The 108,818-nt window shown below is 70.1% G+C and carries 113 protein-coding genes and 1 pseudogene (1 of these 114 running past the window's edge); 55 read left to right on the top strand and 59 right to left on the bottom strand.

The features are described from left to right. Positions 1 to 1,006, bottom strand: the 5' portion of a protein-coding gene (locus tag ACZ5U5_RS15245; RefSeq protein ID WP_469021184.1) for a lipase family protein. The gene continues 305 nt to the left of window position 1, outside the view; the window shows 1,006 of its 1,311 coding nt (coding positions 1-1,006); the start codon lies at positions 1,004 to 1,006; the stop codon falls past the left edge of the window. A 214-nt stretch (positions 1,007 to 1,220) separates the two neighbouring features. Next, the gene (locus tag ACZ5U5_RS15240) at positions 1,221 to 2,003 is read right to left on the bottom strand and encodes a class I SAM-dependent methyltransferase (RefSeq protein WP_469021181.1); all 783 of its coding nucleotides are present in this window, start codon (positions 2,001 to 2,003) and stop codon (positions 1,221 to 1,223) included. A gap of 76 nt (positions 2,004 to 2,079) precedes the next feature. Between ACZ5U5_RS15240 and ACZ5U5_RS15235 the strand changes: the two genes are divergently transcribed. Next, entirely contained in the window at positions 2,080 to 2,748 is a 669-nt protein-coding gene (locus ACZ5U5_RS15235; protein WP_469021179.1) for a hypothetical protein, read from the top strand. A 53-nt stretch (positions 2,749 to 2,801) separates the two neighbouring features. On the opposite strand, the gene ACZ5U5_RS15230 is transcribed toward ACZ5U5_RS15235, so the two are convergent. From ACZ5U5_RS15230 to ACZ5U5_RS15210, 5 genes are all read right to left on the bottom strand, one after another. Continuing rightward, entirely contained in the window at positions 2,802 to 3,695 is an 894-nt protein-coding gene (locus ACZ5U5_RS15230) for an SCO4651 family lipoprotein (RefSeq protein WP_469021176.1), read from the bottom strand. Positions 3,696 to 3,822: 127 nt separating this feature from the next. Beyond that, positions 3,823 to 4,794 (bottom strand): DUF3500 domain-containing protein, encoded by a 972-nt coding sequence (locus tag ACZ5U5_RS15225; protein WP_469021173.1) that lies wholly within the window; start codon positions 4,792 to 4,794, stop codon positions 3,823 to 3,825. Positions 4,795 to 4,908: 114 nt separating this feature from the next. Beyond that, positions 4,909 to 5,298, bottom strand: coding sequence for a DUF6086 family protein (locus ACZ5U5_RS15220; RefSeq protein ID WP_469021170.1), 390 nt, complete (start codon positions 5,296 to 5,298; stop codon positions 4,909 to 4,911). A gap of 35 nt (positions 5,299 to 5,333) precedes the next feature. Next, complete coding sequence (locus ACZ5U5_RS15215; protein ID WP_469021167.1) at positions 5,334 to 6,077, bottom strand: peptidoglycan-binding domain-containing protein; 744 nt, start codon at positions 6,075 to 6,077, stop codon at positions 5,334 to 5,336. 85 nt (positions 6,078 to 6,162) lie between these two features. Next, a complete protein-coding gene (locus ACZ5U5_RS15210) occupies positions 6,163 to 6,525 on the bottom strand; it encodes a helix-turn-helix transcriptional regulator (protein WP_469021165.1) in 363 nt (120 codons plus the stop codon). 128 nt (positions 6,526 to 6,653) lie between these two features. Between ACZ5U5_RS15210 and ACZ5U5_RS15205 the strand changes: the two genes are divergently transcribed. Further along, positions 6,654 to 7,217 (top strand): STAS domain-containing protein, encoded by a 564-nt coding sequence (locus ACZ5U5_RS15205; protein ID WP_469021162.1) that lies wholly within the window; start codon positions 6,654 to 6,656, stop codon positions 7,215 to 7,217. A gap of 90 nt (positions 7,218 to 7,307) precedes the next feature. Here ACZ5U5_RS15205 and ACZ5U5_RS15200 read toward each other — a convergent pair whose 3' ends face one another. The 5 genes from ACZ5U5_RS15200 to ACZ5U5_RS15180 all read right to left on the bottom strand — a co-directional run bounded on the left by ACZ5U5_RS15200 (position 7,308) and on the right by ACZ5U5_RS15180 (position 10,886). After that, positions 7,308 to 8,165: an alpha/beta fold hydrolase gene (locus tag ACZ5U5_RS15200; protein WP_469021159.1), complete on the bottom strand. Its 858-nt coding sequence runs from the start codon at positions 8,163 to 8,165 to the stop codon at positions 7,308 to 7,310. Continuing rightward, entirely contained in the window at positions 8,162 to 8,788 is a 627-nt protein-coding gene (locus tag ACZ5U5_RS15195) for a TetR/AcrR family transcriptional regulator (RefSeq protein WP_469021157.1), read from the bottom strand. Before ACZ5U5_RS15195 ends, ACZ5U5_RS15200 begins: the two co-directional genes overlap by 4 nt. An 81-nt stretch (positions 8,789 to 8,869) precedes the next feature. Beyond that, a complete protein-coding gene (locus tag ACZ5U5_RS15190) occupies positions 8,870 to 9,409 on the bottom strand; it encodes a GNAT family N-acetyltransferase (RefSeq protein WP_469021154.1) in 540 nt (179 codons plus the stop codon). Between the two features lie 74 nt (positions 9,410 to 9,483). Then, entirely contained in the window at positions 9,484 to 10,446 is a 963-nt protein-coding gene (locus ACZ5U5_RS15185) for a PI-PLC domain-containing protein (protein WP_469021152.1), read from the bottom strand. Between the two features lie 242 nt (positions 10,447 to 10,688). Further along, positions 10,689 to 10,886 carry a hypothetical protein gene (locus ACZ5U5_RS15180; RefSeq protein WP_363212987.1) on the bottom strand — a complete coding sequence of 66 codons (198 nt, stop codon included), beginning with the start codon at positions 10,884 to 10,886 and terminating at the stop codon, positions 10,689 to 10,691. A gap of 504 nt (positions 10,887 to 11,390) precedes the next feature. Here ACZ5U5_RS15180 and ACZ5U5_RS15175 point away from each other — a divergent pair. Continuing rightward, a complete protein-coding gene (locus tag ACZ5U5_RS15175; protein WP_469021149.1) occupies positions 11,391 to 12,635 on the top strand; it encodes a cytochrome P450 family protein in 1,245 nt (414 codons plus the stop codon). A 175-nt stretch (positions 12,636 to 12,810) separates the two neighbouring features. Beyond that, positions 12,811 to 13,041, top strand: a complete 231-nt coding sequence (locus ACZ5U5_RS15170; protein ID WP_371750002.1) for a chaplin — start codon at positions 12,811 to 12,813, stop codon at positions 13,039 to 13,041. A 115-nt stretch (positions 13,042 to 13,156) separates the two neighbouring features. On the opposite strand, the gene ACZ5U5_RS15165 is transcribed toward ACZ5U5_RS15170, so the two are convergent. Both ACZ5U5_RS15165 and ACZ5U5_RS15160 read right to left on the bottom strand, forming a co-directional pair. Continuing rightward, positions 13,157 to 14,053, bottom strand: coding sequence for a sucrase ferredoxin (locus tag ACZ5U5_RS15165; protein WP_469021146.1), 897 nt, complete (start codon positions 14,051 to 14,053; stop codon positions 13,157 to 13,159). Between the two features lie 10 nt (positions 14,054 to 14,063). Beyond that, the gene (locus tag ACZ5U5_RS15160) at positions 14,064 to 15,236 is read right to left on the bottom strand and encodes a cupin domain-containing protein (RefSeq protein ID WP_469022422.1); all 1,173 of its coding nucleotides are present in this window, start codon (positions 15,234 to 15,236) and stop codon (positions 14,064 to 14,066) included. An 89-nt stretch (positions 15,237 to 15,325) separates the two neighbouring features. Between ACZ5U5_RS15160 and ACZ5U5_RS15155 the strand changes: the two genes are divergently transcribed. Further along, positions 15,326 to 15,610 (top strand): hypothetical protein, encoded by a 285-nt coding sequence (locus tag ACZ5U5_RS15155; RefSeq protein ID WP_469021143.1) that lies wholly within the window; start codon positions 15,326 to 15,328, stop codon positions 15,608 to 15,610. 152 nt (positions 15,611 to 15,762) lie between these two features. Beyond that, positions 15,763 to 16,092, top strand: coding sequence for a hypothetical protein (locus ACZ5U5_RS15150; RefSeq protein WP_469021141.1), 330 nt, complete (start codon positions 15,763 to 15,765; stop codon positions 16,090 to 16,092). A gap of 40 nt (positions 16,093 to 16,132) precedes the next feature. Here ACZ5U5_RS15150 and ACZ5U5_RS15145 read toward each other — a convergent pair whose 3' ends face one another. After that, a complete protein-coding gene (locus tag ACZ5U5_RS15145; protein ID WP_469021139.1) occupies positions 16,133 to 17,197 on the bottom strand; it encodes an aldo/keto reductase in 1,065 nt (354 codons plus the stop codon). 151 nt (positions 17,198 to 17,348) lie between these two features. Here ACZ5U5_RS15145 and ACZ5U5_RS15140 point away from each other — a divergent pair, with 151 nt between their 5' ends. Continuing rightward, complete coding sequence (locus tag ACZ5U5_RS15140) at positions 17,349 to 18,182, top strand: helix-turn-helix domain-containing protein (protein WP_469021136.1); 834 nt, start codon at positions 17,349 to 17,351, stop codon at positions 18,180 to 18,182. Between the two features lie 113 nt (positions 18,183 to 18,295). On the opposite strand, the gene ACZ5U5_RS15135 is transcribed toward ACZ5U5_RS15140, so the two are convergent. After that, entirely contained in the window at positions 18,296 to 18,556 is a 261-nt protein-coding gene (locus ACZ5U5_RS15135) for a hypothetical protein (protein ID WP_469021134.1), read from the bottom strand. A 143-nt stretch (positions 18,557 to 18,699) separates the two neighbouring features. Here ACZ5U5_RS15135 and ACZ5U5_RS15130 point away from each other — a divergent pair, with 143 nt between their 5' ends. Further along, a complete protein-coding gene (locus tag ACZ5U5_RS15130; protein WP_469021131.1) occupies positions 18,700 to 19,302 on the top strand; it encodes a hypothetical protein in 603 nt (200 codons plus the stop codon). 101 nt (positions 19,303 to 19,403) lie between these two features. Continuing rightward, a complete protein-coding gene (locus ACZ5U5_RS15125; protein ID WP_469021129.1) occupies positions 19,404 to 20,075 on the top strand; it encodes an AIM24 family protein in 672 nt (223 codons plus the stop codon). A 48-nt stretch (positions 20,076 to 20,123) separates the two neighbouring features. Here the strand turns inward: ACZ5U5_RS15125 and ACZ5U5_RS15120 are convergent, their stop codons facing one another. Continuing rightward, positions 20,124 to 20,663, bottom strand: a complete 540-nt coding sequence (locus ACZ5U5_RS15120) for a GNAT family N-acetyltransferase (RefSeq protein WP_469021125.1) — start codon at positions 20,661 to 20,663, stop codon at positions 20,124 to 20,126. Positions 20,664 to 20,844: 181 nt separating this feature from the next. On the opposite strand from ACZ5U5_RS15120, the gene ACZ5U5_RS15115 reads away from it, so the two are divergent. Next, the gene (locus tag ACZ5U5_RS15115) at positions 20,845 to 21,591 is read left to right on the top strand and encodes a class I SAM-dependent methyltransferase (protein WP_469022420.1); all 747 of its coding nucleotides are present in this window, start codon (positions 20,845 to 20,847) and stop codon (positions 21,589 to 21,591) included. Between the two features lie 31 nt (positions 21,592 to 21,622). Here the strand turns inward: ACZ5U5_RS15115 and ACZ5U5_RS15110 are convergent, their stop codons facing one another. Together ACZ5U5_RS15110 and ACZ5U5_RS15105 are read right to left on the bottom strand one after the other, a co-directional pair. Beyond that, entirely contained in the window at positions 21,623 to 22,711 is a 1,089-nt protein-coding gene (locus tag ACZ5U5_RS15110) for a MerR family transcriptional regulator (protein WP_469021122.1), read from the bottom strand. 231 nt (positions 22,712 to 22,942) lie between these two features. Beyond that, a complete protein-coding gene (locus tag ACZ5U5_RS15105; protein WP_451220668.1) occupies positions 22,943 to 23,113 on the bottom strand; it encodes a hydrophobic protein in 171 nt (56 codons plus the stop codon). Between the two features lie 167 nt (positions 23,114 to 23,280). Here ACZ5U5_RS15105 and ACZ5U5_RS15100 point away from each other — a divergent pair, with 167 nt between their 5' ends. Continuing rightward, positions 23,281 to 23,454 (top strand): CsbD family protein, encoded by a 174-nt coding sequence (locus ACZ5U5_RS15100; RefSeq protein WP_363212974.1) that lies wholly within the window; start codon positions 23,281 to 23,283, stop codon positions 23,452 to 23,454. Positions 23,455 to 23,545: 91 nt separating this feature from the next. On the opposite strand, the gene ACZ5U5_RS15095 is transcribed toward ACZ5U5_RS15100, so the two are convergent. From ACZ5U5_RS15095 to ACZ5U5_RS15085, 3 genes are all read right to left on the bottom strand, one after another. Then, the gene (locus ACZ5U5_RS15095) at positions 23,546 to 25,981 is read right to left on the bottom strand and encodes an RICIN domain-containing protein (protein ID WP_469021119.1); all 2,436 of its coding nucleotides are present in this window, start codon (positions 25,979 to 25,981) and stop codon (positions 23,546 to 23,548) included. A gap of 221 nt (positions 25,982 to 26,202) precedes the next feature. Next, positions 26,203 to 27,417 carry a D-mannonate dehydratase ManD gene (gene manD, locus ACZ5U5_RS15090; protein ID WP_469021116.1) on the bottom strand — a complete coding sequence of 405 codons (1,215 nt, stop codon included), beginning with the start codon at positions 27,415 to 27,417 and terminating at the stop codon, positions 26,203 to 26,205. A gap of 157 nt (positions 27,418 to 27,574) precedes the next feature. Beyond that, positions 27,575 to 28,123 (bottom strand): MSMEG_1061 family FMN-dependent PPOX-type flavoprotein, encoded by a 549-nt coding sequence (locus tag ACZ5U5_RS15085; protein WP_469022418.1) that lies wholly within the window; start codon positions 28,121 to 28,123, stop codon positions 27,575 to 27,577. Positions 28,124 to 28,317: 194 nt separating this feature from the next. On the opposite strand from ACZ5U5_RS15085, the gene ACZ5U5_RS15080 reads away from it, so the two are divergent. Continuing rightward, positions 28,318 to 29,502, top strand: coding sequence for a MalY/PatB family protein (locus tag ACZ5U5_RS15080; protein WP_469021113.1), 1,185 nt, complete (start codon positions 28,318 to 28,320; stop codon positions 29,500 to 29,502). Positions 29,503 to 29,816: 314 nt separating this feature from the next. Beyond that, the gene (locus ACZ5U5_RS15075; RefSeq protein ID WP_469021111.1) at positions 29,817 to 30,479 is read left to right on the top strand and encodes a BlaI/MecI/CopY family transcriptional regulator; all 663 of its coding nucleotides are present in this window, start codon (positions 29,817 to 29,819) and stop codon (positions 30,477 to 30,479) included. A gap of 1 nt (position 30,480) precedes the next feature. Here the strand turns inward: ACZ5U5_RS15075 and ACZ5U5_RS15070 are convergent, their stop codons facing one another. Together ACZ5U5_RS15070 and ACZ5U5_RS15065 are read right to left on the bottom strand one after the other, a co-directional pair. Continuing rightward, on the bottom strand, positions 30,481 to 31,434 hold the full coding sequence (locus ACZ5U5_RS15070) for a TIGR01777 family oxidoreductase (RefSeq protein WP_469021108.1): 954 nt from the start codon (positions 31,432 to 31,434) through the stop codon (positions 30,481 to 30,483). A gap of 189 nt (positions 31,435 to 31,623) precedes the next feature. Then, positions 31,624 to 32,097 (bottom strand): NUDIX hydrolase, encoded by a 474-nt coding sequence (locus ACZ5U5_RS15065; protein ID WP_469021105.1) that lies wholly within the window; start codon positions 32,095 to 32,097, stop codon positions 31,624 to 31,626. 107 nt (positions 32,098 to 32,204) lie between these two features. Here ACZ5U5_RS15065 and ACZ5U5_RS15060 point away from each other — a divergent pair, with 107 nt between their 5' ends. Next, positions 32,205 to 32,831: a maleylpyruvate isomerase family mycothiol-dependent enzyme gene (locus tag ACZ5U5_RS15060; protein WP_469021103.1), complete on the top strand. Its 627-nt coding sequence runs from the start codon at positions 32,205 to 32,207 to the stop codon at positions 32,829 to 32,831. 26 nt (positions 32,832 to 32,857) lie between these two features. Here the strand turns inward: ACZ5U5_RS15060 and ACZ5U5_RS15055 are convergent, their stop codons facing one another. The 5 genes and pseudogenes from ACZ5U5_RS15055 to ACZ5U5_RS15035 all read right to left on the bottom strand — a co-directional run bounded on the left by ACZ5U5_RS15055 (position 32,858) and on the right by ACZ5U5_RS15035 (position 38,413). Next, positions 32,858 to 33,724 (bottom strand): LLM class flavin-dependent oxidoreductase, encoded by an 867-nt coding sequence (locus tag ACZ5U5_RS15055; protein WP_469021100.1) that lies wholly within the window; start codon positions 33,722 to 33,724, stop codon positions 32,858 to 32,860. A 59-nt stretch (positions 33,725 to 33,783) separates the two neighbouring features. Then, positions 33,784 to 34,416, bottom strand: a complete 633-nt coding sequence (locus ACZ5U5_RS15050; protein ID WP_469021097.1) for a DUF6461 domain-containing protein — start codon at positions 34,414 to 34,416, stop codon at positions 33,784 to 33,786. A 33-nt stretch (positions 34,417 to 34,449) separates the two neighbouring features. After that, positions 34,450 to 35,303, bottom strand: a pseudogene (locus ACZ5U5_RS15045) (LLM class flavin-dependent oxidoreductase). Between the two features lie 225 nt (positions 35,304 to 35,528). Beyond that, on the bottom strand, positions 35,529 to 37,124 hold the full coding sequence (locus ACZ5U5_RS15040; RefSeq protein WP_469021095.1) for an AbgT family transporter: 1,596 nt from the start codon (positions 37,122 to 37,124) through the stop codon (positions 35,529 to 35,531). Beyond that, the gene (locus ACZ5U5_RS15035; protein ID WP_469021093.1) at positions 37,121 to 38,413 is read right to left on the bottom strand and encodes a metal-dependent hydrolase family protein; all 1,293 of its coding nucleotides are present in this window, start codon (positions 38,411 to 38,413) and stop codon (positions 37,121 to 37,123) included. The genes ACZ5U5_RS15040 and ACZ5U5_RS15035 overlap by 4 nt, the downstream gene beginning before the upstream one ends. 92 nt (positions 38,414 to 38,505) lie before the next feature. Here ACZ5U5_RS15035 and ACZ5U5_RS15030 point away from each other — a divergent pair, with 92 nt between their 5' ends. Next, positions 38,506 to 39,552: an Lrp/AsnC family transcriptional regulator gene (locus tag ACZ5U5_RS15030; protein WP_469021090.1), complete on the top strand. Its 1,047-nt coding sequence runs from the start codon at positions 38,506 to 38,508 to the stop codon at positions 39,550 to 39,552. Here ACZ5U5_RS15030 and ACZ5U5_RS15025 read toward each other — a convergent pair. The 4 genes from ACZ5U5_RS15025 to ACZ5U5_RS15010 form a co-directional block, all read right to left on the bottom strand. Next, positions 39,537 to 40,058, bottom strand: a complete 522-nt coding sequence (locus tag ACZ5U5_RS15025) for an NUDIX hydrolase (RefSeq protein ID WP_469021088.1) — start codon at positions 40,056 to 40,058, stop codon at positions 39,537 to 39,539. The two genes, ACZ5U5_RS15030 and ACZ5U5_RS15025, sit on opposite strands and share 16 nt — an antisense overlap. Before the next feature lie 229 nt (positions 40,059 to 40,287). Further along, positions 40,288 to 41,226 (bottom strand): sigma-70 family RNA polymerase sigma factor, encoded by a 939-nt coding sequence (locus ACZ5U5_RS15020; protein WP_469021086.1) that lies wholly within the window; start codon positions 41,224 to 41,226, stop codon positions 40,288 to 40,290. A 10-nt stretch (positions 41,227 to 41,236) separates the two neighbouring features. Then, positions 41,237 to 42,427 carry an NAD(P)/FAD-dependent oxidoreductase gene (locus ACZ5U5_RS15015; RefSeq protein WP_469021083.1) on the bottom strand — a complete coding sequence of 397 codons (1,191 nt, stop codon included), beginning with the start codon at positions 42,425 to 42,427 and terminating at the stop codon, positions 41,237 to 41,239. Between the two features lie 503 nt (positions 42,428 to 42,930). Then, entirely contained in the window at positions 42,931 to 43,599 is a 669-nt protein-coding gene (locus tag ACZ5U5_RS15010; protein WP_469021081.1) for a helix-turn-helix transcriptional regulator, read from the bottom strand. Positions 43,600 to 43,678: 79 nt separating this feature from the next. On the opposite strand from ACZ5U5_RS15010, the gene ACZ5U5_RS15005 reads away from it, so the two are divergent. Beyond that, positions 43,679 to 44,554, top strand: coding sequence for an oxidoreductase (locus ACZ5U5_RS15005; RefSeq protein ID WP_469021078.1), 876 nt, complete (start codon positions 43,679 to 43,681; stop codon positions 44,552 to 44,554). A gap of 71 nt (positions 44,555 to 44,625) precedes the next feature. Here the strand turns inward: ACZ5U5_RS15005 and ACZ5U5_RS15000 are convergent, their stop codons facing one another. Both ACZ5U5_RS15000 and ACZ5U5_RS14995 read right to left on the bottom strand, forming a co-directional pair. Continuing rightward, the gene (locus ACZ5U5_RS15000; RefSeq protein WP_469021076.1) at positions 44,626 to 45,006 is read right to left on the bottom strand and encodes an ANTAR domain-containing protein; all 381 of its coding nucleotides are present in this window, start codon (positions 45,004 to 45,006) and stop codon (positions 44,626 to 44,628) included. A gap of 257 nt (positions 45,007 to 45,263) precedes the next feature. Further along, positions 45,264 to 46,034: an SDR family oxidoreductase gene (locus tag ACZ5U5_RS14995; RefSeq protein WP_469021074.1), complete on the bottom strand. Its 771-nt coding sequence runs from the start codon at positions 46,032 to 46,034 to the stop codon at positions 45,264 to 45,266. Positions 46,035 to 46,136: 102 nt separating this feature from the next. Between ACZ5U5_RS14995 and ACZ5U5_RS14990 the strand changes: the two genes are divergently transcribed. Next, complete coding sequence (locus tag ACZ5U5_RS14990) at positions 46,137 to 46,967, top strand: helix-turn-helix domain-containing protein (RefSeq protein ID WP_469021072.1); 831 nt, start codon at positions 46,137 to 46,139, stop codon at positions 46,965 to 46,967. A 127-nt stretch (positions 46,968 to 47,094) separates the two neighbouring features. Continuing rightward, on the top strand, positions 47,095 to 47,697 hold the full coding sequence (locus tag ACZ5U5_RS14985) for a DUF6417 family protein (RefSeq protein ID WP_469021069.1): 603 nt from the start codon (positions 47,095 to 47,097) through the stop codon (positions 47,695 to 47,697). Here the strand turns inward: ACZ5U5_RS14985 and ACZ5U5_RS14980 are convergent. Further along, positions 47,675 to 48,217: a GNAT family N-acetyltransferase gene (locus ACZ5U5_RS14980; protein ID WP_469021066.1), complete on the bottom strand. Its 543-nt coding sequence runs from the start codon at positions 48,215 to 48,217 to the stop codon at positions 47,675 to 47,677. The genes ACZ5U5_RS14985 and ACZ5U5_RS14980 overlap by 23 nt on opposite strands. Before the next feature lie 177 nt (positions 48,218 to 48,394). On the opposite strand from ACZ5U5_RS14980, the gene ACZ5U5_RS14975 reads away from it, so the two are divergent. Then, positions 48,395 to 48,835, top strand: a complete 441-nt coding sequence (locus ACZ5U5_RS14975; protein WP_469021063.1) for a VOC family protein — start codon at positions 48,395 to 48,397, stop codon at positions 48,833 to 48,835. A 103-nt stretch (positions 48,836 to 48,938) separates the two neighbouring features. After that, on the top strand, positions 48,939 to 49,565 hold the full coding sequence (locus ACZ5U5_RS14970) for a HutD/Ves family protein (RefSeq protein ID WP_469021061.1): 627 nt from the start codon (positions 48,939 to 48,941) through the stop codon (positions 49,563 to 49,565). A gap of 35 nt (positions 49,566 to 49,600) precedes the next feature. Here ACZ5U5_RS14970 and ACZ5U5_RS14965 read toward each other — a convergent pair whose 3' ends face one another. Beyond that, entirely contained in the window at positions 49,601 to 49,933 is a 333-nt protein-coding gene (locus ACZ5U5_RS14965; RefSeq protein WP_469021059.1) for a hypothetical protein, read from the bottom strand. A gap of 297 nt (positions 49,934 to 50,230) precedes the next feature. Between ACZ5U5_RS14965 and ACZ5U5_RS14960 the strand changes: the two genes are divergently transcribed. Together ACZ5U5_RS14960 and ACZ5U5_RS14955 are read left to right on the top strand one after the other, a co-directional pair. Continuing rightward, positions 50,231 to 50,740 (top strand): MarR family winged helix-turn-helix transcriptional regulator, encoded by a 510-nt coding sequence (locus ACZ5U5_RS14960; protein WP_469021056.1) that lies wholly within the window; start codon positions 50,231 to 50,233, stop codon positions 50,738 to 50,740. Positions 50,741 to 50,899: 159 nt separating this feature from the next. Beyond that, on the top strand, positions 50,900 to 52,996 hold the full coding sequence (locus tag ACZ5U5_RS14955; protein WP_469021054.1) for an MMPL family transporter: 2,097 nt from the start codon (positions 50,900 to 50,902) through the stop codon (positions 52,994 to 52,996). Here the strand turns inward: ACZ5U5_RS14955 and ACZ5U5_RS14950 are convergent. From ACZ5U5_RS14950 to ACZ5U5_RS14940, 3 genes are all read right to left on the bottom strand, one after another. After that, the gene (locus ACZ5U5_RS14950) at positions 52,982 to 54,118 is read right to left on the bottom strand and encodes an LCP family protein (protein WP_469021052.1); all 1,137 of its coding nucleotides are present in this window, start codon (positions 54,116 to 54,118) and stop codon (positions 52,982 to 52,984) included. The genes ACZ5U5_RS14955 and ACZ5U5_RS14950 overlap by 15 nt on opposite strands. 28 nt (positions 54,119 to 54,146) lie before the next feature. Next, a complete protein-coding gene (locus ACZ5U5_RS14945; protein WP_469021049.1) occupies positions 54,147 to 54,656 on the bottom strand; it encodes a transglycosylase SLT domain-containing protein in 510 nt (169 codons plus the stop codon). A gap of 413 nt (positions 54,657 to 55,069) precedes the next feature. After that, on the bottom strand, positions 55,070 to 55,810 hold the full coding sequence (locus ACZ5U5_RS14940; protein WP_469021044.1) for an SDR family oxidoreductase: 741 nt from the start codon (positions 55,808 to 55,810) through the stop codon (positions 55,070 to 55,072). 106 nt (positions 55,811 to 55,916) lie between these two features. Between ACZ5U5_RS14940 and ACZ5U5_RS14935 the strand changes: the two genes are divergently transcribed. After that, positions 55,917 to 56,408, top strand: coding sequence for an RrF2 family transcriptional regulator (locus ACZ5U5_RS14935; RefSeq protein ID WP_469021042.1), 492 nt, complete (start codon positions 55,917 to 55,919; stop codon positions 56,406 to 56,408). On the opposite strand, the gene ACZ5U5_RS14930 is transcribed toward ACZ5U5_RS14935, so the two are convergent. Further along, positions 56,380 to 56,988: a hypothetical protein gene (locus ACZ5U5_RS14930; protein ID WP_469021039.1), complete on the bottom strand. Its 609-nt coding sequence runs from the start codon at positions 56,986 to 56,988 to the stop codon at positions 56,380 to 56,382. The genes ACZ5U5_RS14935 and ACZ5U5_RS14930 overlap by 29 nt on opposite strands. Before the next feature lie 130 nt (positions 56,989 to 57,118). After that, the gene (locus tag ACZ5U5_RS14925; protein WP_469021036.1) at positions 57,119 to 58,246 is read right to left on the bottom strand and encodes a hypothetical protein; all 1,128 of its coding nucleotides are present in this window, start codon (positions 58,244 to 58,246) and stop codon (positions 57,119 to 57,121) included. A 544-nt stretch (positions 58,247 to 58,790) separates the two neighbouring features. Here ACZ5U5_RS14925 and ACZ5U5_RS14920 point away from each other — a divergent pair. The 4 genes from ACZ5U5_RS14920 (at position 58,791) to ACZ5U5_RS14905 (ending at position 61,530) form a co-directional block, all read left to right on the top strand. Continuing rightward, positions 58,791 to 59,414, top strand: a complete 624-nt coding sequence (locus ACZ5U5_RS14920; RefSeq protein ID WP_469021033.1) for a hypothetical protein — start codon at positions 58,791 to 58,793, stop codon at positions 59,412 to 59,414. Between the two features lie 37 nt (positions 59,415 to 59,451). Further along, positions 59,452 to 60,015 carry a S1 RNA-binding domain-containing protein gene (locus tag ACZ5U5_RS14915; protein WP_469021029.1) on the top strand — a complete coding sequence of 188 codons (564 nt, stop codon included), beginning with the start codon at positions 59,452 to 59,454 and terminating at the stop codon, positions 60,013 to 60,015. 47 nt (positions 60,016 to 60,062) lie between these two features. Continuing rightward, on the top strand, positions 60,063 to 60,707 hold the full coding sequence (locus ACZ5U5_RS14910; RefSeq protein WP_469021026.1) for a hypothetical protein: 645 nt from the start codon (positions 60,063 to 60,065) through the stop codon (positions 60,705 to 60,707). Positions 60,708 to 60,882: 175 nt separating this feature from the next. Next, a complete protein-coding gene (locus ACZ5U5_RS14905; protein WP_469021024.1) occupies positions 60,883 to 61,530 on the top strand; it encodes a GntR family transcriptional regulator in 648 nt (215 codons plus the stop codon). A 25-nt stretch (positions 61,531 to 61,555) separates the two neighbouring features. On the opposite strand, the gene ACZ5U5_RS14900 is transcribed toward ACZ5U5_RS14905, so the two are convergent. Together ACZ5U5_RS14900 and ACZ5U5_RS14895 are read right to left on the bottom strand one after the other, a co-directional pair. Then, complete coding sequence (locus ACZ5U5_RS14900) at positions 61,556 to 62,362, bottom strand: carbon-nitrogen hydrolase family protein (protein ID WP_469021022.1); 807 nt, start codon at positions 62,360 to 62,362, stop codon at positions 61,556 to 61,558. A 73-nt stretch (positions 62,363 to 62,435) separates the two neighbouring features. Further along, positions 62,436 to 63,806, bottom strand: coding sequence for an MFS transporter (locus ACZ5U5_RS14895; protein WP_469021019.1), 1,371 nt, complete (start codon positions 63,804 to 63,806; stop codon positions 62,436 to 62,438). A gap of 176 nt (positions 63,807 to 63,982) precedes the next feature. On the opposite strand from ACZ5U5_RS14895, the gene ACZ5U5_RS14890 reads away from it, so the two are divergent. Continuing rightward, a complete protein-coding gene (locus ACZ5U5_RS14890) occupies positions 63,983 to 64,672 on the top strand; it encodes a DUF2848 domain-containing protein (RefSeq protein WP_469021016.1) in 690 nt (229 codons plus the stop codon). A 40-nt stretch (positions 64,673 to 64,712) separates the two neighbouring features. Here ACZ5U5_RS14890 and ACZ5U5_RS14885 read toward each other — a convergent pair whose 3' ends face one another. Continuing rightward, entirely contained in the window at positions 64,713 to 64,853 is a 141-nt protein-coding gene (locus ACZ5U5_RS14885) for a hypothetical protein (RefSeq protein ID WP_469021014.1), read from the bottom strand. 63 nt (positions 64,854 to 64,916) lie between these two features. Beyond that, positions 64,917 to 65,846, bottom strand: a complete 930-nt coding sequence (locus tag ACZ5U5_RS14880) for a LysR family transcriptional regulator (protein WP_469021011.1) — start codon at positions 65,844 to 65,846, stop codon at positions 64,917 to 64,919. Between the two features lie 193 nt (positions 65,847 to 66,039). On the opposite strand from ACZ5U5_RS14880, the gene ACZ5U5_RS14875 reads away from it, so the two are divergent. From ACZ5U5_RS14875 to ACZ5U5_RS14845, 7 genes are all read left to right on the top strand, one after another. Next, positions 66,040 to 67,341, top strand: coding sequence for a cytochrome ubiquinol oxidase subunit I (locus ACZ5U5_RS14875; protein WP_469021008.1), 1,302 nt, complete (start codon positions 66,040 to 66,042; stop codon positions 67,339 to 67,341). A gap of 31 nt (positions 67,342 to 67,372) precedes the next feature. Continuing rightward, the gene (locus ACZ5U5_RS14870) at positions 67,373 to 68,440 is read left to right on the top strand and encodes a cytochrome d ubiquinol oxidase subunit II (protein ID WP_469021005.1); all 1,068 of its coding nucleotides are present in this window, start codon (positions 67,373 to 67,375) and stop codon (positions 68,438 to 68,440) included. A gap of 52 nt (positions 68,441 to 68,492) precedes the next feature. After that, a complete protein-coding gene (gene cydD, locus ACZ5U5_RS14865; RefSeq protein WP_469021002.1) occupies positions 68,493 to 70,208 on the top strand; it encodes a thiol reductant ABC exporter subunit CydD in 1,716 nt (571 codons plus the stop codon). Further along, a complete protein-coding gene (gene cydC, locus ACZ5U5_RS14860; protein ID WP_469020999.1) occupies positions 70,205 to 71,953 on the top strand; it encodes a thiol reductant ABC exporter subunit CydC in 1,749 nt (582 codons plus the stop codon). Before cydD ends, cydC begins: the two co-directional genes overlap by 4 nt. A gap of 59 nt (positions 71,954 to 72,012) precedes the next feature. Then, positions 72,013 to 72,432 (top strand): VOC family protein, encoded by a 420-nt coding sequence (locus ACZ5U5_RS14855; RefSeq protein ID WP_469020997.1) that lies wholly within the window; start codon positions 72,013 to 72,015, stop codon positions 72,430 to 72,432. A 170-nt stretch (positions 72,433 to 72,602) separates the two neighbouring features. Further along, on the top strand, positions 72,603 to 73,784 hold the full coding sequence (locus ACZ5U5_RS14850) for an FAD-dependent monooxygenase (protein WP_469020993.1): 1,182 nt from the start codon (positions 72,603 to 72,605) through the stop codon (positions 73,782 to 73,784). Next, entirely contained in the window at positions 73,784 to 75,325 is a 1,542-nt protein-coding gene (locus ACZ5U5_RS14845; RefSeq protein ID WP_469020991.1) for a hypothetical protein, read from the top strand. Before ACZ5U5_RS14850 ends, ACZ5U5_RS14845 begins: the two co-directional genes overlap by 1 nt. 13 nt (positions 75,326 to 75,338) lie before the next feature. Here ACZ5U5_RS14845 and ACZ5U5_RS14840 read toward each other — a convergent pair whose 3' ends face one another. Then, entirely contained in the window at positions 75,339 to 75,683 is a 345-nt protein-coding gene (locus tag ACZ5U5_RS14840) for a VOC family protein (protein ID WP_469020988.1), read from the bottom strand. Between the two features lie 150 nt (positions 75,684 to 75,833). Between ACZ5U5_RS14840 and ACZ5U5_RS14835 the strand changes: the two genes are divergently transcribed. After that, a complete protein-coding gene (locus ACZ5U5_RS14835; protein WP_469020985.1) occupies positions 75,834 to 76,688 on the top strand; it encodes an alpha/beta fold hydrolase in 855 nt (284 codons plus the stop codon). A 34-nt stretch (positions 76,689 to 76,722) separates the two neighbouring features. On the opposite strand, the gene ACZ5U5_RS14830 is transcribed toward ACZ5U5_RS14835, so the two are convergent. The 3 genes from ACZ5U5_RS14830 to ACZ5U5_RS14820 form a co-directional block, all read right to left on the bottom strand. Further along, the gene (locus tag ACZ5U5_RS14830) at positions 76,723 to 77,478 is read right to left on the bottom strand and encodes a PIG-L family deacetylase (protein WP_469022415.1); all 756 of its coding nucleotides are present in this window, start codon (positions 77,476 to 77,478) and stop codon (positions 76,723 to 76,725) included. Positions 77,479 to 77,502: 24 nt separating this feature from the next. Continuing rightward, positions 77,503 to 78,486: a polyphosphate kinase 2 gene (gene ppk2 / locus ACZ5U5_RS14825; RefSeq protein WP_469020982.1), complete on the bottom strand. Its 984-nt coding sequence runs from the start codon at positions 78,484 to 78,486 to the stop codon at positions 77,503 to 77,505. 191 nt (positions 78,487 to 78,677) lie between these two features. After that, entirely contained in the window at positions 78,678 to 79,397 is a 720-nt protein-coding gene (locus ACZ5U5_RS14820) for a TioE family transcriptional regulator (RefSeq protein ID WP_469020979.1), read from the bottom strand. 58 nt (positions 79,398 to 79,455) lie between these two features. Here ACZ5U5_RS14820 and ACZ5U5_RS14815 point away from each other — a divergent pair, with 58 nt between their 5' ends. Both ACZ5U5_RS14815 and ACZ5U5_RS14810 read left to right on the top strand, forming a co-directional pair. After that, positions 79,456 to 80,679 (top strand): erythromycin esterase family protein, encoded by a 1,224-nt coding sequence (locus ACZ5U5_RS14815; RefSeq protein ID WP_469020976.1) that lies wholly within the window; start codon positions 79,456 to 79,458, stop codon positions 80,677 to 80,679. A gap of 301 nt (positions 80,680 to 80,980) precedes the next feature. Then, a complete protein-coding gene (locus ACZ5U5_RS14810) occupies positions 80,981 to 84,220 on the top strand; it encodes an ATP-binding protein (protein ID WP_469020974.1) in 3,240 nt (1,079 codons plus the stop codon). Here ACZ5U5_RS14810 and ACZ5U5_RS14805 read toward each other — a convergent pair. The 5 genes from ACZ5U5_RS14805 to ACZ5U5_RS14785 all read right to left on the bottom strand — a co-directional run bounded on the left by ACZ5U5_RS14805 (position 84,141) and on the right by ACZ5U5_RS14785 (position 89,030). Further along, positions 84,141 to 84,932, bottom strand: coding sequence for an ABC transporter permease (locus tag ACZ5U5_RS14805; RefSeq protein WP_469020971.1), 792 nt, complete (start codon positions 84,930 to 84,932; stop codon positions 84,141 to 84,143). The genes ACZ5U5_RS14810 and ACZ5U5_RS14805 overlap by 80 nt on opposite strands. Next, complete coding sequence (locus tag ACZ5U5_RS14800) at positions 84,929 to 85,906, bottom strand: ATP-binding cassette domain-containing protein (protein WP_469020969.1); 978 nt, start codon at positions 85,904 to 85,906, stop codon at positions 84,929 to 84,931. The genes ACZ5U5_RS14805 and ACZ5U5_RS14800 overlap by 4 nt, the downstream gene beginning before the upstream one ends. Positions 85,907 to 85,990: 84 nt before the next feature. Beyond that, positions 85,991 to 87,694: an immunity 49 family protein gene (locus tag ACZ5U5_RS14795; RefSeq protein WP_469020966.1), complete on the bottom strand. Its 1,704-nt coding sequence runs from the start codon at positions 87,692 to 87,694 to the stop codon at positions 85,991 to 85,993. Between the two features lie 89 nt (positions 87,695 to 87,783). Then, a complete protein-coding gene (locus ACZ5U5_RS14790; protein WP_469020963.1) occupies positions 87,784 to 88,062 on the bottom strand; it encodes a hypothetical protein in 279 nt (92 codons plus the stop codon). Positions 88,063 to 88,124: 62 nt separating this feature from the next. Next, complete coding sequence (locus ACZ5U5_RS14785; protein ID WP_469020960.1) at positions 88,125 to 89,030, bottom strand: LysR family transcriptional regulator; 906 nt, start codon at positions 89,028 to 89,030, stop codon at positions 88,125 to 88,127. A 91-nt stretch (positions 89,031 to 89,121) separates the two neighbouring features. Between ACZ5U5_RS14785 and ACZ5U5_RS14780 the strand changes: the two genes are divergently transcribed. Beyond that, positions 89,122 to 90,450 carry an aspartate aminotransferase family protein gene (locus tag ACZ5U5_RS14780; RefSeq protein ID WP_469020958.1) on the top strand — a complete coding sequence of 443 codons (1,329 nt, stop codon included), beginning with the start codon at positions 89,122 to 89,124 and terminating at the stop codon, positions 90,448 to 90,450. A 3-nt stretch (positions 90,451 to 90,453) separates the two neighbouring features. Here the strand turns inward: ACZ5U5_RS14780 and def are convergent, their stop codons facing one another. After that, positions 90,454 to 91,134: a peptide deformylase gene (gene def / locus ACZ5U5_RS14775; RefSeq protein ID WP_469020955.1), complete on the bottom strand. Its 681-nt coding sequence runs from the start codon at positions 91,132 to 91,134 to the stop codon at positions 90,454 to 90,456. A gap of 78 nt (positions 91,135 to 91,212) precedes the next feature. On the opposite strand from def, the gene ACZ5U5_RS14770 reads away from it, so the two are divergent. From ACZ5U5_RS14770 to ACZ5U5_RS14760, 3 genes are read left to right on the top strand one after another with little or no spacing between them, the layout of a single operon-like run. Next, the gene (locus tag ACZ5U5_RS14770; RefSeq protein WP_469020950.1) at positions 91,213 to 91,812 is read left to right on the top strand and encodes an ArsR family transcriptional regulator; all 600 of its coding nucleotides are present in this window, start codon (positions 91,213 to 91,215) and stop codon (positions 91,810 to 91,812) included. Between the two features lie 16 nt (positions 91,813 to 91,828). Continuing rightward, a complete protein-coding gene (locus tag ACZ5U5_RS14765; RefSeq protein WP_363212908.1) occupies positions 91,829 to 92,068 on the top strand; it encodes a hypothetical protein in 240 nt (79 codons plus the stop codon). Beyond that, positions 92,068 to 92,445 carry a toxin Doc gene (locus tag ACZ5U5_RS14760; RefSeq protein WP_365828467.1) on the top strand — a complete coding sequence of 126 codons (378 nt, stop codon included), beginning with the start codon at positions 92,068 to 92,070 and terminating at the stop codon, positions 92,443 to 92,445. Before ACZ5U5_RS14765 ends, ACZ5U5_RS14760 begins: the two co-directional genes overlap by 1 nt. A gap of 205 nt (positions 92,446 to 92,650) precedes the next feature. On the opposite strand, the gene ACZ5U5_RS14755 is transcribed toward ACZ5U5_RS14760, so the two are convergent. Further along, positions 92,651 to 93,313: an HAD family hydrolase gene (locus tag ACZ5U5_RS14755; RefSeq protein ID WP_469022413.1), complete on the bottom strand. Its 663-nt coding sequence runs from the start codon at positions 93,311 to 93,313 to the stop codon at positions 92,651 to 92,653. A gap of 351 nt (positions 93,314 to 93,664) precedes the next feature. Between ACZ5U5_RS14755 and ACZ5U5_RS14750 the strand changes: the two genes are divergently transcribed. The 10 genes from ACZ5U5_RS14750 (at position 93,665) to ACZ5U5_RS14705 (ending at position 102,732) form a co-directional block, all read left to right on the top strand. Next, positions 93,665 to 94,087, top strand: coding sequence for a DUF2243 domain-containing protein (locus ACZ5U5_RS14750; RefSeq protein WP_363212904.1), 423 nt, complete (start codon positions 93,665 to 93,667; stop codon positions 94,085 to 94,087). Continuing rightward, positions 94,084 to 94,842: a cytochrome c oxidase assembly protein gene (locus tag ACZ5U5_RS14745; protein WP_469020946.1), complete on the top strand. Its 759-nt coding sequence runs from the start codon at positions 94,084 to 94,086 to the stop codon at positions 94,840 to 94,842. The genes ACZ5U5_RS14750 and ACZ5U5_RS14745 overlap by 4 nt, the downstream gene beginning before the upstream one ends. Before the next feature lie 72 nt (positions 94,843 to 94,914). Then, positions 94,915 to 95,565, top strand: a complete 651-nt coding sequence (locus ACZ5U5_RS14740) for a dienelactone hydrolase family protein (protein WP_469020944.1) — start codon at positions 94,915 to 94,917, stop codon at positions 95,563 to 95,565. Between the two features lie 221 nt (positions 95,566 to 95,786). Further along, positions 95,787 to 96,704 carry an L-threonate dehydrogenase gene (gene ltnD, locus ACZ5U5_RS14735; RefSeq protein ID WP_469020941.1) on the top strand — a complete coding sequence of 306 codons (918 nt, stop codon included), beginning with the start codon at positions 95,787 to 95,789 and terminating at the stop codon, positions 96,702 to 96,704. A gap of 1 nt (position 96,705) precedes the next feature. Beyond that, complete coding sequence (gene otnK, locus ACZ5U5_RS14730) at positions 96,706 to 97,986, top strand: 3-oxo-tetronate kinase (RefSeq protein WP_469020938.1); 1,281 nt, start codon at positions 96,706 to 96,708, stop codon at positions 97,984 to 97,986. Beyond that, positions 97,983 to 98,693 carry a class II aldolase/adducin family protein gene (locus ACZ5U5_RS14725; protein WP_469020935.1) on the top strand — a complete coding sequence of 237 codons (711 nt, stop codon included), beginning with the start codon at positions 97,983 to 97,985 and terminating at the stop codon, positions 98,691 to 98,693. Before otnK ends, ACZ5U5_RS14725 begins: the two co-directional genes overlap by 4 nt. Positions 98,694 to 98,754: 61 nt before the next feature. Then, positions 98,755 to 100,059, top strand: a complete 1,305-nt coding sequence (locus tag ACZ5U5_RS14720; protein ID WP_469020933.1) for an MFS transporter — start codon at positions 98,755 to 98,757, stop codon at positions 100,057 to 100,059. 35 nt (positions 100,060 to 100,094) lie between these two features. After that, positions 100,095 to 100,934, top strand: coding sequence for a 2-oxo-tetronate isomerase (gene otnI / locus ACZ5U5_RS14715; protein ID WP_469020931.1), 840 nt, complete (start codon positions 100,095 to 100,097; stop codon positions 100,932 to 100,934). Then, positions 100,931 to 101,965: a D-erythronate dehydrogenase gene (denD, locus tag ACZ5U5_RS14710; RefSeq protein WP_469020928.1), complete on the top strand. Its 1,035-nt coding sequence runs from the start codon at positions 100,931 to 100,933 to the stop codon at positions 101,963 to 101,965. The genes otnI and denD overlap by 4 nt, the downstream gene beginning before the upstream one ends. 17 nt (positions 101,966 to 101,982) lie before the next feature. Further along, the gene (locus tag ACZ5U5_RS14705; protein ID WP_469020926.1) at positions 101,983 to 102,732 is read left to right on the top strand and encodes a FadR/GntR family transcriptional regulator; all 750 of its coding nucleotides are present in this window, start codon (positions 101,983 to 101,985) and stop codon (positions 102,730 to 102,732) included. A 13-nt stretch (positions 102,733 to 102,745) separates the two neighbouring features. Here the strand turns inward: ACZ5U5_RS14705 and glgX are convergent, their stop codons facing one another. Further along, entirely contained in the window at positions 102,746 to 104,908 is a 2,163-nt protein-coding gene (glgX, locus tag ACZ5U5_RS14700) for a glycogen debranching protein GlgX (RefSeq protein ID WP_469020924.1), read from the bottom strand. Between the two features lie 55 nt (positions 104,909 to 104,963). After that, complete coding sequence (locus ACZ5U5_RS14695) at positions 104,964 to 105,482, bottom strand: pep a2 (protein ID WP_469020921.1); 519 nt, start codon at positions 105,480 to 105,482, stop codon at positions 104,964 to 104,966. A 294-nt stretch (positions 105,483 to 105,776) separates the two neighbouring features. Here ACZ5U5_RS14695 and ACZ5U5_RS14690 point away from each other — a divergent pair, with 294 nt between their 5' ends. The 3 genes from ACZ5U5_RS14690 to ACZ5U5_RS14680 all read left to right on the top strand — a co-directional run. Next, on the top strand, positions 105,777 to 105,980 hold the full coding sequence (locus ACZ5U5_RS14690; protein WP_469020919.1) for a DUF5133 domain-containing protein: 204 nt from the start codon (positions 105,777 to 105,779) through the stop codon (positions 105,978 to 105,980). A gap of 73 nt (positions 105,981 to 106,053) precedes the next feature. Continuing rightward, positions 106,054 to 108,024 (top strand): alpha-1,4-glucan--maltose-1-phosphate maltosyltransferase, encoded by a 1,971-nt coding sequence (locus ACZ5U5_RS14685; protein WP_469020916.1) that lies wholly within the window; start codon positions 106,054 to 106,056, stop codon positions 108,022 to 108,024. A gap of 39 nt (positions 108,025 to 108,063) precedes the next feature. Continuing rightward, on the top strand, positions 108,064 to 108,818 hold a 755-nt coding region (locus tag ACZ5U5_RS14680; protein WP_469020913.1), incomplete at its 3' end, for an alpha-amylase family glycosyl hydrolase.

Below are 108,818 nucleotides of genomic sequence, written 5' to 3'. Positions count from 1 at the left end.
CCTCGATGGTCTTGCCGCGCCCTGCCTCCAGGACCGTACCGACACACTCGTTGCGCACCACCTTGGCGAGCCTGCGGCCCTCCTTGGTGAGGTACTTGTTGAGCGCCAGGGACGGGTCAGCGGCGTTTTGGCCGACAGCGGACATCAGCAGATAGCCGGCGCTGTCCCCGCCTTCGAGCGATTCGGCGACCTTGGCGAGATCGGCGGGGACCCCGCCACTTGCCGTCCCCTTGACCTTCAGCTCGGGAGCATACGTCGCGGCCATCTCGGCGGCCTTAGCGCTGGCGCCGCCGCCCTGCGAGTAGCCCATGATCCCGACGGGCGCGCTCTTGGAGACCCCGTACTTCGCTGCCTGGGGGTGCCGCTGGGCCGCGCGCGCCGCGTCGAGGACGGCGCTGCCCTGCGCCTTGGCGACCATGTAGGTGTGGTCCCCGGGGGTGCCGAGGCCCTCGTAGTCGGTGACGACGACGGCGTAGCCCCGTACCAGCGCGGCGTTGACGAGCGGCGCCTCGGCCGTCGTACCGCCCGGGAAGCCGGCGGAGGGCGCGCACTTGTCGCCGAGGCCCACCGTGCCGACGGCGTAGGTGATCAGCGGACGCGGGGTGGCCTTGCCGTCGTCGGGAACGATCACGGTGCCGGAGACCGTATTGGGGCGTCCGGCGGCGGTGGTCGACCTATAGGTGATCTTCCACGCCTTGGTGGGGGTCGGAACGCCCGGTGTGTACTGGAACGAGGACGGCTTCGAGCTGAGGATCTTGCCGGGGGCCTTCTTCTTGCCGGAATGCTTCCCGGCCTGGCCGTGGCCGTGGCGCTTGTCCTTGCCGTGCTCGGCGGCGCTGGGGGCCTTCCCGGCGGCCCGAGCCGCCGAATCGGCAGCGGGGGTGGCATCCGAGGCACCAACCGGCGCATGCGCACTCTCCGCGGCGGCGGACCCGGGAAGCCCGAGCACCGCCACCGCGAGCACGGCACTCGCGGCCACCGGTCGTCTGCGTAGGGCTGACATCATGCAGCTCTCCCAACTCTCCTGTGGGCAAGGGGGGTTGGCCAGCACCGTACTGACCCGTCAGTAATACGGCCATAGATGTGCAGGGCGCGGCGACACCGGCCATGGCGCCCGCGACTCCCCCGAAGCCCTCGCGGCCCTCGGCATATCGCCTGATGGTAGCGGTGATCCGGCCCCTGAGAACGGTCATCGCCGTGGTGCCGCCACCCCCTCCGGATCACAAAAGATCTAGGAATTCGGGTGTGCTCCGGCGGGCGAGATGAACAGTGAGGTCGGCGGCGACCTCGACCGTCTCCGGCAGAACCCGTGCGATGTGCCGCAGAACCTGCTTGCGCTCCGAGGGCGGCAGCATCAAATAGGCCGAGATGGTGGAGAGCTGGCCGATGTAGTCGCGTGCCCCCATCGTCAGGCGCCTGCGGATCGTGAACTGCTGGACGTCGGTGAACAACTCGCTGTGCTGGAGCTCCGTACCCGGCCACTGCATGTCCTGTTCCGGAGGCGTTCCGTCCGGGGAGGGAATCTCATCACTCTCCAGGAACGGCGCGCGCGCCACCCGGACGGCCTCCCGCACAGCTGGGTCTGCCAAGTGAATCGGCCCGCCGAACGAGGCGAACACGCCACCGGGCTCCAGAAACGCGGCCACGCGTGTCCAGCGACCCTCCGGTCTCGTCCAGTGCAGGGCTGCTGCCGCGTACACCAGCCCGTATCGGTCGCCCGGCCGCAAGTCCTCGAACGCGGCCCGCACGGTCCGGACACCTGCCGGTACGTGCTTGCGCAGCTCGGCGAGCATCTCCCCATCGGGGTCGGTCGCGGTGACCTCGACGCCCCGCAGGGCGAACAGGCGGGTCGCCTTGCCTGTTCCGGCGCCGATCTCAAGGGCGGTCAGAACCGGCCGGTCCGCGTACGCCATCACCCTGTCGAACAGTTCCACGGGATACCCCGGCCGATACCGCTCGTAGGCATCCGCCATCGATCCGAAGCTCAGTGCGCGACCCGACATACGGAGCATTTTGACATGATCGCTGGGGCCACCGGCCGCCCGGAGCGCGACGCTCACCGCGCTTTATTGTGTGCCCATGGCCGAAAGTGACGCGAAGACCTTGCCGACAGTGCTGCCCGCCCACGCGATCGAGGTCGGTGTCGAGCCGCTGGACCGGCCGGCACGGAACTCGGTGGGCGGCTGGCCGTTCCTCGATGAGGCCCAGTCGTGGCCCGAGTGCTTTTGCGGCAGGCGGATGGCGCTGTTCTTCCAGCTCGACATTCCCCAGGATGTGGAGCACTTCGGCGGAGACCACCTGCTGGTCTTCCACTGCCGTACGCACAACGACCCGTCCGATCCTCAGCTGTCCGCGGGTCGGCTCGTGCCCCAGTACTGGGATGCCCCGCAGCCACCCCACCCCAGTCCGTTCTGGCGTGTACTGCTCCAGCGTGCCGCGAAGCCGGTGTCCGAGGCGGAACCATCACTGATCGGCCTGCCCCTGACACTCAAGGCCTTCGCGGACACCCCTGGCACGCAAGGGCTCGGCTCCCAGACGTTCAAGGTCGGCGGTACGCCGTCCTGGGCGCAGGAACCCGAGCACTACACGTGTGCGTGCGGAGCCGAGCTGGTGTACGTCTGCCAGGTGCCCGAGGGCATGGAATTCGGCGGCGACACGGATGCCCTGTTCCTCGGCAACGAGATCTATCTGCTGGCGTGCCCGGCCCACTGCGATCCGGCCGCGGTCTGGCCGGTGAACCAGAACTGACCCTCGGCCTCGCCGGGTCGCACCCTCTCGGGTCACCGCCGGTCCCTGGACGATCAGGCCTTCTGCTTCCCCTGCTTGATGACCTTGCTGGTCATGTCCACCGTGTCGGCGGCCTCGGGCGCCTTCACGGCGACGTCGGTGCCGAAGTCGCTGAAGTCCATGACCACCTTCGCCTTGACCTTCTCACCGGAGGACGCCTTCTCACCGGAGGACGCCTTGGACGTGCCGCCGCCCTCACCCGACATCGAGAGCTTCATCTGCTGACGCCTCGTCAGCCCCTTGCCGTCGATCCACAGGTCCATCGGAAGGGTGTCGCCGAGCTGCTGCCGGAGCATCTTCTGCTGCTCCGGACTGCCCTTGGCCAGTTTCTCCACGTCGACCGCGACGCGGTAATGCGTGGTCTTCACGCCGCCGACCTGCTCTTGACCGACCTTTTTCACGTCCTTCTCGGACAGCGACTTGGTGTAGGCGAAGGAGTCCGCGGGATCACTGATCTTGGTTCCGCCCGACCCGCCCGCGGCCTGCAGCCGCTTGAGGTCGATCTTCGTCCACGCCTTGCCCCCAGGCAGCCCGCCGCTGCCCTTGGGGGGCTTCTGGTACAGGACTTTGTCCACGATCCGCTGCTCGATCCGCTGGCCTTGCTGACCCAGCTCTATGCGGCTCTTCCCGTCGCCGAAGTCCATCACGCCGGATCCCTCGACGGTTTCGCTGCGGCCGCCCGCGCTGGCCGTCGAAACCACCTTCACCTGGGCCGAACCCGCCTGCGACGTCTTGTCGTTGGTGGCCTGCACCACCTGCGCCGGGGACTTCGCACGCTCTTCGCCCGCCGATCGCGAGCCTTGGTCGCCGTCATCTCCGGAACCGCAGCCCGTCAGGGCGGTGGCCCCCAACAGACCGGCCGAACCAAGGAGTGCCAGACGGGAAGCGCGGGACGTAACGTTGATCATCGAATCCACCCCTCGATACAAGTACTGAGCCTGTGTCAGGTCTGCGCTCAGGTGCCCCATGCATGACACCCCACGCATTCGGTGGATCTTTCTACGCTCCCTGCAGTAGACAGAACGACAGCTCCGGTCAGGCTCCGTGCTGCTCCGTGTAGTGCGCGCGGAGCAGGTCAGCACCCCAGTCGTGGCGGATGTGCCGCCAGACCGAGTGGGCGTGGTTGCCGTCGTCCTGGGTGTTGTCGTATTCGATGAGGAAGTCCGGGGCCCGCACGCAGTAGTAGTGCTGTTCCCCCGGCTCGCGGCCACCGGCCCAGGCGAACGAGAGGGCGTCCAGCCCCTGCGCCAAGGTGTCGGACCAGCACTCCCGTGCATACGCGGCGGGCGCGCGGTCCAGGTAGCGGCGCACCAGGCGTTCGAGCATGTCCTGTTGGCCGGTGGTCATGTCGCCGTACGTCAGGCCGGTCGGCAGCCGGTCCGGATCGGCGAACGGATCATCGCGAGTCAAGATGTCGTCGGGCGGTGCGGCAGCGAAGACGGCCTTGCCCCGACGCCCGTCGTCCAGGTCCGTGACCAGCTGTCGGGCCAGGTCCTCCTCCGGCCCCAGCAGTCGGCGGCCCGCCTGCGGGCCGTCCGGAACGCGTGCCGGTTCCGAACCGATGAAGTGCGGTGTCACCCGCATCCCGGTCGCCGTGATCAGTACGTGTACGGCGAGATGGTGGCCGTTCATCCGCCAGCCCCAGGGGCCGCCGTCGTCCGGGTCGCCCAACAGGCGCACCCAGTACCGGTCGCCGCCCGTGCCGCCGACCGACGCACGGCGATACCGCTCCACTTCGATCGCCCCGCGCGCCAGCTCCGCCCCCGCGGCGCTGTGCGCCGCGGTCAGCACGGCGTCGACGGCAGCGCGCTGATGGCTGTCCAGGTTCTCGGTGGACAACCCGGGGCGCGAGCCCGGCAGGTACGTCCACTCCCGCAGCTCGGGCGCGTCCAGCCGCGCAGGCACGTCGCGCAACACACGCACATGCTCCGGTTCCAGCACGCGCAGCAGCTCATGGACGGCCTCCCGCACCTCCGCGGCCGCCGCCTCCCACCGATATACGTCCACCGTGCCTCCTCCCCCACCGCAGGGCGATGTCGTCCCCTGGGGCCCATGATGCGTCATCCGGCCACGCCACGACACCGGATCCGGCCCACCGCCCACCGGCACCCACCGGCGCCCTCAGTGGGCCATCGAGCGGTCCACCTGCACTGCCCGCGTGTTCAGTGCATCGGCTACAGCCGAAGAGTCGGCCCCGGGTCCGGGCATCTCCACCTCGATGCCCGCGCGCCGCGCGAGCGCGAGCGCCGTCGCCACAAACCCTTCGGAGAGAGTACGGATCACGGAGTGTTGTGTCCGGCAATGCCAGTGGACCAAGCCGCGCGCGAACTCCTCGTACACGACCACATCGACCTCAAGCGTGTCCGGATCGCCCCAGTGCTTGCCCTGGCCGATGCCAGAGGGCAGCCCGAGCTCCGCCTCGAAGACCTCGACATGCCGCAGGAAGAGGAGTCCCGCGCCGTTCGACGGATTCCACAGTGTCTCGTCACCGACATCGAAGTACATGCTCATGACCGATCCCCCTGTTCAGCAGCCATCGCACAGCCTTACATGGCCGCGGTCCTGATGGCGGTGCGGGTGCCGGGGCCGTAGACGCCGAGTGGTTCGGGGATGGCTTGTGCCTGTTGCATGCGCGCGACCGCGGCTGCCACGTCGTGGCTGTAGTAACCGTCCACGGGACCGGTGTAGAGCCGGAGTTGTCGCAGCTGCTCCTGCAACTGCCGCACGGAGCCGCCCGTGTTGCCCACGCGCAGCACGCTGGACGCGTTCTTGGCCGAGGCCCTTGAGTGGTGGGGCGCGGCGTCGGTGTCCGCAGGGGAGCTCCGGTGCGGGGCGGATTTGCCGGGCGGGTTGGATGTGGTGGGTGCCTTGTCGGGCGCGGGTGGGGGCTCGCGCCGGGGAGTTTCCGGTTGCTCAGCGGGGGGTGCGGCGTGCGGCCTGACCGGGGCGGCGCCGTGGGTCTGGGCCAGGAGCGCGGCGGTGAGGGTCAAGAGGGCCGCGGACGCGTAGCCGTACGAGAGCGGTGGGATGCCCCACCGGGTTCTGGGCGCGCCATGGCGGGAGGTGGCCGGGCGCGGCGGTCGACGTGCGGCGGCGGACGCACGGTGGCGGCCCTTCCGCTCTCTGGCGGAAGTGGGCGACGCGCTTGGGGGTGCTGTGGTGTACGTCGTCTCGTCCGCCAGGCGCGGAACTCCGAACGCCGTACGCGGTCGGCGCTCTGTCGTCCGCGTCAGGTAGGAGGAAAGAGCCGGGTACATGGACGGGTCTGGAACGGTTGCTTCGGAACTCACACGACCGAACGTAGACGTCAGCGCGCCGCCGATCCCTCGCTGACGGCCTCGGACCGTGATCCTTAAGGTTGCGTTGATCGCCGTCTCAGGACCGGATAAGCGGAACCGCGATGGGTCGGCCCTCGGCGTCCGAAGACGTGGCGCGGTCGGCTTCGTCCCGCAGCAGCAGGGACAGGAGCGAGGCCACGACCAGTCCGGACTCGGCCGGGTGGCGCAGCGCCTCGCTGGGCGCGATCCGGTAGGTGTTGGTGCGTCCCCGCCGGACGTGGGAGAGGTATCCGTCCTTCTCGAGGTCGGAAATGATCTTCTGGACGGCGCGCTCGGTGAGCCGACAGCGCGCGGCGATGTCACGGATGCGGGCGTTGCGGTTGTCGGCGATAGCCGCAAGGACCCGCGCGTGGTTGGTGAGAAACGTCCATCCGGTGTGGGGCTCGGGCACTCCATCCATGCGCCAACTCTAGCGACCGTGCGTACACGTTTTCAAAAACACGTACTCCTTTTCAGGTATTAGTTGACGTGCTTGGGTGGTGGAGTGCAGCCTAGGAGCGGCGCTGGGCAAGACGAGAGGGAGAGGCCATGCCGGAGCCTGCACACTCAGAGCGGCCCCCCGGCGGGGAGGCTGCCGAGCACGCATGGGACACCCATCCGTTGCTGCCCCGGCTTCAGCTGCCGGCCACGGTCGACACCGTGCCGGACGGCGCCCGGCTGACCGTGATCATGCGCGGAGAGCTTGACCTCGATACGTGCCAACAACTCCGGCCCGACCTGCTCCGTGCCCTGAGCGTCTCGACCCAAGGCATCGACCTGCATCTGAGAGAGGTGACGTTCTGCGACTGCTCGGGGACCAACCTCATGCTTGACCTGCGCCGACTGGCGCTGCGACACGGCAAGTCCGTGACGGTGCTCTCCAGCAGCCCCGCGGTGGACCGGGTGTTCGAGCTGACTGCCATACGCGATCTCTTCGAGCCGAGCGAGTCGCCCGGCCATGAGCCGTGCGACGAGCCGGGCCATGAGACCGAGCTCCAGGCCTGCACCCTGCCGCAGCCAGGAACGCCCCCGGCAGAGCAGCCCGGCGCCGTGCCGCAGCCGAGCCCTGCCACCACGGCGACGCCTCCCGCACCTTCGCCGGGCGCCCCATGAACCGTCAACCCCTGCTACGCGCTCGGTACACGAGCCGTCCACGTGGCCGGGGTCGGGCTTCCTCGTGCGCCCTCTCCCCCGGCCGCACGCTCACCCGATGCCGTTCAGGAACGGGATGATCGCGTCAAGGAAGTGCTCGTTCCGGTCGCCGGCCACCATGTGGCCCGCGCCTGCCACCTCCACGCGCTGCGCACCGGGGACCTGGTCGCAGAACTGCTCGGCGATGTCCTCGCGTACGACATCGCTGACCTGGCCCCGGACGAGCAGGAGCGGCACACCGGCGCGGCGTCCGGCCGACAGCAGACGCTCCGCCATGCCCGGCGGGTCCATCCGGCCCTCGAAGCTGTCCAGCATCCTCGGATCCCAGTGCCAGATCCACCGATCGCCCTGGCGTCGCAAGTTGTTCCGCAGGCCGGGGCTGCCCACCGGGCGCGAGCGCTGTGGCAGATGAGCGCCGACCGCCGCAGCCGCCTCCTCCACGCTGGAGAAGCCCTCCGGGGCGCCGCGCATGAACTCCACGATCCGGTGAAAGCCGCGGGGATCGGGGCGGTGGGCGACATCGACGAGCACCAGTGCTCGTATCGCGGCCCTGGGTGCTTCCCCGGCGGCGAGCAGCGCGCTCAGGCCGCCCAGCGAGGCGCCGACGAGTACCGGGTGGCCGCCGATCTCAGCGACCAGCGCCCGCACATCCTGCGCGAACAGGTCCAGATCGTAGTCACCGTCGGCCGACCATCCGCTGTCCCCGTGCCCCCGCAGATCCGGGGCGATGACCCGCCACCCCAGCGCGGCCAGCCGAGGACCGGTACGGTCCCAGGCGTGCCGCGTCTGACCACCACCGTGCAGCAGGAGGAGGGGCGGCCGGGCCTCATCGCCCCACACATCCGCCGCCATCACGAGCCCGCCGCCGCCCACGAAGCTGCGTGGCCCGGGCCGCGCACCCGCCGTCATCCCGCACTCCGGCGGCGCAGCGGCTCCAGCAGTTTTTCGCGGCAGGGGTCCGTGGCCGCCGCGGCCAGTGCGACGTCCAGGGCGAACAGTGCACGCGAAAGGAACCGGTCGTCATCGATGAGAGCGGCCACCCACTGATGCAGCGCGCCCACGCATGCGGCGGCAACCACCGCGGCCAGCGCGTCGATGTCGACGTCCGCGCGCAACAGGCCCTGGGCCCCCGCTTCTTCCATCGCTTCACGGAGCCGGGTGAGCGGGCTGTGGTCGAGCACCAGACCGCTCGCCTCCCACGCGCGCACCATACGGCGCGAGACCACCGGGTCGGCCACGAAGAGCTGCACCGTCGTGCGGACGACCGCATGCGGGTCGCCGCTCCCCTGCCCCGCCAGGCGGTGCTCCAGCTCCTCCATGAATCCGGCCGCGAGCGCCTCCCAGATCCTCTCGCGCGGCCCGATCAGGTTGTAGACGGTCGCCGGAGCCACCTCCGCGCGGTCGGCGATCCGCTCGACGCTGATCCCCGACTCCGGCCCCTCACGCAGGAGTTCACGCACCGCCTCCACGATCCGTGAGCGCCGCCGCGCCTTGTGCCGCTCCCGCAGTCCCCCATCGCTCCCCGGCACCATGCCCACCCCCGCCACTAGCCAGCCATCGAACTTAGAGAGGTCTCTAAATTTAGGGGTGTTTCCAGGCGCGGGCAAGCAGCGTCACATGGGCAGAGAAAACAGACGCACTGACTCTGAAGGCCAGTACGCGTCCTCGCGGAGGGGCGTCACCATGGTCCACAACGGCATGGTCACCAGGCGGCGTTCGGGCTGTTCGACGAGGACGTCCTCGTCGATCGGGTGCCACCCGAGGCGCTGGTACAGCGGTACGAGGGGAGGCCGGCAGAAGAGGAGCGCGTGCCGCGGCCCCATGGTGCGCGCGTGGTCGAGCGCCGCGGTGACGACAAGCCGGGCAAGACCCCGGCCCTGCATGTCCGGCGCGACGGCCACGCCACCGACGCCCACCACGTCCGTCCGTACGTCGCCGACCGCAACCGGCAGCCGCAGCAGGCCCGCGTGTGCCACCAGCCGTTCGCCGAGCCTGACTCCGAAGTGTTCTTCCTTGGGCAGCCAGGTCAGGCCGGTCTCGGCAACGCCGAAGGGGTCGTCCCCGTCGCCGAGGATCTCGCTCTGCTCCGTCTTCGTGTACCGGGCGAGCCGCATCATGGTCGGCGCCATGGAGGATCCGTTGTTCTCAGACATCCCCACATGATGATCTCTCCCCCGCAGCCGGGCCAAGGGGTTGCCCGGCCGGGCAACCCCTTGGCCCGTCGCTGTCAGCTGCCGAAGGGGATGTCCTTCGGGGTGGCCATGCGGCGGGTGCCGGGGTGGGCCTTGACGTAGTCCGTGATGTACGAGAGCGACTCCCGCACCGCGCTGTCGTCGGTTCCGCAGCCCTTCGGGCCGTTGACGCCGTCGGGGTAGCACGACATCCGATTGCCGTAGATCAGGCTGTCCACGGCGGCACTGCCGTCGGTGGAGTCGAGCAGCGTGGCGGCGCGCTCCCCGTCGCCCTTGCTCACCGTCCAGCCGACGGTCTGCGCGAGGTCCCCGGCATCCCTGGCCTGCCTGCCGGCCTCGAGTTCCTTGCGGATGCCGCCGAACTTCAGCGCCATGTTGAACAGGCCGTTGTCCATCACCCGCTGATCGCCGGGGACATCGGGCCCGTGCTCGGCGAAGCCGTCCCGGACCTGCGCGTAGTCGCCGCTGTAGCTGACCGCTTCCTTGGGCTTCAGGTCACCGAGGAGGCTCTGCCAACCGCTGCCGCCCTCCGTGCCGTAGAAGCCGTAGAGAACGCGGATCCCCTTGCTCTCCAGCTTCTCGCGCGCCAGGTCCCGCAGCGCGGCCACGGAGCAGTGGCGCCACTCGGGGTCACTGCTGTCGCACCAGTCGGGGTTCTTCATGTCGAGCCAGACGAAGGAGACACGACGCCCGCCCTCGTGCTCCTTCGCCACCTGGTCGAACATGTCCGCCATGGTGTCGCCGGCGCTGGTGAGGGTGCCGTCGTGATCCGCCCACCAGCCCTTGCGCCAGGCCGTGGCGTCGATCTCCAGTGCGTTGGCCCCGTTGGAGAGCGCCGTGGTCACCCCGCCCGTGGTCAGCACCCGGTGGGCGATGGCCCAGGTGGGGCGTTGCTCGGCCGCGTTCGGTGCGGCCTTGGAGGTCTCGTCCTGCGGTGCGGCCGTTGCGGCTCCGGTGCCCAAGGCGGCTGTGGAGACGACCAGGGCCAGGGGGAGCACTGCGGCGCGAAGCCGACATGATGCGGTAATGAGGACGGGTCCTTTCTGTTCCCCGGGCTGCGTGGTGCGGCAGCCCGTCTGCCGTACGGTGGCTGCCTTCTGTGCAGCCGGCGGGGCTACTGCCCGCGCCCGCAGCACCCTACGTCAAGTTACCCATGGGTAATAGGGGGTGATAGGGGGTAGCAGGAGGATGCGCTCCGTCACGCGACGGCCCCGGCACACCGCCAGGAAGGCGAGGGCACTCAGTAAGCGGGGACGAAAAGCGCCACGCCCAGGGCCACGACAGCGCACAGCGCTCCCGCCATGGCCAAGAGGATCGCCTGAGCCTGCACGGCATCCGCGTCCTCCCCCTCGCGCGGGGCACGGCTCAGGTCCCACACCGCTTGGATCTGCACAGACAATCCGATGACCACTCCGAGCAGGACGATGGCGTCGGTCATTGCAGTCTCTTTCCTCCGCGCGGCGACGGTCGCGCTCGGCGCGCTCGCAGCCCTCTTCCTGTTCCCTCTCCTGGCGCTCTTCCAGCAGCGCCTCCCAGGCGACCAGGGGGCTCGAGCATGCGCCGTACATTCCGATGATCCACCGGCAGCGCGTGCCCTCGACGGTCAACGCGCCGCAGCGATTCGATCTCTTGCACGACCGACCCGAAGGACGCCGCCATTCGGCCGCTACGCCGGAGTCACCGGCCCGGGACGTCACCGCATCGCCGCGTCATCCTCACCACCCGGGCCACCCGAAGTCACCCGCCCCGAAGTCGCCTTCACCCGCCCGCAGATGGACAACTACTGTGTCTCCTGCCCGGCCCAGACCACCGACCGGCTGCTGATCCGTCAGGCCGCCACCGTTGCACAACTCCGCGCCGTACCAGCCGAGATGGAGCCTGCCATCCCCTGCCGCCGACCGCCGTGCAGCCCCGTATCCCCCACACCTTGAGGAGCCCCCGCATGGACCAGCACCAGATCCTCGTCCTGGACGCCACCGGCAGCGACCGGCACGCGGAAGACGCCGAGTTGCGCTCGCGCGGCCCGGCCGCCCGCGTCGACGTCCTGGGGGTCGAGGCATGGGCCGTGACCGACCCGGCCCTGCTCAAACAGCTCCTCACCGATCCGCGCGTCTCCAAGGATCCCCGGCAGCACTGGCCGCTGTTCCCCGACAAGGTGCTCGGCACCTGGCCGCTCGCGCTGTGGGTGGCCGTCGACAACATGTTCACCGCCTTCGGAGGCGACCACCGGCGCCTGCGGCGTCTGGTCAGCCCGGCCTTCACCGCGCGCCGCATCGCCGCCCTGCAGCCGCGTATCGAGGAGATATCCCACGCTCTGCTCGACGAGTTCGCCACCGTCCCCGCCGGAGAACCCACCGATCTGCGCGACCGTTTCGCCTATCCGCTTCCCATCCGGGTCATCAGCGAACTCATGGGGCTTCCCGAGCACTCGCAGCCGGACTTCCGCCGTACCGTCGACGGAGTCTTCGACACCACGCTCAGCCCTGATCAGGCCGCCGAGAACACCAAGGAGCTGTACGCGATCCTGGCCGACATGGTCGCGGCCAAGCGTGCCGAGCCCGGCGAGGACATGACCTCCGTACTCATCGCCACCCGCGACGACACCGAGGAAGGCGACGGTTCCGCGCTGACCGAGCAGGAACTCCTCGACACTCTCCTCCTCGTGATCAGCGCAGGTTACGAGACCACCGTCAACCTCCTTGACCAGGCCATCGCCGCGCTGCTCAGCCACCCCGAACAGCTCGCGCTGATCCGCGAGGGCAAGAGCACATGGACGGACGTCGTCGAGGAGACGCTGCGCTATGAGGCGCCCGTCGCCCACCTGCCCATGCGGTTCGCCGTCGAGGACATCTCGCTGGAGCAGGGCCTCACGATCCGTCAGGGCGAGGCCATCCTCGCCTCCTACGCGGCGGCAGGGCGTCACCCCGACCTCCACGGTCCGAGCGCCGACACCTTCGACCTGACCCGGGTCAGCAAGAACCACCTCGCCTTCGGCCATGGCGTCCACGTCTGCCTCGGTGCCGCCCTGGCGCGGATGGAGGCCGAGACCGCGCTGCGGGCGCTGTTCACCCGCTACCCGGATCTCGCCCTGGCCGCCCCCGCGTCCACACTGCGCCCCGGGGAGTCGTTCATCTCCAACGGCCACCAGGAGCTGCCGGTCATCCTCCGCCCCGACAACGGGAACTGACGAACGATTCCCCTCGGGTTCGGCATTTGGGGGAATGGGCGTGTCCGGAGTCCGATCAGGGCGTTGACCAGCGCAGGCGCCAAAGAAGCGGGGTGCTCCGGCCGCGCGATGTCTGTTGAGGCTGGCTTGGCGCCTCTTGTTTGATCGAACCCAAGGAGAAAGAAGTATGTCTGCCATGAAGAAGACGATGAGCGTGGTGCTGGCCACCGGTGGCCTCGTGATGGGCGCTGCTGGTCTGGCATCCGCTGACGCCGGTGCCCAGGGTGCTGCCGTGGGTTCGCCGGGCGTGCTCTCGGGCAACCAGGCTCAGGTCCCGGTCCACATCCCGGTCAACGTGTGCGGCAACACCGTCGACGTCATCGGCCTGCTCAACCCGGCGTTCGGCAACACCTGCGTCAACCGCTGACCAGCCGCGTAACACCGTGAGAGCCCTCGGCTCGACACGGCCCGAGCGAGCGTGCCACCGACCCTCCTTTTCGGTGGCACGCTCGCTTGTTGTCGGCTTGCTCTCCCACGCCCGCTCAGCCGACGTTGATCGAAGTGACCTCGTACACGGCGGCGGAACTCATGGACAGTCCGCGGCATGTGAGCTGGCAGGGTGGTGTGCGGTGGGAGTGGACCTCGACGTCGATGGTCGTCGGGTGGGGTGGGCGGCCGGTGAAGCGGATGCGCCAGTGGTTGTCTTCGCGGGCCGTGTCGACGACCTCGTAGTCGTGGCGGCCGGCCGGACCGAAGCGTTCGAGTACGGCCGAGAGAGCAGCCTGCTGCGGCGGGAAGAGGTCCGTGTAGCCGCGCAGGTGCCGCGCGTTGATGCGGTCGGCCAAGTGCTCCTCGATCACCGCCACGGATGAGGCGGCGTCGAGATTGCCGTAGTAGACGCCATCGGGAGCGACGACGACGTTGGCCGCGAATCTGTCGCCGCCGACGTGGGTGCATTCCCACACCAGGTTCGGCCACCGCTCGACGAGAGCACCTCCCACCGGGCGGCCGCGTACGGCGCAGCAGGTGTCGTGCTGGCCGTGGGCGCAGACGAGGACGACGGGTGGGCAGCCGAGTTCCCCCGGGGTGTTGAGCACATCGGCGATGTCCGACAGGTCCTGGTCGACACTCCATGTGCCCCATCTCTGGCGGTGAGCACCGGAGTTGTCGTGGCGTAGCACGGCCCATCGTTTCGGGCCGTCGTGGTTGCGGCGTCCGGGCCGCCTGATGAGCAGTACGCGTGCCCGCACCGCTTGGGCGGCGGAGAACACGTGTTTCTTGGTGGAAGGATCGAGGTCGAGGCCGTCGAACCCGTTGGGGGGCCAACCGCCCCGGTATTCGATGAGGACCCAGACGGAACCGTACGGCGCTGTGCCCGCCAGGGAGTCGGCGCGTTGTCGCGCGGCGTCAGCGCAGAAGAAGCGTTCTGCCGCTGTCACCGGGGCCACGTCACTGTTCCGCGGGCACCAGTACGCCCGCGCGCAGCAGTCTCTCGACGAGTTCGACGCCGAGATCGGCGGCGGTGCGGACCTCGCCGTCGAGCATGCGGGCCACCGACGGCAGATCGGTTTCCGGGAAGTCCAGCCAGCCCACGCGCGTGGCCAGGCGCCGGCCCTCGAGCCGCGCTTCCAGCTCCCCGCGAAGCCTCACGCGTGAGAGGGGTTCAAGGCCGTCGACGGCCTTGAGCTGGGCCAGCGGCCCCAGTGCCGCGGGTCGTCCATGGCCCCGACGGGTGCGGTGGAACAGCGGAGTGGGATCGGCCTGGGTGATGGCGGCGACCAGGCGTTCGCGGACGAGGTCGATCTCGCCGTCGGGCCCGTTCACGCCCAGGGGCAAGGTGCCGCGCATGTGGGGGTCGTCGCGCAGCACCGCCAGTGCGGCCTGGGCGAGCTGTTCGGCCAGGGCGTGACGCGTCCAGCTGTGGATTCCCAGCGTCAGGTGGATGGAGACCTCACCCTGTGCCTGGGCGGCGTGCAGCCAGCCCCGCGGCAGGTAGAGGACGTCACCGGGCTCCAGAACGGTGTCGATGCAGGGCTCGCTCTTCGCCGCCTCGGCGACGGCCCGGCGGCGGTCGGTCCAGGGCTGATCGCGCAGGGGGTCAGGATGGACCGGCTCGCGGACCAGCCAGCGCTTGGTGCCCTCGATCTGCAGGACGAACACGTCGTGTACGTCGTAGTGGTCGTCGAATCCGCGGTTCTGCGGCGGAGTGACGTAGGCGTTGGCCTGCACCGGATGGCCCAGCTCCGTGCTCAGCCGTGCGCTGAAGTCCGCGACCGGCCCCCATGTGCGCTGCAGCGCTTGCAGGACAAGAGTGGCTCCGTCGGCGAACATGCGCCACAGAGCGGTGTCGTCCAGCTGGTCCCCGATGGTGGCACCCACACCGGCGGGCGAGGTGAAGGACGACTCAGGGAGCGTGGCGCCGTCCTTGGCGACGCGGAGAAAGGGCGTACGCAGTCCGCGACGCGAGGTCAGTTCGTCCACGGCCTCGGCGGAGAACAGATCGGAGAAGTCGCTCGCACGGCGTGTGAGCAGCGCGGTGCGCGCCCAGACGTCGCGGGCGAACTGGTCCTGACTCAGGCCGGTCAGCCGTGTCTCCACGAGTGTCTCCAGGGGTGGCTTCAGGACGCCGACGCCTGCTGTGGCGTCGCCGTCCTGAAGCTCGCTCGCGGGGATGCTCAAGAGCCGCCGGCTCCGCCGTCGGCACCTCCGTCATGAACGCCCGGCGTGCCCGAGGCGCCACCGTCCGCGGGACCCTCGGCCCCACCGTCGTGAACGCCCGGCGTACCCGCCGCACCACCGTCCGCAGGGCCCTCGGCCCCACCGTCAGCGCCACCGTCGTGGACGCCCGGCGTACCCGCCGCACCACCGTCCGCGGGACCCTCGGCCCCACCGTCGGCGCCACCGTCGTGGACGCCCGGCGTACCCGCCGCACCGCCGTCGGCGGGACCCTCGTCCTGGTTCGGATCCTGCTCGGGGTTGGTCATCGTTCCTCCTGAGAATCGAACGGCTGGGATCGGGCACACCCTCGAGAGCCCTCTCTGCTTTCACCAAGCTCGCTCACGCAATTCCGGTCGGCAACCTGAAGGAATGGCGGGACGGCCGGTTGGCGGGCCCGGCACAGCACCGAACTCCGGGCCATGATTGCCACGTGGCGACGGACAAGAAGGCGACGGACAAGAAGCAGTACACCGATGACGGTCATTTCATCGTCATCAAGGGACGTCGCTGGCGGGCCACCGACCCTCATCTGCCCGCCGACGTCGAGAAGCACCTGACGCACCACCTCATGGCTGCCCGCAGGGCTGTCGCCGCCGCAGGCGAGGACGAGGAGGCACGGAAAGCGGCCCGAGCCCGCGTGCAGCTCGCCAAGACAGGGCTCGGGGAACGCGGCACCGCCTGGTGGGAGCAGACCCCCGCCGAACGGCGTGAGCGCTGGGAGGACTGCCTGCGCCGACTGGAGGCCGACGGCGATTCCTGACGCGTGCCACGCGGACGCCCTCCCCTCGTTCCTGTGCGTGTTAGGGGCGGCTTTCCACCCTCCGGTCACCGTGGATCAGCGTGCGGACCCTCTCACCGGCGAGCATGTCGTGCGGGAAGCCGAGTGCGATCGCGCTCACCTCGTCGAGGCGGTCCAGCTGGGCGGCGGTGAAGTCGACTTCCAGGGCGCCCAGGTTGTCCTCCAGCTGCGCAGGGGTGCGGGCGCCGATGATCGGCGCTGTCACGCCCGGGTTCCGCAGGGTCCAGGCAAGGCCGACCTGGGCGGGTGTGCGGCCAAGGTCCGTGGCGATCTCCTTGACGACGTCCACGATGGCGTAGGTCCGCTCGGTGAGCGCGCCACTCGCGACGGTGAGGCTCTTGCGGGTGCCGTCGCCGGACGCGATGTCCGTCGCGGTCCGGTCGTCACGGCCGTACTTGCCGGTGAGTACCCCACCGGCCAGCGGTGACCACGGGATCACTCCCAACCCCATCTCGCGTGCCATGGGGATCAGGTCGCGCTCCCCGGTGCGCTCGATCAGGTTGTACTCGATCTGCAACGCGACCAGCGGTGACCAGCCCCGCAGATCGGCGACCGCCTGCATGCGCGATACCTGCCAGGCCGGGGTGTTGGAGATGGCCACGTACAGGACCTTGCCCTGCCGGACCAGGTCGTCCATGCCGCGCAGGACCTCCTCGACCTGCGTCGTGACATCCCACAGGTGCAGATAGAGCACGTCGATGTAGTGGGTATTCAGCTGTCGCAGACTGGATTCCACCGAGGCGAACAGATTCTTGCGGTGGCTGCCCCCGGAATTGGGATCGCCGGGACGGCGCAGCGTCGAGTATTTCGTCGCAAGGACCAGGCTTTCGCGATGGTCGCGGGTGAATTCGCCGAGGAGGCGTTCGGAGCTGCCATTGGTGTAGGTGTCGGCGGTGTCGATGAAGTTGCCGCCTCGCTCGACGTAGAGGTCGAACAGTTTGCGCGCCTCGTCCGGCTCGGCGCCCCAGCCCCACTCGGTACCGAAGGTCGCCGCGCCGAGCGCCAGCGGCGAGACCCGCAAGCCTGAGCGGCCGAGGAGCCGGTAGGTGTCGAGGGTGAGCGACATGATGTCCTCCTGTGCTTGTGATCCGTAACGGAAAACAAGCCTGTGACCGTCGCGAGCCAGGGGTAAGGGACGAAGATTCCTGGGAACGGCGGTCCCACCCTGGAACAGCGGTCCTTCCCTGGCGGTTGCATCGAGCATGACGACCCGCGACATGGACGCGACACAAGAGCTGGCCGCGTTCCTGCGGACCCGGCGCGAACGCCTGGACCCCGCCGATTTCGGCCTGCCCTCGCGTCGGCAGGCGCGTCGGACGCCGGGACTGCGCCGCGAGGAGGTCGCCGAACTGGCCGGGGTGAGCGTCGACTACGTCGTGCGGCTGGAGCAGGGACGCGGGCTGCGGCCCTCGGTGGACGTGGTGGAGGCGCTGTCCCGGGCGCTTCGTCTGGCCCCCGACGAACGCGGTTACCTCTTCGACCTGACCCGACAGCGTCGCCGCGACACCGACAAGCCCACCACCGCTGCCGCACCGTCGCTGGCCCGGCTGGTCGCCGACCTGTCGCCGCTTCCGGCCATGGTGATGAACCGCCGCTACGACATCCTGGCCTGGAACGCCGAAATGGCCCGGCTGCTGCTGGATTTCGACACCCTGCCGCCGGAGCGGCGCAATGCGATGTGGCTGTGCCTGTTGCGTCCGGAGATGCGGGAGTTCTACGTCGACCGTGAACGCGTCGTACGGGAGGCGATCGCGCATCTGCGCACTGCGTGGGCCGCACATCCGGAGGACCAGGTGCTGGCCGACCTCATCGCCGAGTGCATCGCTCGCGACGAGGAATTCGCGCGATTGTGGGCCCATCGAGACGTCAAGGTCAACGGCCGCGGACGCAAGGTGATGCGGCATCCCGTCGTCGGCGAGATCGCCGTGCAATTCGAGACGCTGCTGCCGCTCCAGGACCCGGACCAGCAGTTGGTGATCTACCGCGCCGCGGACGAGGAGAGCCGGTTGGCGCTGGACCGGGTCGCTGCACGCGGGAGCAGGGAGAGCTGAGGCCTGGGTTGAGACCAGGCCTCAGCTCGATCCCTGTAAGCAGCTTCCGCCTTCGGGCGACCGCCCCTTCAGGAGGCTGCCCTTCAGGCAGCCTCCCCTTCAGACAGCTCACGTCACCCCGAGGGCTCGTCCGGCACCGGCTCTTCCGCGTGGCTCTCCAGGGCCCGGGACTCGCCGCGCCTGGCGGTGCCTCCCTCGTTCGTGTCAGGGACGTCGGCCGCCTTGACGCTGTCGCCGCCTTCGGCCTCCTCGGCCGCCTTGCCCACGTCCAGGTCCCAGGCGTCCGGCTCGTCCGTCGCCTGCTGGTCGGGGGGATCCCGGGGTATGGGCGTGCTGCCGTCCTCGCCGGGGGAAGCCGGAATCCGATCGCTCACTGTGTCTCCTCCTTGGCCCTTCGGGTCCTGGCCCGGGCAAGTACCCGCAGACAGCGCGACGACACAACCCCGATTGGAGCACCCGCAACCGGGTAACCGGGAGTCACTTGGACGCCTCCGCAGTGTCACATGGTGGGAGAACCATGAGCCAGCGCACAGAGGGTCAGGCGACAGCGCCCGTGGAGTCGGAGCCGGGCCCGCCCGCACTGGACACTTCACGTACCGCCCGTGCCCTGGCGGACCACCGCGGCCATGCCCTGCGGTGGCTGGGGATCGGCGTCGTGGTGACAGCCGTGTGCGTTGTCGCGGCCTGGATGGGCGCGACCCGGGGCATCGAGTGGATCGAAGGCGTGGGCAGTCGTCTGGCCGCCGGCGGGGTCGTATGTACCTGCCTGGGGGCGAGTGGCCTGTACGCCAACGCCCGGATGCGGCGGATCCTGCAGGCAGGCCCGTGGCTCTCCCGGCGGGCCCATCAGTTCCCGCCCAGCCGCTGGAAGGGTGCCGGGATCGTTCTGCGTGAATCGTCCGGTGAGTTGTGTCCGCTCATCGTCCTCGCGACCCGTCACCGGGCCAGGTACGTCGTCGCGGAGCAGGACGACTCGGTGTGGTGGTGCCCGGGTCCCGGTGGCCGCGGCGTCCTCGTCCGTCCCGACGGGGACGATCTGCTGTACGCCCGGCCGCCGTTCACCTCCTGGGGCCGCAGAACTCGTATCGAGGACGCGAAGAAGGCGGGACTCGGCGCGTAGCCGCGCCGTAATCCGGCGCCGCGTGGGCACAGGGCATCAAGCTGCACCTGCTCCCCACCTCCGCCTGCCTGAAGGTGACTTGGCGGGGTACGGGAGGATGTATGCAGCGAAATCTCTTCGATCCCGAGAATCTCATCCAACCCGCGTCGGCCCCCGGGCTCACGCAGGACAACGCCATGGCGGTGCGCTACGCCGTCAAGGGCGAGGCACGAGCTCGGCAGGGGACGATGGTCGCCTGGCGGGGCTCGCTGGAGTTCGAGCGGCAGGGTCAGGGCGTGGGCAACTTCCTCAAGCGCGCGGTGACCGGTGAGGGCCTGGCCCTGATGACGGTCAGCGGTGAGGGCGAGGCGTGGTTCGCTTCCGACGCGGCGCACTGCTTCCTCGTCGACGTGGACGAGAACCGCGGCCTTACGGTCAACGGCAAGAACGTCTTGTGCTTCGATGCCTCGCTGAACTACGACATCACCACCGTCAAGGGTGCGGGAATGGCAGGTGGCGGGCTGTTCAACTGCACGTTCACCGGTACCGGCCGCCTGGCATTGACCAGTGCGGGCATCCCCCTTGTACTGCCTGTCACCCCGGACGCGCCCGTCTACGTGGACACCGACGCCGTCGTCGCCTGGAGCCCCCCGCTGCGCGCGTCGCTGCACCGTTCCCAGAGCGTCGGCTCGATGGTCAAGGGCGGCTCAGGCGAGGCCGTGCAGTTGAAGCTGGAGGGGGAAGGCATCGCGGTAATCAACCCCGGCGAACCCAAGCCGGCCCCGCCGTCCTGATGTTCTGCGAGGGGGGCGCGTCAAAGGGGCGGCCCCCTCGCCACGCCGTCAGGCGACCCGTCGCGCCAGCACCTGCCCCGGCCAGGACCCGGACAACCCGGACAGGAAGCGCTCCGTGGGAGTAAAGCCGTTGCGTTCATAGAAGGCGACCAACTCGCCACCGCCGCCCGCCCAGCAGTCGACCCGCAACAGCTCCACTCCCGCCCGCCGAGTCTCCTGCGCGGCATGGGCCAACAGCACCGCCCCGATGCCCAGGCCGGCATGCCGACGGTCGGAGACCAGCAGCCGGACGTACCGCTCGGGCTCCTCGGCCGGCGTGATCGGCATCTGAGCGCTCGGCCCGGAGTCCAGCACCATGGCTCCGACAGGTGTGCCGTCCAGTTCCGCGACGTAGGGGGTGTTCTCGGTCAGGTACTGCTCGACCCGCGCCACCCCGCCAGGCTTCCGTGAGTACGGCGTCGTGCCCCACTGCTCGGTGTTGCCGCGCTCGTTCATCCAGCCCACCGCGGAGTCGAGCATGTGCAGTACCGCCCGGGAGTCGGCCAGGTCGCCCGGTCTGATCCGTATGCCATGCGTGGTCTCGTTCACGCCGGAAGCCTAGCCAGCGGCACTCTTGTGCCGGGAGCCGAGACGATGCCCGGATCTTCGTGGCTTCTGCCCATACGGAGGTTCGCCGGGCCTCGTAGAGACTGCCGGGCAAGAGGAGAGCCGCGGCTTGTCCCTGCGACGGGGCTCCGCGTCCAAGGGCATACCCACGGAGGACCGCACCATGAGCGCGCAGCAGCAGTACGACGAGATCGGTGAGGCGTACGAAGGGTTCAAGGCCTTGCCGCTTGAGCAATATGCCGTAGTGCCCAGCTTCCTGGCGATGGTCGGTGAGGTGCGGGGCAAGGCGGTTCTCGACCTGGCTTCCGGCACCGGCTTCTACAGCAGGGAGCTCAAGCGGCGCGGTGCCACCGATGTCCTCGGCATCGACATCTCCGGTGAAATGGTCTCCGTGGCTCGGCAGTTGGAGGAGCGCGATCCGCTGGGGGTGCGCTACGAGGTCGGTGACGTGGCCGAACTGCGGCCGGCCGGCCGTCGCTTCGACATCGCGCTGGCCGTCCAGTTGCTCAACTACGCCTCGGACATCGCCACGACGGAACGCATGTGCCGCAACATCCACCGGAGCATGAAACCGGGCGGCGAACTGTTCCTGCTCAACCAGTCACCCGACTTCCGCTTCGACGGGCCGGGCCCCGACAAGTACGGCTTCCGCACCGAACTCACCGGCGAGGAAGTGGAGACGGGGCGGCAGGTGCGGACCACGGCGCTGCTCGAACCGGAACCGGTCTCGTTCGTCGCCAACCTGCCGCGTCGCGAGGTCTACGAGAAGTGCCTGCGGGCAGCCGGCTTCAGCGACCTGGCCTGGGTGTCACTGACGGTCACGGAAGCCGGCGTGCGTGAATTCGGCGCGGACTACTGGGCGGACTTCCACGCCAACCCTCCGCTGGAGATGCTGCGCTGCCGCGCCTGACGGCCGGAGACCTGACGGCCTGGGCGACGGTTCAGGCCACGAGCAGGCGCAGGCCGAGTTCCGCCGCGTCGAGGGCGACGAGGTCACGGTTGCGGTCGGCCCACCGGCCTGAGGAGAGGTCCTCCCGGAGACTGTCGACAGCCCGCCGCTCGGCCTCCGGACCGACGCGGGTCCATACCGACACCGCCCGGCGGACGTGCTCCTCCAGATAGGCCTCGGGCCGGCGCCAGTAGGCCTCGAAGAAGCCGTCGGCGCAGTCCCAGGGGACGAGCACCGGCTCCGCGCGACCTCCGATGGCATGAGTCAGGTCGGCCAGCGACGGCCAGTCGGAGAGGAGGCCGGCGAATTCGGGCAGGTAGTCGCGGGTGAGCCAGAACCGTTGACGCCAGCCGGTGACACTGGCGTCGTACGTGAACACCACCACACGGCGGGCCACCCGCCGCATCTCGCGCAGGCCGGCGATCGGGTCCTGCCAGTGATGCACGGTGCTGAATGCCATCGCGGCGTCGAAGGACTGGTCCTCGAACGGCAGGCTCTCCGCGGCGGCGGCCACGCACGGCGCCGCGCCCACGGGACGCTGAGCCCGCATGACCGCGGACGGTTCCACGGCGGTGACGTCACGGTCGGAGGGTTCGTACGAGCCGGTCCCGGCGCCGACGTTCAACACCGTCCGCGCGTCGCCGAGCGCCTCCCAGACCCGCGCGGCGATACGCGGCTCGGTGCGCCGCGTCGCCGGGTAGGCGGACCCGATGGTGTCGTACAGCTGGGGCCCGAACGCCTTCAACTGTTCCTCGGGTGTCGTCCTGATCCCCATGGCCCGTGCCTCCAGTTCCCCGTCGATGGCAGTCAACATGGCTGCGGCGCGATCGCGCTGTTCCAGCAGCAGGCCGCGCAGTCGGCGCAGGCGCGCGATCGCATCGGTGGCCGGGTCGTCGACCAGGTCCGCGATCTCGCGCAATCCGAAGCCCAGCCGCCGGTAGGCCAGCACCTCCCGCAGCCGCTCCACGTCGTCGGCCGAGTAGGCCCGGTAACCGGCCCCGGTCCGCGCGGACGGCCGCACGAGGCTGATCTCGTCGTAGTGATGCAGGGTGCGGACGCTCACACCGGCCAGATCCGCCACGCGCCCGACTGTCAGATGTTGTTCCACGGCACCGACCATGCAGCATGACGCCACGTGAGGGTCAAGAGCACGTCCCGCGGAAAGGGCGCGGCGACACAAAAGAGGGTGGGCCCGACCGTCCCAGGTCGGGCCCACCCTCAGGCACCTACGCCACCGCCCGTGACGTCGTGCCGCTCTGTGCCGCAATCAGGCATGTGCCGGCATCAGGCATGTGCTGCCATCAGGCTCGCGTCACCAGCGGTACCAGCGGCCCTTGCGGCCGCCGCGTGCGGCGGGCTTGAGCACGAAGCCGAGCAGCCAGACCACCAGCACGATGACCGCGATCCACCACAGCGCCTTCAGCGCGAAACCCGCACCGAAGAGAAGCAGAGCCAGAAGAAGCACCAAAATCAGGGGAACCATTGTTATCAACCTCCAGGCACTCTGGTGCTCCCAGATCTTCTCCACAAACACATAAAAGTCACCGGACGGCCGCATGATCCGATCGCGGTGATGATGTTTACCCGGCGGCTGAGCGGCCAGGCGAACTGACAGCACATGATGTCGATGCCAAGGAGCGTGAGCGGAGCATGGCCACCAACGAGAAGGCCAAGGCAAAGTTCGAGCAGGCAACCGGTGCCGCCGCGGCAGCGGCCGGACGCGCCACGGGCAACGAAAGCCTTGCCGCCAAGGGCCGCGCCCAGCAGATGAAGGGCGACGCGCGCCAGGCCAAGGAGAAGACCAAGGACATGGGCAAGCACTGACGCGCCCGGCCAGAGATCGCCGTTGGGGCGGCCCCACTACGCATGAGTAGTGGGGCCGCCCCAACGGCGTGCTGTATCAGGTAGTGCCGTGTCAGGTCAGCCGCCACAGGTGGTCGGCCGTGCCGTTGTCGTCGAACTGCACGACCTGAGCGCTGTTGGCCGTCGACATGCCGTCCACTCCGAGGACTTTGCCGCTGTGCCGGTTGCGGAGCAGGAACCAGCCGTCCCCCTGATCCTCCTTCTCCCAGCGCACATGTGGCTCTCCGTCGTCGGTGAACTGCACCGCCTTGGCCGAGTTGCCCGTCGAGGCTCCCTCGATGCCGAGCACCTTGCCGCTGTACCCGTTGCGCAGCGTGTACCGGCCCTCGCCCCGGTCGATGAGCTGCCACGCGTGGTCGCCGGTACCGGAGTTGTCGAACTGGACCACGCGCCCGCCGTCGTCCAGGGACATGTTGTCGACCGCCAGGACCTTGCCGCTGTGCCGGTTCTCGATCCGGCGGTAGGGCGGTTCAGGCGTCCAGGGGCTGCCGTCGGGGGCGGCCGTGGGGAATGAGGTGACGCGCAGGCGTGCCGCGCCCATCGGGATGAGCGTCACGTCCTCGGTCGAGCCGGTGGCACGGGCCGGGCTTCGCTGGAGGGGTGCCACCACGTGCTCGTCGTCCGCGACCCACTCCTCCAGGCGCCGGGCGCGGACCCGGATGCGTACCGGCACGCCCTCGTGCGTGAAGGGATCGCCTTTCAGCGGTCCGGGGTCGGCGGTGAAGGAGAGGTCGTCCGCCGGGTCGGGGGCAAGCGCGTAGTTCCAGGGGGTGGTCGCGTGCACCGCCTGGTGCGGGAAGTCGTCCGTGCCCGCGTACCGCTCGTACGATTCGCCGATGCGCAGGGAGTACGTCAGGGGGCCGCGGTCGATGCTGACCGCGCCGTTTCTCCAGGTGCGCACCGAGGTGCGCTGCGGCAGCCGCAGGGTGACGCGGTCACCGTCGCGCCAGGTGCGCTCCACCTCGGCGAAGGCGGGCCCGTCCCCCTCAGGTGCGCGCAGCCGACGGCCGTTGACGGCGAGTCGGGGACCTTCGCACCAGCCCGGTATGCGCAGCCGCAGCGGGAAGCGGACCGGTTTGTCCAGGCTCAGCGTGAGGGTGACGGTCTCCTTGAAGGGGTAGTCGGTGTCCTCGGTGATCGTGACGGAGGTGCCGTCGCCGACCTTCGCCGTGACCCTGCACGGCGCGTACATCGCCGCCGCCAGGCCGCGGTCCGGAGTGGCGAGCCACAGTTCCTCGGTGAAGTAGGGCCAGCCCATGCCGTAGTTGTGCGGGCAGCAGCGGTACTGGTCGACGCCTGGCTGGAAGGCCTGCATCGCGAACCCGTTCTGGAACTGCCCTTGCGTCTTGCGGGAGTTGTCGAGGTCCACGCTGTTGGCGCTGGTGACGTAGTGGATGCCCGATCCGGTGGGGTCGGTCGCCGCGGGCAGCATGTTGAAGGCCAGTTCCTCGCACAGGTCGGCCCACACCGGGTCGCCGGTGATGCGGGTGAGGAGTTCGTGGCTGGCCATGAACTCGACGGTCCCGCAGGTCTCGAAGCCCTGGCGGGGGTCGCCGAAGCCGGGGCGTGCGTTCTCGTCGCCCGCGAAGCCGCCGCCGGGGAACTGTCCGTACGTCCCGATCGCGGTCGCGTAGTTGCGGTAGGTCGCCCGGGTGTGGGATTCCTTGCCGGAGCGCAGCGCGTACTGGGCGGGTTCGCGGAAGCCCTGGGCCACATTGACGTTGTGCCAGTCGGCGATGCCGCCCGCCCAGTCCACGCCGTGGGTGTGCATCTTGTCGGCGAGGTCGAGCAGGAAGCTCTCCTGGGTGCGGTTGTAGAGCCAGAAGGCGACGTCGAGGCCGTCGCCCCAGCGCTTGGAGACCCAGCTGGAGTCGAAGGCGCCGGGTCCTTGGTCGTTCATGAAACGCATGAAGCGCAGCATGAACGGCTCGATCCGCTTGTCCCCGGTGAACTCCTCGTGCGAGCGCAGCGCCTGGAGGAGCGGCAGGTAGGGCCAGAAGTCCGGGCCGCCGTTCAGCTGGGTGCGCAGCCTTCTCGGGCCGAAGAACCCGTCCGCTTCCTGGGTGGCGATGATCGCGTCGATCCACCGGCGGCTCTCCGCCAGGGCCGCACGGTCCTGGGTGAGGGCGGCGAGATCGACGTAACCACGCAGCCAGTACGTCACTTCCTCCCATCCCGCCTTGTCGGGGTGCACCCAGCCGGAGTCGTCGAACGCGAGGAAGTGGGAGATCTCCGCGTACCGCCCGAAGAGGCCGCCGAGCAGGAGGTCGAGCTGTCCGCGCAGCCAGCCGCGCGCGGTGACACTGCCCACCGGCAGCTTCTGGAACGCGGTGGGGGCCAGCGGTGCGACGTTCGGGCCGTACAGACCGCCGCGGGCCGGGGCCGCCGCGTGTGCGGTGGGGCCGGTGGCGGCGGTCATCCCGCCTGCCGCGCCAAGAGTGATCGCGCCGGAGCTGAGGAGGAAGTGGCGTCGGCCGAGCTGCGTCATGAGTACCGTCCCGTCGTCGTCCGTGTTCGCCGGTGGCTGGCTACTGCCGCGCGCAAGGCGCCTTACAACGTTGGAAAGCCGAAGAGTGCGAGATCTCTATAACGTTGGAAACAGGGGCAGTTGGCATCTCAGCACCGTGGGGCGGTGTTGTCCAGAGGGAAGGATGAGGTCAGCCCTCGCTCCCCTGCTCCCTCACTCGCTCACCAGTCGCGCACGATCGCTCACCAGTCGTGCACGGTTCCGTCCCGCAGGCGGTTCACCGGCAGATAGGCCGCTTCGTAGGGATGCGCGGCCGCCAGCTCCTCGTCCAGTTCCACACCGATGCCGGGGGCCTCCCCCGGGTGCAGATGGCCGTCCGTGAACGTGTAGGCGTGCCGGAAGACCTCGTCGGTGAGGCGGGTGTGGCCGGAGTACTCCTGGATCCCGAAGTTGTGCACGGCGAGGTCCAGATGCAGTGCTGCCGCCATCCCTACCGGGGAGATGTCCTCGGGGCCGTGCACCGCGGTCTTGATCTGGTACTGCGCGGCGAAGTCGAAGAGCTTGCGCAGGGGCGTGACACCGCCGAAGTGGGTGACCGCGGAACGCACGTAGTCGATCAACTGCTCGGTGATCAGGGCCTGGTAGTCGTACACGGTGTTGAAGACCTCGCCGATGGCCAGCGGTGTCGAGGTGCGCCGCCGCACGAGACGCAGCGCCTCCTGGTTCTCGGCCGGTGTGCAGTCCTCCAGCCAGAACGGCCGATACGGTTCCAGGTCCTTGCCGAGCCGGGCCGCCTGAACGGGGGTGAGCCGGTGGTGCGCGTCGTGCAGCAGCGGGAGCTCGGCGCCGAACTCCGCACGGACCGCCTCGAAGACGGTGGGCGTGTGGCGCAGATAGGCGTCGGTGTCCCAGTCCTCCACGAGGGGGCGGGCCTGCTGGTGCTGGACGGCTTCGCCCCCGTCGTCGGTGCTGTGCACGCCGTACACGGCTTTCAGGCCGGGGATGCCCGACTGGATGCGGACCGCGGGGTATCCCTCGGCGAGCCTGGCCCTTACGGAGTCCAGGAGTTCGGGGATGTCGCGGCCGTTCGCGTGCCCGTAGGTTCGGATGCGCTCGCGGCTTGCGCCGCCCAGAAGCTGGTAGAGGGGCAGGCCCGCGGCCTTGGCCTTGATGTCCCACAGGGCGACGTCGACGGCGGCGATCGCGGCCATGGTGACGGGCCCGCGCCGCCAGTAGGCCCCGCGGTACAGGTACTGCCAGGTGTCCTCGATCCGGTGCGCGTCGCGTCCGGTCAGGAGGGGCAGGACGTGGTCGGAGAGGTAGCTGGCGACGGCGAGTTCACGGCCGTTGAGGGTGGCGTCGCCGAGTCCGGTGATGCCCTCGTCGGTGGTCAGCTTCAGGGTGACGAAGTTGCGGTCCGGACTGGTGACGATGACTTTCGCGTCAACGATCTTCATGTGCGGACTCTTTCCGGCGGGGTGGGAGTGACGTGTTCGTCCCTGTGGGGCCTGACGAGGTGGATAGCATCGCGCCTCGGGGGTGCACAAGGTCGATTCAACCGTTCTCAAGGCGGATCGCACCGTTCTTGAGCCACTCGCGCACGAAAAGGTCGTCTCAGGACCGAGGAGTACTCCGCTCCCATGACTCCGGCTGCCAGAGTCCAGCGCGTCGCAGCGACTGTGAGCAGTGCAGGTATATCTCGTCTATGTCGACGACGATCGCCAGCCGGGGCCGTTGGCCCTTGACGGTCATCGAGTCGAAGAACGGGGCGTCCGTGAGGATGCGGGCACGGCCGTTGATGCGCAGGATGTCGCCGCTGCCCGGCACCAGGTGCAGCAGGCCCACGTGCGGGTTCCGCAGGATGTTGCGGAAGCTGTCGCCGCGACGGTTGCCGGGCCGGTCGGGGAGGACGACGGTGCGTGAGTCGAGTGCCTGGACAAAGCCCGGTGCGTCGCCGCGCGGGGACGTGTCGCAGTTTCCTTCCGCGTCCGACGTGGAGATGAGGCAGAACGGGGAACGGGCCAAGATCCCCAGGTCGCCCTCGGACAGTTCGTCGTGGACCTTGTCGATGACGATCGGGTGCGGCTCGCCGAGCAGCGCGGTCAGTTCGTCTTCCGAGCCAAGCTCTTGCCAGGTGGACGGCGCCGTGGCGCTACCGCTCAGGGGCGGAACGGTTGCGGGTGTCGCGGCGTCGGGCACGGGGTTCCTTCAAAGGTCGACGGCAGACGGACAGGCCGAAGATCCAGCCAGTAAGGCGCACCTTACTGGAGCGCGAATCCGCAGCCGGAGGTGCCCCAGTGCACACTCTGCCGCCCGACATGGGGGTGCAGGCCATCCACAACGCCTACTTTCTACGTATGGAGAATGTGTCGCGTGAACCCGTCGCGCCCGACAGCGCGAATCCACTGCGCCGACTCTCACTGGAGCAGCTGCGGCGGCGTACGAGCATGAAGTGGCGGACCTACCCGGACGATGTGCTGCCGCTGTGGGTGGCCGAGATGGACGTCCCGCTGGCGGAGCCGATCGCCGAGGCGATCACCGAGGCCGTGCGGCTCGGTGACACCGGCTATCCCGCAGGGACCGCCTACGCCGAGGCGCTGGCCGAGTTCGCCCTCAAGCGCTGGGCCTGGGACGGACCGGCGGTCGAGCGTACGGCGATCGTGCCCGACGTGATGCTCGGTGTCGTCGAGATGCTCAAGCTGGTCTCCGCGCCCGGCGACCCCGTCATCGTCAACTCCCCCGTCTATCCGCCCTTCTACCAGTTCGTCGGCAACCTCGACCGGCCCGTCGTCGAGGCGCCGCTCGGCCCGGACCTGCGGGTCGACTTCGCCGTACTGGAGGACGTGTTCCGGCGTGCGGTACGACGTGCCGCCCGGCCGGTGTATCTGCTGTGCAGCCCGCACAACCCGACCGGGACCGTGCACACCGCTGCCGAGTTGACGCGGATCGCGCACATGGCACGGGAGCACGGCGTACGCGTCGTGGTGGACGAGATCCATGCTCCGGTCGTGGCGGCAGGGGCGTCGTTCGTGCCCTTCCTGAGCGTGCCCGGAGCGGAGAACGGGCTGTCGTTGATGTCGGCGTCGAAGGCCTGGAACCTGGCCGGCATCAAGGCCGCCCTCGCCATCGCGGGCCCCGAGGCCGCCGACGACCTCGCCCGCCTGCCCGAGGAGGTCAGCCACGGACCCAGCCACCTGGGCATCATCGCCCACACGGCAGCGCTGCGCGATGGTGGTGACTGGCTCGACGCCCTGCTCTCGGGCCTGGACGAGAACCGCCGGCTGCTGTCCGCCCTGCTGGCAGAACACCTGCCCTCCATGGGTTACACGCCCGCGCAAGGCACCTTCTTGGCCTGGCTCGACTGCCGGGAGTTGGGGCTGGGCGATGACCCCGCCGAGGCTTTCCTGCGGCGCGGACGCGTCGCCCTGAATTCCGGCAACACCTTTGGAACCGGCGGTCAGGGCTTCGTCCGACTCAACCTGGCTGCCTCACCTGAAGTGCTCACCGAGGCCGTTCGGCGGATGGGTTCGGCGGTCACTTGAGCACAAGCGTCGCAGGTGATGGAATTGCCAACTCCCCCACGAAACATAGGTGCATACCTTTCGACTCACCACCCACCATTATTTCGAACGCGGTATCGAGTTGATGTGTGGGTTAGGGTCAGTTTTCCTTTCGGGTGTTCGCGGGCAGACGCCAGAACGTAGCCTTCATGGCCCCACACATGAGTTACTGCAGTTGCAAGTTGGGCAGCCAACATTCAGGGGTGCATCACATTGCGCCCCCCATCAGGAGTGCTCAGTCGTGAGCACGATCCGCCATCCGCACGACCGCGTGCGCTCACGAAGAGGTCACTGTCATGTCAGACGTTCAGCCGGAAACTGCCGGAGTTCAGGCCCAATACGCCACGCGTGTGGCCACGGATCTGGAGAGCAACCGCCAGGAACAAGAGCGCGTCGGGGCTGAGCTCGCGGCACTGCAGCAGCAGCTGCAGACGCTGGAGGACGACCACGCGGTGTTGCTGAGCATGCAGCAGGCACTCGGCTCCTCCGGAGCGCCGACGCCCACCGCCAAGCCGGCGGCGAGCCGCGCGTCAACCGGCAAGAAGGCCGTCCCCGCCCCACGGGCAAGTGCGAACAATTCCGGTACGGCCCGAACGAAGAAGCCGGCGGCAGCCAAGGCCAAGAACACCGAGAAGGCCAAGGACAAGGCAGCCAAGAGTGCGCCCAAGGCCACCGCGAAGAAGTCTGCCGACACAGCGGCGGGGCCCACGCTGGTCGAGCTGATCGGCAACCACCTCAGCCGGCAGAAGGAGCCGCGCTCCGCCGCCGAGATCACCGGCGCTCTCTCCAAGGAGCTCCCGGACCGCACCATCAAGACCACCGTGGTGCGCACCACGGTGGAGGGTCTGGTCGCCAAGGGCCGTGCCCAGCGCACCAAGCAGGGTTCCTCCGTCTTCTACACCGCCGTCGCCCCGGCGGACGCCGCGGCCGCACCGCAGCCGGAGGGCGCCGAGAGCTGAGTCAGCTCTCGGCACGGACACGCGCACGGCGCCGTACGAGATCGGTCGCCGCATCCGGCCAGGCGGCGTGCTCGAAGACGAAGCCCTCTTCGAGCAGCCGGCCCGGGATCACACGGCGGCTCTTGAGGAGCAGTTCCGTGTCCGTGCGGATCACGAAGGCGCCGATCTCCGCCATCCACTTGGTGGCGGGAAGTCCCAGCCGGACGCCCGCCGCGGCCCGTAGCGCGCGCATGAACGCGCGGTGCGGGAGTGGGCCGGGCGCGGCCAGGTTCACCGGGCCCGTGATGTCGTCGCGGGCGATCAGGAACTCCACCGCGCGCACGAAGTCCTGGTCGTGGATCCAGGAGAGGTACTGGGCTCCGCCCGCGACGGGCCCGCCCAGACCCAGCCTCGCCATCCGCAGCAGGACGTCGAAGACACCGCCCCGGTCGGGGCTCATCACCATGGCCGCGCGCAGAGCGACCTTGCGGGTGTGCGGGGTGTCGGCGTCCTGCTGGGCGCGCTCCCAGTTCCTGGCGATCCGGACGCTGTACTCCCAGTAGTCCGGGACCCCGGTCTCCGTACCGCCGATGACACCGGTCGTCTCGTCGTGCGGTGCGTCGTAGCGGTGCGCGTAGATGGTGGCGGTGCTCATCTGGAGCCAGAGCGCAGGAGGCTTGGCCGATGCGGCGATGGCCTCGCCGACGGCTTCGGCGGACTGCACCCGCGAGTCCATCATGTCCCGCAAATTGGCTTCGGTGTAGCGACAGCTCACGCTGCGTCCCGCCAGGTTGACCACGACATCACTGCCGTCGATCTCGGCGGTCCAGGGACCCAACGTCCGCCCGTCCCAGCCCACGTGACGCGCGCGCCCGGGATTCCTGGTCAGTACGACGACCTCGTGCCCCGCGGCGGTCATCGCCCGCTCCAGGACAGCTCCGACCTGCCCGGTCCCTCCGGCCAGCACGACCTTCATCAGCTTCCCCCTCGCTCGGTGAGTACTCCGCTCGCCCGGTGAGCACTCCGCGAGCCTGAGCCTAGACCTGGAGGCCGGAACGGAGCGGCCGCGGATGCGGCCCGTACTCGGTGATCTGGCTCAGCACGAGCACGGACTCCATGGCCGTTGGCACGGCTTGGCGCTGCACGCCGTGCGGCGATAGGTGCCTCAGTGCTGGATCAGGCCGCCGACCGGCACGGGCGCGACGTGGCCGGTCGCGGGGCGAGTCAGCGTCAAGGCAAGGCCGATGTCGACCAGCGATGACCGGTGCAGCCGCGCGACATCAGGGATCGGGGTCCAGACCGACTCGGCGATCGGGCCGTTCGGCTCGGGTCGGAGTTGGCCCGCGGTGATGCGCGCCTCGTAGAAGATGCCCAGGTTCTGGTGATCAGGCCCGTCGGGGATCTTGCGCTCGGCCGCGGGGATGATTCTCGAGTCCACGCCCAGCAAGCTCTCCACCACCGCCTGACAGCCGGTCTCCTCGGCGATCTCCCGGATGACCGCGTCGAACGGGTCCTCGCCGTGCTCGACCCGGCCGCCCGGAAGCGTCCATGTGGACTCGCCGCCGGGAGATACGTGACGGGCCAGCAGCACCCGTCCGCCCTCGACACACACTGCGTACGCCGCCAGCCTGAAACTCATCCCTGCCACCCTTCCCGCCGGCCATATCTCGACGCCCGCCCCGGTGAGTTCCTGCCGCGACCCGGGTCTTCCCTTGACGGACACTGGCACCGAGCAAAGGAACAGCCGTGAACGATGATGTCTGGTCGATGGTCCACGCGGAGCGTGCGGCGCTGGTCGAGGATCTCACGCACCTCGACGACAATCAGTGGGATCACCCTTCCCTGTGCGAGGGGTGGACCGTGCACGACGTGGTCGCCCACCTGGTCGACACGGCTCGCACCACGCGCCTGGGGTTCGTGGGTGCCATGGTCCGTGCGCGCTTCGATTTCGACCGTCAGAACACACGCGGGGTGCTGCGCGAGCGCGGCGCCTCACCGCAGGAGACCCTGGAGCGCCTGCGTCAGGTGGCCACGCGTACATCGGCCCCTCCGGCGCCCCTCGACACCCGGCTCGTCGAGGAGGTCGTACACGGCGAGGACATTCGTCGTCCTTTGGGCCTCACCCACACCTACCGGCCGGAGGCCGTCATCAGATCCCTACGCCTGCAGGCTCGTACGTCGGCATCCTTCGGCGGAGCCAAGGAGAAGGTGACCGGGCTGCAACTTGCCCCTACCGACGTCGACTTGACGATCGGCGAGGGTCCGCAGGTGCGCGGAACCGCCCTCTCCCTGCTGCTGGCCATCTCCGGGCGTACGGAAGCACTGGACGAGCTGGACGGGCCGGGGGCCACCAGGTTGAAGACGGCCGCCTGACGGACACCGGTCGACGGACAGGATCTCTACAGGACCGGTGGGCCCTGCTCGACGCGGCGCAGCACCGGCTCGAACCGGTCGAGTCCGTCGCTGGTCTGGATCTGCCGCTCGTCCCACCAGGTGACTCCCGCGTCGGCCAACGGGCCGATCAGGTCACGGGCCTTGGCCGCGTCCCCGCCCGGCGACGCACCGCCGAGGACGATGTCGAAGGGCGTGCCTGACCGGTCCTCGCGCTGCTTTTCCACGTAGGCCACCAGATCCTGGACCTGACTGATCGGCGGCACGTGTCCGTGTTTGGCGTCGGTGAACAGCGGGACCGCGCCGTCCCAGCGGGCGGCCCTGCGCATGGGCGGACGGTTGGGCCAGAAACCGGCGACCCAGATCGGCGGCCGGGGGCGTTGCGCCGTGGCCGGCAGCAGCGTCACGTCGCGTGCCTGGTAGTGGCGTCCGTCGTGGTTCACCGGCTCGCCCGTCCAGTAGCGCCGCAACAGGTCCAGGCCCTCGTCGAGGCGCTCGGCCAGCACCTTCGGGTCGCTGGTGTCGCCGAAGCTCGCGTACTCGTCCTCGACGGGCCCGCCGAGGCCCGCACCGAAGGTGACCCGGCCGCCGCTCAGGACGTCCAGGGTCGCCACCTGGCGGGCGAGCTGCTGCGGGCGCCGCCGCGCGACCGGCGTGACCAGCGTGCCCAGCCTGATCCGGGAGGTCGCGAGCGCGGCGGCGGTCAGCAGCATCCAGGGGTCACCGAAGGGCCTGCCCGCGTGCTTGCGGTGCAGCACGTGATCCCAGACGAACAGCGCGTCCCACCCTGCTTGTTCCGCCGCCATGGCCAGCTTCGCCACGGTCCTGGGATCTGCGAAGTCACCGAAGTTCGGGATGTTCACCGAGAATCGCATGCCCGCATCCTGCTGCACGGCACCACGACCGGCAACCGCGCGTGCGTCTCGTGGCCGCGTCAGGAGAAAGCGTCCGCGAAGGCGGCGGTGGGCAGCGGCGGGAGGGTGTCCTCCCAGGCGATGTGAATTCCCAGCCTTTCCTCCAGGAAGTCGAGGAAGGCGACGTCGGCTGTCTCCTCACCGTTGTAGGTGAACCCGGGTACCTGCTCGTCCGTCGCGGCACCCCCCGGGCCCGCCGCCTCCCGAGGTTCGTAGTCGCTCAGTACCCGGCCGTCGCGAGCATGGCCTACCCGCTGCATGCCTGCGCCGGAGCTGAAGACGGTGTACGCCCGGGTACCCCGCGAGAGTGCTCCCAGGTGGTTACGCGAGCGAGAGGTGAAGCTCTCGATGGCGTACGCCCAGCCCGGGACGGCCCCTGCCCGCACGATCACGTCCGGCTGCGACAGGAACCCCGCCTCGGTCAACTGGGTCACCAGGACTTCGTCCTCCCAGTCAAGGACTTCCAGGTCGCTGAGATGGCCGTCCTCTGGCCACACCGACAGCTCTGCGACCGCCAGATCGGTCAGCTCATGGATGTGGTGTGGCTTCGCTCCGATCCGCACCAGCAGTTCGTGCGGCGTGATGCCCTGGCACAGGGTGAAGGTGTAGCTCCCGTCGTACCCGTTCGCTATCCAGCGCAGCCCGTTGCCCACTTCTTGTCCTTCCTACCGGCGGTTGATGACCCGTCACACAAGCTCGGCGAGCCGGTCCACCTGGTCGGGGTCGAGGCCGTAGCAGTAGAGCATGACCTCGTCGGCGCCCAAGTCGGCGAAACGGGCGATTGCTTCGCCGATGGCGGAAGGGGTGGTGCACAGGCCAGCGACCATGCGGTCGGGCATGCCGGTGAAGGCGTAGTACGCGTGCATGTTCGTACGGGCGTCCTCGATCACCTCGTCCGGTCCGAGCGCGACATTGATCTGGGCGACGATGCGCGGTTCGCCGTCGCGGTCGTACTGCTTCCAGAACTTGCGGGCGGTGTCGAACAGACCGCCTGCCCAGGCTGGCGGCGCGGCGGCGCGGCGGCGAGGAAGCCGTCGCCCCAACGTGCGACGCGTTCGATCGCGGCGGGCTTGAAGCCGCCGAAGAGCACCTCGGGGCCGCCCGGCCTGGCGGGCGCGGGGCCGATCGGGCCGATGTCGGCGCCATACGGTTCGCCGGACCACAGGCGGCGCATGACCGCCATCTGCTCGTCGAGGCGTCTGCCCCGCGTGTGGACGTCGATGCCGGTGACCTGGTGGTCGTCGTCGCGCCCACCGACGCCGAGGCCGAGGACCAGCCGCCCGCCGGACATCTGATCCAGGGTGGCGGCCTGCTTGGCGAGGAGAGCGGTGTCGCGCAGCGGGGCGAGCAAGACCTCGGTCTGGACGCGGATGCGCGAGGTTGCGCCGGCGAGGAGAGCGAGGGCGACCAGGGGCTCGGGGTTGTCGTAGACGAGCCGGTCGAGCAGGCCGAGGGTACTGAAGGGGCCCGCGTCGGCGCGCTGGGCCCAGGAGAGCAAGTTGGCGGGGTCGCCGATGGGCAGACCGATACCGACGTTCATGACGGAAGCCTCCGGAGGAAGGGTCGACAAGGAAACTGCCGCCGCCCCTGCGCCTCAGTGAGGCGGGACGCTCCCGTTCTGCGGCGTGCTTCTGGGGAACGTCTCGTCGAAGTGCGTTCACTCTAGGGTCCTGTGGTGAGGTCGGCCAAGCGGATTATGAAGACGCGGACGGAGACAGGGCCGGGCTCTTCACAATCCGCTTCACGCGCCCCTTGCGAGCCGGGCTCAGCGGTGGATGTCCGCGCCGGGCCCGAGTGGCAGGCCGAGGCCGTAGAAGAGCCCGAGGACCGCGAGCCAGGCGATCAGAAAAGGGACCACGAACACCGAGAGCCTCGACAGGACCGTGCCGAGCTGCGCCCCGGGTTCGTAGCGGCGCAGGATGGTCAGCATCAGGAAGACGTACGGATTGAGCGGCGTGATCATCTGGGTCGCTGAGTCACCGATCCTGAACGCGGCCTGCGTGACGGCGGGTTCCATGCCGATGAGCATGAACGCGGGGACGAAGACCGGCGCGACCAGGGACCACAGCGCCGAGCCCGAGGTGACGAAGAGGTTCAGGAGGCAGACCAGGAGGACGAACAGGACCAGCCCCGTGAAGCCGGTCAGGCCCGCGGACTCCAGGAGGTTGGCGCCGTTGACCGCGAGCAGGGTTCCGACGTTGGACCAGTCGAAGACGCCGATGACCTGGGAGATCACCAGGATCAGGACGATGTAACCGGACATTCCGGTGATCGACTCGGCCATCATGCGGGGCGCGTCGTCGGCGCGCTTGAGTGTGCCGACGGTGCGGCCGTAGACGATGCCCGCCAGGACGAACGCGACGAACAGCAGCGGCACGATGCCGTCGAGGACCGGCGAGGGGACCAGCGCCCCGCCCTCGCCGCGCAGCGGGGAACCCGGCAGCAGCCAGCAGGTGACCACGACGGCCGCGTACAGCAGGACGGCGATGCCCGAGCGCAGTAGTCCCGTGCGCTGCCTTGCCGTCACGGTGACCGTGACGGCGGGTTGCGCGGTGGCCGCGCCCTCACTTGCATCACTCTCCGGGTCAGCCTCCGGGTCCGGCTGCGGCAGGCGGGGCTCCAGGACACGGGAGATCAGGAAGCCGCCGATCAGGGCGAGGATGCAGCTGGCCGCGGCGGTGTAGAAGTAGTTGATGAGGATGTGGGTGGGGGCGCTCTCGCCACCCGGCACGACCGCGGCGGCCTGTTGCGTGATGCCGGTGTAGAGCGCGTCGAGCGCGCCGATGGAGAAGCCCGCCGCATAGCCCGCGCAGACGCAGGCGAAGCCGCCGATGAGGCCCGCGATCGGGTTGCGGCCCGCGTTCTTGAAGGCGAGGGCGGCCAGGGGCGGGATCACCAGGATCGCGACGTCGCTCATCAGGTGCGCCTGGCAGGACACGAAGGCGACCAGGTAGGGCAGCAGCCGCCTGGGGGCCCGCGCGATGGAGGCGCGTACGGCGGTCTCCAGGAGGCCCGTCTTCTCGGCCACGCCGACCGCGGCCATCATCAGCAGGACGGTGCCCAGCGAGGGGAAGCCGGTGAAGTTCGGGATGAAGTTCTCCAGCAGCCAGCGCACGCCCTCGCCGCTGAACAGCCCCTTGACCGCGAGGGTCTTGTCCTCGCCGGGCACCGTGACGGTGGTGTCGACGGCGGCGAGGACCGTCGAGACCGTGCCGATGATCAGGAACAGGCCGAGGAAGAGCAGCACCGGGTGCGGCAGCTTGTTGCCCGCGCGCTCGATGCCGTTCAGGACCTTGTCGAGCACGGAACGCTGCGGCGGTCCGCCCGCCGGAGTCTTCGTGGGGGTGGCCGAGGTGCTCATCCGGCGGCTCCTTGAGATGGCGCGCCGCCGGCCGCGGGCACGGTCCGCGCCAGACCGAGGGTGTCCTTGCGTACGGCGCCGCGCTGGGTGACGAGCACGATGCGGGCGGGGTCGGCGAGCAGGGAGATGTCCGCGAGCGGATCACCGTCACACATCACCAGGTCCCCGTGCTTGCCCGGTTCGAGGGTGCCGATCTCCGCGGAGAGGCCCAGGAGTTCGGCGGCGCTGCGGGTGCCCGCCTCGATGGCCCGTTCCGGGCTCATGCCCAGGGACACGAGATGGGAGAGCTCACGCAGGTTGCGGCCGTGCGGCACCATCGCGGCGTCGGTGCCCATCGCGATGCGTACGCCGTCGGCGATGGCCGCCGCGATGTTCTCCCGGGTGATGCCGGACCAGCGGACCTTCTTCTCGTAGTGGAAGGGCTGCATGGTCGAACGGTCGATGCCGTCGAACACCGTCGACAGGGTCGGCACCACGAACGTGCCGTTCTCCCCTGCCAGTTCGCGTGCCTGCGCGGTGAGGCCGTAACCATGCTCGACGCTGCTCACGCCGCCGCGGATCGCGTTCATGATGCCCGCGGTGCCCTGGGCGTGGGCCGCAACGGGACGGCCGCCGTGCCGGGCCACCTCGTCCACGACCGTACGGATCTCCTCGACGGTCAGGCCCTCGTCGTCGGGCTGGTCGTAGGGGCTGCTCATGCCGCCGGTCGCACAGACCTTGATCACGTCGGCGCCGGAGCGGAGCAGCCGGCGCACCGCGACCCGTACCTCGTCCGGGGTGTCGGCGATCTCGCCCACCCCGGCGCTGGGGTCGAAGCCGCACTCCGTGTGGAAGTCGGCGTGACCGCCGGTGTGGCTGAGGATGCGGACCGCGGTGTGCAGCCGCGGGCCGGTGGTGAGGCCCGCGGCGACCGCGTCCCGGTAACCGGCCGGCAGGCCGCCCAGGTCGCGGGCGGTGGTGATGCCCGCCTCCAGGGTGATGCGCAGCCGCTCGGCGGTGCGGAACGTCTCCAGGGTCGGGTCGCTCTCGTGACGGCGGACCATCTGCCGGGGCGATTCGATGGCGAGGTGGACATGGGTGTCGATGAAGCCCGGCAGGACCGTGCGTCCCGCCGCGTCCACGGTGCGGACCCGGGCGGGCGCCTGCGGTGCGGTGGCTGCAGGGCCTGCGTGGACGATCGTGCCGTCCTCGTCGATGTCGATGACGGCGTCCGTGACGGGCGCCGCGCCGGTGCCGTCCACGAGGCGGGCTCGGATGATGCGCAAGGAGGAGAACTGTGCGTGGCTCATGGCCGACGATCCTCGGCATCAGGGATCACGACTATGTAAAATCGCCGGAATCGTTCACCACGATGCCTTCTACGCAGGATTCGGCACACCTCATGGACACGCGGGAGACTCAAACCACGCAGGGCACCCAGGGCACGCACACCCTGGACGAACTCGACCTGGCCATCGTGCACGGCCTGCAGATCCAGCCCCGGGTGCCCTGGGTGCGGTTGGGCGAGGTACTTGAGGTCGACGCGGTGACCGTCGCCCGCCGTTGGGAGCGCATGGTGCGCGCGGGCGTGGCCTGGGTCGACGGCTACCTCTCGCCCGGCCACGACGAGGGCGTCTACGCCCAGATCGAAGTCGACATGGACGGGTGCCTGAGCGAGGACACCATCGGCCGGCTCGCCCGCGACCCGCAGGTGCTCAGCCTCAAGCAGACGTCGGGCGGGCGTGATCTGCTCGCGATCGTCGGTGCGGCCGACCTCGACGGTCTCGCCCGGCTCACCGGCGACCGGGTGTCGCAGCTGCCCGGCGTACGCGCCGTACGCAGCCACGTCATCACCGCGGCACCCTTCGAAGGAGCGTCCTGGCGGCTGCGCAGCCTCACCCGCCGGCAGCAGGGCGCCTTAACCGTGGAGCGGGCCGCGATGCCCGACGAGACGCTGCGGCCCCTCGACCGCCAGATCGCTCTGGCGCTCGGCATCGACGGCCGGATGCCCCTGACGGAACTGGCCGCGGCCGTGGACGCCTCCGCCGCCACCGTCCGGCGCCGGCTCCGCGTCCTGATCGGTACGGGGCGGATCTCGCTGCGTTGCGCGCTGGCCAGGCCGCTGACCGGTTTCCCGGTCTCGGTCGTCTACTTCGGGTCGGTGCCCGCCCAGCATCTCGACGAGACGGTGAGCGCGCTGCGTACCCTGCCCGGCCTGCGTATGTGCAGCATCACCGCGGGCGCGCACAATCTGGTGCTCGACATCTGGCTGCCGACCCTGTCCGAGGTCCACACCACCGAGGCCCTGCTCAACAGCCGCCTGGCGCACCTGGATCTGCGCATCACGGAACGTGCCGTGGTGCTGCGCACGATCAAGCACGTGGGGCGGGTCCTCGACCGCAGAGGGCACAGTGTGGGGTCGGCGCCGCTCAACTACTGGGACGCATAGGGGCGTTCACCCGTGGCATCCCGGTATCGGCCGTAGCGTTCGTACGCCTCACGGGCATCGGGGACGAACGCCTCGTGGCGCACCAAGTCAGCCAGTTCGCGCTCCGTCATCCAGGCGTGCCACGCGACCTCCGAGGGATCAGGTCGCACCGGCTCCTTCACCACGACCTCGTGCAACCCGAGCCAGTACGGGCTGATCACCCCCGCGCAGCGGAACTTGAGCACGAACCGCGGTTGTCCCTGAACGCCGAGCTCTTCCGCGAGCTCCCGCGCGGCAGCCTCTTCGTAGGACTCACCCACATCCGCGGCGCCACCCATCATCCAGTTGAACTGGCCCGGGAAGCGTGACATGTCGTCGGGACGGCGGTGCACGAAGATCCGCCCGGTCGGGTCGCGGCACACGATGGTCGCCACCCGGTGCAGCCACTTGCGCCGTATCGCCTCGGCCCTGTCCACGACGGCCAGCACTTCATCCCGCTCGTCGACGCGTTCCACCAACTCAGTCATGGTCCACACGATCGCACGGCGAACAGCCGGGTGAGCGGGTCGAAGCAGTGGCCGCCACCTGGTTCTCGCGCTCGGCCGGAGCGGGGTCAGGGTGAGTGCGGGCAGCCGGAGTACGGAGCCCTAACCGCGCAGGCGTTGTCCAGGAGACTGACCGGCGGCCAACACCGCAGGGCCGGGCCCTGTCGGCCGCTCTCCCGCGCGCCACCGTGACGGTGCTCGCCGGCGCGGGTCACCACGCGCTGATGACCGGGGCGCCGGGATCGTACTGCTGCCAGGCCTCGTTGAGGCGTGTGAGGCGGACCGCGGCGGCGATGCCGTGCAAGGACGCGACCTTGCCGTCACTGACTTCGCACGACACGGCGCCCACGACCCGGCCTTCGATCACCGCCACGACTGCCGGGGAGCCGTTGACCATCGCGACATGCAGCGCGGGGGAACCGCCTGCCAGCCGCCGCTTCGCGGGCGTGGGCTTGAAGCCGACCCTCACGAAGGAGGCGACGCGCTCGCGCGTCTTGTACCGCAGCAGCCGCCTGGCCAGACCGGCGCCGTCCGAGACGGCGGTCACGTCGGCGGTGAGCATCTCCACCAGCCGTTCGGTGCGCCCCGACGCCGCGGCGACAAGGAACTCCTCGACGATCCGGCGCGCGGACGCGGGGTCCACCTCGTCGCTGCCTCGGCGCTCGGCGGTGACCCGGCGTCGCGCCCGGTGGACATGCTGCTGGCTCGCGGACTCGGTGATGTCGAGGATCCCGGCGATCTCGGCGTGGGCGTACGAGAAGGCCTCGCGCAGGACGTAAGCCGCCCGCTCGACGGGCGAAAGGCGCTCCATGAGGGTCAGGACGGCCAAGGACACCGATTCACGCTGCACGAAGGTGTCCGCCGGGCCGAGCATGGGATCGCCCTCCAGGAGCGGCTCGGGCAGCCAGGCACCGGCCGCGCGCTCGTGGCGCGCCTGCGCCGAGCGGAGCCGGTCCAGACAGAGGTTGGTGACGACCTTGGTCAGCCACGCCTCCGATACGTCGATCCGTTCACGGTCGGCCGCCTGCCAGCGAAGGAACGTGTCCTGTACGGCGTCCTCCGCGTCGGCTGCCGAACCGAGCAGACGGTACGCGAGCGAGGCCAGCCGGCCCCGGCTGGCCTCGAATCGATCGATGGCTGCACTGTCCATGCGGAACAACCTATGCGGTGGCCCTCACACCCACCTGGGCGGGCGCGGTGGCCAGGCGGCGCCTGCGCTTCGGCATGCCGAAGGTCGGGTGGACGATGCCCCACCCGGCGCCCTTGAGCACGCCCGACTTGAGCCGCGCGGCCGTCTTGCCGCCCAGGTACCAGGATTTCGAGCCGGCTTCCCCGTCCACCATCTGGAAGATCGCGTCCCGCCGCCCCAGGCTGATGTGGTTGCCGTAGTACTTCATCCCGACGGTCGGGACGTCGCTGCCCGTCAGACGCGCGATGATCGCGGCGGTCGCCTGCATGTTGGTGAGACCGGCCGAGGCGCAGGACATCGGCAGTGGCCGGCCGTTTTCGCCGATCGCGTAGGCGCAGTCACCGGCGGCATAGACGTCCGGGTGCGAGACCGAGCGCATGGTGCGGTCGACGACGATCTGGCCGGTGTCGGCGACCTCCAGGCCGCTCCCGGCCGCGATGGGGTGCACGGCGAACCCGGCGGCCCACACCGTCACTTGGGCCGGGATGGACGTGCCGTCGGCGGCGATCGCCCGTGCCGGTTCGACGGCTTCGATGTCGGTGTGCTCGTGGACGGTGATACCGAGCCGGTCGAAGGCCTGGCGCAGGTGGCGGCGGGCCTTGGGGTTGAGCCAGGCGCCCAGCTCACCCCGGGCTACGAGGGCGACGTCGAGGCCAGGCCGCGACTCGGCGAACTCGGTGGCGGTCTCGATGCCGGTCAGCCCTTCGCCGACGACAAGGACGGTGCCACCTTCACCCAGTCCCGCCAGGCGCTCGCGCAGTCGCAGCGCCGAGGACTTGCCGGTGACGTCGAAGGCGTGCTCGGCCACGCCGGGGACACCGTGCTGGGCGACGGAGCTGCCGAGCGCGTACAGAAGCGTGTCGTACGCGACCTCCCCGTCACCGTCCTCGCCGCTCACGGCGACGGTCCTGCGCTCGGGGTCGACGCCGGTCACACGCGCGAGGCGCAGCCGCACCCCGGTGCCCGCGAAGATGTCGGCGAGCTTGCGGACCGCGAGGTCCTGACCGGTCGCGAGCTGGTGCAGCCGCATCCGTTCGACGAAGTCGGGCAGGGCGTTGACGACGGTGATCTCGATGTCGGCGGGCGACAGCCGGCGGGCCAGGTTTCCGGCGGCGAAGGCCCCGGCGTATCCGGCGCCGAGGACGACGATGCGGTGCTTCATGGCGTTGCTCCTGTCTCGTTCGCGTGTGCCCCTTGAACGAGATGGCGCCACGATTGCTGACAGGAGCCGTCTGTGACGCGGGTCACCTGACGGAGGTGGTTCTTCGGCTTCCCGCATCTCTGCCGTGCTCTATATCTGCTGGGCAACCGAGGTGCCGTGTTCGATCATGCTTGGATGACTGCCATTTACCACGTGTGCTTTGCCGTCCCGGACATCGAGCGGGCGATGCGGGACTTCCGGCGCTCGGCCGGTGTTTGGGATCGACGAGGCGTCCGGCACATGAACCCACCGGCGTCTCGCGCTCATGCCGAGGAGGCTGAGCGCCCAGTACTGGGCGGGCGAAAGCTGAGTCCTGCGGGCAAAGGGGCGGTTGACGGCCCACCAGAGGAGGCCGCACGCGGCGACAGGGAGTCCGAAGCCGTCGTTCTCCTCCGGTGCGGGGTGCGCCCAGGTCGCGTGCAGGACAGCCCGGACCTGGCAGGCGGCGCCCCGGTGAGGACCGGTCAGCTGCCGGTGAGGCCGCGGCGGCTCGCGTTGACGCCGGCCTGGAAGCGCGAGTCGGCTTCCAGTGCCGCCATCAACTCGGCGACCCGCCTGCGATAGGTCCGTACGGACATGCCGACGCGGCGCGCGCCCACGGCGTCGGTGAGTCCGTCCGCGAGCGCTTGCAGCACGGCGAGCGAATCGGCGTCCAGGCCCTCGGTCTCGCGCCGCAGATAGTCCGCGAGAGGAGTCCCGGCATCCCACGTGGCACGCATCAGCGCGTGTACGCCCCCGACGAGAGCCGGTGCCGAGGTGATGGTGAACTCACGGCCGCGGGCACCACTGCGCCCGGCAAGGATCATCACCCTGCGGTCGAGGACGATCGTCTCGTGCGGCAGCGTCGCGGCGCGGACCCGCACCTGCCCACCGGCGGCCGCGACGGCGAACAGGTGCAACCGCTGTTCCTCGTCGGCCAGTACGGCGGGGGTGTAGAGCTTGCGCACGACCATGCCCTCAGCGGTCCGCGGGCCGAGGCGGCGCGCGATCGTCGCTCTGGCCTCGGGCCGCGACCAGGTGTGCAGGTCATTGGCCGCGCAGAAGAACTCCCGCGTCGTCTCGCCGAACAACTGGGCGGTCCGCGCGACCAGCTCCTCCTCGCCATGCACCGTCAGCGTCGTTTGGTCGGTCACCCTCCCAGTCTTCCTCACGATCGTGGCAACAGGTTGCCATCCGGTCCGTCGACGGCCCTCACGGGGCGAGGCTGGGGACATGACCACACAGATCACGGCCGCTGCGAGCGGCCAGTTCACCCTCGGCGGCGACCTCCGCGTCAACCGGCTCGGCTTCGGCGCGATGCGGTTGGCGGCCGGCACTTTCACCGGGCCGGCACGCGATCCCCGGACCGGTATCTCGGTGCTGCGGCAGGCAGTCGATGCGGGAGTCGACCACATCGACACGGCCGGCTTCTACGCTCGGGGCGACGTGAGCGCCAACGACCTGATCCGCAAAGCACTCGCGCCCTACCCCGCCGATCTGCTGATCGCCACCAAGGTGGGCCCTCTGCGCGGCCCGGACGGCATGCCCACCGGCCAGGCCGGCCCCGAGCAACTGCGGGAGCTGGTGACCGAGGATCTGCGCGCCCTCGGGCTCGACCGGTTCGACCTCGTGTACCTGCGGGTCGGCGGCATGAGTGAGCCCGGCGGCGAGAGCCTTGCCGAGCGGTTCGCGGCGCTGGCGGAGCTGCGCGACGAGGGGCTGATCCGTCACCTGGGGGTCAGCAATGTCGATGCGGCACAACTCGACGAGGCGCGGAGCATCGCGCCCGTCGCCGCGGTGCAGAACCAGTACCACGTGCACCGTGCCGATGATGTGGCCGTACTCGCGCGCTGCGAGGAACACGGCATGGCCTACGTGCCGTTCTTCCCGCTCGGCGGCGGCTTCGACCCGATCGAGCACGGCCGCCTCGCAGACGTCGCCAAACGGCACGACGCGACGACCGCACAGGTCGCGCTCGCCTGGTTGCTCGCGAGCTCACCGAACATGCTGGCCATCCCCGGCACCGGCTCCCCCGCCCACCTCACCGAGAACCTCGCGGCGGCAGGTCTGCACCTCGATGCGGCCGACCTTGCGGAGCTGAGGGGTTGAGGAGCTGAAGGGCTGAGTGCCCGGCCACGGGCGTGAGCGGGAGGGCGGACGAGGCTCGCTCACGCCCTCGGTCACCCCCTGGCAGGCTGGCGCTTCCTCAGTGCCTCGCCGAGCGCCGCACGCACCGGGCTGGGCAGCGGTTCACCCTCGGTCGTCGCGATCAGCTCCTCCGCCACCGCGCGCAGTTTGGTGTTGGAGTGCTGCGACACCTCGACCAGGATCTCCCAAGCCTCATCCGCGGTACACGGACCCAACGTCATCAACATTCCCCGCGCCTGATCTATGGACGGGTGGGACTCCATGGCGCGATGCAGTTCGTTGACCTCCGTGCGCAGCGCCTTGATCTCGGCGACCTCTTCCGCGCATTCGTCGTTGCCGTTGGGGGCCTGCTGCGCGGTTTCACAACGAGGCTTTAAGGCCGATGTGTTGAGAGAGTCCGGTGAGGAAGCCACCCGCTCTGCCTCTCGTCTACTCGGGCTGCCTCTGTCGGGCCGGCAGAACCGCTGATGGCCGAGCATCGCAGATTCTCCACATCCGTGGCCATAGTTCGGGGTTCTGCGCGTGCGGCGGCGCCGGTGGCTGTCTGTCCCAACCAACCGGCGCCTACGTCGCACAGCGCTGCGCTTACGCAGACATCGGGTAGCCACCTGCGTTGATCTCAAACGGGTTCAGTTCTCGTTACCGCCCCAGAGGGCCGGCAAGACCTGGCTCAGCGTTGCCGTGCGGGGCGTACGACGATCTCGTTGACGTCGATGTCGGCCGGTTGTGCCAGCGCGTAGGAGACGGCGGCCGCGATGGCGTCGGGACCCATCGCGTGCGCCCGGTAGCTCCGCATGGCCTCGGCGGCGCCGGTCTCGGTGATGGTGTGGGCCAGCTCGGAGTCGACCACGCCGGGCGAGATGGTCGTGACCCGGATCGAGGGGTCCACCTCCTGGCGCAGGCCCTCGGTGATCGCCCAGGCCGCGTACTTGGTGCCGCAGTAGACGGCAGCGGTGGGAACGACCTCGTGGGCGCCGATGCTCGCGACCGTGACGAAGTGCCCCGACCCCTGGGCGGCGAACAACGGCAGCGTCGCGGCGATCCCGTGCAGCAGGCCGCGGACGTTCACGTCGATCATCCGGTCCCACTCGTCGACGAGCAGCGAGTCCAGCCGCGACAGAGGCATGACGCCGGCGTTGTTGATGAGGACGTCGACGTGGCCGTGGCGGTCGCGAGCGCCCTGGACGAAGGCCGCGACATCGGCGCGATCCGTCACATCAAGACGTACCGGCTCCAGGTCACCGCCCGAGCGGGCTGCCGCTTCGGCCGTGCTCTTGGCCAGTTCGTGCAGTCGGTCGGTGCGGCGCGCACCGGCCACCACCAGGTGCCCCTCGGTCACCAGGCGTGCGGCGACGGCCGCTCCGATGCCGCTGCTCGCACCGGTGACGAGGATGACCTTGCGGTCGGCGGGCGCGGTGTCTTCCGGTTGTTGTGTGCTCATGTCGTCGAGGCTGGCCCGGCCGGGGCGTCGGCGGGAGAGGCGGCGTTCTCCTGGGTGCAGCGCACCCAGGAAGCGCGGTGGGCCCGGATCTAGCATGGGGGCATGGCACGCTCTGAGCTCGGCGCATACCTGACCGCCCGGCGCGCCCTTGTCACTCCCGCCGAGGTGAATCTCCCCGTCACTGGTCACCGCCGGGTGGCGGGGCTGCGGCGCGAGGAGGTGGCTCTGCTCGCCGGGGTGAGCGCCGACTACTACGTACGCCTGGAGCAGGGGCGGGAGCGCTCGCCCTCCGCGCAGGTGCTCGATGCCCTGGCCACCGCCCTGCGCCTCGACGAGGACGGCCGGCTGCACCTGTTCCGGGTGGCCGGGGTCGGTCCACGTGTCAGGGCGGCCGCGGTGGCTGACCGGGTCGAGCCGAGTCTGCTGGCGCTCATGGACGCCTGGCCGCACAATCCGGCCGTCGTCCACAACCGGGCGTACGACGTCCTCGCCTCGAACACGATCGCCGACGCGCTCTTTCACGGCTGGGCGCACTCGCGCAACCTCATGCATGTCGTGTTCACCGACCCCGCCGCCCGCGACTTCTATCGCGACTGGTACGACGTCGCCCGCAATTCCGTGGCCGGTTTCCGGCTCGGCCACGGCGTGGCGCCCGATGATCCGCGGGTACGGCAGGTGCTCGCTGAACTGCTGGAGCGGAGCCCGGAGTTCGCCGAGCTCTGGGCCCGTCACGACGCCCGGGGCAAGGCGTTGGAACGCAAGCGCTTCGCGCATCGCGAGGTCGGGCCGCTGACGCTGACCATGCAGACCTTCGACGTCCGCTCGGCGCCCGGCCAGGAACTCGTCGTCTACCACGCCGAACCGGCCTCCCCCAGCAGCGAGGCGCTCGCGCTGCTCGGCTCGCTGGCTGCGACCACGCGCCAAGAACCCTGAGCCGGTGCCCTGCCGTACACGGGCCGGAACACCGGCTCTTTTAGGGGAGACCCGCTCAACAGCGCCACCTCGGGCGCGGATGCACGCTAGCGTCGCGGCAACGCACTGTTCGCTGGGAGGGGCAGAGATGCGGCGCTCAGCCGGGCATTTCGCGCTGCTGCAACGGGTGGCTGACGTGCAGCGCGGCACCGATGGATGGGCCACGGCGGAGCCCGGACTCGATGAACGCACCACGAGTCCCCTGGTGAAGCTCGGGCTGGCCCGGGTGGCGCCACGCGAGGACCAGGCGGAGCTCTCGGCGAAGGCGGGCCGGCCGATCCTGTGGGCCGTGCAGCTGACGGCCGACGGCTGGGACGCACTCCTCTACGCGCAGGCACGCGCCACTCCCCCGGCCGTCGAGGAACCAGCCCCGGGGCTGCAGCAGGTGGGCCTGCGCCGCTCGGAGTTGGACGCCCTGAGACGGTTCCTCGACTTAAGCGGACGTCTGCACCACGGGCCCGCGTCGGGCCTGCGGTCGGCGGTGGAGGCGGCCCGCTTCAACGCCGCGTCCAACAGGTGGGTCGTCTATGTCAGCGGCGAGCAGATGCAGTCGATGGCCCGCGCGTTCTTCCTCGAACGGCTCGGCGGATCAGCGGCACCCGCCAACCGCTTCGCCCGTGTGTACGGGGTGAGTTATCCGCCCCCCGCTCCCGTCCTCGTCCCTGAGCTCAGAGGGGAGCGAGAATCATGAGGATCTCGTCGCGGTCGTCGTCCGGGGCGAGCCGGAGGGCGGCGGGCCACCGGCCGACTTCCCGCCAGCCCAGGCGCCCGTAGAAGTCTTCGAGGCCGACGTCGCCGCGGGCGGCAAGGCGAAGCTGCTCCAGACCCATCTCGTCCCGGGCGATCCTGCGCACCTCCCGCATGAGGGCGAGTCCGATGCCGCGTCCGCGTACGGCGGTGCGGGTCTGGACGTGGTGCAGGGTGCCCCAGTGCGCGATCAGCTCGAACCGGTCGCGGCGGACGTTGAGCCAGCCCACGAGTGCGCCGTCCGCCGTGGCCGTGAGGAGTCGGCTGGTGTCCGCGGACAGCTCGTCGATGATGCGGTCGAGGGCCGGAGTCACGGTGTCGGCATCGACCGGAGGGAACGGAAAGCCGGCCGCGCCGCCCGCATTGGTGACCTCGACCCAGCACTCGGCGAGAGCGCGACGGAGTCGGGGAGTGACGTCACCGGGTGTGGTGAGCTGCTGGAGGGTGAGGGAATCGGCAGCCATCCCGGGATCATGACACCCGCCACTGACACCCCCTCGGACACAATGTTCCCGTGGGCGGCGAGCAGGTGAGGCAGCTGCCCGAGTCGGCGGTCCGCGGATGTCGAGAACCTGGCACCGGCTCCGTCCCAGGGACATCAGCGGCCACCACCGGCCGTGCGAGGAAGAAGGAGAGCCAGCATGGCGATTCAGCGGATGGACAACGTCGGCATCGTCGTCGAGGACATGGACGCCGCCATCGCGTTCTTCGTGGAACTCGGTATGGAGCTGGAGGGCAGGGCGGAGGTCCAGGGCCCCGTCGCGGACAAGTGCACCGGACTCGACGGTGTCCACTGCGACATCGCGATGGTCCGGACCCCGGACGGCCACAGCCGGCTCGAGCTGGCGCGGTACCGCACCCCCGCGGCGACCAGCGCCGAGCCGCGCAACCAGCCGCACAACATTCTGGGCACGCACCGCGTCATGTTCGCCGTCGACGACCTCGAGGAGACCGTTGCCCGGCTGCGCCCCCACGGCGGCGAACTCGTCGGCGACATCGCCCGGTTCGAGGACAGCTATCTGCTCTGCTACGTCCGCGGTCCGGAGGGCATCATCGTCGGACTGGCCGAGCAACTGCGCTGAGGCATATCGGTCGATCCCAGGCCGTGCGTACGGGCCGTCCTCCACCTCTGAGCAGCACGTAGGCTGGCGCCGGCCGGACGACGGAAGAAGGAGGCGGCCTCCGATGAGCGGAGATGTTCTGCGCTGGAGCGAGTACCGCAGCATGCCGTGGAAGAACGGCGGCGGGGTGACCCGGGAGGTCGCGTCGGGCTCCGTGCGGGCGCCGCTCGCCGCGGAAGAGCCCGCGGCGGAGTCCGCGGAGGTGCCCGCGGACGGGTTCGACTGGCGGGTGAGCATCGCGGACGTGGATGCGGGCGGGCCCTTCTCGCCGTTTCCCGGCATCGACCGTGTGATCACCCTGGTCGAGGGCGAAGGCATGGTGCTGACCGTGGACGGCACCTCGCAGCTGGTGGAGCCGTTGAGTCCCTTCGCCTTCCCCGGTGACGCGACGACGGACTGTCTGCTGAAGGCGGGCGCGGTGCGCGACATGAATGTGATGACGCGCAGGGGCCGTGCGACGGCACAGGTGCGGATGGTCACCGTCGCTGCCGCACAGGGTACGGAGATGGTGTGCGCCGAGGGCGAGACCCTGCTCGTCATGGCCGTCACCGAGGGGATCGGCGTCGGTGGCCCGGACGGGCGCCAGACCGCGCTCGGCCGTCTCGACTGCGTACGTCACGAAGGTGCCGGCGTGTTGAGCCTGCGAGGCGAAGGCACCGTGGCCGGGATCAGGATCAGCTCGACGCGCTGACGGCGGGAGCCGGGCCCTGTGCGGCCGACCCTCGGCTAACCGTCGATGACGCGCAGGGTCTCGATGTCGTCCCACCCGCGTGCGTAGAGCCTTTCCTGCAGCGCCAGTTCGGGGGCGGCGCGGACGACGAGGCTCTGAGGGGGCTGGAGGTTGTTGGCGAGAGCCACGAGGATCTCCAGGGCGCTGTTGGCCAGGTAGTGAACCCCGGTCAGGTCGATGGTGATCTCTTGTGTGGCGCGGCTCTGTGCGGTCAGGGCCATGGCGAGCGCACCTTTGTGCGCACCCAGGACCTCTCCGTACAGGCACACGCCCTCGGCGGCGGTCGAGGGCACGATGAGGAGCAGATCGTCGGCGAAGTAGCCGCGCATGCGTAGTCCCGGATGCCGTGCACCGGCAGAGAGGCAACGGAACTCGACGGAGAAGGGTCCGCCCTGGAGGGAAACGGTGCGTCTCGCGGTGCCTGGTGACGGGTTCAGAGCCCCGTGGGTACAGCCGCTGACGGGTGAGGGCCCTACTCCGGGCCCGAGAGATCGCCGGAAGGTTGCTGCCGCGCTGACGGCGAGCAGCCTTTCCACGGACTATGTCGGCAGGGTACTCGCGTAAGGGCTTCGGCCGACAGACCCGCACCTTGTCGCTCTGAAGTGCGGGATATATAGGCTGCCCGTGTGGCCAGTACAGAGGAATCAGCGTTCAGTGACAGTGCGGCGTCAAGTCCGGCCCCCGCTAAGGTGCCGACGGATCTGCAGTCGTTCGCAGTGCAGCTGCGGCGCATGAACGGCGAGCTCAACCGGTTGATCCATGGTTTCGCCGCCGGCCACGGCCTGCATGCCACGGACGTCCAGGCCCTCGCGGCGATCCTGGATTCGAGTGATCCGCTCACTCCGGGGCGGCTGCGCGATCACCTGGGGCTGACGTCGGGCGCCGTCACCGCCTGCCTTGACCGGCTCGAACGGGCGGGACACATCCACCGGTCGCGGGACAGCGAGGACCGCCGCGTGGTGCATCTCCATTACGCCCCGGGCGCCAAATCGGCTGCGCGCACCTTCTTCCAGCCCCTTGCCGCAGCGACCGAGAACGCGCGCGTGCGATTCAGCGAGGACGAACTCAATGTGGTGGTGCGCTTTTTGACCGCCATGAACGAGGAGCTCTCCGAGCTGCGCGGCCGCCGGCGCTAGCGCCACCCACCGCTGCGAGCGGCCCCCGTCCGTCCACGCCGTGACCTCTTCCGGCTGATGGACGTTTCTCTGATGCACCCGCCGGGCACCCGTGACGGACGAGATGCTTCAATCATTGAGATACTTAGTTATTGAAGCACCGTGTTCGCAAGGAGATCCATGTCCACACGTACGCGCCTGGCACGCTGGCTGGTCCCCGTCGTTCTTCTCGTCGCCTGGCTCGGCATCGGCGGGACACTCGGGCCGTACGCCGGGAAGCTCGGGGAGGTCGCCACCAACGACCAGTCCGCCTTCCTGCCGCAGAACGCCGAGTCCACGCAAGTCATCGACGCCCAAAGAAAGTTCAAGCAGGACGAAGCCCTGCCGGCGATCGTCGTCTGGACCGCGGAGGGTGACGCGCGATCCGGCGGCATCGATGAGGCACAGCAGGCCGACGCCACCCGGGCGTTGGCGTCCCTGAAGGACGCCGCAGGGGTCGCCGGGCCCCCGTCCCCCGCCGTGCTCTCCAAGGACGGCCAAGCCCTGCAGGGGGTCGTGCCCCTGCGGACCGACCTCGGCGACAAGCTGGAGACCACCCTGGCGGACGTCAAGAAGGCGGCGGACCAGGTGCCCGGGGTAGATGTCCAAGTTGCGGGGCCCGCGGCCAGCCAGGCCGATCTGTCCGACGCGTTCGGGGGCATCGACGGCCTGCTGCTCGGGGTCGCCCTGATCACCGTCCTGGTGATCCTGCTGCTCGTCTACCGCAGCCTGCTGCTCCCCCTGGTGATCATCGTCGGGGCCGTCTTCGCCCTGGGTCTCGCCTGCGGAATCGTCTACGTGCTCGCCGACCACGACGTCGTACGCGTCGACGGCCAGGTCCAGGGGATCCTGTCCATCCTGGTCATCGGCGCCGCCACCGACTACGCCCTGTTGCTCACCGCACGCTTCCGCGAAGAGCTTGCCGTCAGCAGCGACAGGATCACCGCCATGCGCTCGGCGCTGCGCCGCTCGCTCGGTCCCATCGTCGCGAGCGGGGCGACCGTCGCACTCGGACTGCTCGCCCTCCTGCTGAGCGACCTCACCAACAACCGCGCGCTGGGCCCCGTCGGGGCCATCGGCATCGTCTGCGCGGTGCTCAGCACGCTGACCTTCCTGCCCGCGGTCCTGATCCTCCTGGGGCGCGTGGCGTACTGGCCCGCCAAGCCCAGGTCGGCGACGGAGAAGTCCGCCGGGCAGGGCGTGTGGACGCGCATCGCCTCGCTCGTCGACCGCGCGCCGCGCAAGGTCTGGGCCGCCACCCTCCTCGGCCTACTCGTCTGCGCCGCCTTCGCCCCCTCGCTGCAGTCCAAGGGCGTTCCCCTGAACGAGATCTTCGTCAACGACGCACCCTCGGTGGCCGCGCAGAAGACGCTCGGCAAGCACTTTCCCGGTGGCTCGGGCAACCCGGCCGTCGTGATCGCGGACGCGGACCGGGCCGATCAGGTCACCGCCGCGGTCGAGCGCACCGAGGGAGTCTCATCGGCCGCCGCCGTGGGCGAGTCCGGTCGGCCCGGCGCGAAGGCTCTCGTCGTCGACGGCCGCGTACGGATCGACGCCACGCTGGAGGACTCCGCCGACAGCGACGCCGCAAAGGCCACGGTGGCGCGGCTGCGCGACGCCGTGCACGCGGTGGACGGCGCCGACGGACTTGTCGGGGGCTACACCGCGCAACAGGACGACACCCAGCGGACCGCCGAGGACGACCGCATGCTCATCGTCCCCGTGGTCCTGGCGATCATCCTCGTCATCCTGATCGGACTGCTCAGGTCGTTGCTCATGCCGGTCCTGCTCGTGGCGACGGTGGCACTCAACTTCCTTGCCACCCTGGGAGTTTCGGCCCTGGTCTTCCAGCACGTCCTGGGCTTCGGCGGCACTGACTCCTCGGTACCGCTCTACGGTTTCGTGTTCCTGGTGGCGCTCGGCGTGGACTACAACATCTTCCTGATGTCCCGGGTCCGCGAGGAATCACTGCGCCACGGGGCACGCGAAGGAGTGCTGCGCGGCCTGACCGCGACCGGCGGTGTCATCACATCGGCCGGGGTCGTCCTCGCGGCCACCTTCGCGGCCCTCGGCATCATCCCGCTGGCCTTCCTCGTCCAGATCGCCTTCATCGTCGCCTTCGGCGTCCTGCTGGACACCCTGGTCGTACGATCGCTCCTGGTGCCGGCGCTGGTGCGCGACATCGGCCCGAAGGCGTGGTGGCCGGGGGACCTCAGCCGTACGTCAGGTACCCGCTGACACCGGCGAGTCGTTCTGATCGCCCACCGAGTCCCGCGTCGCGGACTTCGGGATGGGCTTGTCGTGGCGCAGAGCGTCCCACACCCGGTGTGAGGCCTTCTTCAGCGGCAGGACCCGTCCCGCGTCCTGGGAGTCGTAAGTGACGGGCATCGTGACCATGTCGGTGCGGTCGGGGCTGATGCCCTTCAGCTCCTTGGCCAGACCGAGGAGCTTGTCCGCTGATGCCAGCTCGGAGTCCGCGCTGATGGTCTTGGTCGCTGTGTCCGCCAGGTCGTAGGACTTGGCGGGGCTGCCCAGCGGGTCGACGGTGTCGGCACGGTGGATCAGCGCCTTGATGAACGCCTGCTGGAGCTGGATGCGGCCCAGGTCGCTTCCGTCACCCACGCCGTGCCGGGTGCGGACGAGCTCCAGTGCCTCCTTGCCCTTGAGCGTGTGCTTGCCCGCGTTCAGGGCGAGCCCGCTGTTGGGGTCGTGGATGGCCTTGCGGGTGGTGATGTCCACACCGCCGAGCTCGTCTATGAGCTTCTGGAAGCCCTTGAAGTCGACCTCGAGGTAGTGGTTCATGCGGACGCCCGACATCTTCTCGACCGTCTTCACGGTGCAGGCGGGTCCGCCCACCTGGTAGGACGAGTTGAACATGGCCTGCCGCGCGCCGGGCGCCGTGCCGCCGTGCGGCTTGGCGCACTGCGGCCGCTTGACCATCGTGTCGCGCGGAATGCTGACGACCGACGCCTTCTTGTGGGTCTTGTCGACGTGCAGCACCATCGCCGTGTCGGCGCGGGCTCCGCTGATGCCACTGCCGTAGCGGCCGTGGGTTCCCGCCCGGGAGTCCGACCCGAGCAGGAGGATGTTCATCGAGCCGTCTTTCTGCTCGCTGGGCCGGTCCTTCCCCAGGGCGGCGTTCACGTCCGTGCCCTGGATGTTGCCGTTGAGGTGCTGCCAGGCGTAGGCGGCACCTCCTCCGCCGATCAGGACCAGCCCGAGCGCGCCCCACGTGGCGTACCGCAGGGTCTTCTTCTTCGGCTTGCGCCGGGAGCGCCGCACCCGCGGGGGCCCGTAGCCGGGCACTGCGGGGCCGTCGGCCGTGTGCGCCTGCTGCTCGTTGCTGCTCTCGTGCGGCATGCGCTGCCCCTTCTCTTTGACCGGTGGCTCAGTAGGCGGAGTCGACGTTGTCGATCGAGCCGTACTTGTCGGCGGCGTAGTTCGCGGCCGCGGTGATGTTGGCGACGGGGTCGGTCAGGTTATTCGGCGTGCCCTTGACGTGGTACGCGTCGAAGGTGGGCTGGATCACCTGGAGCAGGCCCTTGGAGGGGGTGCCGTTCTGCGCGTTCACGTCCCAGCCGTTCTGGGCGTTCGGGTCACCGGCGGACTCGCGCATGATGTTGCGGTGCAGACCCTCGTAGGAGCCGGGGATGTTCTTGGACTTCATGATGTCCAGGGACTCCTTGATCCAGCCGTCGAGGTTGTCAGCGTAGTTCTTGTCGGCAGCGGCGGCCTGGGAGACCTTCTTGCTCGCGGCGGCCGGCTCGGCGGCCTGGGCCTGCGTGGGGACCAGCGTGAGGGCGGCGGCCGCGGCACCTGCGGTGGCGATACCGGCGACGGAGATCTTGCGCAGTCGGGTGATGCGGCCGGGCTTGGTCTGCGTCTGAGTAATGGCCATGCGGGGGTAACTCTCCAATGCGAAGTGTGTTGAGGAGGTGCTCGGTCGAGGCGGGCGATTTCGCCCGATCGATCCCGGCTCTCCGGAACTTCAGCAAGGGTTAGCGGTGGCCGGAGCTGGGCGCAATGATGTGACGTACTACCCCGGTACGCAGGACGCCCTGGTCAGACGCTGTTCAGCCGACTCCCGGCCCACCGCGGGCGCCCCCAGCGCGCTACTACCGTCCTTAGCATGTGACGTGGCTCCTATGGGTGGGCTCACAGCCTGAGCGGTGTTTGGCCGGAACGTGGAGCGTGGAAACGGCGTCGCGGGGGTAGACACGACGGCTTGACCCCCTGGCCTGCGCATGTGCGGCAAAAGCGCAGGTCAGGGGGCCATTATTTGGGACGGAGCCCCCACCGGGGCCCATCGGGCTACCGGGAGGTGGCGAGCCAGTCCTCGTAGTGCGTGGGGGCCAGGCGTGCGCCGGGGCCTGCGATCAGCACGTCGCCCTCGACGGCCGCGAACATGCCCGCCTTGTCGTCGGTGATGACGGTGCGGGAATCCTTCCGCGCGGACAGCGTCAGGCGGCCGAGCTCGTCGAGCGGGAAGACATCGGGGCCCGCGACGTCGAGCGTGCCGTTGAGCGGCTCGGCGGTGGCGACGTCGGCGAGGGCCCGCACCACCTCGGCCGTCGCGATGGGCTGGACGCGCGTGGCGGGCAGCCGGACGCTCTGGTCGTCGGCGGTCCAGGTCATGACCGCGTCCATGAACTCGAAGAACTGCGTGGCACGCACGATCGAGTACGCGGCGGGGCCCTGCCGCAGCAGGTCCTCCTGGAGGGTCTTCGCGCGGTAGTAGTCGAGCTGCGGCACCTGGTCGACGCCGACGATGGAGAGGATGACCTGGTGACGCACGCCCGCGCGCTCCCCCGCTGCCAGCAGGTTCCCCATGGTGGTGCGGAAGAAGTCCGGGGAGGCTTCGTCGAACGTGGGCGAGTTCGACACGTTGACGACCGTGTCCGCGCCCTTGAGCGCCTCGTCGAGGCCCTCGCCGGTGAGCAGGTCGGCTCCGGTCGACAGGGACGAGGCGACCACCTCGTGTCCCGCCTCGCGCAGCCGGGAGACGAGCTGGGAACCGATCAGTCCGGTGCCGCCGATGACCGTGATGTTCATGATCGAACCCTTCCGTGAACCGAGTGCGCCAGGCGACGCTAACTCGGATATCTGATGTCCGAGATAGTACTCGGATATTCTGTGTCCGAGTCAACTGGGAGGGCGCATGAAACTGTCCGGCGGCGTGGAATGGGCACTGCACTGCTGTGTGGTGCTGACCGCGGCAACCGAGCCGGTCCCGGCTGCGCGTCTCGCGCAGCTGCACGACGTCTCGCCCAGCTATCTGGCCAAGCAGATGCAGGCCCTGTCCCGTGCGGACCTGGTGAAGTCCGTGCAGGGCAAGACCGGCGGATACGTGCTGACCAGGACGGCGGCAGACATCTCGGTCCTGGAGGTGGTGCAGGCCGTCGACGGCGCGAGCCCGGCGTTCACCTGCACCGAGATCCGTCAGCGTGGCCCCTTCGGGACGCCGCCGGAGGACTGCACCAAGCCGTGCCCCATCGCCCGCGCCATGAGCGCGGCCGACGCAGCCTGGCGGGCGTCACTTCAGGCCGTGTCCATCGCCGATCTGGTCGGCTCGGTGCAGCAGGACAGCGGGCCCGAAGCGCTGCCGGCCATCGGGAGCTGGCTCAACGCGGCGACCGGCTCCGATAGCTGAGCGATCCATCCGGGCGTCGCCTCGACCCGGCGTCCCGCCCCTCGCGCCACTCCACTTCCTCGGCGGTCAGCGGGGCCTGGATGCTGTACACGTCTCCGACGCGCAGCTTGTCCGGCGTGCCGTACTCGCCGTAGGTGCCGATGACGCACACGGCCACCCGGGAAACGGGCTGCCAGAAGGTACGGAAGTACGGTGCGTTCCCCCGGAGTTCGGGGATTTCGAGCAGCGGGATCCCGCGCCGGTCCAGCAGGCGTCGCAGCTTGTCGAACCGGAGCCTAGGCGTGAAGCGCCCGTAACGGGCCCGCAGCACCCCGTCGACCAAGGTGCGGTCCCGGTGGGCGAGCCTGTGCACCTGCAAGGTGAAGTGGTGGCCCGACCAGGGGTCTTCGGCCGCAGCGCGGTCCCAGAAGAACTCGGCGAGGCCGTAGTCACGGCACATGCTGCGGCGCCCGAAGACGTTCTCGGCGAAATCCGGCCCCAGCACCTCGGTGACCCGGTCGGGTGAGCTCGTGGGGCCCACGCCGAGCACGGTGCCGGTGGTGACGACGTCGACGTAGAACGCCAAAGAGTGCGGGGTCAAAGCCTGATCCTCGATGCGATGCGGTGCGATGCGGTGCGGTGCGGCACGGCGTCGGCCGTGACCCCCGGCCCAGCGCAGTGCTCGCGCTCACCGGCTGTCGCCGGGAAGCGCGAGCACCTTTTGTCCGCGCCTACAGGCGCGGGTTCGCGTTCCGGTTGCCCGCGGCCCTGAGGCCGGCGACCGTGAGCGCCACGACCAGCAGTGCGGCCAGCGTAGCGGCCACCGCCGTCAGCGTCGGAATCGGCGCTGTCACCCCGTCGGGCCGCAACACATAGGCCAGCGTCGTGGAGTTGACCCGATCGTCCACCAGGTGACCGAGGGTCAAAGCGCCGGCGATCAACGTGCTCGCCACGGCCACGATCGGCGACGCGGTCAGGCACAGCGCCACGCCCGCCAGCGCGCAGACGACGGAGACCCCGAGCGCGGCGAAGAGGCCGACGGTCGACGCGTCCGACCAGTTCACCGGGAAGTGCGCCGCGGCACAGAGCAGGAGCAGTATGCCCGCCGCCCGACGCAGCCACAGCAAGGGCGCCTTGCCCTGCACCGCCGCGGCCTCCGTCTCCTGCGTGGCCTCGGCGGCCGGAGCCTGTGCGGGGTGACCCGCCTCGGCGCCGGTGGGCGGCGCGAGCGGCGCGGGCGGGGCGTCCGCCGCGAGGCTGTCGGCTTCCCTGTGCTCTCTGAGGCTGCCGATCAGTTGCATCAGGTCCTCGACGGACCTGGTCGTGCCCGCGGCGTGCACCGCCTCGGCGCTGGTGTGCGCGTCGTGCGGCGGGCGGGACAGCAGATGGACGAGACGGCTGACTTCGGGGACGGGCCGTTCCTCGGCGGCGTGCCGGATGGCCTCGTCCATGTGGTCGGCCGGGTGTTCCGGCGGGCCCAGGAGTTCGACCAGGCGGGTGACGTCGTCGACGGAGCGAGCAACCGCGGCCAGCCGGAGCACCGAGGCGGCGGTTGTCACACCGTCAGGCGACTGCTCCAGAAGGGTGACGAGGTCGACGACGTCGTCCAGGGGCCTGGACACCACGGCGACACGTATGAGCTCTTCCACCGCGTCGTCGTGGACGCCCGGCGCCTCAAGTTCCAAGGCTTCGTCGTCGATGCCGGGCGCCTCTCGCGGGGGCCCGTCGTCGTCGCCGTACTCGGCTCGCTCCGGCGGCACGTCCTCGGTGTCGTGGTCGAGTTCCTGCGGCCACGGGGCGGGCGGGTGGGCAGGTGGGGCGCCGAGCTGCGCGGTACCCCAGTGAAGCGACGTCGACACCAGAGGTTCGCCGGTCCCGGAAGTGTCCCCCGCGGCAGAGAATGACTCAGCGGCCATTTTCGCTTCTCCATTCCAGCGGGACGTCCTCGCCCCGCACGTGATCGTGTCTCCCGTTCTATGCATGCTTCCTCCGCCCCGCCACCGGAAGGAGCCGCCCGGCGGAGCCGAACCGACCCCTGCGGGAACGTTCCGCGGACCCTGGGCCTCCGCAAAGGGTGGGACCCCACGCGTCACACCACGAGCAGCGAAGGGGCGAAAATGCACTCCGGCAGGGACGTGGCATCAGCGCCTTCATGGCCGCCAGGTACGGCCCGCTCGCCCGCACGCCTGCTCACCGGCTCCACCCCCGGGCGGAGGACCTCACCCAGGAGGCGCTCCTAGGGGATCAGGGGACACAGGCGGCGCCCGCAGACTCTTGTCCGCAGACTCTTGGTAACGAGCCCGTACGAGATCTCCTCAGCAGGGGCTGGAACGCATTTGCGGGCAAAGGTGAACAGCCGCTGCCCCGCGGGGAGTTGTCCGTGGCCCCGGATAGGGTGATCACATGAGCAATCGGGGGAACACACTCAAGGTCACGGCCGTACTGGTGCTGTCGGCGCTCGCGCTGACCGGCTTCAGCACGGGGCGAGGTCACGGCGGCGGCAGCCGCCACGGTGGCGGAGGCGGGGGCGGTGGGGGCGGCTGCAGCAGTTCGAACCAGGACCATGACAGTTCGTCGTCCAGCAGCTCCGGGTCATCCGGAAGCTCGGGATCGACGACATCGGATTCTGCCTACGACGGCGATGACGACGCGTACGGCAGCAGCGGCGCCGGGAGCAGCACCAGCGGCGGCTCCTACAACCGGCCGCCGACCCACGACTCCACGTCCACCGGCTCCTCCGGTGACCGTCAACTGGACAACGCCAAGGTCAAGTTGGTGACCTGCGCGACCGAGAAGAGCCCGTACGCGACGGTCAAGGTCACGAACGGCAACGCGAAGTCGGGTCGCTTCTGGGTGTCGGTCACCTTCGTGGACACGGACGGCATCACGGTCATCGAGGAGAGCGAGAAGGTCAAGGTGTCCGGAAAGGGCCAGAAGACCACGCGGATCGAGATCGGCGGCGAGGGCCTGGCCGCCTCGGTCGCCCGCTGCGAAGTCGACCCGCAGGCCGTCCCCGTCGCCGGCTGAGCAGGCGTACTCCGACATGGGCTCGGGAACCCACGGCATGGACCGGTCGACCCACCCGGAGCTCTGGGCATACCTGGAATCGCTGCGCCTCGGCGAGATCCTCACCGGCAGGGTCGCGGCCATCGAACGGTTCGGGGTGTTCGTCGCGCTGGACGACGGCCCCGCGCACCCCCTCTTCCCCGGGGTCGGCTTCATCACCGTCCCCGAGCTGTCCTGGCACCGCATAGAAGCGGTGGAGGAGGTCGTCGAGGTCGGGCAGAGCGTCGCCTGTGAGTTCCTCCAGTTCGACGACTGGAACCTGGAGGCCAGGCTGTCCCTGCGGTCGCTGCGCCCGGATCCCTTCCAGGAGTTCGCCGACCGCACCGCGCTGGGCACACGGCTGGCGGGGCGGGTCACCAAGCTGCTCCCGTTCGGGGCCTTCGTACGGGTTGCCGACGGGATCGAGGGGCTGGTCCACCTCACCGAACTCGCGTGGACACCGGTGGAGGACGCGGAGGACATCGTCCAGGTCGACGACGAGATCTTTGTCGTGGCCACTGAGATCGACCGGGAAAGACGCCGGCTGGCCCTGTCCCTGCGCCGGGCCCTCCCTCTCGGGTGAGACGGGCCGAGCCGTCGTCCGCGACTCGAAGCTGTGAGGGTGTCACCATGGATTCCACCTCGGGGAACGAGCCCGTCCGTCACCTGGACACCGGGCACTGGCTGGCCCATTTCGCCGGCCGGATCCTGGTGGTCTGCCCGTCGTGCGGGGGCCGGGCGGTCGTGGTTCCCCGGCCCGGGCTCCCGGCACCCAGGTACTCCAGCGAACTCCTGTTCCAACCGAGGCGTCTGGCCTGCGGCGGGTGCGGGGCCGTCGCCGACTGGGAAGCGGAGATGCGGGGCGGCGGCCTGATCAGTGCGGTGCTCCGCGGCAGCGAGGACCCGTTCTTCCGGCAGCCGCTCTGGCTGCAGACCCGCTGCGTGGGCCGGATCTTGTGGGCCTACGACGAGGAGCACGTCGACGCGTTGTCCGCCTACATCGGTGCCCGATTGCGCGAGCGTTCCGGACTGCGGCCGACCATGGCCATGTTCGCGCGGCTGCCCTCGTGGATGAAGAGGTCGGAGCACCGCGCCGACGTCCTGACCGGTCTGCGCACGCTGCGGGCGCTGGCCGAGCGATCGGCTCCCACGGACCGCTCCGATGCCGCTTACGAACGGTCGGCACCCGCCGCGGACCGCTCCGCTGCCGCGCACGAACATGATGACCGTCCCCGCGGTCACCGCAGCATCTACTTCCGGGGCGGTCCCTACTGACCGCAATCGCCGTGGGCGCGCCCGGGACGGTGCCCGGAGGGCCCTGGGAACCCTCTCGTGCGGCGTGCCCAGCATTGGCCGTCCAAATCACGCTCAGGGACGCCAGTTGTGGCGTTCTTCCTCTCCGGGCGGAGCCGGGACACAAGCACCGTGGTAACTTCCGTATACAAGCTGTATGCGATCTCTGGGGGTAGTGGTGGCGTCGGGTCGGGAGAAGGCGTACGCGTTCCTCAAGGAGACCGTGCTGACGGACCCGGCGATGCAGGGCGAGTTCCTCTCCGAGCAGGACATCGCCGATCGCATCGGAGTCTCGCGCACCCCGATCCGCGAGGCGCTGCTTCTCCTTGCCGCCGAAGACCTCGTCGATCTGGTGCCCAAACGCGGGGCGCGGGTGGCTCCGCTGTCCGGGCGCGAGATCACCGAACTGATGCAGCTCCGTGGGATCGTCGAGCGGTACGCGGCGCAGCACGTCATCGGCACGGGGCAGGCGCCGGTGCGGGAGTTGGGCGCGTGCCTGGAGCGTCAGCGTGCGCTGAGCGGACCGGACCAGGCCAAGGAGTTCATCGACGTGGATCACCTCTTCCACTCGTCTCTCGTCTCGGCCGTGGGCAACACCCTGCTCGACCGGCATTACGAGGGGCTGCGCAGCCGCCAGGTGCGGGCCGGTGTGGTGGCTCTCTTCAATCAGCAGGGCCGCCAGGAAGCGGTGCTCGACGAACACCGTGCGATCGTCGACGCGCTGGCGGCCGGTGACGCGCAGGCCGCCTGCGCCGCCATCGACAGCCACCTGGAGTCGACGCTGAAGGTGCTGCTCGCCGGATGAGCAGGCGCAGCTACGGAGCTTGGGGTCAGCGCGACTCCCCCAACCTGCGGTTGGCAAGCACCGGGATGTTCTTGCGGACCGCCGCGACCTCATCGGCGTCCACCTCCACCACCGTCAGCTCGGGCTCCGCCCCCAGACGACGGCGTACGGTCCCGTCGGGTCCGACGAGCATGCTGTGCCCCACTCCGGTGGGCGCCGCGCTTCCGGTCGCGGCTGCCCCGGACGCGGCCGGGTCGGCCTGGTCGACGGCCGCGACCCACAGCGTGGCGTCCAGGGCGCGGGCCCGCACCAGCAGCTCCCACTGATCGAGCTTGCCGGGGCCCGCGCCCCAGGAGGCCGCCAGCAGGGTCGCGGTGGCCCCCGCGTCGGCGTGGGCCCGGAACAGCTCCGGGAACCGCACGTCGTAACACGTGGCCAGGCCCAGGCGTACGCCGTCCACGTCGATGGTCACCACCCGCGATCCGGCGGCCACGGTGTCGGACTCGGCAAAGCCGAACGCGTCGTAGAGATGGATCTTGTCGTACGTCGCCTCGACGCCGCGTCCGGTGGCCAGCAAGGTGTTGGTGACCCGACCGCCGGGGGCCGGCGTGAACAGGCCCGCCACAACGGTGATGCCCGCAGCCTCGGCGATGTCGCGGACCGCGTTGGCCCAGGGGCCGTCCAGGGGTTCGGCGAGCGGCGCCAGGGGCGTGCCGAAGCAGGCCATCGACGCCTCGGGAAAGACGACGACGTCCGCGCCGGTGTCCGCCGCGCGTGCGGTCCATTCCTTGATGAGGGCGAGATTCTTGCCGGGCTCGGGGCCGGTCGTCAGCTGGCTCAGTGCGATGCGCACGGTGGGCTGCCTTTCGGAGTCGGGGGCGTTGAAGGGAGGGCGCTTGGCTTTGCTCTCACAGGAGGCTTCGCTCTCACGGGATACGGGCTGCGGGGGCGTCCTCCGGTGTGACTGTGACCGTACCGGCGAGCAGCTCATCCTCCTTCTCGGCGTGGGCGGAGTCCCTGCCCAGGCAGAGACCGATGAGAGTGACGGCCGCCGCGACGACGAGGTAGAGCGCCAGCGGGACCCAGCTGCCGTACGAGCTGAGCAGGGCGGTGAACAGCAAGGGAGCCACCGCGCCGCCGATGAGGCCCGCGAGGGTGTAGGCGAGCGAGGAGCCCGTGTAGCGCAGGCGGGGTGAGAACTGCTCGGCGACGAAGGCCGCTTGCGGGCCGTACATGAACGAGTGGATGGCCAGGGCCACCACGACACCGCACACCAGCAGGAGCCAGCTGCCGCCGTCGACCACGAGGAAGAAGACGAACGGCCACACCCCCGCGGCGAGCGCGGAACAGCCGTACAGCAGACGACGGTTGACCCGGTCGGACAGCGCCCCGGCGAGCGGGATGAGGAAGATCTGCAGGAAGGAGCCGACCAGGACGGCCGTCAGGGCGGAACCGCGCGTCATGCCCAGTTCGTCGGTGGCGTAGGTGAGGACGAACACGGTGAACATCGCGTACAGCACATCGGGGGCGACCCGGCTGAGGATCGCGGCGCACAGGGCGCGGGGCTGGGTGGTGAAGACCTCGCGGATCGGGGCCTGCGGCCGGGACTCCTCGGCTTCCATCGCCTTGAAGACGGGAGTTTCCTCCAGCTTCGCCCGGATCCACAGACCGAAGGCGACCAGCGCGCCCGAGAGCAGGAAGGCAACGCGCCAGCCCCAGGACAGGAACTGCTCCTCGGTGAGCAGCACGCCCAGGGCGGCCAGCACGCCGTTGGCCAGGAGGTTTCCGGCGGGCGGCCCGATCTGGGCGGCCGAGGCGTAGAAGCCGCGCCGGCGGGGGTCGCCGAACTCACTGGACAGCAGGACGGCCCCGCCCCACTCGCCGCCGACCCCGACGCCCTGCGCGAACCGCAGCAGGACCAGGGCGATGGGGGCGATGATGCCCGCGGTGCCGTAGGTGGGCAGGACGCCGATCAGGAACGTGGCCGCGCCGATGAGGACCAGAGTGGCGATGAGGACCTTCTTGCGGCCGATGACGTCGCCCAGGCGGCCGAACACGAAGCCGCCGAGCGGGCGCGAGACGTACCCGACGGCGTACGTGGAGAACGCCAGGAGCGTGCCGGTGAGGGGGTCCTCCGAGGGGAAGAAGAGGTCACCGAAGACGAGGGCCGCGGCAGCGGAGTAGACGGCGAAGTCGTACCACTCCAGAGCGGTCCCGGTGAGGCTGGCGAAGAAGGCCCGGCGGATGCCGGAGCGGCCCGGTGCGACCGCCGGCGGGCCCTGTGGGGTGTGCTGCATGCTTCCCGATCCTTGCGTCGAAGGCGTGGAGGGCGTCGAGGGGACATCGACCTTCCGGCATACTTCTTGTATACAGGTCGTATGCGCAACCCCCGCGCCGGAAGTTGACCGTGTCGAGACCCGGGTCTGGTCCCACGTCTGGACCCGCGTCGAGACCCACCCCCTTTGGAGTGCCCATGGCCGTGCTGACCTTCGAACTGCCCGACGGCTCCGCCCGTGACGTCGACGTCGTGCAGGTGCTCAACGCCGGATACGCCGGGCGCAGGCAGGCCGACGTCGCCGCGCACGTCGCCGAACTCGCCCAACTCGGCGTGCCCGCGCCGTCGGTGACCCCGGCGCTCTATCCCGTCTCCCCCTACCTCGCCCAGCAGACCGAACAGGTCGCCGCCCCGCACGCACACACCTCGGGCGAGGCCGAATGGGCGCTGGTCGTCGCGGACGGCGGCGAGCTGCTGCTGACCGCCGCCTGCGACCACACCGACCGCGACCTGGAGGTCCACGGCGTGGCCTGGAGCAAGAACGCGGCACCTGACGTCCTGGCCCGCCAGGCCTGGCTCCTGACCGACGTCGAGTCGCGCATCGACGAACTGACCCTGCGCGCCTGGGTCACCCGCTCCGACGGCAAGGAGGCCGAGATCCAGCACGGCACGCTCGCCGAACTCCTCACGCCCGGCTACTGGACCGGCGTACTGCGTGAGCGCGGCAACCTGACGCCGGGCACCGTCCTGATCTCGGGCACCATCCCCATGGCCGAGGGTGTGGACCAGTTCGCCGAGGCGTGGCGCGTGGAACTGGGCGACCCCGCCACCGGCAATACGATCCGGCTCGCCTACCGGGTGGTTCCGCTGCCGGAGCCCATCGGCTGAGCGTGCGCGCCCGCGGGAGGGTCTGCGCCTGCGCCCTCCCCTAGGGCGTCAGCACGGGCCCCTTGCGGGATGTGAGGGCGGCCGGGGTGACGTTCCTGAGGAAAAGCACCGGCGTCGCCGCCACGGCGACCGCGAACACCGCGAAAGCCAGGCGTATGCCGCCCAGTTCGGCCAGCGCCACAAGTCCCGTTCCTACGCGTCCCGTCAGCGACAGACGAGCTGAGCTGCCTGAACCGTCGGCACGTCAGGAAGGGTCAAGGACGCCCTCGCCGCGCGCCGCGCGCACGCGGTGGGTCATGAAGGGCCGGCTGGTGATGAACTCCCTGAACTTGAGGGCGGCTTCGGACAGGTAGCTGTCCCGGCCCCACACCAGGGTGAGCACCCGCTCGCAACCGGGCGCGTCCAGGCGGACCCAGGCGACCCGCACCACCGCGTCCGTACCGGCCCGGCGGGACATGGCCGGGATGAGGCCGATGCCGAGACCCGCACTGATCATGTCCTGGCTGGCACCTGGTTCGTCGCCTTCGCAGGACAGCAGCGGGGTAAGCCCCTCGGCCGCGAACAGCCGGTCGAGCAGGGTGCGCTGCCAGTGACCCGGGCGTGTGGTGACGAAGGGCTCGTCCGCGATCTCGGGGATCGTCACGCTGTCCCTCCCGTCGAGCCAGTGCCCGGGAGGCACCGCCAGGAGCACCTCCTCGCGGGCGAGCTCGACCGACTCAAGATTCGCTCCGGTCAGTGGCTGTGAGGCGACGCAGAAGTCGACCTCCCTGGTCCGCAACCGCCGGTCCATCTCCTGCGCGGTCGACTGGAAGAGCCGTACGTCGGCACGGGGATGATCGACCCGGAAGCTGCCCACGAGGTGAGTGACCGTCAGGAGCGTCTCGGAGGCGACACTTACGCGTCCAAGACCGGTGTCACGAGCCTCACGCACGGCTCTGCGACCGTCGTCGAGTTCACTCAGAGCGCGCTCCACGTGCCGCAGGAACATCGCTCCGTACGGATTGAGCCGGATGCGGCGCCCCTGCCTCTCGAAGAGGGGCGAGCCGAGCTCGGACTCCAGGCGCGCGATGGTGCGGCTCAACGAAGGCTGGGCTACGTGCAGTTCCTGGGCGGCGCGACTGATGTGCTCGTAACGGGCGACGACCTGGAAGTAGCGCAACTGCAGAAGATCCATGGTCCACCTTCGCTTCGGTCATCTGAGCCAACTCCCCCTTATGCCCCCACGGTTATCTTCACATGGCAGAACAAGTCTTGGATCGCATAAGCGATTCTCCCTACGGTCTTCCTCAGAGCCACCGTTCGGCATCGCGTCGGCAACCCCCTTCGCCCGTACGGCATTGCACCCCCACCCCCAGGAAGGCCCCACCATGAGCGCTGCGGATCTGGCCCGACTCCAGTTCGCGGCCACGACAGGCATTCACTGGCTGTTCGTGATCCTGACGATGGGGCTCGTCCCCCTGGTGGCGATCATGCACACCCGGGCGGCATACACCCGTGATCCCGTCAAGAAGGCCCTACGGGAGCGCATGACCCGCTTCTGGGGCCAGCTCTACGTCATCAACTACGCGGTCGGCATCGTCACCGGCCTGGTCATGGAGTTTCAGTTCGGACTCAGCTGGAGCGGACTGAGCAAGTTCGCGGGCAACGTCTTCGGCGCACCGCTGGCCCTCGAAACCCTGATCGCCTTCTTCGCCGAGTCCACCTTCCTCGGCATGTGGATCTTCGGCTGGGGCCGCCTGCGCAGGAGCGTGCACGTCACGCTCATCTGGCTGGTCGCCCTGACCGCGTACGCCTCCGGGTACTGGATCATGATCGCCAATGGCTTCATGCAGAACCCGGTCGGCTATGAAGTGCGCGATGGCGCAGCCTACTTGACCGATTTCGGCGCCCTGCTGACCAATTCCAGTGCCCTGGTCGCGCTCTTCCACATCGCGCTGGCCGCGCTGACGACGGGTGGCGTCTTCGTCGCCGGAGTCAGTGCCCACCACTTCCTGCGGCGCACCAAGGACAGCGAGCTGTTCCGCGGTTCCCTGCGTCTGGGCCTGTGGGTGGCCATGGTCACCTCGTTCTTCGTCGTGGTGGTCGGCGAGATGCAGCGGCCGGTAATCGAGCGGACCCAGCCCATGAAGGACGCGGTACTGGAGAACAGCGGCGTCGCCGAGGTGCAAGCGCGCCTCGTCAAGGAGCACGGGCCCGGTGACTACGTGCCCTGGCAGGACACGATGCGGATCTCGATGGACGTGATGACGGTCATTGGCAACACCGTGTCCACCATTACGTTCATCGCCGTCATCCTGTTGTGGAGGAACCGGCTGATGCGCTGGCGCCCCGGCCTGTGGGTGCTGGTCACGACGGTCCCGTTCCCCTTGATCGCCTCCGTGGGCGGCTGGGTCGTCCGCGAGGTCGGCCGGCAACCCTGGCTCGTCTACGGAGAGCTGACGGTCGAGGATGCTCTCTCTCCCGTGAGTAGGACCGCGCTGGCCGTGTCCTGCACCGTCCTCATCGCCATTTTCCTCGCCCTGGCGGTGACGAACTGGACCCTCATCACCCGCTTTGCCCTCCGTGGTCCCGACGCCACGCAGCTCGGCTCCACCGAGCCGCTCCCCGAGGACCTGCCCGATAGCCCAGGGGGCGGCTCCGACGACAAGCAGCCGGTCCCGGCCTTCTGAAGCAGCCGACCGTAACGGAAAGTTGAGCGAGATGACTCTGGAGACCGCCTGGCTGGCCCTCCTCGGCCTGCTGCTCGCCGGGTACTTCGTGCTCGGCGGCTATGACTACGGCGTACAGATGCTGCACCCCCTCCTCGGCGGCCGAGGCAGCCAGGAACACCAGGAACGCCAAGAGCACCAAGGCTGTCAGGATCACCAGGACAAGCGCACCGGCAGAAGTTCCGCCCTCGACGCCATCGCCCCGTTCTTCCTGGGCAACGAGGTCTGGCTGGTCGCGTTCACCGGCGTTCTGTTCGGCGCCTTCCCACATCTGGAAGGCACTCTTCTGCCTGGCCTGTATCCCCTGATCGTCGCGATCCTCGTCGGCCTGGTCCTCGGCAACGCGGCCGTCCAGCTGCGTGGTCGCGCACGCGGCGTGCACGGGCGCCGCTGGTGGGGCGCCCTGATCGTGTTCGGTGGGGCAGTGCCCGCAGTGTGCTGGGGGCTCGTCGTGGGGCTGCTCCTTCGGGGCGTACCGCGTCGGGCCGACGGGAGCTTCCACATCGGGTTCGGCGATGTGTTCTCGCCGTTCACGGTGGCCTGCGGCATCACCACCGCGCTGCTCTTCGCAGCCCACGGCGCCGCCTTCGTCTCGGTGCGTTCTGCCCCCGACCTCGCCTCCCGGGCTCGGCATCTGGGTGCCGCTCTGCTCCGTGGAGCCGCAGCCGTAGGCACCCTCGCGCTCCTCCTCACGCTCTTCGGGGCGGGCGCCTCGATGACGAACCGTGGCACTTCGACGGTCATCGCCGCCCTGTACGCGGCGGCGCTCGTCGCCGCCTGGTGGTTCTTCGCCCGCGGGCACGGCATCGCGGCCTTCGCAGCCACGTGTTGCGCCACGGCGCTGCCGGTGCTGCTCGTGGGCGCAGGCCACTACCCGTACCTCCTGATCACCACGGCGGGCGAGGGGCTGACCATCGGGCACGCCGTCACGGACGGCATCACGCTCAAGATCCTGAGTGCGTTCGGGGTCCTGGTGATCCCGACGATCCTCGCGTACCAGACGTGGAGCTGGTGGGCCTTCCGAGGCCGGACCGGCCGCCGTCACCCCAGCTACTTCTGACCCCGGACAAACGCCGCACCAAGGAAGCATCGAAAAGGAAGAGGGTCGCAGGATGAAGCCCGTCGAACGGCGTCTGATGCGTGAACTGCCGCTGCTGCGCCGCCACATGACGTACTCCTCGGCGCTCGCGTTCCTCGCCGCCGGACTCACCGTCGCTCAGGCGGTCCTGCTGGCGGTGATCATCGCGGACGGCTTCGACGGGCACCCGTTCCGCCTCGCGCCACTGGCCGCGCTCGCCGCTGTCATGGCGCTGCGCGCGTTGGTGACCTGGGGTCGCGGGGTGCTCGCGCAGCGGGCCGCGGCCGACACCAAGTGCGCCATGCGGGTGCGGATCACCGGTCGACTGCGGCGCACCAGCCCTCTGGGGCTCACGGCCGGGAGCCATGGCGAGACGGCCACGGTGCTGACCCGGGGCCTCGATGCCCTGGACGCGTACGTCGTCGGCTACCTGCCCACCATGGCGGCCACCGCGGTGGTACCTCTCACGGTGGTCGCGTGGCTGGCATGGACGGACTGGACCTCCGCGCTGATCATCGTCGTGACGCTGCCTCTGATTCCCGTGTTCGGGGCACTGGTCGGCGCCCACACCGCGCGGCGCACCGCCCGGCAATGGCAGTTGCTGTCCAGGCTGGGCGGTCACTTCCTGGACGTGGTGGCCGGGCTGCCGACGCTGCGAGCGTTCGGGCGCGAGCGGCATCAAGCGCGGGTGGTGCACGAGATGGCCGACGCCCATCGGAGGGCCACCATGCGCACGCTGCGCGTGGCGTTCCTGTCCTCCTTCGTCCTGGAAACGGTCGCCACGCTCTCCGTGGCGTTGGTGGCCGTTCCGGTCGGGCTGCGGTTGCTCGACGGAGAGATGGACCTGCGTACGGCCCTCGTCGTGCTGTTCCTGGCCCCCGAGGCCTATCTGCCGCTGCGCGCGGCAGGGGCGGCGTTTCACGACAGCGCCGAGGGCATCGCTGTGGCCGAGCGGGTCTTCGCCCTCCTCGACGACACCCAGACAGGGGTGTCCTCGGCGCGCGCCGCCCGTCCGGCTCCGGTGCCCGACACCCGCGCGGCAGACCTGCGGCTGGAAGACGTCACGGTCCGCTACCCGGGCCGTGCCACCCCCGCCCTGAGCCACGTCTCGCTCTCCCTGCGCCCCGGTGAACGCGTCGCCCTGGTCGGGCCGAGCGGTGCGGGCAAGTCCACGCTCCTGGCCCTGCTCCTCGGCTTCACGCACCCCGAGTCGGGCCGCGTCACGGTCGGCGACAGCGACCTCGCGGCCCTCGACCCCGACCAGTGGCTCACCCAAGTGACCTGGGTCCCACAACGCCCACACCTGTTCGCCGCCTCCGTCGCGGACAACATCCGCCTGGCACGCCCCGAAGCGAGTGACGCGGAGGTGCGCCGAGCGGCACGAGCCGCTTACGCCGATCACTTCATCGAGGAACTGCCCCAGGCGTACGACACGATGCTGGGCGAGCACGGCGCCGGACTGTCCGCCGGCCAGCGCCAGCGGATCGCCTTGGCCCGCGCCTTCCTCAAGAACACCCCCGTGCTGCTCCTGGACGAGCCGACCGCCCACCTCGACCCCGAGAGCGAGGCCTGCGTCACGCGCGCCACAGTGCGCCTCATGCGCGACAAGACCTCGGTGGTCGTCGCCCACCGCACGAGCCTGCTGCCGCACGCCGACCGGATCATCACCGTAAAGGCGGGCCTCGTTGTCCCGCCCGAAACGCCCTCTGCGTCTCAACTCGCCCTCGCCGAAGGCCTGGTGGCCCCATGACCTTCCAGGCCGACGCCGCCGTCCCCGCCCCTGCACGTACGCCGCGCCCCACTGTCCGCCTTCTGCGCCACCTCCTGCCGTACTGGCGCCGCCTGCTGCCCGCTGCCCTCGCCTCGGCCTGCAGCGAGCTGGCGGCCGCCGGGCTGATGGCCACCGCCGCCTGGCTGATCACCCGCGCGGCCGAACAGCCCCCGCTCGCCTCGGTGAGCCTGGCGATCGTCGCTGTCCGGGCCCTGGCCCTGGGACGCGGAGCGCTGCGCTATGCCGACCGGCTGCTGGGCCACGACGGTGTGCTGCGGGCCGTCGCAGGCTTCCGCACGCGGGTGTACGAGGCCCTCGTTCCCCTCGCTCCCGCGGGGACCCCCGCTTTCCGCAGCGGCGACTTGCTCACCCGTCTTGTCGACGACGTCGACGCCGCGCAGAACCTTTTGCTGCGGGTCCTGATCCCAGCGGCGGCCGCCTGTACGGTCGCCGCCGGCGCCACGACCATGGCCACGGTGGTGCTGCCGCAGGCAGGTGTGCTGCTCGGGCTGCTGCTGGCCACAGCGGGGCTCGTCGTGCCCGCCTTGGTCCTCACGCTGTCCCGCCGGACGAGCCGCGCGGACAAGCAGGTGCGCGCCGAACTTGCCGCTCTGACACTGGATTTGACCCAGGGAGCGGCAGATCTCGCCGCGTACGGGGCCAGGGCTCGCGCCCACGAGCGGAGCCTCCGTGCTTGCGCCCGGATCGCCGCGCTGGAGCGCCGGGCAGCCTGGACCACTTCGGTCGCCTCCACCACGGTCCTGCTTCTCCAGGCCATCGCGACGATCGGCGTGACCTGGCTCGCGCTGCGCGCCCACGCGGCGGCGGAACTGCCCGCCGTGCACCTCACCGTCCTCGTGGTCCTCGCGCTGGTCTCCTTCGAGGCACTGACGCCGTTGCCCACTGCCGCACGGCACCTCGCCGAGGCGCGGGTCAGCGCACGAAGGCTGGCCGATCTCATGGACACGCCACCGCCGGTCACCGACCCGCCCACGCCATCCCCGCTCACCCTCCGCGCACCGGTCGACGTGGACATCACCGACCTGCGCGTACGTCACACTCCCGAGGGCCCTCCGGTCCTGGACGGAGTGAGTCTGCACCTGCCGCCCGGCCGCCTGACCGTCCTCCTGGGCACCAGCGGCTCCGGCAAGTCGACGCTGATCGCCACGCTCATGCGGTTCGTTCCCTACGATTCCGGAAGCATCCGCGTCGGCGGACGCGAACTACGCGACTGCGCGGGCACCGACCTCCGCCGCGCGATCACCGGCGTGACGCAGGACGCCCACGTATTCCACACCACCATCCGCGCCAACCTCCTCCTGGCCCGCCCCGCGGCCACCGACACCGAGCTTCGCGAAGCCGTCCGCAAAGCCCGACTCCTGACCTGGATCGAATCCCTCCCGGACGGCTGGGACACCCTCCTCGGCGAGAACGGCTCCGCCATGTCCGGCGGCCAGCGTCAGCGCCTGCTCCTGGCCCGGGCCCTGCTCGCCGACCCACCGGTCCTCGTCCTCGACGAGCCCACGGAAGGCCTGGATCCCGAAACCGCAGACGCCGTACTCACCGACATCCTCCAGGCCACCCAGGGCCGCACAACACTCCTCATCACCCACAACCCCGCAAACCTCCCCACGGCCGCCCAAACCCTCACCCTCACGCACGGCCGCATCCAATCCCCCACGGCACACCACCCGCGCCTGGGCGTTGACGCATCTGTTCGGTGATGCGACCTGCCCGGAATGGAAACTCTGATGCCCCGGGCACGCACTACAGTTGCCCGACGATGCCCCGTCTCCTTGGAATCAACCACCTGACCCTGCCCACGACCGCCCTGGATCAACTCGTGTCGTACTACACGGAATTGCTCGGAGCCACGCTCGCTTTCGAGCGTGCGGCGACCTCATCTGATCCTCGGATCGCGGTCCTCGATGTCGGTGGAAACGATCACTTGATGATCGTCGAGACCGCGGCCGCCCCCACCACCGGTCTTGACCCCCTGGGCCAGGCGGGTTGGGGGCTGCGTGTGGGAACTCATGAGCAGTTGTGTGAGGTTCGCGAGCGGATTCTGGGTGCCGGGTGGACTGTCGGACACATCGTGACGCTGCCTGCGCAGTGGACGGTGACGGCTCAAGACCCCGACGGGCGGCCCGTGGACGTGCGCGCCCATCGGTCCCGCACGGACCAGCCGACGCCGACGCACTGACGGGCTGGTCCGCAGACCGCGGGCGTGTCGGAGCTGGTCGGTCCCGCTTATCATCACGTTGACAGGTCTCTGTCGACATGTTGCTATAGGGCGCTGCTCGGGCGGACTTGCGTAGGGCCTATGGCCCATGACCGGGGGTGGCGCCCCCGAACCCAGAGCAAGGACGAACCATGCCGCAGCGCGCCGCGACCATCGTCGGCGGCGGGATCGGCGGCCTCGCCGCTGCCATCGCCCTGCACCGCCGCGGTTGGCGCGTCGAAGTGCTCGAGCGTGCCCCGCAGTTCACCGAGATCGGCGCCGGCATCTCCCTGTGGCCGAACGCGCTGCGCGCGCTCGACGTCCTCGGCCTTGCTGACACCGTCCGGGCACTCGGCGCCGTCGAGGCCACCGGCGGCGTACGCGACCGCCGGGGCCGCTGGCTTTCCCGTACGGACAACGCGGAGCTGGCCCGGCGCTTCGGCCACCCCCTGGTGGTCCTGCACCGTGCGGACTTGCTGCGGGCGCTGACGGAGGCGTTGCCCGCCGACAGTCTGCGGTCGGCCAGTGAGGTGTCCTCGGTCCGCGACGACGGCCACGGCCCGGTCGTCGAGCACCCCGGCGGCGAGTCCCGGCCCGACCTCGTCATCGGCGCCGACGGGCTGCGCAGCGCGGTCCGTGGTGCGCTCTGGCCCTATGCGGCCGGTCCGCGCTACGCCGGGTACTCCGCCTGGCGCATGGTCACCGAGCCCCTGGCCGAGCCGCCCGCCGAGGGCGCGGCGACCTGGGGTCGCGGGGAGAGGTTCGGCTACACGGCGTTGCCGGGCGGGCGGATGTACTGCTTCGCGACCGCTTCGCTGCCCGCGGGAACGACCGCGGACACGTCCGAGTACGAGGAGTTGCTGCGCCGGTTCGGGGCGTGGCCCGACCCCATCCCCGCCCTCCTGGCCGCCGTCCCCGCGGACGCGGTGCTGCGCCACGACCTGTACGACCTGCCGCCGCTGCCCTCCTTCGCCCGCGGCCGGGTCGCGCTCCTCGGCGACGCGGCGCACGCCATGACCCCGAACCTGGGGCAAGGCGCGTGCCAGGCCCTGGAGGACGCGGTCACGTTGGCCCACTGCCTCGACGCCACCTCGGAGGTGGCCGCAGCCCTTCGCGCGTACGACCGGCTGCGTCGCCCGCGCACCAAGGCCATCACGCGCCGCTCCGCCCGGCTCGGCACCCTGGGCCAGCTGTCCTGGCCGCCGGCCGTGTTGCTGCGGGACACGGCCGCCCGGCTGATGCCGACGCGGGTGACGCTGCGTTCCATGACGCCGGTTCTCGGCTGGACCCCGCCCGGTGAACAGGCGAACGCGACGGGGAACGAGAGACACTGATGCCGGACTGGACCTATCAGCCGCTGCGTGGCGCGGCAGCCGCCGTCCTGGGACTGCGGCGTTCGCAGCGGACCGCCCTGCGCATCCTGGCCTCGGTCGGCTCACGGCCCGCCGGTGCGCGGCTGATCGCCCGGGGGTTCGGCCACCGCCATCCACCGCGGCGGCTCGCGGGCGAGATCGCCGGTGTGCCCGTGACCGTCCGTCTGGGCATATCCGTGCCGCCCTCACTCGCGCGCGACACGGTCCGCGCCATGGCCCCGCTGGGGGCCGGTGTCGTCGAGGTGGCTCCCGTCTCGGCGGCCGATGTGGCGACCGTGCGCGATGCCGCCGCGGGCCGCTCGATCCCGGTGGTCGTCGGGGCCTGCGCCCCGGAGGTCGAGGCCGCCCTCAGGCCGCACGTCGACGGGTTCACCGGCGGCGACGACCCGCACGTCATCCACGTGTGCGACCCGTCGGTGTCTGCGGCGGCGACGGCGCTCGAAGAGCCGGCCACCGTCGTACTCGCCCGCCCGGCGGTGCTCGTGGCCGCCGGACCCGGCTGGTTCGCGCGGGTCACCGAAGCCGCCACGCCCACCACATCCGCTCCGGCGCTGCGTGACGTGGGCCGCGATCCGCGCCGCTGGCCCGCCTGGTGGTGGGCGCTGCTCGTCGGGCTCGGCATGACGGGCGCCGGGCTCGGCGCCGCGGCGATCACGCTGGGCCCGGTGCTGCTCTGGTACGACCGCGACTACCTCGGCATGACGCTGCACGAACTGCACGCCGCCAACCACCACCTCGTGCACTTCCTCCAGCACGACCGGATCACCATGGCCGGGACGATGGTGTCCATCGGCGCCCTCTACACCGGTCTCGCCGTGGGTGGCATCCGCCGCGGCCGGCCCTGGGCCCGCGAGGTGTACCTGCTCTCGGGGGCCATCGGCTTCCCCACCTTGTTCTACTTCCTGGCCACCGGCTTCGTGGAACCTCTGCACACGGCCACCGCCCTCGTGCTGTTCCCGATGTTCGTCGCCGCGGTCCGCCGCACCCCGCACGCGCCACGGTGGCGCCAGACACCCGAGGGACCGGAGCCGGAGCGCAGGCGGGCGCTTGTCGGCCAGCTGCTGATGATTCTCACGGGTGCGGGTCTGTTCGTCGGCGGGGCGGTGATCTCGGTGGTCGGCCTGACCGACGTCTTCGTCCCGACCGACCTGACCTTCCTGGGCACAGACAGGGACACCCTTCAAGCCGTGAATCCCCGGCTCGTGCCGTTCCTGGCCCACGACCGCGCGGGCTTCGGCGGGGCCCTGATGTCCGCGGCGGTGGCGATCGTGCTGCTCAGCGCCTGGGGCTGGCGGCGCGGCGAGGCCTGGGTGTTCTGGAGCCTGGCCGTGGCGGCGGCCGCGGGTTTCCTGCCCGCTGTCGTGGTGCACGGCTCGATCCACTACACCGATCTCGTCCACCTCGCGCCGGTCTACTTCGGCATCCTGCTGACCGGCACAGCGCTGCTCTTGGCGCGTCCGTACCTGTGCGCCAAGACATCTGAGACCGGCCCGGGGAGCTGACGGCCCGTCCCCCTCACTCCGTCGGACTGCCGCCGAATCCGATCTCGTTGCCGTCCGAGTCGCGGAAGGTCGCCTTGCGGACGCCGTTCGCGTACGTCTCGCGTGTGTCAGGTTTCAGGCCCCGCTCGGCGATCGCGAAGATGCGGGCGTCGAAGTCCTCGACGAACACGGTGTGCAAGGCGTGCCCGGCGTGCTCGGGCCGCACCTCGATGAAGACGTAACGGTGTTCGGCCAGTTCCCACACCGCCTCGGTGTCATTGGGCAGGAAGGCCGGCGGCCCGCCGAGCAGTCGCTCGTACCAGGCCACCGCCGTCGTGTAGTCGCGGACGGGAATGCCCGCGAACAGATCTACGGTCATGAGGCCATGCTATGCACGCGGGCGTCCGCGCGGAGGTCCCTCGCGGACGCGGCGGGTCCGCTCCGCACGCTTCCGCGGCGGGCCGGGCGTCGGCACGAAGTATCCAAATCGTGCCTTGTTCCGAAGATCATTTCGTTGGAGGCTACCGGCATGCAAAATCAGCCGACATACGTATTTGTGCATGGCGCCTTCGCCAACTCGTTCTCGTTCGCGCCGCTGCAGGCCGAGCTCGGTCTCCTCGGGCACCGTTCGGTCGCGGTCGACCTCCCGGGGCACGGCTTCGAGGCGACATACGCCGCGGCCTACCAGGCACCGCAGGACCTTGAAGCGCTCGCGCAGGAACCCGGGAGCATCAAGGGGGTCACGCTCGCCGACAACGCCGCGCGCGTCATCGAGGTTCTTGAGCGGGCGAAGCAGCACGGGCCGACCATCCTCGTCGGCCACAGCAGGGGCGGCATCACGCTGACCGCGGTCGGCAACGCCCGGCCCGACCTGGTCGACCGAATCGCCTACGTCTCCGCCTGGTGCCCCGTCGACCTGGATGTCAACGACTACTACGCCCAACCGGAGATGGCCGGTGTCGACCCGGGAGCCTTCGCTCCCGCGCTCGTCGGGAACCCGGCGGAGCTCGGCCTGCTCCGGGTCAACTTCCGGACGGCCGACCCGGCGACGTACGCCGCGCTCAAGCAGGCCTTCGCCGTCGACCTCACCGACGAGGAGTTCCGTACGTTCCTGAACACCTTCCAGCCCGACGAGAACCTCGATGTCGGCACGCCCGCCGACCGGACGCAGGCCGCCACGTGGGGCCGTATCCCCAAGACCTATGTGCGCCTGACCGACGACGCCAGCATCCCGCTCGCCATGCAGGACCGCCTGATCCGCGAGGGCGATGCGCTCACCCCCGACAACCCCTTCGACGTGGAGACCCTTGAGGGAAGCCACCTGCGCTGGCTGGTCCACCCGAAGCCGGCCGCTCAGCTGCTCGCGGGCCTCGCGGCGCGCTGACGGTCCGTCCGCCACGGCCGCGTCCGCCTGACGCTCAGGCCATCAGCTCCGTCTGCGTGGCCTGAGTTGCCCGGCCGGGGATCAGTTCGTGGCGGATGTACCACTCGGTGGAGAGCAGTTGTTCGCGGTCGGTTGGCCCAAGGCCCGCGATCAACCCCGGGGCGGCCCCGCGCTCCACCTCGGTGCGGTGCGCCAGCACCGCGGCCACCTTCTGCTCCAGCCACGGCCTGACGTCGACTGCGGCGGTGACCCACGCGTCCGGCACGGTGCGCGTGGCCTTGCCTGTCGCGGCCAGGCGTGAACCCCACTCCCGTACGGCCGAGTGCGGATGCGTGGCCGCGTACAGGGCCTTCGGCTGCCAGGGAGCACCCGCGTCGGGATAGAGGCGCTCAAGCCCCGCCGCCTGGCACGCGAGCAGGGTCACCCGGTGTGTGTGCACGTGGTCCGGGTGGCCGGTAAGACCGCCGTAGGCGTCATGGGTGAGCACGATGTGCGGGTGGAACTCCCTTATGTGGGCGACCAGTTCCCGCACCGGATCGTCGATCGGCGCGTCGCAGAACCGTGCCGCGCCCGGGGCCGACTGCGGTACGCGCGCGTCGGCGTAGCCAAGCAGTCGCGGTGGGCCGGCGCCGAGGATCTGCAGGGCCTGGGCAAGCTCGGTGGCTCGCACCGTGTCCGCGGCCCAGGTCGCCGTGACAACTGCGGTGCGGGCGCCCGCCGTTGCGTGGCGGGCGAGGACTCCGCCCGCTACCAGGGACTCGTCGTCCGGGTGGGCGAAGACTCCGAGCAGGGGCCGCGTCGGGCGGCCGGGCGTTCACGGGTGCGGGTGCTGACCGGGGCCTACCCGAACGTTGTCGGCGAGGCGGCTGGGAGAGAGGTCCGTCGGGTCCTCGTCCGCCTCCAGCAGTGTGTCGGCCGGGCCGATGATGAGCGGGTCCGCCTCGCCCACCGCGTCTTTGTCCATCGACGCGTAGTCGACCCGCAACAGCAGATGCCGCATCGCTTCGAGACGCCCCCGGCGCTTGTCATTGAACTTGATCACCGACCACGGTGCATGAACGGTGTCCGTGGCACGGAACATCTCCACCTTGGCGCGGGTGTAGGCGTCCCACAGATCGAGCGAGGCGAGGTCCGTGGGCGAGAGCTTCCACTGACGTACGGGATCCACCTGGCGGATCGCGAAGCGTGTGCGTTGCTCCCCGCGTGAGACGGAGAACCAGAACTTGACCAGGATGATGCCGTCATCGGTGATCATCTTCTCGAACAGCGGCGCCTGCTCGAGGAACTCCTCGTGCTGGCGTGGGGTGCAGAAGCCCATGACCGGCTCGACGCCTGCCCGGTTGTACCAGGAACGGTCGAAGAAGACGATTTCCCCGGCGGAGGGCAGTTGTGCGACGTAGCGCTGGAAGTACCACTGTCCCGCTTCGCGTTCGGTGGGCTTGTCCAGCGCCACGATGCGGGCTCCGCGGGGATTGAGGCGCTCGGTGAAACGCTTGATCGTGCCGCCCTTGCCCGCAGCGTCACGCCCCTCGCACACGACCACGATGCGCCGGCCCTGCTCACGCACCGACCTCTGCAGCTTGAGCAGCTCGATCTGCAGGATCCGCTTCTGGCGCTCGTACTCCTTGCGCCTCAGCTTCACCGAGTAGGGATAGTTCTCCTGCCAGGTCCGCAGCGGCTCCCCCTCCGCGTCGAGCAGCACCGGGCGCTCCGGGCGGGCCTCATCCACCGAGAGTCCGTCCAGCAAACGCTCCGCGTCCTTGTCGTCCGCGTCCGACGCCACATCGTCTCCTCTCATCGCCCTATGCCACCTTTCTACCCGCAACGATCGCTACTCCGCTGAAATCGCCGTATACCCACAAGTGCCCTGTCTCCACATCGCAGCAGGTCCTCCAGCCGGCGAAGGCACTGCTCCCCCTCCCGTCGTACACCCGTCGGCGTCCACGCGACACGCCCCGGCACGCACGCCGATGTCCGGCGCGGTTGCGCTCACGCTCCCCCGCCGAGGTACGCCTCCAGCTCGGCGGCGCCGGTCAGCATGGCTCGTCCCCGGGTGGTCAGCCTGTCGCGCCAGTCGCTCAGCGCGGCCTCCAGGGGTTCCAGGCCACCGGCGGCCCGCACTTGGGTGATCAGGGGGGCGATCTGTTCCAACAGGTAGCCGCCGCGCCTGAGTTGGTGCACCAGCCGGGCATCGCGTACGTCCGCCTCGTCATACACGCGGTAACCGGTGCGTGGGTCCCGGTGCGGGTGCACCAGACCGGCCAGCTCCCATTTGCGCAGCGTCGCCGGCCGGATCCCGAGCTTTCGGGCGAGCGGCCCGACGAACATGCCTTCGGGCCCGGTCCCGGACGTCGGCAAGGGCTCCAGGTCCTGGAGCGCCCTCTCCACTGCCTGGAGGGTCCGGCGGTCCTCAAGGAGCTGCACATGACTCTCGTCGATAAGGCGGAACGCCTCATCGACCGCGCACTGGTTCACGGCCCGCATGATCGACGTCGCCGTCCGGTGGCCGTGGCCAGGCACCAGGGCCAGGAACGCGCGCAGGGCCCGCGCGTGCAGCGAGGTGTAGGTGCGGTAGCCGTGCGGTGTGCGTTCGGCGGCCGGGAGGATGCCGGCGTCCTCGTAGTTCCTGACCGCCTGCGTGGACAGGCCGTGCCCGCGCGCCAGGTCGACCGGCCGCAGCCGTTCCCCGCTTTTAAGGTTTTGCCCCATGCACCCGCCTCTACCGCGGAAAAGTTTCAACCGAGTGTTCAACGATAGCGTTTAAGGCATGGCTATTGACATCAAAGACACCGTTCATGCCGTCGAGGCCGCCAGTGTCATGAGGCTCCTCCGCACCCGCCCCCAGGTGCTCGCCCTCGGCGAGCCCACCCACGGCGAGGAGACTCTGCTCGAAGTGCGCAACGAGCTCTTCCGGCAACTCGTCGAGCAGGAGGGCTACCGGACGATCGCGATCGAGAGCGACTGCATGGCGGGCCTGCTCGTGGACGACTACGTCACCTCCGGCACGGGCACCCTCGACGAGGTCATGGAGCACGGCTTCAGCCACGCCGACCTGGGGTTGGGGGCCTCCGCGGCCAACCGCGCGCTCGTACGCTGGGCGCGGACGTTCAACGTCGGCCGATCCCCCTCCGAGCACGTCCGCTTCGCCGGTTTCGACGGCCCGCTGGAGATCACCCACGCCGCGAGCCCCCGCCAGGCCCTCACCTCGCTGCACCACTACCTCTCGGTCCACCTGGCGGACACAGGCCTGCTGCCCTGCACCGCCGAGACCCTTGACCATCTGCTCGGCGACGACGGCCGGTGGGTCGATCCCGCCGCGATGATGGACCCGGCCCGGTCCGTGGGGCAGTCGGTCGACGCGAAGGAACTGCGGCTGCTCGCCGATGATCTCGCGGCCCTGCTCGACGCACAGACCCCGCACCTGCTCGCGGTGACCTCGCGGGACGACTGGGACCGGGCCCGCCTGTACGGGCGCACCGCCACCGGCCTGCTGCGCTACCACCACTGGATGGCCGACACCTCACCGAGCCGCATGGCCCGCCTGGTGGGCCTGCGAGACCAGATGATGGCCCACAATCTCGTCGCGCTCGCCGAGCGGGGTCCGACACTCGTCCACGCCCACAACAGCCATCTCCAGCGGGACACGAGCACGATGCGCATGTGGGATCAGCCGCTGCTCGCGTGGTGGAGCGCGGGCGCACTGGTCAACTCCCGCCTGGGTGAGGGCGAAGGGTATGCGTTCGTGGCCACGGCTCTCGGCACGCTCCCGCATCAGGGAGTGGACGCTCCGCCGCCGGACACCGTCGAAGGACTCCTCTACGCACTCCCGGAGGACCGCTGCGTCATCGACGCCCCGCGTCTGGCCGCCGCCCTCGGCGACACCCTGCCCGCGCCCCGCGCATCCCCTTGGTTCGGCTACGCCCCGCTCGACCCGGCCCAGCTGACCGGGACCGACGGGCTGGTGTTCCTCGGCGATGTCCGACGCGGCTGACGCCCGGCGGAGTTGACGCCGGGCTGCCTGCCGACCTCAGAAAGCAGCCGCCCGAGCTACCGGTGCGAGTAGTGGGTGAAGCGGCTGCCAGCCGTCCGGAATTCCAAAGGGGTGGTCGATGTGCGCCCATATCAGTGCTCCATGCACGACCCCGGGCAGACGCCGGTCGGGATCGCGGCCTCGTCGCCGGAGACTATCCAGAGACAGATGACCAACCGACTCTCCCCGCATCGTGTGGCGTAGGGCACACAACGCCTCGGTGGCCGAGGGGAGCTGACGAGGCCTTGGTTAATCTGCTCGGGTGACCATCGAACTGACCCTGCTGCCGCGTGTCGCGCATCGCGGGCAGGAGGTCACCGCGCCCCGGCTCCGCGGTCTGCTCGCGCTCCTCGCGGGTGACCTGCGCGCGGGCTGCGGCGTCGAGCGACTGGTGGCGGGGCTGTGGCCCGACGCGTTGCCGGAGCGGCCGGGAAAGGCGCTGCAGGTTCTTGTGTCCCGGGCGCGGGCGCAGTTGGGCGCCGACGTCATCGCGAGCACGCCTACGGGATACCGGCTCGCCCTCGCCGAGGACCAGGTCGACAGCTCGGCGCTACTGCTGCATGCCGCCGTGAGCGCGGAGCGGGCCCGGGCCGGGGATCACGCGGGAGGGCTGGCGGCGGCCGAAGCCGGGCTCGCCCTGTGGGACGGCGCCCACGGCGGGTCGGGCGGCGTCGACGACGCCGTCGCCGCGTTGCGCGCCGAACGCGCCCCCATCCGCGCCGCTCTCGTACGCGCGCAGGCGCTCGCGCTCGCCCGCATCGGACGGCATGCGGAGGCGGCCGGCCCGCTGGCCGTGGCCGCCGCGGAGCATCCGCGCGACGAGGAAGTCCTCGCCGAGGCGCTGCGCGGACAGGCGGCGACAGCGGGCCCGGCCGCCGCCCTCACCCGCTACGAGGCGTACCGCCGCGACTTGCGTGAGGCGCTCGGCACCGATCCCGGCCCCGCACTCAGGGCCGTCCAGCGGGAGTTGCTGGGCGCCGGGGCGCCGGTGGTGCGCCACGGTGTGCCGCACGAACCGAATCCGCTCCTCGGCCGTGCCGAGGACATCGCAGCGGTGGAGCGGCTGTTGGGCGCCTCCCGTGCCGTCACCGTCGTCGGGCCCGGCGGCCTCGGCAAGACCCGGCTCGCCCACGCCGTCAGCCGCCGGGCCGCGCAGCGCGTGGTGTACTTCGTGCCGCTCGCCGCCGTCACCGCGGACGCGGACGTGGCGACCGAGGTGGCCTCCGCGCTGGGCGCGGGCGAGGGCCGGCACGGCGTGGTGAGCGGCCACACCGCGGGCGACGCGGTGTCCGGCATCCTGGGGGTGCTCGGCTCCGGGCCCGCCCTGCTGGTGCTCGACAACTGCGAGCAGGTCATCGGGGGCGCCGCCGCCCTCGTGCAGGCCCTGGTCGCTTCCTCCAAGGAGCTACGGGTGCTCGCCACCAGCCGGGCCCCGCTGGACCTCACCTCCGAGACGGTGTACGCGCTGCCGGAGCTCGATCTCTCCACCTCGGTCGAACTGTTCACCCAGCGCGCCCGGGCCGCCCGGTCGGGGGTGGAGCTGCCCCCGGACGCGGTGGCCGGGCTCTGCCGCCACCTCGACGGGCTGCCCCTCGCCGTGGAACTCGCGGCCGCGCGGGTGCGGGTCCTTTCGGTGCCGGAGATCGCCCGCAGGCTCGGCGACCGGTTCGCGCTGCTGCGGGGCGGGGCGCGGGACACCCCGGAGCGCCACCGCACGCTGCACGCGGTCGTGGAATGGAGCTGGAACCTGCTCACACAGGACGCGAGGGCGGCTCTGCGCATGCTGTCGGTCTTCCCCGGCGGCTTCTCCGGGGCAGCGGCGGAGCAGGTGCTCGGCGAGGACGCGCTGCTGCTCCTGGATCAACTGGCCGCACAATCGCTGCTCATCGTTGTCGACACCCCGGCCGGTGTGCGCTTCCGGATGCTGGAGGCCGTACGGGAGTTCAGCGCGGCCCGCCGTACACAGGCCGGCGAGGAGGACGAGGCGGTGGCCCGATTCCTCGCCTGGGCACGGGACTTCGGGGTCGGGGCCCACGATGCGCTCTTCGGACCGGAACCGTCCCCCGGCTCCCGGATACACCACCCCCGGGGCGGCCCCATCGATGCCCGGGAGCGGATCAGGGCCGAGCAGGACAACCTCGTGCCGGCCCTGCGGCACGCCCTGGCCCGCGCGGACTCCCCCACCATCGCCACCCTGACCGCCGTACTCGCCGCCCTGTGGTCCACCGACTCCAACTACCCTCGCCTGGCCACCCTCGCCGCCGACACCGGCCCACCGCTTTCGCACTACTACCCCGGGCCCGCCTACGTCGAAGTCGCGCGCACAGCTGCGGTGTTGTGTGCGGGCGGCCTGTTCATGAACTACGGACCGCACGGCATCCGCCAGCTCGTCACCCTGCGTCGGCTCCCCGCGGCCCCGCCTGACACCCTGCCGCGCGCCACCGCGGCGGTCCTGAGCGCTCTCCCCGAAATGCGCCCGCCCGACTACGCCGTGCTGCGCGCACTCTGCGCCGACGAGCAGCCCCTGGTCGCCGGGATCGCCGAGTGCGTGGCCACCTACGTCTGGGAGTACGAGCACGACATCGACCGCGCACTCGCCTCGGCCCACCGGATGATCCGCGCGCTGGCTCCGGTCGACCAGCCGCCCCTGCAGCTCATGGGCCATTCCCGGCTGAGCGAACTGTCCTTGCGGACGGGACACGGCGAGACCGCCCACGAGCACCTCAGGGCGGCTCTGCGGGCGCTGCCGCGGCTCGGTGACGAGCTCGACCACATCGGCATCCGCTCGGCCCTGGTCCTCGCCTGCCTGCAACTAGGCGACCCCGACGAAGCCGAGTACTGGCTGCGGCAGACCGAGGGTGTCACCACCCCGCGCGACGACGACTTCTACAGCCCCGCCCTCGGCGGCCGTGCCGAGATCGCCCTCGCCCGCGGCCACACCGAGGCCGGCCTTGGCCTGTGGCGCGGCGCCGTGGAGCGGATGCACGAGGCTGGCTCGATCCACGGCGGCGATCCGTGGCTCGACCCGTGGGCGCTGCAGATCCAGTCCGCTGCGGTGACGGCACACGCGCACGCCGGCCGGCTCGATCTGGTCGCGGAGCCGGTCGACCGGCTGTGGCAGCGGCTGCGGACATTGCTCGACGGGCCGCCCCGCTCGCCCTTGGAGCTGCCCGTGTTCGGGACCGTGCTGCACGCGCTCGGCATGGCCGCGCTCGCCTCCGGTGACACCGTCGACATGGCCGTCGCCGTACGGATGATCGCGCTGGCCGAACGGCTGCGGGTGCTGCGCGAGTTCCAGCCGACGATGTCGGCGGCCCGCGCCCGGCAGGCGGCCGAGGGCGCGGACCGGGTGGCGTACGCCGACGCGGTGTCGCGGTACGCCGCCCTGGAGCGGGACCAGCTGTGGGAGGCGGTTCGTGGGCTTACTTCGGGTCGCGGTGGAACAACGCCGTCGACCAGCGGTAGCCGAGCGCGGCAAGGCCCAGGCACCAGGCGATCGTGATCCAACCGCTGTCGCCGATCTCGCTGCCGAGGAGCAGACCCCGCAGGGTCTCGATGGCCGGGGTGAACGGCTGATGTTCGGCGATCGGCTGGAACCAGTCCGGCATCGACTCGACCGGCACGAAGGCGCTGGAGATGAGCGGCAGGATCATCAACGGCAGCGCGTTGTTGCTGGCCGCCTCGGCATTCGGACTCGCCATCCCCATCCCGACCGCGATCCAGGTGAACGCCAGCGCGACGAGAGCGAGCAGTCCGAACGCCGCGAGCCACTCCAGGACCGTGGCGTCGACCGACCTGAAACCGATGGCCACGGCGACGGCACCCACGAGCAGCACGCTGAGCAGGGCCTGCAACACGCTGCCGACGACGTGTCCGACGAGCACCGAGCCGCGGTGGATGGCCATCGTGCGGAAGCGGGCGATGATCCCTTCGGTCATGTCCATCGAGACGGACACCGCCGTTCCCGCCGGGGTAGCTCCGAGGGTCATCAGCAGGATGCCCGGGACGAGATAGGCGACGTAGTCCGCGCGGTCGGTGCCGCTGCCGCCGATGCCCGCGCTCATCGTTTCGCCGAAGACGTAGACGAAGAGCAGCAGCAGGACGATCGGTGTCAGCAGGATGTTCAGGGTGAGCGAGGGGTAGCGCCTGGCGTGCAGGAGGTTGCGGCGCAGCATCGTGGTCGAGTCGCGTACGGCAAGGGGGAGAGAGCTCATCGGGCGGACTCCATGGCCTGGTGGGGGGCGTCGGCACGGTCGGCGGTGAGGGCGAAGAAGACGTCGTCCAGGTCCGGTGTGTGCACGGTCAGTTCGTCGGCCTCTACGCCGACCGCGTCCAGCCGGTCGAGGACGGCGCGCAGCTCGCGCTGGCTGCCGTCGCTGGGGAGTTGCAGCGTCAGCGCCCGGTCGTCGCCGGTCACGTCGTGCAGGGCGAGGGCGGCGAACCGGTAGGCGGTCGGGTCCGTGAACCGCAGCCGCACATGGCCGCCCGGAATGAGCCGCTTGAGCTCGTCGGAGCTGCCCTCGGCGGCGATCCTCCCATCGCTCAACACCGCGATGCGGTCGGCCAGTTCATCGGCTTCTTCCAGATACTGGGTGGTGAGGAAGACCGTCACGCCGCCCGCGACCAGCCCGCGGATGATGGCCCACATGTTGTGGCGGGAGCGGGGGTCGAGCCCGGTGGTGGGCTCGTCGAGAAAGATGATCCTGGGCCCGCCCACCAGGGTCATGGCGATGTCCAGGCGCCGCCTCATGCCGCCGGAGTAGGTGGAGGCGGGCTTCTTCGCCGCCTCGGTGAGATCGAGGCGCTCCAGGAGTTCGGCGGCGACCCGCCGGCCCTCGCCCCGCGACAGGTGGTGCAGGTCGGCCATGAGGAGCATGTTCTCCTCGCCGGTGATCAGTCCGTCCACCGCGGAGAACTGTCCGGTGACACCGATCGCGGCACGCACCGCCTGCGGGTCGGCGGCCAGGTCGTGGCCGCCGACCCGCAGGTCACCGGAGTCGGCGGTGATGAGCGTGGAGAGGATCTTCACGGCGGTGGTCTTGCCCGCGCCGTTCGGGCCGAGGAGGGAGAAGACGGTGCCGGCCGGCACCGTCAGATCGATGCCGTCCAGGACCGTCTTGTCCCCATAGGCCTTGCGCATCCCCGTGGCCGCGATGGCGAGTGGGGACGATGTCGTCGTTGTCGTCATGCCGCAGAGGTTGCGGCACGGCGCATTCAGCGCGGTTTCACGAGGGTTTCAGCGCGCGGCGTCAGCCCGTCGGAACCCTCACGATCAGGCCGCCGGTATCTCCTCGATCCGCTCGCGGTTGAGCAGGTACGTCGGCAGGTAGGGCTGCGGCATGTCGACGGGGAAGCCGTAGTCGTACGCGAGGCTCGCCATCGCGAGGACCCCCAGCGCCACCCGGGCGCGCGGTGCCGCCGAGTCGCCCCAGTAGGCGCGGTGGTGATCGACGGCGTCGGCCAGGGCCTTCGTGAACGCGTCGTGGTCGCGGGCGATCAGGCGGTGGAAGAGGGCGACGGGCTGGTAGTCGATGAGGTCCGAGAAGTCCTTGGGCGTGTGGGTCAAGGAGTCCGGATGAGAGGTTTCCATCGTGGCGAGCAGCTTGGCCACGACGTCGTCCATGGGGCGCTCGGACCAGTAGGTCTGCAGGGTGTCGATCCAGTGCAGGACGTACGCGTCGACGGAGTCGTCCTGCCGCAGCACCTCGAGCGGCACCTGGCACAGCCGGTCGGCCCGGTCCTTCTGACGGCAGGCGACCGCCACGTAGAAGGCATCGAGCCAGGCGCGGGCCTGGGCCGGCGGCGCGGCCGGGGTCGCGGGCAGCTGCGGCACCATGTCCTCGCCCAGCCAGCACTCCTGTGCCCGCGCACCGGTGAACAGTGCCGTGCCTAGCTGTACGGAGGTGGCCCAGGCGTCCCAGGTGCCGGCGTACGACGCCTTGGGGTCGGCGGCGCAGTGGGCATGGGCGAGTGTCAGAGTCGAGGCGAAGGCGTCGCCCAGTCCGGCCGGGTCCTCGGCGAGACCGGCTATGGCATCGGCCGTGGCGCGGGTGAGAGCAGCCACGTCGGGTGCCTCGGCCGCGGTGGCGGTGTCGAGCCGTCCGGCGCGGTCGAGGCGCACCAGGCCCTTCAGGCGGCCGAGCAGTTCCGGCGGCGGCTGCAGGGAGAAGGAGAGGGTGTCGTGGTCGATGACCGTGATGGACGTCAGGCGGCCCTGATGCCACCAGTAGACCCGGGGAGACAGGGAGCCCGGTCCGTCCTCGTACGCGCCGAGGCCGTACGCGGCAAGGGCGTTGATGGCGTCGGCCACCGAACCGTCGGCGATCGGGTGGTAGGCCAGCAAGTGCCGGGTGGGTACGACGACGAGGGCTCCGGCGTCCGGGAGCGGCTCACCGGTGACCTGCCGGACCGTTTCCGACAGGTACAGCGCCTTGCTCGCGACGAACGGGGATTCGCCGTACAGGGAGTGCAGCACCGCCCCTCCCTCGACGGGCACTTCGTCGTGCTCGACGGGCACGCGCATCAAGTTCGCGTACGCCGCCTCCCCCAACTCCTCGATCCCGGCGCGCTCCACGTCGGGGTCGGTGAGCATGCGCACGCTGGTGGGCATGTCGAGTGCGTAGGCGAAAACGAGGCCCTCGGCCACCACGCGCGCGTAACGCATGGCACCGGCGATCTCCTGCGTGAGCGAATCCGTCGGGAGCAGCCGCGCATGCACACCACGAAGGAGTTCAGCGGCGCTCTCGTCACCCCTGCCTGCCTCCCCCAAGCGGCCGAAGTGGCCCGCGACCATCTCGGGCCAGTGCTCTTGCGGCGCCTGTCGGCACCTCTGCGCCAGGTTGTACAGCGGGTGCGTGTGACCCTCCTGCGCATATGGGGCGGCGAGTGCCCGCAGGTGGTTGGCCTGGTCGGTGGTCAGCATCGGCAGCTCGTGATCGGGAGCGTCCGACATGCCAAAGGTGTTGTTTTCGTTCACCGTTGCGACTCTACGATCTGTGTGGGGGCGGATCTGACGCCGGGTCGGGAGCCTGGAGTTGGGCAGTAAAGCCGAGCGCGGGCCCGTGGTCAGGGAGTGTCGCCGGACCAGTCCCAGCGACGACGGCGGTCACCGGGCCGTGGGTCGTACATCGCTCGCCCGCCGGCACCGAAGTGCCCGAGCTCCGTGGGCAGGGCGACACCGGTTTCCTTCTCGCCCTTGGTCCAGCCGGTCACGTCGAGCAACAGGCCGTCCAGGGGGCCACCGACCAGCTCGCCGTAGTCCCGCCCGGGCTGTGGGCCCTGGCGGGGGTCGTCGTGGTCCTGGCCGTAGACCCGGCCGCGCAGCAACTCCTCATCCCTGTCCATGACTCCCACCCTCCCAGCCGCCACTGACAATCCGGCTTCTGCGCGTCTGTGCACGGCGCTGCTCACTCCCCACCCGGCAGCGGCAGCTCCGGGTGGTGGCGCAGGGCTTCCAGGACCGCGCGGACCGCCGCGCGAGGCGGTGAGCCGTGGCGGATCGCCGCGGTGATGGTGCGCGTCACGGGAATGGCGAGTTCCCTGGTGGCGACGTCGTAGCGGCGGTCGACCGCCAGGCCTGGCAGCAGCGCGATCGAGAGTCCGGCCTCGACGTGTTGCAGGGTCATCATGTAGTTGCTGAACCGGCACACCACGCGCGGCTCGAAGCCGGACCGACGGCACAGGGGCAGCGCGAGATTGGCCATGTACGACTGCGGGATGTCGAACGCCCACGCCTCGTCCGCGTACGCCGCGAGGTCCACGGCGCCGCGGCCGGTCGCCGGATGTCCGGGCGGGACCACCAGCAGCACCGGGTCCATGGCCAGCGGGACAATGTCGAGGTCCGGTCCGAGCGGCAGCTCGTCGAAGTCCGTGGTCGTGATGATGATGTCCGCGTCGCCGCCGCGCAGGGCGGGCATGCTCGCGTGCGGCTCCAGCTCGAGGAGCTCGACGTCGAGGTGCGGATGCTCGCGTGCGAGGCGGCTCACCGCGGGCACGGCCATGGTGTGGATCGCGCTCTGAAACGCGCCGAGCCGCACCAGGCCGGCCGGTTCCTCGCCGAAGCCGCGCAGCTCCGCCTCCACGCTGCTCATGTGGTCGAGGATCGCCCGCGCCCGGCGGGCGAGGATCAGTCCGGCCGGGGTCAGCCGCACCCGGCGCCCCGTCCGTTCGAGCAGCTGGGTGCGCGTCTCCCTCTCCAGCACGGCGAGCTGCTGGGACACGCTCGACGGGCTCAGGTTGGCGGCCTGGGCGACCGCCCGCACGGTGCCGAGGGTGTCGAGCTGGCTCAGCAGCCGCAGCCTCCAGGGATTCATCACGTATCTCATTGTTGTGCGGTTCTACCGAACAGGAAAGCCGGAATCGTGAGATGGACGTGTTGCTCGGGTGCCGCCTACCGTCGGCGACATGACCGCTTCGACCACAGCCCTGCCGTCCACCGACACCTTCTGGGCCGACGCCGAGAGGCATCTCGTGCGCTACGGCGGCGAGTTCACCCACGAGATCATCGAACGTGCCGCCGGAAGCTTCGTGTACACGGCGGACGGCCGGAAGATCCTCGACTTCACCTCCGGCCAGATGAGCGCGATCCTCGGCCACTCGCACCCCGAGATCGTCGCGACCGTCCAGCGGCAGGTCGCGTCCCTCGACCACCTCTTCAGCGGCATGCTCAGCCGCCCCGTGGTCGACCTCGCCCGGCGTCTCGCGGAGACTCTGCCCGCGCCGCTGGAGAAGGCGCTGCTCCTGACGACCGGCGCCGAGTCCAACGAAGCCGCCCTCCGCATGGCCAAGCTCGTCACCGGCAAGCACGAGATCGTCTCGTTCGCGCGCTCCTGGCACGGCATGACGCAGGCCGCCGCGTCCGCCACCTACAGCGCGGGCCGCAAGGGCTACGGTCCCGGCGCACCCGGCAACTTCGCCATCCCCGTGCCGAACACCTACCGGCCCGACTTCACCACGGACGACGGGTCCCTGGACTGGCGTCGCCAACTGGACTTCGCCTTCGACCTGATCGACGCCCAGTCGACCGGCAGCCTTGCGGCCTGCCTCGTGGAACCCATTCTCAGCTCCGGCGGCATCATCGAGCCGCCGCCCGGGTACTTCGCGGCCCTGCAGACCAAGTGCCGGGAACGCGGCATGCTGTTGATCCTCGACGAGGCGCAGACCGGTCTGTGCCGCACCGGGACCTGGTACGCGTTCGAGCGCGACGGCGTCGTGCCCGACATCCTCACGCTGTCCAAGACGCTGGGCGCGGGACTGCCCTTGGCGGCCGTGGTGACCAGCGCCGAGATCGAGCGTGAGGCGCACGAGCGCGGGTTCCTGTTCTTCACCACGCATGTCGCCGACCCGCTGGTGGCCGCGGTCGGCAACACCGTCCTGGACGTCCTGACCCGCGACAGGCTCGACGAGCGCGCACGTACGCTCGGCGCGTTCCTCCACCAGGGCCTGACGGACATCGCCACGCGGCACGCGGTCGTCGGCGACATCCGCGGCCGGGGCCTGCTCGCGGGGCTCGAACTCGTCGTCGACCGCGAGACCAAGCAGCACTCGGACGAGCTGGGCGCACGGGTCACTCGTCGCTGCCTCGAACTCGGCCTGCACATGAACATCGTCCAACTCGCCAACATGGGCGGGGTATTGCGGATGGCGCCGCCGCTGACCGCCACGGAGGAGGAGCTGTCACTCGGCCTGACGATGCTGGACCAGGCGATCGGCGAGGCCTGCGCCTCGCTCTGAGGTTCAGCGGCCGAGGCCGCCGGCCTTGGCCGCGCGTCGCGCGAAGACGTCCTCGCGGCGTTCTTCCATCTGCCGCACGGCGTCCTTGCGGTCCCGCTTGGAGAGCCGGTCGAGATACGTGTGCCCGACGAGGTGATCGACCTCGTGCTGGAGACACCGGGCGAAGTAGCCCGTGCCCTCGATGACGAGAGGGTCGCCGTCCTTGTCCAGGCCCCGCATCACGGCGCGATCGGTGCGAGGAACCGCCATCGTGGCACCGGGCACGGACAGGCAGCCCTCGGAGTCGTCGACGAGTCGGCGGCTGCCCGGATCGGGCAGCTCCAGGACGGGGTTGATGATGTGGCCGACATGCCGGACCCCGTCGTCGTCCGGGCAGTCGTAGACGAACAGCCGCAGACCGACGTCCACTTGGTTGGCGGCGAGTCCGGCGCCGTCGGCCACGTACATGGTCAGGAACATGTCGTCGATGAGTGCGGACAGCTCCGCGGTCCCGAACTCGGTCACCTCCCGGCACGGACGGCTCAGGATCTCCTCGCCCACCACCGTTATCCGGCGAACCGAGCCTCGCGCCGCCTCCGGCGACAGTGCGGGGAACGTGTCCACGGGTCGCCCTTGTACACGCACACGCCGGTCCACTTGACGGCTTCGCCCTGGGCCGTCGGACCAGTCCTGACGCACGGACATCTCGGTCTCCCCCTCCGCTGGCAGCAAGCGGGCGGGACCCGCTTGCCAAGTGCTTTGCAAAGTAGCAGACTTTGCAAAGTGACCGAAGATGACCTCAACGCGCACTACGACCGGACGCAGGACACCGGCGACGCCCTGCGCGAGCACGACGTCCGTACGGCCCTGATGGGCCTGCTCGCCGAAGTCGGCACCGTCACGGCGACCGAAGCCGCCGCACGGCTGGGCTACAGCTCGGGGCTCTGCTCGTTCCACCTCCGGCAGCTCGCACGTCACGGCCACATCGAGGAGGCCCCGCACCACGGGGGCCGCGCACGCCCCTGGCGCCTGCGGCAGGACGACCCCGCCGCGGGCAGCTCCGCGGCGGAGGAGTTCGGCGATCTGGCTCGGGGCCTGGAGGACGAGAGCTGGCAGCGCTGGCTCGCCCAGCGCGACCAGGCCCCGGCCGCATGGCGCCGTGACGAGGCGTTCAGCGCCATCGCCTACCTGACGCCCGAGGAGATGAGCCGGGTCGCTGACACCGTCCGGCGGGCCCTCGCCCCCTACCAGGACCGCGAACAACGCCCCTTGGCCCGGCCCGACGGAGCCCGCCCGGTGGCGCTCATCACCCGGCTGTTCCCCCTGCTGCCGCAGTCCGGTTCCGGCCCGGATGACGGAGACACTCCCCCGGCAGGTACCTAGTTGGTACCTTGGACGTATGCCGTCTCTGAACGTGACTTTCACCGATGAGGAGCTCAAGGGTGTCCGCGCGGCCGCGGCGGCCGAGGGCAAGAGCCTCAAGCAGTACCTCCACGACCTCGGAGTCCGCGAGATGGAGCGTCAGAAGTTCGTCGCGGGTGCCTCCGCCTGGGCCGACCGGCTGCGGGCCGAGTTCGACGCGGCCAATCCGGAGGAGATCCCGCCCTCCGCACGTCACGAGGGGTCCGCGGCCGCCTGATGGTTCTGTACGTAGACGTGTCCTGGCTGTTAGACGTCCAGGAGTTCGCGGTCGCCCCCGAGGACATGACGGTCTCGGACTACTCCGCGCTGGTCGCCGCGGTCGCCCGCCACAAGACGAAGCTGCCGACCCTGGAGTCCGCCGACCCGGACGCCGCCTGGCGCGCCGCCGCCCTGCTGCACACCATCGTGCGCCTGGAGCCGCTGCCCTACCGCAACAGCCTGTACGCGGCGTTCGTCGCCGCCCAGTACATGGACCAGTCGGGCGAGGGCATCGACCCGCCCTACGGCGCGCTGTCCGACCTCATCCGCAAGATCCGCGACAGCCGGCTCAGTGTCTATGCGGTCGCCGACCAGATCAGGTCCTGGAAGGTCTGATCACCGGGCTCGGGTTCGCTAGAGCTCGTGGGCGCGGACCAGGTCGTTGGGGCGGTTGCGAGCAGGCGAACCCGCAGGGGTCGTACACGAGCGTCTGCCCGCAGGGGTCGTACACGAGCGTCTGGCCGTGGGGTCACCCTGTCACGGCGGCGTCAGCCGGCCGGCCGCCGTCAGGTGGACCCCTCGGGCGCGAGGGCGCGACCCCTCACTGACCCGCGAACGCGCTGCTCTTGAGCGACGCCAGTAGGTGGGCGGTGTCGTCGTACACCTCCGCCGCTCCGGCCTCGGAGAGGTCCTCGCGGGGGATGCCGCCGCTGAGCACGGCCAGGGGTGTGACGCCCGCGCGCCGTGCGGCCTTCATGTCCCAGACCGAGTCGCCGACGAACACGCTGTCCTCGGCCCTCGCACCGGCCAGTTCGAGCGCGTGGGCGACGGGCTCCGCCGCGGGTTTGCCCTCCTCCACGTCGTCGGCGCTCGCCGTCGCGGTGATGACGTCGTCGGCGTCCACGGCGGCGCGCAACGCGTCGAGCTCGGCACCGCCCGCAGAGGTGGCGAGGACGATGGTCCACCCCTGCCCAGCCAGGGAACGCAGCAGCTTTCCCGCGTCCTCGAAGGCTTCGAGGCGGTCGAAGTGCGTGCCGTAGAGGGTCTTGTGCGCGGCACTGATGGCGTCGTCCTGGTCCGGATCGCGGTCCTCGCCGAGGAGGTGCTCGATCAGGTCGGCGCCGCCCAGGCCGATGGCGTGGTGCACATCGGGCATCGCCACCCGGTGTCCGGCCTGCCGAAACGCCTCCCACCAGGCCGTCACATGCAGGTAGTTGGTGTCGACGAGCGTTCCGTCGACGTCGAACAGGGCGGCACGCGTCACGAGGGTTCCCTTCATGGTCGTCCTTGGGGTTTCACCGTAATAGCCCTACCGACGGCACGCATGGCCGCCGTCTGCGCGCGCGCAGGCGGGTGAGGCTGCGACCCTGGCCTGGGTCTGCCCGCGGCCCTGCCCACCACCTTGGTCACCGGGCGACACAGTGGCGCAAATGTGGCGGTCTGCCATTCCGCTTCTCGGGTACCCGGCGCCTCGCCCTACCAATCGCCTTATCGCTCGTGCCACCCGTTCCCGCCCGTTTTCCCGCCCTGGCGCCGAGGAGTCCCGGATGACGATGACGTTCCAACCCCATGAGCAGCAAGGCGTTCCGTCGGAGTGGCCCAGGGGCGCGGACCGGTGAGGGGGCGCTCCCTGCTCTCCGGGGCGCTGGTGGGCGTCGGGTTCGCCGCGTTCATCGACGAGATGGTGTTCCACCAGTTGCTGCACTGGCATCACTTCTACGACAAGGCGTCGAGCGAGGCCGGCCTCGTCTCAGACGGGATCTTCCATGCCTTCGGCTGGCTCGCGATGGTGGCGGGTCTGTTCCTGTACGCGGATCTGTGGCGCCGGGGCGCCCGGCACCTCACCGCCTGGTGGGCGGGACTGTGCCTGGGTCTCGGCGGCTTCCAGCTGTACGACGGCACGTTCCAGCACAAGGCGCTTGAACTGCACCAGATCCGCTACGGCGTGGACCTCGCGCCCTATGACTGGACCTGGAACGTGATCGCCGTGCTGTTCCTGCTCGCCGGCGCGCTGCTGCTGGTCCGGGCCCGCCGATGACGGTGGTGGTGTTGCTGGTGACCGCGGGCTGCCTTGGCTATGCGGCGGCGGCCCGGCGCTTGCGTCGGCGCGGCGACCGGTGGCCGCATCGGCGTGACGCGGCGGTGTGCGCGGGCGGCGCGGTGCTCATGGTCTCGCTGATCGCTCCGTGGGAGGGGTGGCCGCCGTTCACCGGGCACATGGTCACCCATCTGGGCGTCGGGATGGTCGCGCCCCTGCTGTTCGTGCTCGGCCGCCCGGTGACGCTGGCGCTGCGCGCGCTGCCGGTCGGGCCCCGGCGGCGGCTGCTCTCCTGCGTCCGTTCGCGGGCGGCGGCGTTGCTCGTGTGGCCGCCTCTGGCCGCGCTCATCCATATCGCCGGACTGTGGGCGGTGTACCGCACGCCGCTCATGGACGCCGCCCATCACCGGCCGTGGCTGGACGCGCTCGTCAGCGTGCATCTCCTGGCCTCCGGCGTGCTGTTCTCCTTCGCCGTCCTGGCCCTTGACCCGCTGCGCCACCGCGCGTCATTCGCCATGCGCGGCGCGGCCCTGCTGGCCGCTTCCGCCGCGCACGGCGTCCTGTCCAAGTCGCTCTATGCCGCGGGCCCGCCCGGCACCTCTTTCGCCGCGGCCGACCTGCATCGGGCGTCGTACGTCATGTACTACGGCGGGGACGTGGTCGGCATCGCGCTGGCGGTGATCCTGTGCCACCAGTGGTACGCGGCCGAGGGCCGGGCGCTCGTGCGGGCCAGGCGCGCCTCGACTGCCACCTGAGGTCGACTGCCGCGTGAGGGGAATCTCATTGGGTACCCGGCGTGCACCCCGTTCCCGGAATCCGGAGGTCCCATGCTGTCCCAGATCGTCACCGTGCCCAGCGGCGAGGGGGCACTCATCGGTGAACTGACCGTGCCGGACACGGTGTTCGGTGTAACGGTGCTCGCCCACGGCAGCGGGGCCTACCTGCGCAGCCCCCACAGCCGGGCCCTGGCCGGCACGCTGCACGACTCCGCGGTCGGGACCCTGGTCATCGACCTGCTCAGCGCCGACGAGGCAGCCGCGGACAGGGCGACGGGGCGCCCGCACGGCGACGTCGACCTGCTGACGCATCGGCTGATCGCATCGGTGGACTGGCTGGCCGCCCACGTCTCCGATCTGCCGGTGGGCCTGTTCTGCGCCAGCACAGGGGCGGCGGCCGCGCTCGGGGCCGCCGCCGCGAGGCCCGGCCTCGTGGACACCGTGGTCTGCCCCGACGGCCGTCCCGACCTGGCCGCGGACGAGGTGATCGGACATCTGCACGCTCCGGTGCTGCTCATGGTCGGGGGGCGCGACACCGAGGTACTGCGGTTGAATCGGGAAGCCGCCAACCGGATGCGCGTGCTCAGCCGACTGCGCGTGATCCCCGATGCCACACATCTCTGCGAGGAGCCGGGAGCGCTGGACGAGGTCGCCTCCCTGGCGGCCCGGTGGTTCGCCGGGATGGGGCAGGCGCAGATCTGAGCGTCCGGTCGGCGCACGTTCCGTAGGGCGGCGGGAGCGGTGGCCGCCGAGTCCCATCCTGCGCCCCGCTCTCGCCACCCACACTCCAGCATGTGACTGGCATCACAGTGCGTCAGGCCACATCCTCAGGTCATCATATGACCCGATCGCCGCACGGATTCAGAGCCGGACCGCGCCCCGAACGGCACGACGCGGCCCGGCACAGCGAGACGAGGATGGGCATGAACGACCAGGACAGGCCGGCACGACCGCGCGTAGGCGTGGTGGGGCTCGGGGCCATGGGGCTCGGCATGGCGCGCAGCCTGCGGGACGCGGGCTTCGACGTAGGTGTCCACGATCTGCGCCCCGAGGTGGCCGCGGCCTTCGCCGCGGACGGGGGCACCGCCTTCGCGTCCGCCGGTGAGTTGGCGGCCTCCGTCGATGTCCTGGTCGGCGTCGTGGTCAACGCCGACCAGGTCGAGTCGGTCCTGTTCGGCGACGGCGGTGCGGCCGAGCGGCTGCACCCGGGCTCCGTGTACGTCATGTGCTCCACGGCCGACCCCACCTGGTCCGCCGAGCTGGAGCGGCGCCTGGCCGAGCACGGCGTCCTCTACCTGGACGCGCCCATCTCGGGTGGTGCCGCCCGCGCGGCAACAGGGCAGCTCACCATGATGACTTCGGGCGCCCCCACCGCGTACGCGATCGCCGATCCGGTGCTGGAGGCCATGAGCAGCACCGTCTACCGCCTGGGCGACCAGGCGGGGATCGGCTCCAAGGTGAAGGTCGTCAATCAGCTGCTCGCGGGGGTGCACATCGCGGCGGCGGCCGAGGCCATGGCGCTGGGCATCAAGGCGGGCGTACCCGCGGAGGCGCTCTACGAAGTGATCACGCACAGCGCGGGCAACTCATGGATGTTCGAGAACCGCATGGCGCATGTGCTCGCCGGTGATTACACGCCGCTGTCCGCGGTCGACATCTTCGTCAAGGACCTGGGTCTCGTGCTCGACGCGGCACGCCCGGAGAAGTTCCCCCTCCCCCTGGCGGCCACCGCCCATCAGATGTTCCTGCAGGCGTCCGCCTCCGGTCTGGGCGGCGAGGACGACAGCGCGGTGATCAAGATCTTCCCGGGGATCGAGCTGCCCGCACAGGAGGAGAACTGACATGGGGATCCGACTCGGTTGCGTCGCCGACGACTTCACGGGCGCCACGGACCTGGCCAACAACCTGGTGCGCGCGGGCATGCGCGTGGTCCAGCTGATCGACGTACCGCCCGCAGGCGCCAAAGGGCCCACTGATGCCGACGCCGTCGTCATCGCGCTCAAGTCCCGGACCACCCCCGCCTCCGAGGCCGTCGCGGCCTCGCTGCGAGCACTGGCGTGGCTGCGCTCCACGGGTGCCGAGCAGATCTACTTCAAGTACTGCTCGACCTTCGACTCGACGCGGGCCGGCAACATCGGCCCCGTCACCGAGGCCCTGATGGACGCCCTCGGCACCGACTTCACGGTCGCGACACCGGCGTTCCCCGACAACGGGCGCACCGTGTTCAAGGGACATCTCTTCGTCGGTGACGTACTCCTGAGCGAGAGCGGCATGCGCCATCACCCGCTGACCCCCATGACGGACTCCAACCTGGTGTCCGTGCTCGGTGCGCAGACCGCGCGCCCGGTCGGCCTCATCGACCACACCGTGGTCGCCGCCGGCGCCGAGGCGATCCGCGAGCGCGTCGGCACGCTGCGCAAGGAAGGTGTCGGCGCCGCGATCGTCGATGCCGTCTCCAACGACGATCTTCTGCGGCTCGGTGCGGCGGTCAAGGATCTGCCGCTGGTGACCGCGGGGTCGGGGCTGGCGATCGGTCTGCCGGCGAACTGGGGGTTCGAGCCGTCCCCGGCCGCCGCCCAACTGCCGCCGCCCGCGGGTCATCAGGCCGTCGTCTCCGGATCGGTGTCCAGCGCCACCAACGGTCAGGTCCAGGAGTTCCTGGACAGCGGACGGCCCGCGTTCAGTGTGGATCCCTTGCGGATCGCGGCCGGTGAGGACGTGGCCGGGCAGGCGCTCGCCTTCGCCGCCGAGCGGTTGGCCCAAGGGCCGGTCCTCGTCTACTCCACCGTGACGCCCGACGCGGTCAAGGACGTCCAGGGCCGACTTGGCGCCGCCGAGGCCGGTGAGCTCGTCGAGCAGACTCTGGCCCGCGTCGCCCAGGGTCTCGTCGAGCTGGGCGTCCGCCAACTCGTCGTCGCCGGTGGCGAGACCTCGGGCGCGGTCGTGCAGGCGCTCGGCCTGACGGGTCTGCGCATCGGGCCGCAGATCGACCCGGGTGTGCCGTGGTGCGCGGCGGCCCTTCCCGACGGCGACCCGCTGCACATCACGCTGAAGTCGGGCAACTTCGGCGGACCCGACTTCTTCACCGCCGCCTTCGCCCGCCTCGACGGGGAGCCGGCATGACCGAGCCGCTGAGCGCTGAAGTGGCCGCGGCGCGCGCCGAGATCGTCCGGGTGGGCACCAGCCTGTTCGCCCGGGGGTACGTCCACGCCAGCGCGGGCAACATCAGCGCGCGGATCGGCGACTGCCGAAGCGACTCCCGAGGTGACTCCCGAAGCGGCTCACACCTGATCACGCCCACCGACGCCGCCCTGGGCTTCCTGGAGCCGGAACGCCTCGCGCTGGTCGACGCCCAAGGCGATCAGATCGCGGGCGACCGCGCCAGCAAGACCCTCACCCTGCACCGCCGGATCTGTGCCGCCGACCCCGCGGCACGGTTCGTGATCCACACCCACTCCACGCATCTCGTCGCGCTCACCCTGGCCGGCGTGTGGAGTCAGGACGACGTGCTTCCACCCCTCACGCCGTACTACGTCATGAAGGTCGGGCACGTCCCGCTCATCCCCTACCACCGGCCCGGCGATCCCCGCGTGGCCGACCTGGTGACCGGCCATATCGCTGATCGCGCGGCGGGACGCACGCCGATCAGGGCCGTGCTGCTCGACCGTCTCGGCCCCGTGGTCTGGGGCCCGGACGCCGCATCCGCTCTCGCCGTCCTCGAAGAACTCGAGGAAACGGCGCGCCTCTGGCTCCTGACCGACCGTCGCCCCGAGCCGCTCCCCTCCCCCGCTCTCGACGAACTGAGGTCCGTGTTCGGCGCCTCTTGGTGACCGCACACCGCACCACGCACCGCCCGTCGGAGAATCCCCTGAGCCGCAGTAAGGATTCCGCATGTCCACGCCCACCGCGACGGCCGAGACCCCCGAACTCGCCCGTGAGAACGCCGTGTTCCGCAAGGTCGTCCTCCGCATCGTCCCCTTCCTGATCCTCTGTTACGTCTTCTCCTACCTGGACCGCGTCAACGTCGGCTTCGCGAAGCTGCAGATGTCCGACGACCTGGGCCTGAGCGAGGCGGCGTACGGCCTCGGCGCCGGCCTGTTCTTCATCGGCTACTTCCTCTTCGAGGTCCCCTCGAACCTGATGCTGCAGCGCGTCGGCGCACGCACCTGGATCGCCCGGATCATGATCACGTGGGGCCTGGTGTCGGGCGCGTTCTCCTTCGTCACGAACGAGACGACGTTCTACGTGCTGCGCTTCCTCCTCGGCGCCGCGGAGGCGGGCTTCTACCCCGGTGTGATCCTGTACTGCACCTACTGGTTCCCCTCCCACCGCCGGGCCCGCGTGATCGCGATGTTCATGTCGGCGATCCCCGTCGCCGGCATCTTCGGCAACCCGCTCTCCGGCTGGATCATGGACACCTTCGACGGGGTCAGCGGATGGCACGGCTGGCAGTGGATGTTCCTGCTCGAGGCGATTCCCGCGCTCCTCATCGGTGTCGCCACGATGTTCTACCTCGACAACGGCGTACGCAGCGCCAAGTGGCTCTCCGAGGAGGAGAAGGACATCGTGGAGACGGCGATCGCCAGGGACACCGCCCACCAGAAGCACGGCCGGGTCTGGGACGGCTTCCGTGACCCCAAGGTGTGGCTGATGTGCCTCATCTACTTCTGCTTCGTGATGGGCCAGTACGCCCTGACGTTCTGGATGCCCACCTTCGTCAAGTCGACCGGCATCGACGACAACTTCACGATCGGTGTGCTCAGCGCCGTGCCGTTCGTGGCCGCGCTGATCGCCATGAACCTCTTCGGGCGATCCGCGGACAAGCGCCGCGAGCGCCGCTGGCACCTGGTCGTCCCGAGCCTCATGGGCGCCGTCGGCTTCTCCCTGGCCGCCGGATGGAGCGGATCGACCGTGCTGTCACTGGTCGCCCTGTCCTTCGCCGCGGCCGGTGTACTGACCTGCGCCCCGCTGTTCTGGTCACTGCCCACCGCGTTCCTCGGCGGCACCGCGGCGGCGGCCGGGCTCGCCCTGATCAACTCCGTGGGCAACCTGGCCGGGTTCGTCAGCCCGTACATGATCGGCGGGCTCAAGGACGCCACCGGCTCGACCTCCATCCCGATGTACGTCCTGGCCCTCAGCCTGGTGATCGGCGCCGCCGCGGTGCTGACCACCAAGAAGGACGTCGTCAACCGTTGACCGGGCTTCGGCCCGGCCCCACCGCAGGAGCAAGCATGCCGAGGTTCGCCGCGAACCTGTCCATGATGTACACCGAGCACGCCTTCCCCGACCGCTTTGCCGCCGCGTCGGCCGACGGCTTCGAGGCCGTGGAGTATCTCTTCCCGTACGCCTACAAAGCCGATGAGCTGCGCCGTCGGCTCGACGAACACGGCCTGCGGCAGGTGCTGTTCAATGCCCCGCCCGGCGACTGGGACTCCGGGGAGCGGGGCATCGCCTCGCTGCCCGGCCGCGAGGGCGAGCTCCGCTCCGGCATCGAGCGGGCGCTGGAGTACGCCGCGGCGCTCGGCTGCGGCCAGGTGCACGTGATGGCCGGTCTCCTGCCGCCGGAAGCGACTCCGACCCAGCGGGCCACGCATCGCGCCACCTACCTGGCCAACCTGGCCTGGGCCGCCGAGCGGGCCGCCGCCGTGGACGTCGACCTCCTGATCGAGCCGATCAACGGCCGCGACATGCCGGGCTACTTCCTGCACCGGCAGGCCGAGGCGCACGCTCTCGTACAGGAGGTGGGCGCCACGAACCTCAAGGTGCAACTCGACCTGTACCACTGCCAGATCGTGGAGGGCGACCTCACCACGACACTGCGCCGCGACCTTCCCACCGGCCGCGTCGCCCATCTGCAGATCGCCGGCGTGCCCGACCGCCACGAGCCCGACCGGGGCGAACTCAACGTCGGCCATCTCTTCGACACCGTCGACGAGTTGGGCTACGACGGCTGGATCGGCTGCGAGTACATCCCCCGGGCCGGTACGAGCGAGGGGCTCGGCTGGCTCAAGAACCACCGCACGCTCAAGAACGACCGCCTGCTCAAGAACGAACGAGGAGACCACGCATGAGGATCGTCATCACCGGCGGCTTCGGCTTCCTGGGACAGCAGGTCGCCGACGCCCTGCTCGAGAGGCGGACCCTGTGCGGTGCGCCGATCGGCCAACTCGTGCTCGCCGATCGCTTCGTGCCCGACGAGGCGCCGGTGGCGGACGACCCACTGGTGGACATCGTCCAAGGCGACCTGAGCGAACGCCTCGACGCGATCTTCGCGCGGCCCGTGGATGTGTTGATCCACCTGGCGTCGGCCGTCTCCGCCGAGTGCGAGGCCGACTTCGACCTCGGCATGAGCGCCAACCTGGACACCACCCGCGCCCTGCTCGACGCCGCCCGCGCCCAGTCGGCCGCGGGCGGGCCGGTCCCCCGGGTGGTGTTCTCCAGCAGCGTCGCGGTCTACGGAGCCGATGCCGCGCTGCCGTTGCCGCCCGTGGTCAGCGAGGCGACGCTGCCGACGCCGCAATCCAGTTACGGGACGCAGAAGCGCGTGTGCGAGCAGCTGGTCGCCGAGTACACCCGGCGGGGCTTCGTCGACGGGCGGGTGGCGCGCCTGATGACCGTCGCGGTGCGGCCGGGCAAGCCGAACGCGGCGGCCTCCGGCTTCCTGTCCGGCATCATCCGCGAGCCCTTGGCCGGCCTGCCGGCCCTCTGCCCGGTCAGCCCTGACCTTCGGGTCGCCCTCGCCTCGCCCCGGCGCACCGTCGAAGGCATCCTCCGTATCACCGAGGCCGAGCGCGGGCCCGGCGGCCTCGAAGGCGGGCTTCCGGTCAACCTTCCGGCGCTGACGGTCACGGTCGCCGAGATGCTGCAGACGTTGCGCGAGGTGGCCGGTGACGCCGTCGCCGACCGGGTGACGGTGGCGCCCGACCCCGCCGTCGAGGCGATCGTCGGCTCGTGGCCCGCCGCCTTCGACAACGCGCGCGCCACGGCGCTCGGCCTGCGGCCCGACGAAAGCTTCGAGTCGGTCGTCAGGGCGTACGTCGAGGACCACCCCGGGGCCGTCGCGCCCGCGGACCTGCCCGCGACCGGGGCGATCAGGCCCTGACGGATAGACTGACGAGCATGTTCTCCAAGGTGAGTGGCCCCATTCGGCTCGCGGACCGGGTCGCCGCGATCCTCTCGGAGGAGATCGAGTCCGGCCGTCTGGCCGAGGGCGACAAGCTGCCGACCGAGGTCGAGTTGGTCAAGCAACTGGGCGTCAGCCGCACCGTGATCCGCGAAGCCGTCTCCCGGCTGCGCAACGCCGGCCTGGTCGAACCGCGCCAGGGCCGGGGCGTGTTCGTCATGCCCCGGCGCACCCGGCCGCTCGACCTGGAGGCCGAGGCATCCGGCACCAAGTCCAAGGTGCTGCAGATCGTGGAGGTCCGCCGCGCCATGGAGGGCGAGGCGGCCTCGCTGGCGGCCGTCCGGGCCGCCCCGGAGGACGTCGCCCGGATGCGGCAGTCACTGGCCGCGATCGACAAGGCGGTGGCGGACGGCGGTGACGGGGTCGACGAGGACCTGGCCTTCCACCAGTCGATCGCCGAATCGACCGGCAACGCGGTGATGGTCTCGACCGTGCGGTATCTGGGCGAGGTCATGCGCGGCGGCATCCGCGTCACGCGCGCCAACGAAGCACGGCGTGACGACTTCATCGAGGCGGTCCGGGTGGAGCACCACGCGATCCTGGCGGCCGTCGAGTCGGGCGACGCGGAGGCGGCCCGCAGCGCCGTACGCCGTCACATGAAGCACGCGGCGTCCCGGCTGCAGGACGCGGACGACGGCTTTTGGACACAGACGGACGAGCTCCGGGTGGACTTGGACCGCCCCTGAAAACGCGCCCCCGTCACCCGACCGGGGGACGGGAGAGGACGATCAGGGACCGCGGCTCCACGCTCAGCGTCGTCTCGGCCTTGTGCTCCGTCTCGTCCGGCGGGCCACCCGTTTCGTAGGTGTCGAGCAGGGTCGTCCAGCACGCTCCGTACGAGACGTCGGGGAGCTTGAATTCCATCGGCTCCCAGTAGCAGTTGAACAGCACGAGGAAGGAATCGTCGACGACGGTTCGCCCGGCGCGGTCCGGTTCCGCGATGGCATCTCCGTTGAGGAAGACGGCCACCGCGTGTGCGTCGGGCCGGTCCCAGTCCTCCGTCGTCATCTCCGCGGCGTCCGGGCGCAGCCAGACCAGGTCCGGCAGCGGCTGTCCCTGGCGCGTGACGGTGTCGCCGCGGAAGAAGCGGCGGCGGCGCAGGATCGGGTGCTCGGTGCGCAGCGCCACCACCCGGCGGGTGAAGTCAAGGAGTTCCGCGCGTTCCTCGTCGAGGTCCCAGTCGATCCACGTCGTCTCGTTGTCCTGGCAGTACGCGTTGTTGTTGCCGCGCTGGGTGCGGCCCAGTTCGTCCCCGTGGCCGAGCATCGGAATGCCCTGGGAGAGCATCAGCGTGGCCAGGAAGTTGCGCTGCTGCCGTGCCCGCAGTGCGCGCACCTCGGGGTCACGGGTGGGTCCCTCCGCGCCGCAGTTCCAGGACCGGTTGTCGCTCTCGCCGTCCCGGTTTCCCTCGCCGTTGGCCTCGTTGTGCTTGGTGTCGTACGAGACCAGGTCGCGCAGGGTGAATCCGTCGTGGGCAGTGATGAAGTTGACGCTGGCGCGCGGGCGGCGCCGGTCGTGCTGATAGAGGTCGGCTGAGCCCGTCAGGCGTGAGGCGAACTCCGCGAGTGTCCGGTCGCCGCCGCGCCAGAAGTCCCGGACACAGTCGCGGTACTTGCCGTTCCATTCGGACCACAGCGGCGGGAAGTTGCCCACCTGGTAGCCACCGTCACCGAGGTCCCACGGCTCGGCGATCAGCTTGACGCGGCTGATCACGGGGTCCTGCTGGATGAGGTCGAAGAACGCGGAGAGCCGGTCCACCTCGTGGAACTGCCGGGCCAGGGTGGCGGCCAGGTCGAAGCGGAATCCGTCGACGTGGCATTCGGTGACCCAGTAGCGCAGCGAGTCCATCAGCAGCTGAAGGACGTTGGGGTGGCGCATCAGCAGGCTGTTGCCCGTCCCCGTGGTGTCGTAATAACGGCTGAAGTCCTCGTCGGACAGCCGGTAGTAGGAGGCGTTGTCGATGCCGCGGAAGGAAAGGGTGGGGCCGTTCTCGTTGCCCTCGGCCGTGTGGTTGTAGACCACGTCGAGGATCACCTCGAGGCCTGCCGCGTGCAGGGCCTTGACCATGGTCTTGAACTCGGTGACCTGCTGGCCGAGTGTCCCGTGGGCGGCGTACGTGTGATGTGGCGCGAAGAACCCGATCGTGTTGTAGCCCCAGTAGTTGGACAGCCCCTTGTCGAGCAGGAACCCGTCCTGGACGTACTGGTGCACCGGCATCAGCTCGACCGCGGTGACCCCCAGGGAGGTCAGGTGGTCCAGGACCGCCGGTGCGGCCAGGCCCGCGTAGGTGCCGCGGAGCTCTTCGGGGACGCCGGGGTGGGTGCGGCTCAGTCCGCGTACGTGCGTCTCGTAGATGACCGAATCGGCGTAGGCGTGCGAGGGCGGGATGTCACCCGTCCAGTCGAAGGCCGGATCGATCACGACACCGCACAGGGGTGCCGGCCCGGTGCTCCCGGTGCCGTCGCGGGACGCCTTCCCTCGAACGGGTGCTTGTGTCGATGCCCTGTCGTCGCGGAGGTCATGGACCGCCCTGGCGTAAGGATCGAGGAGGAATTTCCTCGGGTCGCAGCGGTGGCCGGCGGCGGGCAGCCACGGGCCGTGCACCCGATAGCCGTAGCGCTGGCCGGGCCCGATGTCCGGCAGGTAGCCGTGCCACACCGTGCCGTCGGCCTCCGCCAGCGTGACGCTCCGCTCGGTGCCGTCCGCGTCCAGAAGGATGAGGTCGACCTGCTCGGCCACCTCGCTGAACAGGGCGAAGTTCGTTCCTTCGCCGTCGTAGGTGGCACCCAGCGGAAAAGGTCGGCCGGTCCATACGCGCACAAGGTCTCCCGTCGACGGCCCTTGGTCTCTTGCTTCGACCATCGGGCATACGACGGGTGCGCGCCCTTTCGGGAGCGCACCCGCCGCAACGTCCGGGTCAGGCAGGGCCTGCGACCTCGAGGGGCGTCACCACTTCCGGCGCGCCCACGGCGACCGGCTCCACGACGGCGCGGGGCAGGGGCCGCGCCTCGATCGTGTCGGGCTCCGGACCCTTGGGAACCAGGGGTTCACGAAGCTCCGTGCGGCTGCGCAGCGAGAACCAGACGATGTGCCGGTCATCCGCCGTGCAGCTGCCCCAGCCGTCACTGAGCGCTGCGATCTCGGCCAGCGAGTGCGACTCGACACCGTGCTCACCCATGACGGCCGGATCGCCGTGCGAGACCGCGGTGATCAGGTGCTGCCCCGTCCACCAGGTCTCGATCGCGGTCCGTCCGGCACCGATGTTGCGGGCCGCGGGCTCCAGCAGGAGACCGATCCCGCGTGACACGTCAGAGACGTGCTGTTCAAGGCCCCAGTACCTCAGATGGGCGGCCAGGATGCGCCGGATCTGACCGACGCGTTCCGGCTCCAGATCCACGTCGAGGTGGTAGTAGCGGGGCACTGAGTGGTGCTTCATCGTTCATGCTCCTCACCCGCGGAGCCCACGCTGCGGCGCTTCGGCGCGGAGCCGGGACACGTACGCAGCGTGAGCAGTGATCGCTCGAGAGTCAGCACCAGCGTCACCCCCCTACTCCATTCGTGCAACACGAGAGTGATCGGCCACGCACTCTGCGTTCAACAGGACGGCGAGCGCTTCACCTCGCACCATGGGGGAGGGAGTGAACCCGCCGTGACGGGTCGCTCCCCCTCCGTGAACGGTCCGCGAGCCCGCCAGGGCTCGACGTTGCGGAGGCCCAGGAGGTCGAGTGCGATGCGGGCGGAGCGCGCCACAGAAGACGTCGGTCGGCAACTGGTGAGGTACCGCGCCTGGCAGCGCCGCTTCCTCGCCTCGCCCGGCGACCCCGCGGTGCGCGCGCAGTTCGCGGACGCCGTGGCCGCCCTGTGCGCGGTGACGAGCCGTCGCTGCGGGCGCGAGGCGGCCGAGGCCGCGGAACGCCCGCCCGGCGGCGCTTGACGCGGCACGCGAGGCCGCAGGGAAACGAAGCGAAGACGATCAACGCGCACGGTACGACCCGGAGGTGGACAGCATGTCGGTGGACCCCAGCCACATCCGCATCCCCATCGAGGATGTGCGGCCCTGTGTCCACGGCGGCCTGCGTCCGGCGAAGGCAGTCGTCGGCGAGGCCGTCGAGGTGACGGCCGTCGTGTTCGCCGAAGGCTCGGCCGTGCTCGGCGCGGAGGCGGTCCTGTACGCGCCCGACGGCCGCCCCATGCAGCGCCGGGTCATGCGGGAGAGGGAACCGGGCACGGACCGGTGGGGCACGGACGTCACACCGGACGCGATCGGCCGCTGGACCTTCGCCGTCGCCGCCTGGACCGACCCCATGGCCGCCTGGCAGCGCGACGCGGTGATCAAAGTGCACGCCGACGTCGACACCGGCATCACCCTCGAAGACGGGATCCAGCTCTTCGAACGGGCCGTCGCCCAGGCCCCCGACGATGCCGCGCGCTCCACCCTGGACACGGCGCTCGGTCTGCTGCGCGACGACACCCGCTCCCCGCTGGATCGTCTGGCGGCGGCCACGGCACCGGAGGTGCGCGCGCTCCTGGCGGCCCACCCGCTGCGTGAACGCCTCACCGAGAGCGCCGCGTTGCCGCTGCTTGTGGAGCGGGAGAGGGCCCTGTTCGGGTCCTGGTACGAGTTCTTCCCGCGCTCGGAGGGCGCCGTGGTCCGGGAGGGGCAGCCGCCGAAGTCGGGCACCTTCCGCACGGCCGCCGAGCGGCTTCCGGCGATCGCCGCGATGGGCTTCGACGTCGTCTACCTGCCGCCCATCCACCCCATCGGCACCACCTTCCGCAAGGGCCCCAACAACTCCCTGTCCCCCGGACCCCACGACGTCGGCGTGCCCTGGGCCATCGGCTCCCCCGAAGGCGGCCACGACGCGATCCACCCCGACCTGGGCACCCTGGAGGACTTCGACGCCTTCGTGCGCCGCGCCCGCGACCTGCACCTCGAAGTCGCCCTGGACTTCGCCCTGCAGTGCTCCCCCGACCACCCCTGGGTCGACAAACACCCCGAGTGGTTCCAGCACCGCGCCGACGGCAGCATCGCCTACGCCGAGAACCCCCCGAAGAAGTACCAGGACATCTACCCCCTGGCCTTCGACCGCGACATGCCCGGCCTGATCACCGAGACCGTACGCCTGCTGCGGTTCTGGATGGACCACGGCGTGCGCATCTTCCGCGTCGACAACCCGCACACCAAGCCGGTCGTCTTCTGGGAGCAGGTGCTTGCCGACATCAACGACACCGACCCCGACGTCATCTTCCTGGCCGAGGCCTTCACCCGCCCGGCCATGATGCGCACCCTGGCCTCCATCGGCTTCCAGCAGTCCTACACCTACTTCACCTGGCGCAACACCAAGCCGGAACTGACGTCGTACGTACAGGAGTTGGCCGGTGAGACGGCCGCCTACATGCGGCCGAACCTCTTCGTCAACACCCCCGACATCCTGCCCGAGTTCCTCCAGAACGGCGGCCGTCCGGCCTTCGAGCTGCGCGCGGTCCTTGCCGCGACCCTCGCGCCGACCTGGGGCGTCTACAGCGGATACGAACTCTGCGAGAACACGCCCCTCCAGTCGGGCGGCGAGGACTACCTGGACTCGGAGAAGTACCAACTGCGCCCGCGTGACTGGGAGTCGTCCGATCGTTCCGGCGCCACCATCGCGCCGCTGATCACCACTCTCAACGCGATCCGTCGACGCCATCCGGCGCTGCACCGGCTGCGCAACGTGTCCTTCCACCCCACGGACAACGACCAGGTGATCGCGTACAGCCGTCATGAGCCCGGCGACACTGTGCTGGTGGTCGTGAACCTCGACCCGCACCACACCCAGGAAGCGACCGTCCACCTCGACCGCGCACGCCTGGGCATCACGCCCGGCGCCACCTTCCGGGTGCGCGACGAGCTGAGTGACGCGACCTTCACGTGGGGCGAGGCCAATTTCGTCCGTCTGACACCGGGTGTCTCCCCCGCGCACGTGTGCGCGGTCGAGTGAGGAAGCACGCGCCCCCAGCCGTGCAGCAACGGAGGATGCATGACCATCAACAAGCCGGTATCCGACCTGTTCGAGGACACTCCCGCCAAGGACCGGGACCCCGAATGGTTCAAGCGCGCGGTCTTCTACGAAGTCCTGGTCCGCTCCTTCCACGACAGTGACGGCGACGGCATCGGCGACCTCAAGGGGATCACCGCCAAGCTGGACTATCTGCAGTGGCTGGGCGTCGACTGCCTGTGGCTGCCGCCGTTCTTCACGTCACCCCTGCGCGACGGCGGTTACGACGTCGCCAACTACATCGCCGTGCTGCCCGAGTTCGGGGACCTCGGGGATTTCGTCGAATTCGTCGACGCGGCTCACCAGCGGGGCATGCGCGTGATCATCGACTTCGTGATGAACCACACCAGCGATCAGCACCCGTGGTTCCAGCAGTCCCGCAGCGACCCAGAAGGGCCCTACGGCGACTACTACGTCTGGGCCGATGACGACAAGCAATACCAGGACGCACGCATCATCTTCGTCGACACCGAGGTCTCCAACTGGACCTTCGACCCGGTGCGCAAACAGTACTTCTGGCACCGCTTCTTCTCCCACCAGCCCGACCTCAACTACGAGAACCCGGCCGTCCAGGAAGAAATCATCTCCGCCCTGCGCTTCTGGCTCGACCTGGGCATCGACGGATTCCGCCTGGACGCCGTCCCCTACCTCTTCGCCGAAGAGGGCACCAACTGCGAAAACCTCCCCCGCTCCCACGGCCTCCTCAAACGCGTCCGCGCCGAGATCGACGCCCACTA

Source organism: Streptomyces sp. NPDC033177, assembly GCF_055577715.1.
Note: the sequence above shows the minus strand (reverse complement) of the source record. Positions and strands in the feature narration are given on the sequence as shown.

Bases quoted from the DNA above. Each gene is read 5' to 3' on its own strand.
- ACZ5U5_RS14745 (WP_469020946.1), top strand. From the start codon at position 94,084: ATGACGGTGGTGGTGTTGCTGGTGACCGCGGGCTGCCTTGGCTATGCG.
- ACZ5U5_RS14855 (WP_469020997.1), top strand. From the start codon at position 72,013: ATGCCCCGTCTCCTTGGAATCAACCACCTGACCCTGCCCACGACCGCC.
- ACZ5U5_RS15105 (WP_451220668.1), bottom strand. From the start codon at position 23,113: ATGGTTCCCCTGATTTTGGTGCTTCTTCTGGCTCTGCTTCTCTTCGGT.
- ACZ5U5_RS14685 (WP_469020916.1), top strand. From the start codon at position 106,054: ATGTCGGTGGACCCCAGCCACATCCGCATCCCCATCGAGGATGTGCGG.
- cydD (WP_469021002.1), top strand. From the start codon at position 68,493: ATGAAGCCCGTCGAACGGCGTCTGATGCGTGAACTGCCGCTGCTGCGC.
- ACZ5U5_RS14870 (WP_469021005.1), top strand. From the start codon at position 67,373: ATGACTCTGGAGACCGCCTGGCTGGCCCTCCTCGGCCTGCTGCTCGCC.
- ACZ5U5_RS15190 (WP_469021154.1), bottom strand. From the start codon at position 9,409: ATGTCTGAGAACAACGGATCCTCCATGGCGCCGACCATGATGCGGCTC.
- ACZ5U5_RS15205 (WP_469021162.1), top strand. From the start codon at position 6,654: ATGCCGGAGCCTGCACACTCAGAGCGGCCCCCCGGCGGGGAGGCTGCC.
- cydC (WP_469020999.1), top strand. From the start codon at position 70,205: ATGACCTTCCAGGCCGACGCCGCCGTCCCCGCCCCTGCACGTACGCCG.
- manD (WP_469021116.1), bottom strand. From the start codon at position 27,417: ATGAAGATCGTTGACGCGAAAGTCATCGTCACCAGTCCGGACCGCAAC.
- ACZ5U5_RS14890 (WP_469021016.1), top strand. From the start codon at position 63,983: ATGGCCGTGCTGACCTTCGAACTGCCCGACGGCTCCGCCCGTGACGTC.
- ACZ5U5_RS15230 (WP_469021176.1), bottom strand. From the start codon at position 3,695: ATGATCAACGTTACGTCCCGCGCTTCCCGTCTGGCACTCCTTGGTTCG.
- ACZ5U5_RS14765 (WP_363212908.1), top strand. From the start codon at position 91,829: ATGCCGTCTCTGAACGTGACTTTCACCGATGAGGAGCTCAAGGGTGTC.
- ACZ5U5_RS14990 (WP_469021072.1), top strand. From the start codon at position 46,137: ATGGCACGCTCTGAGCTCGGCGCATACCTGACCGCCCGGCGCGCCCTT.
- ACZ5U5_RS14920 (WP_469021033.1), top strand. From the start codon at position 58,791: ATGAGCAATCGGGGGAACACACTCAAGGTCACGGCCGTACTGGTGCTG.
- ACZ5U5_RS14935 (WP_469021042.1), top strand. From the start codon at position 55,917: ATGAAACTGTCCGGCGGCGTGGAATGGGCACTGCACTGCTGTGTGGTG.
- ACZ5U5_RS15115 (WP_469022420.1), top strand. From the start codon at position 20,845: ATGAGCGCGCAGCAGCAGTACGACGAGATCGGTGAGGCGTACGAAGGG.
- ACZ5U5_RS14985 (WP_469021069.1), top strand. From the start codon at position 47,095: ATGCGGCGCTCAGCCGGGCATTTCGCGCTGCTGCAACGGGTGGCTGAC.
- ACZ5U5_RS15040 (WP_469021095.1), bottom strand. From the start codon at position 37,124: ATGAGCACCTCGGCCACCCCCACGAAGACTCCGGCGGGCGGACCGCCG.
- ACZ5U5_RS15015 (WP_469021083.1), bottom strand. From the start codon at position 42,427: ATGAAGCACCGCATCGTCGTCCTCGGCGCCGGATACGCCGGGGCCTTC.
- ACZ5U5_RS15195 (WP_469021157.1), bottom strand. From the start codon at position 8,788: ATGGTGCCGGGGAGCGATGGGGGACTGCGGGAGCGGCACAAGGCGCGG.
- ACZ5U5_RS15180 (WP_363212987.1), bottom strand. From the start codon at position 10,886: ATGACCGACGCCATCGTCCTGCTCGGAGTGGTCATCGGATTGTCTGTG.
- glgX (WP_469020924.1), bottom strand. From the start codon at position 104,908: ATGGTCGAAGCAAGAGACCAAGGGCCGTCGACGGGAGACCTTGTGCGC.
- def (WP_469020955.1), bottom strand. From the start codon at position 91,134: ATGTCCGTGCGTCAGGACTGGTCCGACGGCCCAGGGCGAAGCCGTCAA.
- ACZ5U5_RS15130 (WP_469021131.1), top strand. From the start codon at position 18,700: ATGAGCCAGCGCACAGAGGGTCAGGCGACAGCGCCCGTGGAGTCGGAG.
- ACZ5U5_RS14880 (WP_469021011.1), bottom strand. From the start codon at position 65,846: ATGGATCTTCTGCAGTTGCGCTACTTCCAGGTCGTCGCCCGTTACGAG.
- ACZ5U5_RS14895 (WP_469021019.1), bottom strand. From the start codon at position 63,806: ATGCAGCACACCCCACAGGGCCCGCCGGCGGTCGCACCGGGCCGCTCC.
- ACZ5U5_RS15100 (WP_363212974.1), top strand. From the start codon at position 23,281: ATGGCCACCAACGAGAAGGCCAAGGCAAAGTTCGAGCAGGCAACCGGT.
- ACZ5U5_RS14970 (WP_469021061.1), top strand. From the start codon at position 48,939: ATGAGCGGAGATGTTCTGCGCTGGAGCGAGTACCGCAGCATGCCGTGG.
- ACZ5U5_RS14875 (WP_469021008.1), top strand. From the start codon at position 66,040: ATGAGCGCTGCGGATCTGGCCCGACTCCAGTTCGCGGCCACGACAGGC.
- ACZ5U5_RS14800 (WP_469020969.1), bottom strand. From the start codon at position 85,906: ATGACGACAACGACGACATCGTCCCCACTCGCCATCGCGGCCACGGGG.
- ACZ5U5_RS15200 (WP_469021159.1), bottom strand. From the start codon at position 8,165: ATGACGGCGGGTGCGCGGCCCGGGCCACGCAGCTTCGTGGGCGGCGGC.
- ACZ5U5_RS14910 (WP_469021026.1), top strand. From the start codon at position 60,063: ATGGATTCCACCTCGGGGAACGAGCCCGTCCGTCACCTGGACACCGGG.
- ACZ5U5_RS15075 (WP_469021111.1), top strand. From the start codon at position 29,817: ATGTCAGACGTTCAGCCGGAAACTGCCGGAGTTCAGGCCCAATACGCC.
- ACZ5U5_RS14790 (WP_469020963.1), bottom strand. From the start codon at position 88,062: ATGGACAGGGATGAGGAGTTGCTGCGCGGCCGGGTCTACGGCCAGGAC.
- ACZ5U5_RS15140 (WP_469021136.1), top strand. From the start codon at position 17,349: ATGGACGCGACACAAGAGCTGGCCGCGTTCCTGCGGACCCGGCGCGAA.
- ACZ5U5_RS15155 (WP_469021143.1), top strand. From the start codon at position 15,326: ATGAACGCCCGGCGTGCCCGAGGCGCCACCGTCCGCGGGACCCTCGGC.
- ACZ5U5_RS14720 (WP_469020933.1), top strand. From the start codon at position 98,755: ATGTCCACGCCCACCGCGACGGCCGAGACCCCCGAACTCGCCCGTGAG.
- ACZ5U5_RS14980 (WP_469021066.1), bottom strand. From the start codon at position 48,217: ATGGCTGCCGATTCCCTCACCCTCCAGCAGCTCACCACACCCGGTGAC.
- ACZ5U5_RS14820 (WP_469020979.1), bottom strand. From the start codon at position 79,397: ATGGGGCAAAACCTTAAAAGCGGGGAACGGCTGCGGCCGGTCGACCTG.
- ACZ5U5_RS14915 (WP_469021029.1), top strand. From the start codon at position 59,452: ATGGACCGGTCGACCCACCCGGAGCTCTGGGCATACCTGGAATCGCTG.
- ACZ5U5_RS14945 (WP_469021049.1), bottom strand. From the start codon at position 54,656: ATGGCCATTACTCAGACGCAGACCAAGCCCGGCCGCATCACCCGACTG.
- ACZ5U5_RS14850 (WP_469020993.1), top strand. From the start codon at position 72,603: ATGCCGCAGCGCGCCGCGACCATCGTCGGCGGCGGGATCGGCGGCCTC.
- ACZ5U5_RS14965 (WP_469021059.1), bottom strand. From the start codon at position 49,933: ATGCGCGGCTACTTCGCCGACGATCTGCTCCTCATCGTGCCCTCGACC.
- ACZ5U5_RS15170 (WP_371750002.1), top strand. From the start codon at position 12,811: ATGAAGAAGACGATGAGCGTGGTGCTGGCCACCGGTGGCCTCGTGATG.
- ACZ5U5_RS14690 (WP_469020919.1), top strand. From the start codon at position 105,777: ATGCGGGCGGAGCGCGCCACAGAAGACGTCGGTCGGCAACTGGTGAGG.
- ACZ5U5_RS15240 (WP_469021181.1), bottom strand. From the start codon at position 2,003: ATGTCGGGTCGCGCACTGAGCTTCGGATCGATGGCGGATGCCTACGAG.
- ACZ5U5_RS14955 (WP_469021054.1), top strand. From the start codon at position 50,900: ATGTCCACACGTACGCGCCTGGCACGCTGGCTGGTCCCCGTCGTTCTT.
- ACZ5U5_RS14975 (WP_469021063.1), top strand. From the start codon at position 48,395: ATGGCGATTCAGCGGATGGACAACGTCGGCATCGTCGTCGAGGACATG.
- ACZ5U5_RS14840 (WP_469020988.1), bottom strand. From the start codon at position 75,683: ATGACCGTAGATCTGTTCGCGGGCATTCCCGTCCGCGACTACACGACG.
- ACZ5U5_RS14780 (WP_469020958.1), top strand. From the start codon at position 89,122: ATGACCGCTTCGACCACAGCCCTGCCGTCCACCGACACCTTCTGGGCC.
- ACZ5U5_RS15145 (WP_469021139.1), bottom strand. From the start codon at position 17,197: ATGTCGCTCACCCTCGACACCTACCGGCTCCTCGGCCGCTCAGGCTTG.
- ACZ5U5_RS14905 (WP_469021024.1), top strand. From the start codon at position 60,883: ATGCGATCTCTGGGGGTAGTGGTGGCGTCGGGTCGGGAGAAGGCGTAC.
- denD (WP_469020928.1), top strand. From the start codon at position 100,931: ATGAGGATCGTCATCACCGGCGGCTTCGGCTTCCTGGGACAGCAGGTC.
- ACZ5U5_RS15080 (WP_469021113.1), top strand. From the start codon at position 28,318: ATGGAGAATGTGTCGCGTGAACCCGTCGCGCCCGACAGCGCGAATCCA.
- ACZ5U5_RS14940 (WP_469021044.1), bottom strand. From the start codon at position 55,810: ATGAACATCACGGTCATCGGCGGCACCGGACTGATCGGTTCCCAGCTC.
- otnK (WP_469020938.1), top strand. From the start codon at position 96,706: ATGGGGATCCGACTCGGTTGCGTCGCCGACGACTTCACGGGCGCCACG.
- ACZ5U5_RS14845 (WP_469020991.1), top strand. From the start codon at position 73,784: ATGCCGGACTGGACCTATCAGCCGCTGCGTGGCGCGGCAGCCGCCGTC.
- ACZ5U5_RS14725 (WP_469020935.1), top strand. From the start codon at position 97,983: ATGACCGAGCCGCTGAGCGCTGAAGTGGCCGCGGCGCGCGCCGAGATC.
- ACZ5U5_RS14805 (WP_469020971.1), bottom strand. From the start codon at position 84,932: ATGAGCTCTCTCCCCCTTGCCGTACGCGACTCGACCACGATGCTGCGC.
- ACZ5U5_RS14835 (WP_469020985.1), top strand. From the start codon at position 75,834: ATGCAAAATCAGCCGACATACGTATTTGTGCATGGCGCCTTCGCCAAC.
- ACZ5U5_RS15220 (WP_469021170.1), bottom strand. From the start codon at position 5,298: ATGAGCATGTACTTCGATGTCGGTGACGAGACACTGTGGAATCCGTCG.
- otnI (WP_469020931.1), top strand. From the start codon at position 100,095: ATGCCGAGGTTCGCCGCGAACCTGTCCATGATGTACACCGAGCACGCC.
- ACZ5U5_RS15035 (WP_469021093.1), bottom strand. From the start codon at position 38,413: ATGAGCCACGCACAGTTCTCCTCCTTGCGCATCATCCGAGCCCGCCTC.
- ACZ5U5_RS14950 (WP_469021052.1), bottom strand. From the start codon at position 54,118: ATGCCGCACGAGAGCAGCAACGAGCAGCAGGCGCACACGGCCGACGGC.
- ACZ5U5_RS15210 (WP_469021165.1), bottom strand. From the start codon at position 6,525: ATGGATGGAGTGCCCGAGCCCCACACCGGATGGACGTTTCTCACCAAC.
- ACZ5U5_RS14695 (WP_469020921.1), bottom strand. From the start codon at position 105,482: ATGAAGCACCACTCAGTGCCCCGCTACTACCACCTCGACGTGGATCTG.
- ACZ5U5_RS15020 (WP_469021086.1), bottom strand. From the start codon at position 41,226: ATGGACAGTGCAGCCATCGATCGATTCGAGGCCAGCCGGGGCCGGCTG.
- ACZ5U5_RS15070 (WP_469021108.1), bottom strand. From the start codon at position 31,434: ATGAAGGTCGTGCTGGCCGGAGGGACCGGGCAGGTCGGAGCTGTCCTG.
- ppk2 (WP_469020982.1), bottom strand. From the start codon at position 78,486: ATGAGAGGAGACGATGTGGCGTCGGACGCGGACGACAAGGACGCGGAG.
- ACZ5U5_RS14705 (WP_469020926.1), top strand. From the start codon at position 101,983: ATGTTCTCCAAGGTGAGTGGCCCCATTCGGCTCGCGGACCGGGTCGCC.
- ACZ5U5_RS14760 (WP_365828467.1), top strand. From the start codon at position 92,068: ATGGTTCTGTACGTAGACGTGTCCTGGCTGTTAGACGTCCAGGAGTTC.
- ACZ5U5_RS15065 (WP_469021105.1), bottom strand. From the start codon at position 32,097: ATGAGTTTCAGGCTGGCGGCGTACGCAGTGTGTGTCGAGGGCGGACGG.
- ACZ5U5_RS15125 (WP_469021129.1), top strand. From the start codon at position 19,404: ATGCAGCGAAATCTCTTCGATCCCGAGAATCTCATCCAACCCGCGTCG.
- ACZ5U5_RS15025 (WP_469021088.1), bottom strand. From the start codon at position 40,058: ATGACTGAGTTGGTGGAACGCGTCGACGAGCGGGATGAAGTGCTGGCC.
- ACZ5U5_RS15030 (WP_469021090.1), top strand. From the start codon at position 38,506: ATGGACACGCGGGAGACTCAAACCACGCAGGGCACCCAGGGCACGCAC.
- ACZ5U5_RS14740 (WP_469020944.1), top strand. From the start codon at position 94,915: ATGCTGTCCCAGATCGTCACCGTGCCCAGCGGCGAGGGGGCACTCATC.
- ACZ5U5_RS15095 (WP_469021119.1), bottom strand. From the start codon at position 25,981: ATGACGCAGCTCGGCCGACGCCACTTCCTCCTCAGCTCCGGCGCGATC.
- ACZ5U5_RS15235 (WP_469021179.1), top strand. From the start codon at position 2,080: ATGGCCGAAAGTGACGCGAAGACCTTGCCGACAGTGCTGCCCGCCCAC.
- ACZ5U5_RS15005 (WP_469021078.1), top strand. From the start codon at position 43,679: ATGACCACACAGATCACGGCCGCTGCGAGCGGCCAGTTCACCCTCGGC.
- ACZ5U5_RS14815 (WP_469020976.1), top strand. From the start codon at position 79,456: ATGGCTATTGACATCAAAGACACCGTTCATGCCGTCGAGGCCGCCAGT.
- ACZ5U5_RS14785 (WP_469020960.1), bottom strand. From the start codon at position 89,030: ATGAATCCCTGGAGGCTGCGGCTGCTGAGCCAGCTCGACACCCTCGGC.
- ACZ5U5_RS15055 (WP_469021100.1), bottom strand. From the start codon at position 33,724: ATGCGATTCTCGGTGAACATCCCGAACTTCGGTGACTTCGCAGATCCC.
- ACZ5U5_RS15175 (WP_469021149.1), top strand. From the start codon at position 11,391: ATGGACCAGCACCAGATCCTCGTCCTGGACGCCACCGGCAGCGACCGG.
- ACZ5U5_RS14995 (WP_469021074.1), bottom strand. From the start codon at position 46,034: ATGAGCACACAACAACCGGAAGACACCGCGCCCGCCGACCGCAAGGTC.
- ltnD (WP_469020941.1), top strand. From the start codon at position 95,787: ATGAACGACCAGGACAGGCCGGCACGACCGCGCGTAGGCGTGGTGGGG.